General features: G+C 29.1%; 79 protein-coding genes, 7 tRNA genes, 3 rRNA genes, 2 pseudogenes and 3 riboswitches. Of the genes and pseudogenes, 15 read left to right on the top strand and 76 right to left on the bottom strand.

Annotated features, from left to right (window positions below):
* Positions 1-347: ribosomal RNA gene (locus EIH23_RS11760) — 16S ribosomal RNA — on the bottom strand; the annotation flags it as partial.
* 505 nt (positions 348-852) lie between these two features.
* Here EIH23_RS11760 and trhA point away from each other — a divergent pair.
* Positions 853-1,500 (top strand): PAQR family membrane homeostasis protein TrhA, encoded by a 648-nt coding sequence (trhA, locus tag EIH23_RS11755; protein ID WP_122640479.1) that lies wholly within the window; start codon positions 853-855, stop codon positions 1,498-1,500.
* Between the two features lie 50 nt (positions 1,501-1,550).
* Here trhA and EIH23_RS11750 read toward each other — a convergent pair whose 3' ends face one another.
* From EIH23_RS11750 to EIH23_RS11745, 3 genes and pseudogenes are all read right to left on the bottom strand, one after another.
* Positions 1,551-3,917: a heavy metal translocating P-type ATPase gene (locus EIH23_RS11750; RefSeq protein WP_442970296.1), complete on the bottom strand. Its 2,367-nt coding sequence runs from the start codon at positions 3,915-3,917 to the stop codon at positions 1,551-1,553.
* A 108-nt stretch (positions 3,918-4,025) separates the two neighbouring features.
* Positions 4,026-4,226 (bottom strand): annotated as a pseudogene (locus tag EIH23_RS17230) (heavy-metal-associated domain-containing protein); the annotation flags it as partial.
* An 11-nt stretch (positions 4,227-4,237) separates the two neighbouring features.
* On the bottom strand, positions 4,238-4,609 hold the full coding sequence (locus EIH23_RS11745) for an ArsR/SmtB family transcription factor (RefSeq protein ID WP_122640477.1): 372 nt from the start codon (positions 4,607-4,609) through the stop codon (positions 4,238-4,240).
* Between the two features lie 196 nt (positions 4,610-4,805).
* Here EIH23_RS11745 and EIH23_RS11740 point away from each other — a divergent pair, with 196 nt between their 5' ends.
* The gene (locus tag EIH23_RS11740) at positions 4,806-5,483 is read left to right on the top strand and encodes a hypothetical protein (protein ID WP_122640476.1); all 678 of its coding nucleotides are present in this window, start codon (positions 4,806-4,808) and stop codon (positions 5,481-5,483) included.
* A 138-nt stretch (positions 5,484-5,621) separates the two neighbouring features.
* Here EIH23_RS11740 and EIH23_RS11735 read toward each other — a convergent pair whose 3' ends face one another.
* A complete protein-coding gene (locus tag EIH23_RS11735; RefSeq protein WP_122640475.1) occupies positions 5,622-6,704 on the bottom strand; it encodes a hypothetical protein in 1,083 nt (360 codons plus the stop codon).
* 180 nt (positions 6,705-6,884) lie between these two features.
* Between EIH23_RS11735 and EIH23_RS11730 the strand changes: the two genes are divergently transcribed.
* The gene (locus tag EIH23_RS11730) at positions 6,885-7,613 is read left to right on the top strand and encodes an HAD family hydrolase (RefSeq protein ID WP_122640474.1); all 729 of its coding nucleotides are present in this window, start codon (positions 6,885-6,887) and stop codon (positions 7,611-7,613) included.
* Between the two features lie 47 nt (positions 7,614-7,660).
* Positions 7,661-8,428 carry a hypothetical protein gene (locus EIH23_RS11725; protein WP_122640473.1) on the top strand — a complete coding sequence of 256 codons (768 nt, stop codon included), beginning with the start codon at positions 7,661-7,663 and terminating at the stop codon, positions 8,426-8,428.
* A gap of 23 nt (positions 8,429-8,451) precedes the next feature.
* Here EIH23_RS11725 and EIH23_RS11720 read toward each other — a convergent pair whose 3' ends face one another.
* The 5 genes from EIH23_RS11720 to EIH23_RS11700 form a co-directional block, all read right to left on the bottom strand.
* A complete protein-coding gene (locus EIH23_RS11720) occupies positions 8,452-8,964 on the bottom strand; it encodes a hypothetical protein (RefSeq protein ID WP_122640472.1) in 513 nt (170 codons plus the stop codon).
* A 9-nt stretch (positions 8,965-8,973) separates the two neighbouring features.
* On the bottom strand, positions 8,974-9,414 hold the full coding sequence (locus EIH23_RS11715; RefSeq protein WP_122640471.1) for a hypothetical protein: 441 nt from the start codon (positions 9,412-9,414) through the stop codon (positions 8,974-8,976).
* Positions 9,407-10,243 carry a DUF5685 family protein gene (locus EIH23_RS11710; RefSeq protein WP_122640470.1) on the bottom strand — a complete coding sequence of 279 codons (837 nt, stop codon included), beginning with the start codon at positions 10,241-10,243 and terminating at the stop codon, positions 9,407-9,409. The genes EIH23_RS11715 and EIH23_RS11710 overlap by 8 nt, the downstream gene beginning before the upstream one ends.
* Before the next feature lie 38 nt (positions 10,244-10,281).
* Positions 10,282-10,758: a metallophosphoesterase family protein gene (locus EIH23_RS11705; protein ID WP_122640469.1), complete on the bottom strand. Its 477-nt coding sequence runs from the start codon at positions 10,756-10,758 to the stop codon at positions 10,282-10,284.
* 63 nt (positions 10,759-10,821) lie between these two features.
* Entirely contained in the window at positions 10,822-12,354 is a 1,533-nt protein-coding gene (locus tag EIH23_RS11700; protein WP_122640468.1) for a hypothetical protein, read from the bottom strand.
* Positions 12,355-12,637: 283 nt separating this feature from the next.
* Here EIH23_RS11700 and EIH23_RS11695 point away from each other — a divergent pair, with 283 nt between their 5' ends.
* Entirely contained in the window at positions 12,638-13,927 is a 1,290-nt protein-coding gene (locus EIH23_RS11695) for a conjugated bile salt MFS transporter (protein ID WP_122640467.1), read from the top strand.
* 56 nt (positions 13,928-13,983) lie between these two features.
* On the opposite strand, the gene EIH23_RS11690 is transcribed toward EIH23_RS11695, so the two are convergent.
* From EIH23_RS11690 to EIH23_RS11680, 3 genes are all read right to left on the bottom strand, one after another.
* Positions 13,984-14,247, bottom strand: a complete 264-nt coding sequence (locus EIH23_RS11690) for a hypothetical protein (RefSeq protein ID WP_122640466.1) — start codon at positions 14,245-14,247, stop codon at positions 13,984-13,986.
* 163 nt (positions 14,248-14,410) lie between these two features.
* Complete coding sequence (locus tag EIH23_RS11685; RefSeq protein WP_122640465.1) at positions 14,411-15,745, bottom strand: alanine:cation symporter family protein; 1,335 nt, start codon at positions 15,743-15,745, stop codon at positions 14,411-14,413.
* Positions 15,746-16,106: 361 nt separating this feature from the next.
* The gene (locus tag EIH23_RS11680; protein WP_122640464.1) at positions 16,107-17,615 is read right to left on the bottom strand and encodes a hypothetical protein; all 1,509 of its coding nucleotides are present in this window, start codon (positions 17,613-17,615) and stop codon (positions 16,107-16,109) included.
* Positions 17,616-18,249: 634 nt separating this feature from the next.
* Here EIH23_RS11680 and EIH23_RS11675 point away from each other — a divergent pair.
* A complete protein-coding gene (locus EIH23_RS11675) occupies positions 18,250-19,557 on the top strand; it encodes a conjugated bile salt MFS transporter (protein WP_122640463.1) in 1,308 nt (435 codons plus the stop codon).
* A gap of 79 nt (positions 19,558-19,636) precedes the next feature.
* Here the strand turns inward: EIH23_RS11675 and htpG are convergent, their stop codons facing one another.
* The 10 genes from htpG to purE all read right to left on the bottom strand — a co-directional run bounded on the left by htpG (position 19,637) and on the right by purE (position 33,129).
* Positions 19,637-21,541, bottom strand: coding sequence for a molecular chaperone HtpG (htpG, locus tag EIH23_RS11670; protein WP_207734772.1), 1,905 nt, complete (start codon positions 21,539-21,541; stop codon positions 19,637-19,639).
* A 146-nt stretch (positions 21,542-21,687) separates the two neighbouring features.
* A complete protein-coding gene (locus EIH23_RS11665; RefSeq protein WP_122640461.1) occupies positions 21,688-22,122 on the bottom strand; it encodes an Hsp20/alpha crystallin family protein in 435 nt (144 codons plus the stop codon).
* A 151-nt stretch (positions 22,123-22,273) separates the two neighbouring features.
* Entirely contained in the window at positions 22,274-26,140 is a 3,867-nt protein-coding gene (locus EIH23_RS11660) for a phosphoribosylformylglycinamidine synthase (RefSeq protein ID WP_122640460.1), read from the bottom strand.
* Between the two features lie 28 nt (positions 26,141-26,168).
* A complete protein-coding gene (purD, locus tag EIH23_RS11655) occupies positions 26,169-27,419 on the bottom strand; it encodes a phosphoribosylamine--glycine ligase (protein ID WP_122640459.1) in 1,251 nt (416 codons plus the stop codon).
* A 12-nt stretch (positions 27,420-27,431) separates the two neighbouring features.
* Positions 27,432-28,964 carry a bifunctional phosphoribosylaminoimidazolecarboxamide formyltransferase/IMP cyclohydrolase gene (gene purH, locus EIH23_RS11650; RefSeq protein WP_122640458.1) on the bottom strand — a complete coding sequence of 511 codons (1,533 nt, stop codon included), beginning with the start codon at positions 28,962-28,964 and terminating at the stop codon, positions 27,432-27,434.
* Complete coding sequence (gene purN, locus EIH23_RS11645; RefSeq protein WP_122640457.1) at positions 28,957-29,550, bottom strand: phosphoribosylglycinamide formyltransferase; 594 nt, start codon at positions 29,548-29,550, stop codon at positions 28,957-28,959. Before purN ends, purH begins: the two co-directional genes overlap by 8 nt.
* Positions 29,544-30,572 carry a phosphoribosylformylglycinamidine cyclo-ligase gene (gene purM / locus EIH23_RS11640; RefSeq protein ID WP_122640456.1) on the bottom strand — a complete coding sequence of 343 codons (1,029 nt, stop codon included), beginning with the start codon at positions 30,570-30,572 and terminating at the stop codon, positions 29,544-29,546. The genes purN and purM overlap by 7 nt, the downstream gene beginning before the upstream one ends.
* Positions 30,566-31,936: an amidophosphoribosyltransferase gene (purF, locus tag EIH23_RS11635; protein ID WP_122640455.1), complete on the bottom strand. Its 1,371-nt coding sequence runs from the start codon at positions 31,934-31,936 to the stop codon at positions 30,566-30,568. Before purF ends, purM begins: the two co-directional genes overlap by 7 nt.
* Positions 31,937-31,948: 12 nt before the next feature.
* The gene (gene purC, locus EIH23_RS11630; RefSeq protein ID WP_122640454.1) at positions 31,949-32,647 is read right to left on the bottom strand and encodes a phosphoribosylaminoimidazolesuccinocarboxamide synthase; all 699 of its coding nucleotides are present in this window, start codon (positions 32,645-32,647) and stop codon (positions 31,949-31,951) included.
* A 5-nt stretch (positions 32,648-32,652) separates the two neighbouring features.
* Positions 32,653-33,129, bottom strand: coding sequence for a 5-(carboxyamino)imidazole ribonucleotide mutase (purE, locus tag EIH23_RS11625; protein WP_122640453.1), 477 nt, complete (start codon positions 33,127-33,129; stop codon positions 32,653-32,655).
* A 351-nt stretch (positions 33,130-33,480) separates the two neighbouring features.
* Here purE and EIH23_RS11620 point away from each other — a divergent pair, with 351 nt between their 5' ends.
* Positions 33,481-35,157: a formate--tetrahydrofolate ligase gene (locus tag EIH23_RS11620; protein ID WP_122640452.1), complete on the top strand. Its 1,677-nt coding sequence runs from the start codon at positions 33,481-33,483 to the stop codon at positions 35,155-35,157.
* A gap of 87 nt (positions 35,158-35,244) precedes the next feature.
* On the opposite strand, the gene EIH23_RS11615 is transcribed toward EIH23_RS11620, so the two are convergent.
* The 10 genes and pseudogenes from EIH23_RS11615 to EIH23_RS11565 form a co-directional block, all read right to left on the bottom strand.
* Complete coding sequence (locus tag EIH23_RS11615; RefSeq protein ID WP_122640451.1) at positions 35,245-36,582, bottom strand: NCS2 family permease; 1,338 nt, start codon at positions 36,580-36,582, stop codon at positions 35,245-35,247.
* A 224-nt stretch (positions 36,583-36,806) separates the two neighbouring features.
* A complete protein-coding gene (locus tag EIH23_RS11610; protein ID WP_122640450.1) occupies positions 36,807-37,829 on the bottom strand; it encodes a BMP family lipoprotein in 1,023 nt (340 codons plus the stop codon).
* A 142-nt stretch (positions 37,830-37,971) separates the two neighbouring features.
* A complete protein-coding gene (gene guaA, locus EIH23_RS11605) occupies positions 37,972-39,507 on the bottom strand; it encodes a glutamine-hydrolyzing GMP synthase (RefSeq protein WP_122640449.1) in 1,536 nt (511 codons plus the stop codon).
* A 5-nt stretch (positions 39,508-39,512) separates the two neighbouring features.
* Complete coding sequence (guaB, locus tag EIH23_RS11600) at positions 39,513-40,976, bottom strand: IMP dehydrogenase (protein WP_122640448.1); 1,464 nt, start codon at positions 40,974-40,976, stop codon at positions 39,513-39,515.
* A 215-nt stretch (positions 40,977-41,191) separates the two neighbouring features.
* Positions 41,192-41,293: riboswitch (purine riboswitch) on the bottom strand.
* A 40-nt stretch (positions 41,294-41,333) separates the two neighbouring features.
* A pseudogene (gene larC, locus EIH23_RS16650) lies at positions 41,334-42,466 on the bottom strand (nickel pincer cofactor biosynthesis protein LarC).
* Between the two features lie 68 nt (positions 42,467-42,534).
* The gene (larB, locus tag EIH23_RS11585) at positions 42,535-43,278 is read right to left on the bottom strand and encodes a nickel pincer cofactor biosynthesis protein LarB (protein WP_122640445.1); all 744 of its coding nucleotides are present in this window, start codon (positions 43,276-43,278) and stop codon (positions 42,535-42,537) included.
* Positions 43,279-43,435: 157 nt separating this feature from the next.
* On the bottom strand, positions 43,436-45,055 hold the full coding sequence (gene groL / locus EIH23_RS11580) for a chaperonin GroEL (protein ID WP_122640444.1): 1,620 nt from the start codon (positions 45,053-45,055) through the stop codon (positions 43,436-43,438).
* A 19-nt stretch (positions 45,056-45,074) separates the two neighbouring features.
* The gene (locus tag EIH23_RS11575; RefSeq protein WP_122640443.1) at positions 45,075-45,359 is read right to left on the bottom strand and encodes a co-chaperone GroES; all 285 of its coding nucleotides are present in this window, start codon (positions 45,357-45,359) and stop codon (positions 45,075-45,077) included.
* Positions 45,360-45,552: 193 nt separating this feature from the next.
* Positions 45,553-47,043, bottom strand: coding sequence for a cardiolipin synthase (cls, locus tag EIH23_RS11570; RefSeq protein ID WP_122640442.1), 1,491 nt, complete (start codon positions 47,041-47,043; stop codon positions 45,553-45,555).
* Between the two features lie 17 nt (positions 47,044-47,060).
* On the bottom strand, positions 47,061-47,936 hold the full coding sequence (locus EIH23_RS11565) for a DNA-3-methyladenine glycosylase family protein (RefSeq protein ID WP_122640441.1): 876 nt from the start codon (positions 47,934-47,936) through the stop codon (positions 47,061-47,063).
* Positions 47,937-48,115: 179 nt separating this feature from the next.
* On the opposite strand from EIH23_RS11565, the gene EIH23_RS11560 reads away from it, so the two are divergent.
* On the top strand, positions 48,116-48,778 hold the full coding sequence (locus tag EIH23_RS11560; protein WP_122640440.1) for a deoxynucleoside kinase: 663 nt from the start codon (positions 48,116-48,118) through the stop codon (positions 48,776-48,778).
* The gene (locus EIH23_RS11555; RefSeq protein WP_122640439.1) at positions 48,771-49,424 is read left to right on the top strand and encodes a deoxynucleoside kinase; all 654 of its coding nucleotides are present in this window, start codon (positions 48,771-48,773) and stop codon (positions 49,422-49,424) included. The genes EIH23_RS11560 and EIH23_RS11555 overlap by 8 nt, the downstream gene beginning before the upstream one ends.
* Before the next feature lie 77 nt (positions 49,425-49,501).
* Here the strand turns inward: EIH23_RS11555 and EIH23_RS11550 are convergent, their stop codons facing one another.
* Complete coding sequence (locus EIH23_RS11550) at positions 49,502-50,533, bottom strand: YeiH family protein (protein WP_122640438.1); 1,032 nt, start codon at positions 50,531-50,533, stop codon at positions 49,502-49,504.
* 196 nt (positions 50,534-50,729) lie between these two features.
* Between EIH23_RS11550 and EIH23_RS11545 the strand changes: the two genes are divergently transcribed.
* Entirely contained in the window at positions 50,730-51,620 is an 891-nt protein-coding gene (locus EIH23_RS11545) for a LysR substrate-binding domain-containing protein (RefSeq protein ID WP_122640437.1), read from the top strand.
* Positions 51,621-51,681: 61 nt separating this feature from the next.
* Here the strand turns inward: EIH23_RS11545 and pyrE are convergent, their stop codons facing one another.
* The 9 genes from pyrE to cooS form a co-directional block, all read right to left on the bottom strand.
* The gene (gene pyrE, locus EIH23_RS11540) at positions 51,682-52,278 is read right to left on the bottom strand and encodes an orotate phosphoribosyltransferase (RefSeq protein ID WP_122640436.1); all 597 of its coding nucleotides are present in this window, start codon (positions 52,276-52,278) and stop codon (positions 51,682-51,684) included.
* Between the two features lie 42 nt (positions 52,279-52,320).
* Positions 52,321-53,223: a dihydroorotate dehydrogenase gene (locus EIH23_RS11535; RefSeq protein WP_122640435.1), complete on the bottom strand. Its 903-nt coding sequence runs from the start codon at positions 53,221-53,223 to the stop codon at positions 52,321-52,323.
* A complete protein-coding gene (locus EIH23_RS11530) occupies positions 53,223-53,909 on the bottom strand; it encodes a dihydroorotate dehydrogenase electron transfer subunit (RefSeq protein WP_122640434.1) in 687 nt (228 codons plus the stop codon). Before EIH23_RS11530 ends, EIH23_RS11535 begins: the two co-directional genes overlap by 1 nt.
* Entirely contained in the window at positions 53,909-55,078 is a 1,170-nt protein-coding gene (locus EIH23_RS11525) for a dihydroorotase (protein ID WP_122640433.1), read from the bottom strand. The genes EIH23_RS11530 and EIH23_RS11525 overlap by 1 nt, the downstream gene beginning before the upstream one ends.
* Positions 55,071-56,006 (bottom strand): aspartate carbamoyltransferase, encoded by a 936-nt coding sequence (pyrB, locus tag EIH23_RS11520; protein ID WP_122640432.1) that lies wholly within the window; start codon positions 56,004-56,006, stop codon positions 55,071-55,073. The genes EIH23_RS11525 and pyrB overlap by 8 nt, the downstream gene beginning before the upstream one ends.
* Positions 56,007-56,171: 165 nt before the next feature.
* On the bottom strand, positions 56,172-57,263 hold the full coding sequence (locus tag EIH23_RS11515; protein ID WP_122640431.1) for a C40 family peptidase: 1,092 nt from the start codon (positions 57,261-57,263) through the stop codon (positions 56,172-56,174).
* A gap of 357 nt (positions 57,264-57,620) precedes the next feature.
* A complete protein-coding gene (locus EIH23_RS11510; RefSeq protein WP_122640430.1) occupies positions 57,621-58,859 on the bottom strand; it encodes an NAD(P)/FAD-dependent oxidoreductase in 1,239 nt (412 codons plus the stop codon).
* Positions 58,849-59,304 (bottom strand): 4Fe-4S dicluster domain-containing protein, encoded by a 456-nt coding sequence (locus EIH23_RS11505; protein ID WP_122640429.1) that lies wholly within the window; start codon positions 59,302-59,304, stop codon positions 58,849-58,851. Before EIH23_RS11505 ends, EIH23_RS11510 begins: the two co-directional genes overlap by 11 nt.
* Entirely contained in the window at positions 59,297-61,198 is a 1,902-nt protein-coding gene (cooS, locus tag EIH23_RS11500) for an anaerobic carbon-monoxide dehydrogenase catalytic subunit (RefSeq protein WP_122640428.1), read from the bottom strand. Before cooS ends, EIH23_RS11505 begins: the two co-directional genes overlap by 8 nt.
* Positions 61,199-61,557: 359 nt before the next feature.
* On the opposite strand from cooS, the gene EIH23_RS11495 reads away from it, so the two are divergent.
* Positions 61,558-61,731: a DUF362 domain-containing protein gene (locus EIH23_RS11495; RefSeq protein ID WP_122640427.1), complete on the top strand. Its 174-nt coding sequence runs from the start codon at positions 61,558-61,560 to the stop codon at positions 61,729-61,731.
* 169 nt (positions 61,732-61,900) lie between these two features.
* Here EIH23_RS11495 and EIH23_RS11490 read toward each other — a convergent pair whose 3' ends face one another.
* Positions 61,901-62,530: a redox-sensing transcriptional repressor Rex gene (locus EIH23_RS11490; protein WP_164489062.1), complete on the bottom strand. Its 630-nt coding sequence runs from the start codon at positions 62,528-62,530 to the stop codon at positions 61,901-61,903.
* A 138-nt stretch (positions 62,531-62,668) separates the two neighbouring features.
* Here EIH23_RS11490 and EIH23_RS11485 point away from each other — a divergent pair, with 138 nt between their 5' ends.
* Both EIH23_RS11485 and EIH23_RS11480 read left to right on the top strand, forming a co-directional pair.
* Positions 62,669-64,588, top strand: a complete 1,920-nt coding sequence (locus EIH23_RS11485; protein WP_122640426.1) for an ABC-F family ATP-binding cassette domain-containing protein — start codon at positions 62,669-62,671, stop codon at positions 64,586-64,588.
* Between the two features lie 52 nt (positions 64,589-64,640).
* Positions 64,641-66,017: an MATE family efflux transporter gene (locus tag EIH23_RS11480; RefSeq protein WP_122640425.1), complete on the top strand. Its 1,377-nt coding sequence runs from the start codon at positions 64,641-64,643 to the stop codon at positions 66,015-66,017.
* Positions 66,018-66,153: 136 nt separating this feature from the next.
* Here EIH23_RS11480 and tsaD read toward each other — a convergent pair whose 3' ends face one another.
* The 4 genes from tsaD to tsaE are packed head-to-tail and all read right to left on the bottom strand — an operon-like array spanning position 66,154 to position 68,786.
* The gene (gene tsaD, locus EIH23_RS11475) at positions 66,154-67,170 is read right to left on the bottom strand and encodes a tRNA (adenosine(37)-N6)-threonylcarbamoyltransferase complex transferase subunit TsaD (protein ID WP_122640424.1); all 1,017 of its coding nucleotides are present in this window, start codon (positions 67,168-67,170) and stop codon (positions 66,154-66,156) included.
* A 2-nt stretch (positions 67,171-67,172) separates the two neighbouring features.
* Positions 67,173-67,628 carry a ribosomal protein S18-alanine N-acetyltransferase gene (rimI, locus tag EIH23_RS11470; protein ID WP_243113401.1) on the bottom strand — a complete coding sequence of 152 codons (456 nt, stop codon included), beginning with the start codon at positions 67,626-67,628 and terminating at the stop codon, positions 67,173-67,175.
* Entirely contained in the window at positions 67,618-68,334 is a 717-nt protein-coding gene (gene tsaB, locus EIH23_RS11465) for a tRNA (adenosine(37)-N6)-threonylcarbamoyltransferase complex dimerization subunit type 1 TsaB (protein ID WP_122640423.1), read from the bottom strand. Before tsaB ends, rimI begins: the two co-directional genes overlap by 11 nt.
* Positions 68,334-68,786 carry a tRNA (adenosine(37)-N6)-threonylcarbamoyltransferase complex ATPase subunit type 1 TsaE gene (gene tsaE, locus EIH23_RS11460; protein ID WP_122640422.1) on the bottom strand — a complete coding sequence of 151 codons (453 nt, stop codon included), beginning with the start codon at positions 68,784-68,786 and terminating at the stop codon, positions 68,334-68,336. The genes tsaB and tsaE overlap by 1 nt, the downstream gene beginning before the upstream one ends.
* Positions 68,787-68,999: 213 nt before the next feature.
* Here tsaE and EIH23_RS11455 point away from each other — a divergent pair, with 213 nt between their 5' ends.
* Positions 69,000-69,437, top strand: coding sequence for a hypothetical protein (locus EIH23_RS11455; protein WP_122640421.1), 438 nt, complete (start codon positions 69,000-69,002; stop codon positions 69,435-69,437).
* A 40-nt stretch (positions 69,438-69,477) separates the two neighbouring features.
* On the opposite strand, the gene EIH23_RS11450 is transcribed toward EIH23_RS11455, so the two are convergent.
* From EIH23_RS11450 to metK, 9 genes are all read right to left on the bottom strand, one after another.
* Positions 69,478-70,080 carry an ECF transporter S component gene (locus EIH23_RS11450; protein ID WP_122640420.1) on the bottom strand — a complete coding sequence of 201 codons (603 nt, stop codon included), beginning with the start codon at positions 70,078-70,080 and terminating at the stop codon, positions 69,478-69,480.
* Positions 70,081-70,227: 147 nt separating this feature from the next.
* Positions 70,228-70,347, bottom strand: a riboswitch (FMN riboswitch).
* A gap of 97 nt (positions 70,348-70,444) precedes the next feature.
* Positions 70,445-71,605 (bottom strand): amidohydrolase, encoded by a 1,161-nt coding sequence (locus tag EIH23_RS11445; RefSeq protein ID WP_122640419.1) that lies wholly within the window; start codon positions 71,603-71,605, stop codon positions 70,445-70,447.
* Positions 71,606-71,627: 22 nt separating this feature from the next.
* The gene (locus EIH23_RS11440; RefSeq protein WP_122640418.1) at positions 71,628-73,769 is read right to left on the bottom strand and encodes a Tex family protein; all 2,142 of its coding nucleotides are present in this window, start codon (positions 73,767-73,769) and stop codon (positions 71,628-71,630) included.
* Positions 73,770-73,853: 84 nt separating this feature from the next.
* Positions 73,854-74,964, bottom strand: a protein-coding gene (prfB, locus tag EIH23_RS11435) for a peptide chain release factor 2 (RefSeq protein ID WP_122640417.1) whose coding sequence is annotated in 2 segments (ribosomal slippage) — positions 73,854-74,888 and positions 74,890-74,964 — 1,110 coding nt in all. Because the reading frame shifts where the segments join, the coding sequence is not laid out codon by codon here.
* A 14-nt stretch (positions 74,965-74,978) separates the two neighbouring features.
* Positions 74,979-77,651: a preprotein translocase subunit SecA gene (gene secA / locus EIH23_RS11430; protein WP_122640416.1), complete on the bottom strand. Its 2,673-nt coding sequence runs from the start codon at positions 77,649-77,651 to the stop codon at positions 74,979-74,981.
* A 175-nt stretch (positions 77,652-77,826) separates the two neighbouring features.
* On the bottom strand, positions 77,827-78,378 hold the full coding sequence (gene hpf, locus EIH23_RS11425; protein ID WP_122640415.1) for a ribosome hibernation-promoting factor, HPF/YfiA family: 552 nt from the start codon (positions 78,376-78,378) through the stop codon (positions 77,827-77,829).
* Between the two features lie 684 nt (positions 78,379-79,062).
* Complete coding sequence (locus EIH23_RS11420) at positions 79,063-79,818, bottom strand: ComF family protein (RefSeq protein WP_122640413.1); 756 nt, start codon at positions 79,816-79,818, stop codon at positions 79,063-79,065.
* A gap of 1 nt (position 79,819) precedes the next feature.
* On the bottom strand, positions 79,820-82,042 hold the full coding sequence (gene recD2, locus EIH23_RS11415; protein WP_122640412.1) for an SF1B family DNA helicase RecD2: 2,223 nt from the start codon (positions 82,040-82,042) through the stop codon (positions 79,820-79,822).
* Between the two features lie 134 nt (positions 82,043-82,176).
* Positions 82,177-83,382: a methionine adenosyltransferase gene (gene metK, locus EIH23_RS11410; protein ID WP_122640411.1), complete on the bottom strand. Its 1,206-nt coding sequence runs from the start codon at positions 83,380-83,382 to the stop codon at positions 82,177-82,179.
* A gap of 156 nt (positions 83,383-83,538) precedes the next feature.
* Positions 83,539-83,648, bottom strand: a riboswitch (SAM riboswitch).
* 327 nt (positions 83,649-83,975) lie between these two features.
* On the opposite strand from metK, the gene yyaC reads away from it, so the two are divergent.
* A complete protein-coding gene (gene yyaC / locus EIH23_RS11405) occupies positions 83,976-84,485 on the top strand; it encodes a spore protease YyaC (protein ID WP_122640410.1) in 510 nt (169 codons plus the stop codon).
* A 106-nt stretch (positions 84,486-84,591) separates the two neighbouring features.
* Here the strand turns inward: yyaC and EIH23_RS11400 are convergent, their stop codons facing one another.
* The 19 genes from EIH23_RS11400 to EIH23_RS11310 form a co-directional block, all read right to left on the bottom strand.
* Positions 84,592-85,611 (bottom strand): rod shape-determining protein, encoded by a 1,020-nt coding sequence (locus tag EIH23_RS11400; RefSeq protein ID WP_122640480.1) that lies wholly within the window; start codon positions 85,609-85,611, stop codon positions 84,592-84,594.
* 99 nt (positions 85,612-85,710) lie between these two features.
* A complete protein-coding gene (gene spoIIID, locus EIH23_RS11395; RefSeq protein WP_122640409.1) occupies positions 85,711-85,977 on the bottom strand; it encodes a sporulation transcriptional regulator SpoIIID in 267 nt (88 codons plus the stop codon).
* A gap of 98 nt (positions 85,978-86,075) precedes the next feature.
* A complete protein-coding gene (locus EIH23_RS11390) occupies positions 86,076-86,723 on the bottom strand; it encodes a M23 family metallopeptidase (RefSeq protein ID WP_122640408.1) in 648 nt (215 codons plus the stop codon).
* 77 nt (positions 86,724-86,800) lie between these two features.
* Entirely contained in the window at positions 86,801-87,835 is a 1,035-nt protein-coding gene (spoIID, locus tag EIH23_RS11385; RefSeq protein ID WP_122640407.1) for a stage II sporulation protein D, read from the bottom strand.
* Positions 87,836-87,915: 80 nt separating this feature from the next.
* Positions 87,916-89,169, bottom strand: a complete 1,254-nt coding sequence (gene murA, locus EIH23_RS11380; RefSeq protein ID WP_122640406.1) for a UDP-N-acetylglucosamine 1-carboxyvinyltransferase — start codon at positions 89,167-89,169, stop codon at positions 87,916-87,918.
* A 16-nt stretch (positions 89,170-89,185) separates the two neighbouring features.
* Entirely contained in the window at positions 89,186-89,923 is a 738-nt protein-coding gene (locus EIH23_RS11375; RefSeq protein ID WP_122640405.1) for a YwmB family TATA-box binding protein, read from the bottom strand.
* 200 nt (positions 89,924-90,123) lie between these two features.
* Positions 90,124-91,953 (bottom strand): glutamine--fructose-6-phosphate transaminase (isomerizing), encoded by a 1,830-nt coding sequence (gene glmS / locus EIH23_RS11370; protein ID WP_122640404.1) that lies wholly within the window; start codon positions 91,951-91,953, stop codon positions 90,124-90,126.
* A gap of 340 nt (positions 91,954-92,293) precedes the next feature.
* A complete protein-coding gene (glmM, locus tag EIH23_RS11365; protein WP_122640403.1) occupies positions 92,294-93,640 on the bottom strand; it encodes a phosphoglucosamine mutase in 1,347 nt (448 codons plus the stop codon).
* 208 nt (positions 93,641-93,848) lie between these two features.
* A complete protein-coding gene (locus EIH23_RS11360) occupies positions 93,849-95,015 on the bottom strand; it encodes a CdaR family protein (RefSeq protein ID WP_122640402.1) in 1,167 nt (388 codons plus the stop codon).
* Positions 95,012-95,848 (bottom strand): diadenylate cyclase CdaA, encoded by an 837-nt coding sequence (gene cdaA / locus EIH23_RS11355; protein ID WP_122640401.1) that lies wholly within the window; start codon positions 95,846-95,848, stop codon positions 95,012-95,014. The genes EIH23_RS11360 and cdaA overlap by 4 nt, the downstream gene beginning before the upstream one ends.
* A gap of 145 nt (positions 95,849-95,993) precedes the next feature.
* Positions 95,994-96,070 (bottom strand) — tRNA-Arg (locus tag EIH23_RS11350).
* A gap of 14 nt (positions 96,071-96,084) precedes the next feature.
* Positions 96,085-96,159 (bottom strand) — tRNA-Gly (locus tag EIH23_RS11345).
* A gap of 5 nt (positions 96,160-96,164) precedes the next feature.
* Positions 96,165-96,241, bottom strand: a tRNA-Asp gene (locus tag EIH23_RS11340).
* 7 nt (positions 96,242-96,248) lie between these two features.
* Positions 96,249-96,324: transfer RNA gene (locus EIH23_RS11335), tRNA-Val, on the bottom strand.
* Between the two features lie 6 nt (positions 96,325-96,330).
* Positions 96,331-96,405 (bottom strand) — tRNA-Glu (locus EIH23_RS11330).
* Positions 96,406-96,412: 7 nt separating this feature from the next.
* Positions 96,413-96,488 (bottom strand) — tRNA-Met (locus tag EIH23_RS11325).
* Between the two features lie 10 nt (positions 96,489-96,498).
* Positions 96,499-96,587 (bottom strand) — tRNA-Leu (locus EIH23_RS11320).
* A gap of 5 nt (positions 96,588-96,592) precedes the next feature.
* A 5S ribosomal RNA gene (rrf, locus tag EIH23_RS11315) occupies positions 96,593-96,709 on the bottom strand.
* A 112-nt stretch (positions 96,710-96,821) separates the two neighbouring features.
* Positions 96,822-96,948, bottom strand: a 23S ribosomal RNA gene (locus tag EIH23_RS11310); the annotation flags it as partial.

Below are 96,948 nucleotides of genomic sequence, written 5' to 3'. Positions count from 1 at the left end.
CCACTGCTGCCTCCCGTAGGAGTTTGGACCGTGTCTCAGTTCCAATGTGGCCGATCACCCTCTCAGGTCGGCTACTGATCGTCGCCTTGGTAAGCCGTTACCTTACCAACTAGCTAATCAGACGCGGGTCCATCCTATACCGCCGGAGCTTTGATATTTCTACCATGCGATAAAAATATATCATCTCGTATTAGCGTACCTTTCGGTACGTTATCCGTGTGTATAGGGCAGGTTACCCACGCGTTACTCACCCGTCCGCCGCTCACTTCCGAAGAAGTTCGCTCGACTTGCATGTGTTAGGCACGCCGCCAGCGTTCATCCTGAGCCAGGATCAAACTCTCAAATAAAAGTTGTCCATTGCTCAGCTAATCATTATCTGAATATCTGGCTTGGTTGTTTGTGTTTAATTCTTAAATAAGAATAAATTTTATAAATTAACCTACTGTTTAATTTTCAAAGTTCATTGTTTCGACTTACTTATATTAACAACTTATTTCAATCTTGTCAACATTTTCTTTCGTTTTATTTTTCGTCCGTATCTCTTGGACAAGTAATACTTTACCACCATATTCTTTATCGGTCAACCCCTTTTTTAAATTAATTTTAATTTTAAGTTATAAATTAGAGTGTTATTTTCTTAAGTTCAGATATATACTCATTTTTCGAAGTTAAATTTTATTCAAAAATTTTTTATTAATAATTTATTTTGATATTCAAAATTTATTTTAAAAATTAGATGAATGTTTTCACTTATAGAGTATAATAGTATTATGGCTATATTTTGAAATTAATTTATTTTATTAAAATAGTTTCATTATATAAACTTAACATTCACGAACTGGAGGTTTATTTATGGGAAAGTATGTTAGAGAATCAATTAACGGTGTTACACATCTAATCGGTGCTATTCTAGCATTTGTTGGGCTATTAGCACTAGTTATAAAGACCACACTAAGAGATCCTTCTATAACATCACTAACTGCAGTAATTATTTTTGGAGTAAGTTTAATTCTATTATACTCAGCTTCTGCTACTTATCATTTAACTATAGCAACTGATTCTAGAATTAAATTTTTAAGAAAAATTGATCATTCAATGATTTTCATACTAATAGCAGGTTCATATGCACCATTTTGTTTAATATCTCTAAAAGGACCTAAAGGTTTTATTCTTTTTGGTGTATTACTTTTCATAGCTATATTAGGTGTTTTATTTAAACTAATTTGGTTTAATTGTCCTAGATGGATTTCTACACTAATTTATGTTGCTATGGGATGGATGGCTATATTTGTTATCAAACCGTTATATCATTCTTTATCAGTTAATGGATTAATATTATTGGTATCCGGAGGGCTTGCATATACTGTAGGAGCAGCTATCTATGGACTTAAACCTAAGTTTTTAAAATTTAAAAATTTTGAATATCATGAAATATTCCATTTATTTATTATGCTAGGTAGTTTACTTCATTTTATCTGTGTATACATATATGTAATATAAAACTAACGAAAGCCCCTTAGTCAAAAATGACTAAGAGGCTTTCACTTATTTTATCTAAGAATTCTCATAGCATTTAGTACCGCTATTAATGCTACTCCAACATCTGCAAATATGGCTTCCCACATAGTAGCAATACCTCCTGCACCCATTATCATAACAATAACCTTAATACTAAGAGCAAATATTATATTTTGCCACACTATCTTATTAGTTTTTTTAGATATTTCTATAGCTTTGTATATTTTATTTGGCTCATCTGTCATAAGAACTACATCAGCAGCCTCTATAGCTGCATCCGAACCTAAACCTCCCATAGCTATTCCTACATCTACACGAGCAAGTACCGGAGCATCATTTATTCCATCACCAACAAATGCCACCTTTTCTTTTTCGTTTCTATTTTTGTATATTTCTTCTACTTTTTCTACTTTTTCATTAGGAAGCAAATCAGAGTATACTTTATCTAACCTTAAATCTAATGCAACTTTGTTAGCTACATTTTTATTATCACCTGTCAACATTATAACTTCTTTTATACCAATATTTTTTAAATTTGCTATTGCGTCTTTACTATCATCTTTAACTTCATCAGATATAACAATATATCCTCTATATATACTATTTACAGCTATATGCACTACTGTTCCAACTTCTTTAGATTCAGAATATAATATATTATTAATTTTCATTAATTTTTCATTACCAGCTAAAATCATATCTGTATCATATTGAACTCTTATACCATGCGCTGCAATTTCTTCATATTTTTTTATATTCTCTATATCAACATCTTTTCCATAGTATTTTAATATTGACTTGGCTATAGGGTGATTGGAATTAACCTCTGCTATAGCTGCATAATGTATTAATTCATCTTTTGATATACCTATAGAATTTACATTAGTTACATTAAATACTCCCTTAGTTAAAGTTCCTGTTTTATCGAAAACTACTGTGTCTATATCTTTCAAAGCCTCTAGGTAATTACTACCTTTTATAAGAATGCCATTTTTTGATGCATGACCGATTCCACTGAAAAAGCTTAATGGTATTGATAATACTAAAGCACAAGGACAAGAAACTACCAAGAATATAAGCCCTCTATATAACCATTCACTAAACTTAGCTCCTGGAATTATTAATAAAGGAATTATAACTATTGCAGTAGCTAAAGATACCACTACTGGAGTATAATATCTAGAAAACTTAGATATAAAGTTTTCAGTTTTAGATTTTTTACTACTTGCATTTTCAACTAAGTCTAATATTTTAGAAACAGTTGATTCTTCATATTCCTTTGTTACCTTTACAGTTAGTAAAGCATTTTTGTTTATAAATCCAGATAAAATTTCATCACCTTTACTTGCATCTCTTAAAACAGATTCACCAGTTATAGCTGATGTATCTACCATTGATGAACCTTCTATTATTACACCATCTAAAGGCACTTTTTCACCTGGCTTTATAACTATTATATCTCCTATTTCCACATTTTCAGGAGAAACTACCTTTATTTCATTATTCACTTTTAAATGTGCATTATCAGGTCTTATATTCATAAGAGATGCTATAGATTTTCTAGACTTACCTACAGCAATCCCTTGTAAATACTCTCCTAATTGATAGAATAACATAACTGCTACAGCTTCTGATATTTCACCAATTCCTAAAGCTCCAATTGTAGCTATCGCCATTAAAAAATTCTCATCAAAAATTCTTCCTTTAGATATATTTTTAATAGCTTTTAGTACTACGCTACCTCCTACTACTATATAAGATATAATTAGTAATATATTCATCATTGTACTTTCTATACCATTACTACTTTGGTATATTGCAATAGCATATATGACAAACCCAATGATTAATTTTATTAAATCTTTTTTCGAAGAATCTTTTTCATCTTTATATTTATTATCTTTCTTTCCACCTTCAGCTACATTTATATCTAATCCTGGCTCTGTATTATTTATTATATCTATTATAGTTGAGATGACCTCTTTATCGTCTTCTCCTTTTTTTAACACTATACTTAATTTTTTATTTATAAAATTTAAATCCGCACTTTCTACCCCGTTTAAATCATTCACTTTTTGATTTATAACTTCTGCACAATGAGCACAGTTCAAACCATTTAATATAAGCTCTTTCTTCACACCCTTTTTAACTTTTTTTACTATTTCTATATCTAGTCCTGGTTCTGTATTATTTATTATATTTATAGATTTTTCTACTAAATCATTTTCTTTTTTCTTATCAATTATATTTATAGTAAGCTTTTTGTTTACAAAGTTTAGATTACAGGAATCTATACCTTCTAATTTTCCTATTTTATCATTTATAACTTCTGCACAATGAGCACAGTTTAAACCATTTAGTATGAGCTCTACTTTAGCCCCATCGTTTTCAGATTTAATTTTACTTTTCTTAGAAACTAAATCTTTCTTTATACCTCTTTGTCTTTTTTTATACGGTATAGAGTTTAAGACAACACCAATATCTAAACCTGGCTCTATAGAGTTTATTATATCTATTACTGAGGAAATTACGACTTCTTCATTATATGAATCTAATACATCTATTTTAAGTACTTTTTTATCTAAATCTAAATTACAATTTTCTATTTCCTCTAACTCTGATACTGTTTTACATATAGCCTTTGCACACTGAGAACACTCCAAACCACTTAGGCTAATTTCTTTTCTTAATAAACTAAAATCTCCCATTTTATGCCCTCCTACCTTTTATAAGTCTCTTGAATATGGTTTAATCCGCAGTTAAATATCTGACTAATATGACTATCATCTAGTGAGTAATAGACCGTTTTTCCTTCTTTTCTAAACTTCACTAGTCTAGCTTGTTTGAGCACTCTCAATTGATGTGATATAGCTGAGTGAGTCATATTTAAAAGGTTCGCTATATCACATACACACATTTCATTAGAAAATAATGCGTATAGTATTTTTATTCTCGTCGTATCCCCAAAAACTTTAAATAATTCCGCTAAATCATATAACATTTCTTCTTCAGGCATGCTACTTTTAGTTTCATTTACTATATCTTCATGTATATCATTGCATTCACATGCAGTAATTGTTCTTTGTTTCATATTTAATTCCTCCATTTATAACAATATATGAATAACTGTTCATATATTGTATTATATGCTAGATATCATATCTTTGCAACTATTATTACTATGATTTTTCATCAATATTTTTTTATACACATATTAATTTTATTAATAATATATATATTATTAAGAGCAAATTTAAAGCAGTGTGTTTTAGGAAGGAGAATTAATCATGAACTATAATATGTATACAAATAGACAAAAAGATCAAATAGACCCTAACTATATATATCCTAGACCTTATATTGATCCTATGATGTATGTTAATCCGTATATGCCTTATGGACCTCAGTTTTCAAACTATCAAATGGAGCCTACATCAAACGGATACGTGACTTACGCTAATCCATTTGCAGAGAATCCAGGAAATCCTGATTTACCTCAAATGGATGATAACTCTGTATATCCAACAATAGAAGATAATGACTATAATCAATCAGAACCTTTTGAACCTGCTAATCAAGGGTACCCAAATAACCAAAATCCATATAGCAATCAAGGATATCCAAATAATCAATCCCCATATAACAATCAAGGGTATCCAAATAACCAAAACCCATATAACAATCAAGGGTATCCAAATAACCAAAACCCATATAACAGTCAGGGGTATCCAAATATTAATACTCCTAGTAATATGCCTGGATTACCTCAAAACCCCAATATACAAGGCTTACCTATGGGATATCCCCCTGGTATGTTCCCTAACATGTATATGATGCCTAATATGATGTATCCTCCTGGTATGTTCCCTGGTATGTATATGATACCTAATATGATGTACCCTCCTGGTATGTTCCCTGGTATGCCACAAATAAATATGGAGGAATTTGACGAGGAAGAAATGTAAATTTTAATAAATTTAGTGTTATAAAATTTATATTTCTTGTCTACACTATTTAATGTATTCCTCATAATATTCCCCCAATATTATAAATACAAAATAAGATTATGATATAAATTATCATAATCTTATTTTTTGATTATATTAACTTAAAAAATCTTCAAAATTATTAGAACCTGACTCTGCAAAATCATACAAAGCATTTTCTTCAAAGTAGTACTCATTTTTTATGGATATATACTCTTTATAGTTATTCTGTAGCATTTTATTTATGTACATTCTATCCCTATCATTATAAGTTGCCACAAATAATTCTGTATCCATTATATAATAAACAGCTCTTATATCATTATTTATCACATATATATTTTCTTTCACATGGTCATTATTAAAATTAAATCTTGTAAGAAGTATTCCTTCATCCATTTCAGATTTTAGTAAAAATGGGTTTTCTTTATGAAACTTCTCTATGAAATTTGATTTCTCAATAACATTATACACTGTAACAAATTCTTCTTTTGATATTTCGTCAAAAACTTCAAAATCAAATATGCCTTCTCTTTCTGAAACAAGCATAGAACTTATTTTAAATCTATCACCTTCTTTTACTATATTAAATGCGATTTTGCATATATAATATCCATCTTCATCTTCATATAAAGCTTCACTTACAAATTTATTATTCCCTTTTGAAGTTACTGTATTTTTTAATAGCGTACCATTTATATTTGTAATATGCATATTGGAAATTTCATCACTACCAGAAAAGTATTTTAAAGCTTCTCTATCCCATCCAATAAACCTCATTGTCATATAGTTTACAAATTCAATTTCATCTTTTATATCTTTACATATTATAGGATATAAATCTTCTATTTTTAAATTACTTTCATATTTATTGATTATATCTATATATTCTTCCACATTTCCTGGAAGATTCTTTTCCCAGGCTATAGTCTTGCTTCCAAAATACTTAATTAAAAATAAAGCTTGTTCTTTTGATACTTGCAATACATCAGCACCTAAGCCTCCCACAAGCCTTTGTTGTTCTATGTATGCTTCTTCTTTAGTTGGTTTTTTTAGACTAACATAATCTGCTATACCTAATCCTTCTGCATCTAATAAAAAATATTGATATATGTTATCTTCATTTTCACTATAACATATTAAAAGCCCCATACTACCCATAAGCCTTGAGTTAGTCACCTTAGCAAAGTTAAATTGCATTAAATCACATCCTTATGTATATAATTCTAAATAAATTATAAACTATTTAATAAAACATTTTACTATAAATACTAGTTTACCATAATAAATGTAAAATATTTTTAATTTATTATCTATAGTTTTACAACAATAGCATATTTTATAATATAATAAAGTAAATGGTTAATCGAGGTGATGTTAATGAACAATATAGCAGCTTTTTTTGATATAGACGGAACTCTTTATAGAGACTCCCTTATGGTTGAACATTTTAAGAAACTAATAAGGTACGATATTATAGATCAGAAGGCTTGGTTTGAGCATGCAAGAGATACTTTCATGGACTGGGATAAAAGACAAGGTAACTATGATGATTACTTAGAAGAGATTTGTGATTTATATGTAGACTCTTTAATAGGTCTAGATAAAACTTGTATTGATTTTACTAGTGATCAAGTTATAAAACTAAAATCTGATAGAGTATATAAATATACACGTTCAAGAATACAATGGCATTTAGAGCAAGGTCATAAGGTTATATTTATATCTGGTAGCCCTAACTTTTTAGTTGAAAAAATGGCAAATAAATATGATGCTACTGATTTTATAGGAAGTGATTATGTTTTTGAAAACGGATTTTTTAGCGGGACAGTCATTCCAATGTGGGATTCTGTAAGTAAAAATACAGCTATAGATAATTTTATAAAAAAATATAACATTGATTTAGAAAAATCTTACGCTTATGGTGATACTAACGGTGATATAAACATGTTAAGAAGAGTTGGCAATCCAATTGCTATAAACCCTACTAAAGAATTACTAACTCATTTATCTAATGATAAAGTGTTACGTGATATTACTAAAATAATAGTAGAAAGAAAAGATATTGTTTATTCTTTAAAAGCAGATGTTGATATGTTAGAAATATAGGGATGAGATTACTCATTCCTTTTTATTTATTAAGGAGGTAGAAATATTTGAACATAAAAAATACAATTACTCCAGAAAAATTAAATGAGGATATAGATAGTTTAAGTAAAAACTTATATTTAGAGTCTCCTGATCTATGGATTGATTTTTCTGATAAGATGGGGGAAAATAAATTTGACGAAATGGTCCTTTTCTTTGCTACTAAATATAAGTATCTATCAATAGTTAAACATGCTGTAAATAACAATCTAATAAATTTAGATTCACCATCTAAAAACAAAGCTTTCAAGTCAATAAGAGAACACTTAATAAGTATAGCTAAACAGAATAATAATATTGAAATTTATAACTTTCTAACTAATAATATTGATAATTTCTCAAGTTCAGAAAGCTCATCAAATGAAATTGAAACTAATAATACTGATAAAAGTTCTTATGCTCCTAAATTTATATGTTCTCATTGTAACACTAATATTTTAGATACAGGATATATTTCTTCAGAAGAGACTACATATAAATATTCAAGTCAACTAAATAAATTAGTTTCAACTTCTAAAAATACACTTGATACTATTATTTGCAGTAACTGTAAAAATATTATAAGTACTGCTAGTCCAAAATTACTAGAAAGTCTTTGCACCGTTCAAAATTGTTCTAAATGTGGATTAGATTTAACATACACAGGTATTATTGATAAAGTTAAAATGAGTTATGATAAAAACTTAAATAAGTTTATAAACTCAAAAACATCTTATCATTGTTCTAATTGTGACAATGAGCTTAATCAATATCAAATAGATCATTTTAATTTATAATAAAAAGATACACATCATAACGATTAATCATTATGATGTGTACCTTTATTTATTTTAATTATTTTTTTAATTTTTATATGATAATAATCTATAAATTCAGAATATATGTAGTCATATAGTATAAACACTAATTCAAATGCACATATAGTTATAACATTTATGGGTATATAAACAAATTGCTTAATTATAAAATATAAAATCAGTACTGAAGTATTCGCAAATATTAATTTAAGCAAATATTCTACAATTATATGCCTATCACTTTCTATAATATACTTTACTAAACCATATATTCCAAATGTAAAAATGTATATTAACCATTGAACTTTACTATTAATTACAATAAAACCTAAAATAGCTGAAGATATATAAAATATAATTCCAGTCGATAATCCCCATTCCATTATAATTATAGATATTGGAAGCGATGCTAACCCTAAAAGAAATACAGTATTTATAGGTATGACATTTATAAGCATTAATAAGATAGCATTTAAAGATAGTAATATTCCTCCATATGCTATTTTTTTACTCATATATCCCTCCTAAAAACAACTTACTAAGTCTCCTCCAAAGCATTCACAACATGAATCCAAGCACCACAGTTTCATACAATCTTCACAACAATCATCACCTAAACAACAGCAACAATCATCGCAACAACAACAGCAGCACCCATCCAAATCATTATGTCTTCTTCTATTATAATTATATGCCCTATAATTATAATCATCTCTATACCTACTAAATCTGCTTACAGCATTTTTATATTCCTCATTATCTGGTTCCATAAATTTAGCTCTTTTTATATAATCTTCACCTTGTTCATAATAACCTATATTCATAGCTGATATTCCAGATAAATAATACCATTCACTACATTTATTACTCACAGTTTGTAAAAAATCATATGCAGCTTTAAACTCTTTATTATCTATCAATTTTCTTGCCTTTAAAAAAGTATCATTATAAATATTGTTATACATTACCTTCACATCCTTTATCCAATATATTTTTATACCTTAAATAAACTCCAGAATACACTATATTATCTATTATATTTCTATTAACTCTTAAGTTTAAAGAGTCTATATTTTGGGCTAAGAGTCCTAATGATATACTTATTAACTTATCAACCCTTGTCTTTAGCTCTTCTTTTTTATCTATATATTCTATAAATGGATTGTATCTACCTTTTTCATAATCTTTATCTAAATCCTCATATGCATCTAATAAATATATGTATTTCCCTATATTAAATCCTATATTTCTAAGCTGTTGTTCATATTCATCATTTTTATATACAAATATTTCTCCCATAAGGTTTCCGAATGTATTCGATACCATATCTATATTTATATTTTTTTCATTCTCTAACCTATTTAATTCTTCTAATTGAGATTTTATAAACTCAGCTTTATCAGGATATTTTTCATGTGCAAATTTAAGCTTACTTTTATATGCATTGTATGCAATTATATCTTTTATTCTTTTTTCATCATTTACATTATCTTCTAACTTATAATACGCTAATAATACATTCATACTAGCTGCATATTCTGTAACTTCATTTATTATTTTCTTTTTCTTTTTAAAAGGATTAGTTATACATCCTTCTTCTATAATAATTGGCTTAGGTCTGTATAATGATGTTAGTACTAAAATCAAAAATGTTATATCATAATTTAGTGTTAATCTAGATATTTCTCCATGGTTATTTTTTAAGTATTTACATAAGCCACAATAATATCCTCTATAATGCTCGTATTCTCTAAAAGTTAAATCCATTTTATTTATTTTTACATAACCAAACATATTTATTCCTTTCTAGATGATGAATTTAAAATTTCAAACTAATCTCTAAGTTTTATAATTTCTACTTTATATCCTTCAAATTCAAAAATATTTTCTTTAATAATATTCTCCTTAATATATAGTTTTGCCATCGTAGGCTCTAGCTTAAATCTTTTAGGTCCTACCGAACCAGGATTTATATATAAAATCCCCTCTTCTATATATATTTTACTCCTATGAGAATGACCATATACAATAATATCTATATCTTTTTTATTTAAAGGTTCTTTTATATCTTTAATATTATGAATTAAATATATTTTTAATTTATTTATATTTATTACTTTTCCAGACGTATCATTATCCTTATCTATATTCCCATATACAAACTCAGTTCTACAAATTTGTTGTAATGAGTTTATTATATCATTTTTTCCAACATCACCAGCATGAATTATTAATTCACAATTGTTTAATTCTTGTAATACTTCTTGTCTTAGTAATCCATGTGTGTCTGATATTATACCTATAATCATACTACCACTCCTATAAAAAAAGAGATATCTTCAAAACAAAGTAAAGATAACTCTTAATATATTTTAATTACTATTTTCAGTTAAATTTTCACTCATTATTCTTGCGTATCTTATTGATTTAGATATTCTTTCATGAATACCTTCTTTATCATCAATAACTACATCAATTTTGCTATTCCATATATCATCAAATAATTCATCGCACATTTCTTTAAACTTATTATCACAAATAATAGAATAGTAATTTTTCCCAGAAATAGGATGCATTTTAGTCATTTTTAAACTTTTAGATAGATAAAGCGATGGATTATCATTATTTCTAAATTCATCTATAAAGTTACCATCAATCATTCTTATCTCTACATCTTCTGATTCCATAATTATTTTTTCTATATATTCCACATGTCTTTGTCTTTCTTTAAAAGTCAATGTTACAGGCGTATTAAAAAAGTGTAAACATCCTGATGACAGATACTTTCTTAGTTCTGCCTCGTATATAAGTACTTTTAATTTAGACTTATATGTTGCATTTTGAAGAAAGATATTTATTTTATTTAGTTCATTTAGTATATTTTTATTTTCCACAAATGTTCTCTCTGCCACTTCCATAAATAAATCCGATGGCATAAAGAACTCATTTATAGAACCCAATATACATCTTAAATCGTTATTCATTATATATTGAAGATATGTTTGATCTTCTATCATTGATAAAGGAGTCTTTTTTTCGCATAAAGACTTACCTTTTTGTTTTTGAGCACGTACTAGACTATAGTACACATCTTCTATTAAATTCTTATCCTTTGAGTACGTACTTAATAAACATTGTCCATCTGGGTAATGAGTTGTATTTATCAAAAACTTATCTTTTATTACTGATATTGTAGAGTTAGGATTAATATTACAGTTATAAACTTCGAAATCAAGTGCTGGATAAGTTGATATAAAATTTATACCTATTAATGTGTTTAGTATTTTTTGCTCCTTATTTTTTCGTTTATCTTCAAGACCCATGAGAATTGTTATTTTAGTATTTGTATTTCTACTAATTTCATAGAATGATTTCTTCACATTCCCTAGGGAAACTTTATCTTTATAGGTTAAATCAAATAAATTAAAAGATAAAATCATATCTAGATTTTCCCCTTTATTTATCAATGAAAAAATTTCATTAGTAAACTCTTTTTGAACAATAGTTGCTTCAACACTAGATAAACTATTATAAAATTCTTCTGAGTGAGTATTTTTAGGTATATTTTGAACACCTTTATCACTCATACCTCTAGCCTCATCCATATATGCATTTTTTAATGTTTTTTCTATATATCGTATTATATATTCCTTATCGCTTTTTTCATCAATTTCAAAATAATTTACAAGATTTTCATATGTAGAATTATTTAAGGAATCAACTATGAAAAGCGCAATGTCTTTACATATTTCATTTATTCTCTTAGAGCTCGGTAAATTCTTTGATGATATCCACTTATTTATATAAGATATATCATAACCTAATGTATTTGCCAAAGCGCTCTTCTTTTGATTTGATATATATAATAAATTTTCTAAAATACTTCCAAATGTAATACTATTCAAATCCAAACCTCCTAGAATTTATTTTTTAATTCTTTTGGCTATATACCTTTGAACTTTAATTATATCATCATAACTATAATTATTTTCTCCCTTTTATTGATTTAAATTGATTCAATTTTAATCATTTTTTTGCCTTTTTTCCTCAAAATTCGTCATTTTTCGATAGAATGTCTAAAATTTCAGTGTTAGTATTATGTTAAAGATTTCGCATCAAGTAAACTTTACTTAAAAAACAAAATGAAAACGTTATAATACAAGTTATAAAATCAAAAGGAGAAATTAAATGAATAATTTAAACAGTAAGAAAAGTAAACTAACCGCTGGGTGGATAATCGTAATTGCATGTATGTTTATACAAGCTGTTCCAGCAGGTATTATCGCTAACACGCAATCTTTATTTATATATCCAGTTATAAATGCTAGAGGATTTTCACTAGTAGCATTCTCTCTAATGTTTTCAATAGGAACAATAGTATCAGCGGTTGCTGGACCATTTATAGGTTCTTTATTTACAAAAGTAAATACTAAAACAATATATATATTTGGAGCAATCATAGCTGGCTTAGGATTCACTGCATTCTCTATTGCAACACAAATTTGGCATTTCTATATACTTTATGGAGTAGCTCAAATAGGTTCTGCTATGATATCTGGTATAGGTATACCACTTTTAATAAGTTCATGGTTCGATGAAGCTACTAAAGGTAAAGCTTTAGGAATCGCATTTGCAGGTGGATCTATAGGTAACTTTTTCCTACAACCATTCACTTCAAAATTAATAGCTGCACAAGGTTATGCTGTTGCTTACTTAACACTTGGTATACTAGCTTTAGTAGTAGGTTTACTAATATCATTATTCTTAATAAGAATGCCTAAGGATTCTAGCGAGGTAGTTAGATCTAAAAATTATGATACTAATAAAAGTAATACAAATTCTGTATCTTCAGGATATACTTTAAAAGAAGCTGTAAAAACTAAGTACTTCTGGATGCTTTGTTTTGGATTCACATTTGTAGGATTATATGTTTCAGCTTATTCAGTTCAATATGCTGCATACTTCCAAGGTGAATTAAACTTTAACTCAACAGTCGTAGGTCTTACAGGTTCTATATTTGCAATATGTTCATTAGCTGGAAATATAATTGGTGGTTCTTTATTTGACAAGTTAGGTGCATTAAAATGTCTAATATTCTCTACAGTATTAGTATTACTATCAGGAATATTCTTATTATTTGCTAAACATAGCATAATATTTGCACACTTATTCTCAGCTACAAAAGGACTAGCTATATTCATTTATATGATAGGACCAGCTTACTTAACAGGTTCATTCTTTGGAAATAAAGAATATGGTAGCATATTAGGTATAGTTCAATTACTATTTGCAGTTGGTATATCTGCAGGGTCTGCAGTATTCGGAATTTTAGCAGAAAATCTTGGATATGATATGTCTTGGACATTAGTATTAGGTGCTGTAGCTATAGCTTACACATTATTAATAATGGCAACTATCGGTATGACTAAATTAAACAAACAAAAACAAAAAAATAACGCGAATATAAACGCTGCTTAATATAATAAAAAGGTGAGCTAAAATGAGCTCACCTTTTTATTATATGTAAATTTACGCTATAATATAAATTTACTCAAATTTCCATCTACATCCTCAATAGTCATAACATTTAAACCTTTATAATTCTTAAACAACCATTTAATATCACTCATAACTTGATTTACTTGAGCCTTACTTAAATCTCCAATAAAATACTCTTCTCTCAAATCACTATAGTTTTTTTCTGTAAGGAAAGCTCTTATAAATCCAAAGGCAATCATATTCGGTATATTATTTTCATTTGCTTTTTTACTTTTTATACTTTTAGATTTCATTTTCATATTTTTCACCCCATAATAAAATTCATAAGCTTATTAATATCTATTCATAAGTGAGTTTTTATATCCTAAAATATAATATTCATAAAAGGAGTATATATTTATAATTCTTAAATTATAAATATATACTCCTAATTGTATAAAAATTTTATTGATTTATTTTTTATTAAGCTGCTTTTTTATCATTATTTCCAGCTAATTGATATTTTTTCCACTCTTTAACTGTGAATATAGCTAATGCAGTAACATTTATTCCACAAAGCACGAATAGTAATAAGTCAACTGCTTCAAACACAACGTTAGCTCCAAATACTGCTAAAGTACCAGCAGCTATTATTAAAAGTAAGTATATAGCTATATTCTTGTTTATATGGTTTTTCTTAAATAATTTTGTCATATAGTAGTAAGAACCTAATATAGTAGTTAATGCAGATAATACTGTAAATGCACATAATACTACTAGTCCAAACATTCCAGTTACATCTTTAGCTGTGAAGAAATACTCTGCTAGTCTTTCAGCAGCTCCACCTTGGAATGTTATTAATCCAGCATTTATACCGTAAGATGCTATATAAGAAGTAACTACTATAGAAACTACTACAGTTACTACTGTTGGTATTAAAGATATCATAGCTGCTTCTCTTGGTTGAGTGTCAGCTTCTTGAGCTGCCATAGCTAATGCCCCAAGACCAGTTTCTGCAGTTTGTAGTACTTTTTGCATACCTAATACAAATCCTAACATTATACCACTAAATCCATTAACTGGATTTGTCATACCTTCTATAATATGAGCAAAGTAAGTTGGTATATAGTTTCCAGTTTTAATAACGAATAATGTGAAGAATATAAAATACCCTGCAACAGCTGTACCTATCATATAAGTCATGGCATTCATAAATATTTCATGTTTCTTAGATAATACTAATACAGCAACTACTGCTATTACTGGTACAACTATAAACATATATCTTTGAAGTAAAGTAAGATTCATTCCCATAAATTCACTTGTTACTAACTTAGCAACTGAATCTATACCTGAGAATTGGAATCCACCAAACCCAAATACTGCTAACGCCACAAAACATACAGCGTAAACCATACCTAATGAAGGATGTATTAAATCTCCTATATATTCCTTTGGACTTTTACCCATTATTTTTGAGTTTAATGTTTCAGAATAAGAAACTGGTACCATTATACAAGCTCCTAATAAAGCCCATATAGCCATAGCTTCTACGTTTACTTCTCCTGAAGCAGAGAATTTAGATAAAGCACCAAGAACCCCTATTATAGCTCCAGTACCTATCATTGCACCTAATGATATAGATGCAGGTCCTATTATGTTTTTAAATTTTAATCCAGCTGGCTTAGTAGCTTTCTTTTGTATCATGCCTATTGTTCTTATTGATGTAAATGCGCCAACAATTAACATGAATGGTAAGAATACTGGCCAAACCGCATCAGAAATACCTGTTATGATAGTTTCTAATTGATGTAACATGCGTTTTTCTCCTTCTTAAATATAAATTTTTATAATTTCTACGCTTTTAGGATATTTTAACCTTAATAATATAAAAATATCAATAAAAAAAAGATACATTATTTTAATTAAATCCATATTAAATAAAAGCAATAAATTTTTAAATTATATTGCTTAAAAACTAAAAAAGTTTTCCTTTTAGATTTAACTAAAAAATATATCTTGTTATGTATTATTCGCCAATTATAAATCAATAATATCAATATCTAATAATAATTGTCAAGTATTTATCATTTATTTTTTATTTTTTTATTTTTCAATAAATTATTTTTTATTTTTTCTACCTATTTATATATAATTCTAAACATATGCAAATTTTATTTTAAAATTTCAAATTATCATTTAAGATTTCTATATATCTCAAGGATTCGGATACTAGCATTTTACTTTCATGCTTTTCATTATCATTTATTCTCTCTTTCCAAATTTTATCAAAGAATATTTTTAATATTTCATCTAATTTTTTATCATTTATAATTAAGTAGTTTTCACTATCTTCATTGGGGTTTTCTTTTAAAAATGACATATTTTTTGATAAATACATTGATGGTTTTTCTTCATTTTTAAAATCATCCAATACAGAGTTCTCAATAACCTTAAGATTTATATTATCTTTTTCTTCTAACAGTTTTTTCATATGACTTAAATGACGCTGTCTTTGTTCTAAACTTAAATTTATAGGCTTATTGAAAAATGTCATATTTCCACTAGATACATATGTTCTAAACACTGATTCATACATGATAATATTTAATTTAGAATTATATGTTACATTTTGTAGTATTGTATCTATTTTTTTTAGCTTAATTAACGCTTCTTTCTCATCTCCAAAAATATTTTTACCAATTTCTAAAAATAAATCTGATGGCATAAACAACTCAGTTACTGATCCAACTAACCACCTTAAATCTTGATCCATGATGTAATTCATATAGCGTTGGCTTATAATTATCTCTTCTGGTGTTTTTTTTCTAAACATATGTCTACTTTGAGTGCTTATCATCTCTTCTAAAGTATGGTACATTTCATCAACTACATCATCATCTGTAGATGTTATCGTTGTTATACACTTATGATTGTTGTAAATAGCTGTATGAGCACATTTATTTTTTACTGCTGACATAAATATATTTGATGGAAAGTCACAACTATATAATTCAGCATTAATCCTCCCCCTTGATGTAACCATATTTATGAACAACATCACATCAAATATTATTTCTTTAATATCATTATCAGAATCAAAACTTATCAAGTACTTCATTTTCACTAACTCTTTATGATTACTAGACTTATTATTTTCACCATTTCTTATTCCTGCAAGATGCACCTTATCTTCTCTATTTAAAGAAAATAAATTACAAAGTACTGTCATATCTGAAAGCCCCGCTTCTTCTATAAAACTTATTATCTCATCATCTAAATATTTTTTTCTAAGTGTAGGATTTATTGTTTGTATACTATTATTTTTTCTAATATCTTTTTTTAATGTTTTTTTATTATTTTTATTGTAACTATATAAATAAGATTCACTTAACTTTTCTTCTATCGTTTTTTTCAAAATTTCACTTTTATTTTCATTTTCTGTAGTATTTATTTCAAAATAATCACTTATATCACGTAGTGATGACTCACTTGAAGATTTTACTATAAAATCAGCTGTAATTTTACTTATATTTTTTATATTCTTAGCAGCTGGTAACATAGTTGAATTAATCCACTTACTGATATAAGATACATCATATCCTAATTCCATAGCTAGAGAGTAATTCTTTTGTCCCGAAAAATAAATTAATTTCTCAATTAATTTACCAAATTCTCTTTCAATCATTTCTAACCCTCCTTTTTGTAAAATGCACATTTTTATAATATCATACCCATATTATGTACACAATGTTATGATATCTATTTTATCGAAAATAGTCGTATTTTTAGTTTTTTATCATTTATTTAATAAAATTGAATCTTTTTATTTCAAGTTTCATCATTTTATTTCATTTGTTGGTGTATATCCTTATATGTTATGTTTATAATGTAATATATTTTTAAGTATATTTTTAACTTTAATAATAAATTTTCGTAATAGATTAAAATATAGTGTTATGTATTGTTCGCCGACAAATTATAACATAATTTTAATTTCGAAATTCAATACTGCAAATAAAGTGTATTAAATTTATATTTAACAAAGACAACTATTTACATAGTTGTTTCTCTTGATACCTATTTTTATATTGTTAAATTAAAATCCTTTATTCAACACACCTCTAATATCAAATTAAATTATTCATTTTAATTATTTATAAATATATTTTCTACTTATTTTAGACTAACATACATTTTTTAATAATTATTGTAAAAGATAAACTTATATTGAAATAATTTATTTTTAAAACTTTCTTACTAGGTACTATTTTAACTTCCAAGTAATATATATTGTTTAATTTAAGGAGGAAACTTATATTATGAATGCATCTAATAACAAAAAAGAAAATCAATTTTTTTATGGATGGATAATCGTTATAGCATGCTTACTTATACAAATCATTCCCTTTGGAGTAGGCGCTAACCTACCACCTGCATTTACAAATTATGTTGTGAAAGGAGAAGGTTTTAGCTTTGCTGCATTTTCATTAATATTTACTATAGGTACTATAGCATCTGCTATTTGTTCTCCTTTTATAGGAAAATTATTCACTAAAGTTAATGCGAAAGTATTATATATAGTTGGTTCTATACTACTTGGTGGAGGATTTATGTTATATTCATTTGCAGGTAATAATTTATTTGCATATTATGCAATAGCTGCATTGGTTCAAGTAGGGCTTGCAATAGTATCAGCTATAGGAGTTCCAACGCTTATTAACTCTTGGTTCAAAGTTAATAAAGGCCTTGCTATGGGTATTGCATTTTCCGGAGGTGGTATAGGTAATATATTCCTTCAAGTGTTAGCAGGAAAATGGTTATCTGATCCAAACATAGGATATAGGGGAGCTTATTTAAGATTTGGTATGATAGCTTTAATTACATCATTACTAATTTCAATATTCCTTATAAGAATGCCGAAATCTGATGCTGAATTAGCTGCTAATATACCTAAAAAGAAAAAAGGAGAAGAACATGCCATAAATCATATACCTTGGGGTTATAAAGTATCAGAAGTAACTAAAATGGCTCAGTTTTGGATAATTGGTATATCATTTATATTTGTAGGATTCTATGTAAGTGGTATGGTACTTCAATTTATAGCCTTCTTTCAAAATCTAGAAGCTTCTGGTCAACTTAGAATGCCTGCTGCTATGATTGCATCTTTATTTGGCTTTTTCTCAATATTCGGTAATCTATTCGGAGGAGTATTATTTGATAAATTAGGACTATCTAAATCATTTGGTCTTGCAGGTATTTTAGTTGTTACATGTGGTATTTGTTTAATATTTGTTCCTAATATAAATGAACTTGCATATATATTTGCTGCTGGGTTAGGTATCTCAATGTTCTCATATATTATGGGCCCTTCATATATGACTGGAGTATTATTCGGTGATAGAGATTATGGTACTATACTAGGATTGATACAAGTATTCTTTGCCTTAGGATTCGCTATAGGTTCGCCTATATTCGGAATAATTCTAGATAGATTTGGTTGGAATGCAGGTTGGATATCTACCATAGTTTATGCAATAATCGCTTATATCGGTTTAATAAGTGCATGCTCAACTATATTAAGAGTAAACAAAGAAAATAATGTGACTGAAACAAAAAGAATATCTTAATAATATAAAAAATGCTGTTAATAAACCAAATATAAAGTTAGGTTTATTAACAGCATTTTGATTTCCTATATAATTATTACTATAAAGAAATTACAATACTCATTAACTTATTACTTCTCTGTATAAATTCTTCTAATTCTTCTGGTTTTAATTCCTTATTTGATAATAATGCTAAGTCTATTATTTGATTACATATTAAATCTATACTTTCTTTCTTATCTTCATTGCCTTTTAATGATAATATCTTTTGTATTATAGGATTCTTTTCATTTATAACAAGAGTTTTTTCTTCTTGGAGATTCATACCTAAATCCATACCTACAAACCTAGATTGCATTTCCATCATTCTTCTGGTATGTTCTGATACCAATACTATAGCTGGTATTTCTTCATTTTTTAAGCTTTCAACAGAGTAATTTTTTATTTTATTTTCAGATATACTCTTAAATATATCTTTTAATATATTTTTATCTTCTTCTTTCATATTAGATTCGTCTTTATTTTTTAATACTTCAGATATATCTGAGTCTATTCTATTAAAGCTAGTGCCTGCTTCTTTATACTCCATAAAAGAAATAAAATGGTTATCTATACTGGAATCCAACACAACTGCGTTTAATCCATATTCTTTGAACAATTTTATATATTGAGATTGTTGCTTCTGATCACTTATATAAAATACTTTATTTTCATGACTTTCTTTTGAAGATTCCTTATAATCATTTAATGTCATGTAATTTCCTTCTATATCTTTAAATAAGATATAATCTTTTATCTTTTCATAGAAAGATTCATCCTTTAAACATCCAAATTTTATAAATACTTGTATATCATCCCAGAACTTATTATATTCATCCCTTTCATTTTTAAATAGAGATTTTAGTTTATCAGCCACCTTCTTAACTATATGTTTAGATATCTTAGTAACATCTCTATCATTTTGTAAGAAACTTCTAGATACATTTAAAGGTAAGTCTGGACAATCTATTACACCTTTAAGTAATAATAAAAACTCTGGTATAACTTCTTTTATATTATCTGCTACAAATACTTGATTATTATAAAGTTTTACTTTTCCTTCAACTAATTCAAATTCATTATTTAATTTAGGGAAATACAGTATCCCCTTTAAGTTGAATGGATAATCCACATTTAAATGTATCCAAAATAAGGGCTCTTCAAAAGAATTAAATACCTTTCTGTAAAATTCTTTATACTCTTCATCTGTACAATCCTTAGGTGATTTTAACCATAGAGGATTAATATCATTTAAAGGTTTTTTTTCAAATTCATCATTACTTCCCTCATCATTTTTATCATCAGAAGCTTCTAAATAAATTTCAACAGGTAAGAATGAACAATATTTTTCTATAATTTCTCTTACTTCATATTCATTTAAAAACTCTTTACTATCATCATCTAAATATAGAGTTATACTTGTTCCTCTTTCTGTTCTAGTATCAGATTTAGATATTTCATACTCAAGCCCATCTTCTGATACCCATCTAACCGGTTGTGCATTTTCTATATAAGACATTGTATCTATTTGTACTTTTTTAGATACCATGAACGAAGAATAAAATCCTAGTCCAAAATGGCCTATTATATCATTAGATTCTTCTATCTTATCCTTATACTTATTAAAGAAATCTTCTGCACCAGAGAATGCAACTTGATTTATATATTTTTCAACCTCTTCAGCTGTCATACCTATACCATTATCAGTAAAACATAAAGTTCCATCGTTTTGATTTATTGATACGGTTATCTTGTATTTGCTATCCCCATTATCATTAGCTTCTCCTAGTGAAACTAACCTCTTATATTTATTTACTGCATCACATCCATTACTTATAAGTTCCCTTATGAATATATCCTTATCAGAGTATAACCATTTTTTTATTATAGGGAAAATATTTTCTGTATGTATTGAAATACTACCTTTTTGTACTGACACTAGTACCCCTCCTTTTAATAATGTCATTTTATTTATAAAATTAAAAATTTATAGTCTATCTATAGTTAAAGATAAAATATATAAACTATACTTAATTTATATATTCTATCCTTAACTCTGATATCCTATAAATTTTCTAACTATACTTTAAATTTTAAATCCAATCTATTATATTAATCTATAGATATATATTTTTTAGGTTCATTTTGTTTTATATTTAATTTTGGAACTATTAGTTGTAAAATTCCATTATTGTAACCAGCTTTTATATCTTCTTCTTTTACACTGTCCCCAACATAAAAACTACGAGAACATTGTCCTGTATATCTTTCTCTATGAATATAGTTTCTTTCTGCATTATTTTCCTCATTAGATTCACTCTTAAATGCACTAACTATTAAATACCCATTGTCTAAAGATATTTTTATATCTTCTTTTTTAAATCCTGGTAAGTCCATGTCTATAATGTAATTATCACCTTGCTCCTGAATATCAGTTTTCATCATTTTTTGATAATTAACTGGTTTAAAAAACTCATTTTCAAATAACTCATCAAAAAAACTATCATTAAATAAATTTCCTATATTTCTTCTAGGTACTAATTTCATATATATCACCTTCCTTACAATTATTATTATACTCTTTTTATTAGCACTGTCAACCGATGAGTGCTAATAAATTATATAAAACTTTTATTTTATATATAATTCTTTTTTAAATAAAAAAATAAGGAATGCCATTTTGCACTCCTTATTTTTTTTATTTAAAGTATTTCACACCTGATTCAAATATCATTTGGTCTTTTTCACCTAATATATTCTTACATACTTGATTTCCAATTCTCTCAGAGTGACCCATTTTACCTAATATTCTTCCATCTACACTAGTTATACCTTCAACTCCATAGAAAGATCCATTTGGATTAAAATCTATATCATAAGTTGCATTTCCATTAAAGTCTACATATTGAGTGGCTATTTGTCCATTTTCTATTAAAGTTCTCATAGTTTCTTCATTAGCAACAAATTTACCTTCTCCATGAGATATAGGTATACTATGTATATCACCTACAGATGTATTAGCTAGCCAAGGTGACTTATTAGAAGCTATTCTAGTTTGAACCATCTTAGCTTGATGTCTTCCTATATTATTATAAGTAAGTGTTGGTGCATCGACACTTGGCTTTCTTATTTCACCATATGGCACTAATCCAAGCTTTATAAGAGCCTGGAATCCATTACAAATACCTAGCATTAACCCATCTTGCTTAGTTAAAAATTCATTTACAGCTTCTGCTACCCTTTCATTTCTAAATACTGTAGCTATAAATTTAGCAGAACCATCAGGTTCATCTCCTGCACTAAATCCTCCTGGTAGCATAATCATTTGTGAAGATTTTATTTCTTTAACTATTGTATCTATAGATTCTTCTATATCTTTATAAGTTAAGTTTTTAAATACTTTTATACTTACATTAGCTCCTGCTTTTTCAAATGCTTTAGATAAATCATACTCGCAGTTTGTTCCAGGGAATGTTGGTATAAATACCTTAGGAGATACAATACTTATAGATGATTTTTTAGCTTCTCCACCTGATACAAAGTTTATAGTTTCTATCTTATCTTTAATTTCTATAGATTTAGTTGGGAATATTGGCTCTAAAGTATCACAATGCGCTTTATATAGTTCGTCTAATAATATGTCTTCATCTGCTATAACTATACTTTCTTTTTCAATTGTATTACCTAATACTATATAGTTATATCCATCTAGTATACTTAAATCATTACTAGCTAGTTCAAGAACTATATTTCCATAACTTGCTTCAAATAGTTTATCCGTTTCTTCATATAAATTACTAGATTCTTCATTAAATTTAAATCCTATTTTATTGCCAAATGCCATCTTACTTATAGCTTCACCTACGCCTGCAAATCCTAATGCATATGTTGATAAAACCTGTTTTTTGTGTATAAGTTCTCTTAATTTCTCTAGATTTTTCTTTAATTCATCAAAGTTAACAACTCCATTTTCTAATCTTTCTGTGCATAACATTACAACTTTTGAATTAGCCTTCTTAAATTCTGGGGATACTACTACTTTTGCATCTACAGTATCCACAGCAAAAGAAACTAACGTTGGAGGAACCTCTATATCTTTAAATGTTCCTGACATACTATCTTTACCACCTATTGCAGGTATTTCAAGTTTATTTTGAGCATAGAATGCACCAAGTAAAGCAGAGAATGGTTTACCCCACTTAGTTGGATTATCCCCAAGCTTTTCAAAATACTCTTGTAAAGTAAGTCTTGTTGTTTTATAATTACCCCCAATAGCAACAAGTTTACACACAGATTCAACAACTGCATATAACGCTCCATGGAATGGACTCCATTTACCTATCTTAGGATTATATCCATATGTCATTATTGTAGAGGTATTCGTCTCCCCTTTAAGTACAGGAATTTTCGCAACCATCCCTTGAGCTGGAGTACTTTGGTACCTACCACCAAACGGCATAAGTACAGTATTGCTTCCTATTGTATTATCAAACTTTTCTACTAATCCTTTTTGTGAGCAAACATTTAAATCTGATAATGTTTCTATAAATTTATCTTTTAATGAAACTTCTTTAGCTAGAGCTATATCTGATAAACCTTCTGAAAATATACAAACTCCATCAGTCGATGAGTATTCACTATCATTTTTATATGAACTTGAATTAAAAAAAGTTTTCTCTTCATTTACTTTACTAACATGAACCTTAGTAGTTTGTTTCACACCATTTGTATCTAAGAATTCTCTATTAATATCTACTATAGCCTTTTTATTCCAAAACATTCTTAAATAACCTGTATCTGTTACTGTAGCAACATGAGTAGCTTCTAAATTTTCTTCTTTAGCTAAAGCTATAAATTTATCTTTATTTTCTTTATTTATAGCAACCGCCATACGTTCTTGAGATTCTGATATTGCAAGTTCAGTTCCATCAAGTCCATCATACTTTTTAGGAACTAAATCTAAGTTTATATCTAAACTATCTGCTATTTCACCTATAGCAACACAAACTCCACCCGCTCCAAAGTCATTACATCTTTTTATCATTTGTGCAACTTCTTTATTTCTAAAGAATCTTTGTATTTTTCTTTCATTAGGAGCATCACCTTTTTGAACTTCAGCACTACAATTAAGTATTGATTCTTCACTATGTTCTTTAGATGAACCAGTAGCTCCTCCACATCCATCTCTTCCTGTTTTTCCACCAAGAAGTATTATTACATCTCCTGATATTGGTCTTTCTCTAACTACATTTTCTTTAGGTACTGCTGCTATAACCGCACCTATTTCCATTCTCTTTGCTACGAAATCTTCATCATATACTTCAGCAACTTGACCTGTGGTTAATCCTATTTGGTTACCATATGAACTATATCCATGAGCTGCTTCAGTAGTTATTTTCCTTTGCATTAATTTGCCTGATAATGTATCTTCTAAAGACGTTCTAGGATCGGCACTTCCAGTTACACGCATAGCTTGATATACATAACTTCTTCCTGATAATGGATCCCTTATAGCTCCACCTAAACAAGTAGCAGCTCCACCAAATGGTTCAATTTCAGTTGGATGATTGTGAGTTTCATTTTTAAACATTACTAAATACTTTTCAATCTTACCTTCTATTTCAACATCAACATTTATACTACATGCATTTATTTCTTCACTTACATCTAAATCTTCTAACTTACCATCTTTTCTTAATTCTTTCATAGCTATTGTTGCTATATCCATTAAGCATATATCTTTTTTTCTATCTATATATACTTTTTCTCTTGAATTAATATACATTTCATAAGCTTCTTTAACTATATCTGTATATTTACCTTCTTCTATTTGAACATCTTCTATTTCCGTCATAAAAGTAGTATGCCTACAATGATCCGACCAATAAGTATCTAATACTTTTATTTCTGTTATAGTTGGATTTCTCTTTTCCGTGTCTTTAAAATATTTTTGGATATGTTCTAAATCAAGTATTGTCATAGCAAGACCTCTTCCCTCTAAGAAATCTTGTAACCCTTCATAACTTAAATCTATAAATCCATTTAATATTTCTACTGAAGTAGGTATTTCGGTTTCCTTTTTTAATGTTTCTGGTTTATTTAAACTAGCTTCTCTACTATCTACAGGATTTATACAATATCTTTTTATTTTATTAAATTGCTCATCTGTTATATTACCACTTAGTATATAAACCTTAGCTGTATTTATAATAGGTCTAACTCCATTATTAACTACTTGTATACATTGTGATGCCCAGTCACCTCTTTGATCATACTGTCCTGGTAAATATTCTATTGCAAATATTCTTTTATCATATTTATTTAAATTCGATATTTCTTCATGATAAATTACATCTAAATTGGGCTCAGAAAATATACTTATTACCGCATTACTGTAAGCTTCGCCAGATATACCTTCTATATCGTATCTATTTAATACTCTTATATCTTCTATAGTATCTATATGTAAATTTTCTACTAAATCTTTCTTTAAAGCTTTAGCTTCAAGGTCAAAGCCTTGTCTTTTCTCAACTAATATTCTTTTGACATTTTCAGTATTTAACATGCCTTTCCCCCCATATTTTTAGAAAATTCTAAACTCCTATATCAGTTCTATAATGCATACCTTCAAAGCTTATTTTCTTAATGTTTTCATATACCTTTTCTGCTGCATCCTTTACTGAAGCTGCTTTTGCTGTTAATCCAATTACTCTTCCACCATTTGTAAGCAAGTTTCCATTATCCATCTTAGTTCCACTATGGAAAACAACTATATCTTTATCTAGATTCTCAAGTCCAGTTATTATCTTTCCTTTTTCATAAGAATCAGGGTACCCTATAGATGTAAGCATTACACAAACTGATTCTTCATCTTTATAATTTATTTCTATATCACTTAGTTTATTGTCTATTATTGCATTCATTATTTTATTTAAATCCGTATCTAATCTAAATAAAATCGATTGAGTTTCAGGATCCCCAAATCTAGTATTATATTCTAATACTTTGGGTCCATCTTCTGTAATCATTAAACCTACAAATAATATTCCTTTGTAATTTAATTTATCTTTTTTAAATCCCTCTAATGTAGCATCTAATACATTTGTTTTTATGCTTTTGGCTAATTCATCTGTATACACTTCACTTGGAGAAAAAGTTCCCATACCTCCTGTATTAGGTCCTTCTTCATTGTCATATACTTTCTTATGGTCTTTTGCACTTACCATAGGAACTATAATATTGTTATCTACAAATGCTAATATAGATGTTTCTATTCCACTTAGAAACTCTTCTATAACTATTTTATTTCCTGCATCTCCAAATTTCTTATTTGTCATCATTTCTTTTAATGTATATATTGCATCTTCTCTATTTGTCGGTATTACTACACCTTTTCCTGCAGCTAAACCATCAGCTTTTATTACTACTGGATATCCAAAGTTGTCTACTTCACTTATAGCTTCATCTAAGTTCGTATATTCTTTGTACTTTGCAGTAGGTATGTTATGTCTTATCATAAAGTCTTTAGAGAAAGCCTTACTACCTTCTAATCTAGCACAACTTTTATTTGGTCCAAAAATTCTTAAATTTTCTTTCTCAAATTCATCAACTATCCCCTTAACAAGTGGAACCTCAGGCCCCACTATTGTTAAGTCTATTTTATTTTCTTTTGCAAAACTTACCAGTTCATCTATATCACTATCACCAATACTTATGCACTTTGCTACACTTTCAATTCCAGCGTTTCCTGGTGCACAAAATATTACTTCTACGTTTTCTTCTTTACTTAATTTCCAACAGATGGCATGCTCTCTACCGCCACCACCAATAACTAATACCTTCATAAAATTTACCCCCTAGTGTTTGAAATGTCTTACTCCTGTAAACACCATTGTCATTTCATATTTATTACAAGCATCTATAGAATCTTGGTCTTTCATTGAACCACCTGGTTGAACAACTGCTTTTATTCCATATTCATTTGCTAATGTTACACAATCATCAAATGGGAAGAATGCATCTGAAGCAAGTATAGCTCCATTAAAGTCTTTATCACGGTTGTTTTCTAAGGCATTTTTTAAAGCCCATATTCTTGAAGTTTGACCACATCCTAAAGCTAATGTTTTACCATCTTTAACTATAGCTATAGCATTTGATTTCATATTTTTAACAACCTTCATACCAAATTCCATATCTTCTAACTGTTCTTTAGTTGGTTCAACTACCGTTACAGTTTCATATTTATCTGCTAAGGAATTATTTTTATCTTGTATTAATAATTTTCCATCTAAGTATTTCATTTCATATGGCTGTAAACTAGTTTCTATCTTAGATAATTTTAAAACTCTTAAGTTCTTCTTTTTCTTAAGTATTTCTAAAGCTTGTGGTGTAAAATCATAAGCTGCTACTATTTCTAAGAATATTTCACTTAACTTTTTAGCTGTAACTTCATCTACTGTAGAAGTTATTCCAACTATTCCACCAAATATTGAAACTGTATCAGCTTCATAACACTTTGTATATGCTTCTAAAGAGTTCTGTCCTAAACCAACGCCACATGGATTAGTATGTTTTATAGCTACTGAAACTACTTCATCATTATCTTTAAATTCTCTCATTACTTCTAAACAACCATGTAAGTCATTTATATTATTGAAAGAAAGTTCTTTTCCATTTAATTGTTCATAATTTAATATTGGATTTTTAGCGTTTGGCTGTGAGTATAGTACTCCATTTTGATGTGGATTTTCTCCATATCTTAATGTTTGTTCTTTTTGAAATGTTAAATTTAATACTTCAGGATAACTATCTTTAACTTCGCCTGCAAAATAGCTTGATATAAGTGCATCATACCTAGCTGTAGTTGAGAATGCTTTATATGATAATCTTTTTCTATCTTCTAAAGTTAAATTATCATTTTTTAACTTTTCAATTACTATATCATAATCATTTATATCTACTATAACTGTTACATCTTTATAATTTTTAGCAGCAGAACGTATCATAGATGGTCCACCGATATCTATGTTTTCTATCATTTCTTCATGAGATTTTCCTGCCTTTAAAGTACCTTCAAAATCATATAAATTTACTACTACTAAATCTATAGATCCTATTTTATGCTCTTTCACAGTTTTTACATGATTTTTATCATCTCTTTTATAAAGTATTCCTCCATGTATGTGTGGATTTAAAGTCTTAACTCTTCCATCTAACATTTCTGGAAATTTAGTAACTTCATCTATTTGAATAGCTTTAACTCCGTTTTTTTCTAACATCTTAAATGTATTTCCTGTAGATATAACTTCATATCCAAGATTATTTAGTTCCTTTGCAAATTCAACTACTCTAGTTTTGTCTGTTACACTTATCAATGCTCTTTTACTCATTTATAAACACTCTCCTACCCTGAATACTTAATTTATTTTCACAAAAAAGACTAATACTCTTCTTTAATATCTTATGTTCTACGTGCAGCACTCTTTTAGCTAAAGAGTCTACATCATCATCATCTCTTACATCTACAGTTTCTTGCATAATTATTGGGCCTGTATCTGCTCCTTCATCAACAAAGTGCACTGTTGCTCCAGTTACTTTAACACCATAATCAAGCACACCTTGATGAACTTTTTGTCCATAGTATCCTTTACCACAAAATGAAGGTATTAACGATGGATGTATATTTATCATTTTGTTTTTAAATTCATTTACAAATTTGGGACTTATTATCTTTAAATATCCAGCTAAAACTACTAAGTCTATATTACGATCTTTTAAAGTTTCGATTATTTTATCTTCATCAGTTTCAAAAATTGCTTCTATATTATTTTGTCTTGCTCTTTCTAAGCCATAGGCATTCTCTTTATTTGATATAACTACTTTAACTTTTCCATTTATATTTCTAGCCAAAGTTTCATTTATTATAACTTGTAAATTAGTTCCTCCACCCGAAACTAAAACACCTATATTTAGCATAACTTGACTCCTTCATGAGTATCTACCACTTTACCTATAATATAGGCCTTTTCTTCAGTAGTATTTATGTATTCAGTTATTTCTTTTGATTTCCTATCATCAACTATTAATACTAATCCTACCCCCATATTAAAGCTCTTATGTAGCTCTATTTCATCTATAGAATTGAAGTTTTCTATCATCTTAAATATTGCTGGTTTTTCCCAAGAATTCTTTTGTATATCTATACCTAACCCTTTTGGTATAACTCTAGTTATATTTTCTATAACTCCACCACCAGTAATATGTGCTATTGCTTTTATATCATATTTATTTAATAAATCTAGAACTAATTTTACATATATTTTCGTAGGTGTTAATAATGCTTCTCCTAAAGTCATCCCTAATTCTTCTATATATTGATCTAACTTATATCCATAAGTATCTAAAAATATTTTTCTTATAAATGAAAATCCATTACTATGTATACCACTTGATGATATTCCTATTAATGTATCTCCAGACTTTACATCTTTACCAGATACTATATTCTCTCTATCTGCTATGCCAACAGAAAATCCTGCTAAATCATATTCATCTTCACTATACATACCAGGCATTTCAGCAGTTTCTCCACCAACAAGTGCACACCCTGCCATTTTACATCCGTCTACTATACCACTAACTATTTGTTCCACTTGTTCTGCAACTAACTTTCCAGTAGCGATGTAGTCTAAAAAAAATAACGGTCTTGCACCTTGGCATATTAAATCATTTACACACATTGCAACTAGATCTATGCCTACAGTATTATGTCTATCCATCATTTGAGCTAGCTTTAATTTTGTTCCAACTCCATCCGTTGACGAAAGTAACACTGGTTCAGTCATGTTAGTGAAATCTTTTAAACTATATAGTCCACTGAAATTTCCTAAATCACCTATTACATTGTTATCATAAGTTGTTTTTATTTTTCTTTTAATAAGATCTACTGCTCTATTTCCTTCATCTATATCAACACCTGATTGCTTGTAAGTTAACATGATAAAAGTTCCTCCTTATCGATTTTCTTAACTGGGTAATCTCCATCAAAACATGCTTTACAGAAAGTAGACTTACTCTCTGTTGCTTCTATCATCGAATCTATACTTAAAAACTTTAATGAGTCACATCCTATATACGCTCTCATTTCTTCTATGTTATGGTTAGATGCTATTAATTTCGATCTATTTGGAGTATCTATTCCATAGTAACAAGAGTAAGATACTGGAGGAGACGTTATTCTAAGGTGAATTTCTCTTGCGCCTGCATCTCTAAGTGACTGTACTATTTGCTTGGATGTTGTTCCCCTTACTACAGAATCATCAACTAGTACCACTGACTTTCCTTTTACAACACTTGATAAAGGATTTAATTTTATTTTTACTGATATTTCCCTTTCTTCTTGTGTAGGTTTTATAAATGTTCTTCCTACATATCTATTTTTTACAAGACCTTCACTTACTTTAAGTCCACTTGCATTAGAATATCCTATGGCACCTGCCCATCCCGAATCTGGAACTGGAACTACTATATCCGCATTTATTGCTTCATCTTTAGCTAGTAATTCCCCACATTTAACTCTAAACTCATATACATTTACATTATCTATTGTTGCATCATTTCTTGCAAAATAGATATGTTCAAATATACAACTTCTTTTTACACATTTATAATTTTCTGAATAATGATACGTCTTAAGTTCACCATCTTTAATTACTACTATCTCTCCTGGTTCTACATCTCTTATGACTTCTCCGCCAAGTATATCTATAGCACAACTTTCTGATGCAAATATATATTCATTACCTTTTTTGCCTAATATAAGAGGTCTAAATCCATGAGGATCCCTTACACCTACTAATGAATCTTCCCCCATTATTACAAGAGAGTATGCACCTTTTATATAATCCATAGTTAATTTTAAACTTTCTACTATATCTCCCTTATAGTATCTAGCAAGTATATAAAGTATTACTTCTGTATCTGAGTTTGCTTGAAACATATAACCATCTTCTTCTAACATATCCCTTAAGTAATTTGCATTTACCAAGTTTCCATTGTGGGCTAATGCTAATGTTCTTTTTCTACAACTACCAACTAATGGCTGACAATTTGCTAAAGTACTTCCACCAGCTGTAGAGTATCTAACATGACCTATTCCCATATTTCCACTTAACTTAGATAGCTCACCTTCTTTAAATACATCTCCAACTAATCCCATATCTTTTTTATACTTCATATCTCTTCCATCAAATACAGCCATCCCACAGCTTTCTTGACCCCTATGTTGTATAGAATATAAAGAATAGTATAGTTCTTTAGCTATATCCTTATCTTTTGAATAAATACCTACAACACCACACATAAGAAATTCCCCCTATTTACAGTTCATTCTTGAAAGAACTTCTTCATAACCTTTAACAAGATCACCTAAATCTCTTCTAAATCTATCTTTATCTAATTTTTCATTTGTATTTACATCCCAAAGTCTGCAAGTATCAGGAGATATTTCATCTGCTAATATTATATTTCCTTGTGAATCTTTACCGAACTCTAATTTGAAATCTACTAACTTTAAGTTCATTTTTAGGAAGAACTCTTTCATTAGTTTATTTATTTTTAAAGTTTGCTCTTTTAAGAATGCTATTTCTTCTCTATTTGCTAATTTCATTGCCACTGCATGATCATCATTTAGCATAGGATCACCATATTCATCATTTTTGTAACAAAGCTCAAATATAGGTTCATCTAAAACTAAACCTTCTTCTATTCCATATCTCTTACAAAATGAACCTGCCGTTATATTCCTTACTATAACTTCTAATGGTAATATTTCAACTTTCTTTACTAGCATTTCTCTATCTGATAAACTTTTTATGAAGTGTGTATTGATTTGATTATCGTGTAACATTTCAAACATTATAGTTGAAATTTTATTATTTAAGATTCCTTTAGAAGATATTGTTGCTTTCTTTTCTCCATTAAATGCCGTTGCATCATCTTTAAAATAAACTATATATTCATTTTCATTTTCTGTAGAATAAACTTGTTTCGCTTTACCTTCATATAATAACATTTTTGTTACCCCCTTAAATTCTTATCATCTTCTAATACTTGATTTGCCATTTCTTCTCTATATAAAACTAAATCTTTTTTTATTTTTGGATATTTTAAACTCATTATTTGAAGTGCTAATAGAGCAGCATTTAGTCCCCCATCTATCGCAACTGTTGCCACAGGAATACCTTTAGGCATTTGTACTATTGATAAAAGTGAATCTAGTCCATCCATTGTGGATGACTTAATCGGTAACCCTATAACAGGTATTAATGTTTGAGAAGCTATCACTCCCGGTAGATGTGCAGCTTTCCCTGCAGCCCCTACTATTACATCTACTTCACCTTCTATTTCATTTAAAAACTCCGTCAATTGAACCGGAGTTCTATGCGCTGATAACACTCTAACTTTAACTGATACACCAAATTTTTCTAATAACTTTATACCTTCTTGAACTTTAGGATAATCTGACTTTGATCCCATAACTATTGCTACTTTCATCAATTTCCCTCTTTTCCATATATATTTTAAATTATTCAACCGTGTATTACACGCACAATTATACGAACTTTATAAATAAATTCTATAATAATATACAGATTTTTGCAACTAATTTTTTACTAATAATTTTTTTAATACAAATATCAAACTTATAAAATCTTTGAAATCACAGGCATCACATGAATAATATTAATATTTTTACACATCCCTATCCTTTTTAACCTTATATAAATTGTATGTACAAACACGAATTTTATGTTATAATTCAGATAAATAGTTTCAGAAGGTAAAATAATGGTATAATTATCAATATTAAATCTAAAAAATACATACAATGGAGGAATTTATCTTATGGCATTTAAATCAGATATAGAGATTGCACAAGAAGCTAAACCTAAGCACATTAAAGAAATTGCTAGGAAGCTAAATATTCATGAAGATGATATCGATATGTACGGAAAATACAAAGCTAAGATCGATTATAATTTATTAAAAAGTAATTCAAATAAAAAATCAAAGGTTATATTAACAACTGCTATAAACCCAACGCCTGCAGGTGAAGGTAAAACAACTACAACAATTGGTGTTGCAGATGCACTTTCTAGGCTTGGAAAAAATACATTAGTTGCGTTAAGAGAACCTTCTTTAGGTCCTGTATTTGGTATAAAAGGCGGAGCCGCAGGTGGTGGATATGCTCAAGTTATACCTATGGAAGATATAAATCTTCATTTTACAGGAGATTTACACGCTATTGGAGCTGCCAACAACTTACTAGCAGCTATGCTAGATAACCATATACACCAAGGAAATACATTAAATATTGATGTTAGAAGCATAACTTGGAGAAGATGCGTTGATATGAATGATAGGCAACTAAGAAATATTGTTGATGGATTAGGTTCTAGAGTTGATGGCGTTACTAGACAAGATGGTTTTGACATAACTGTTGCATCAGAAGTCATGGCAGTCTTCTGCCTTGCAAATGATATATCAGACTTAAAAGAAAAATTAGGAAAAATAATAGTTGCATATAACTATGATGGAGATCCTGTAACTGCATCAGACTTAAAAGCTAACGGTGCTATGGCTGCTTTATTAAAAGATGCTTTAAAACCCAATTTAGTTCAAACACTAGAAGGAACGCCAGCCTTCATACATGGTGGCCCTTTTGCAAATATTGCACATGGATGTAACTCTGTTATAGCTACTAAGATGGCTATGCATTTTGCTGATTATGTAGTTACTGAAGGTGGTTTTGGTGCAGACCTTGGTGCAGAAAAATTCTTAGATATAAAATGTAGAGTGTCGGGTATAGAGCCTTCTGCTGTTATAATTGTTGCTACTGTAAGAGCGTTAAAATATAATGGTGGAATTTCTAAAAATGATTTAAATAATGAAAATTTAGAAGCTTTAGAGGCAGGTCTACCAAACTTATTAAAGCATGTTGAAAACATAACCCAAGTATTTAATTTACCAGCAGTAGTTGCTATAAATGAATTCCCTACTGATACTCAAGCTGAAATTAACCTAATAAAAGAAAAGTGTAAAGAATTAGGTGTAAATGTTGCTGTATCTCAGGTTTGGTCTAAAGGTGGAGAAGGTGGAATAGAATTAGCTACTGAGGTACTAAGACTTATAAATGAGAAAGAAAGTAACTTCCAACTTTGCTATGAAGATGAGTTAAGCATAGAAGAAAAAATAAATTCAATAGCTACTAAAATTTATGGAGCTGACGGTGTAGATTTCACTCCTCAAGCAAGAAAAGAATTAGATAAACTAGAATCTTTAGGTTTTGGAAATATGCCTATATGTATGGCTAAAACTCAGTACTCTTTAACTGATGATGCTACTAAGTTAGGAAGACCTAGTGGATTTAAAATTACGGTTAGACAACTAAATGTTTCAGCCGGTGCAGGCTTTATCGTTGCTCTTACTGGTAACATAATGAAAATGCCTGGACTTCCAAAAACTCCTGCTGCTGAAAAAATAGATATTGATGAAAACGGAATAATTTCAGGATTATTCTAATATAAAAAACTCCAAGCTAGAATCTCTAACTTGGAGTTTTTCTTTTATTAAATGTTTAAACTTTTTTATTTGCTGATTATTTTATCACTAATGAGTGATGAATACAAATTTAAGCATAAATAGTATTGATAATACTATTAAATATATATTCACTTCTTTTGATTTCCCTGTTGCTAATTTTAATACTGTAAATGATATTATACCAAATATAATTCCATCAGCTATACTATATGCAAACGGCATCATCGCTAATGTTAAGAATGCTGGTATTGCATTTGTAAAATCATTGAAGTCTATTTCTTTTAATGAGCTCGCCATCATAACTCCAACTATTATAAGTACCGGCGATGTAGCTTGAGTTGGTACTGCTATAAATAATGGAGCAAATAATAATGATAATAAGAATAATATTCCTGTCGTAACTGCTGTTAATCCAGTTCTACCACCTTCTCCTATACCTGCCGCACTTTCAACATATGATGTTACTGTTGAAGTTCCAAGCATTGCTCCTACAGTCGTAGCTATTGCATCGGCAAATAATGCTTGCTTTGCTCTTGGAAGCTTTCCATCTTTATCTAATAAATTACCTTTAGATGCAACTCCTACTAAACATCCTACAGTATCAAATAAGTCTACAAATAAGAATGTTACTACTATAACTAGCATTTGTAAACTGAATATTTCATTAGTTGGTACACTGAATGCTTGTAAAAATAACGGCTTAACTGATGGTACATTTGTTGATATAACTCCTTGAGGTAAATCTACAAGCCCTAAAAGCATACCTATCGCTGATATTATTAACATTGCTATAAGAAACGCACCTTTTATATTTTTTGCTATTAATATACTAGCTAATACTATTCCTACTATCGTTAATATAACTAAAGGATCTCTCATATTACCTAATGCCAGTATTGTAGAACCAGTTACTACTACACCTGCATTTGCTAACCCTATAAACGCTATAAAAAGTCCTATTCCAGCTGTAACTGCATGCTTTAAAACTGGCGGTATGCAATCTATAATTTTTTCTCTAACATTTGTAGCCGTAAGTATTATAAATATAATTCCTTCTATTAAAACCGCACATAATGCAAATTGCCATGTATGACCCATTCCTAATACAACTGTATATGCAAAGAATGCATTAAGGCCCATCCCCGGCGCTAAAGCGATTGGATAATTAGCTAAAAGTCCCATAGCTAAACATCCTATAAATGCAGCTATTGCAGTTGCCGCAAATATTGCATTTCTATCCATTCCTGTTTCTCCAAGAATATTAACATTAACAACCAATATATAAGCCATAGTCATGAATGTTGTTATACCTGCTATAATTTCCGTTTTAACATTTGTGTTATGTTCTGATAACTTAAAAACCTTATCTAGTAAACCTTGGTTACTCGTTTGAGTAGCTTGCATATTCAACCTCCATATTTTTTATTATTTTATCATATTATAATTCGAATATTAGCTAACTTTACACTAGTAATTATATTATATAGTACACTTTTTTGCAACATTTTTTATACTTTTTAAATTTTTTATTAAAAATAGTTCGTGTTTTTAATAAAAATAAAAAAACTAGATTAAATTTAAAGTAAAATTTAATCTAGTTTTAATTATATACATGTCTATTTTATAATTTATAATGTAGATTCATACTCTTCTTTTGTTGAAGGTACTGATATTTCTCCATTTTTAACTTTTTCTTTCATTTCATTTACGAAATCTAAAACATCTGCTGGTACTAATTTTTTAGTAGACTCCGGTATACCAACTCCATCTTCTTTAAGTCCATATATTTTCTCTTGTCCACCTTTTAACTTACCATTGACTAATTCTTTTACCGTATCATATACACCAATATTAACCTTTTTTAGAGCTGAAGTTAAAACATTTTTTGGAGCTAAGTTGCTTTGATCTTTATCAACACCTATAGCATATTTATTGTTTTCTTTAGCTGATTCAATTGCACCTAATCCTGTTCCACCTGCAGCAGATAATATTATATCTATGTCATTTCCATACATTTGGTTAGCTATAGATTTGCCTTTAGCTGCATCAGAAAATGTGCCTGCATATTGAACATTAACATTAGCATCTTTATTAGCTGTTTTCACACCATATTTAAATCCATATTCGAATCTAGATATAACGCTATTTTCCATACCACCTATAAATCCAATTTTATTAGTATTTGTTGTTTTTCCTGCTATAACTCCAGCTAAAAATGTAGCTTCATTTTCTTTAAATAATATAGGTGTTACATTTTCGGGTATTTTATCATACGTCTCATCTATTATTGCAAATTGTTGTTCTGGATAATTCTTTGCTTGTGTTTCGATATCATCTTTCATAGTATTACCAACACCTATTACTAAATCCATATCTTCATCAACAAGACTTTCTATATTTGAAATATACTCTGATGCTTGCTTAGATTCTATAACTTTTATTTCAATATTAAAATCTTTTTGTGCTTGTTGAAGACCTTCCCATGCACTTTGATTGAAGGATTCATCATTTATTCCACCTGTATCCGCTACCATACCTACTTTTATAACATCATCTGATGATCCATTTGAAGATTTTGATCCACATCCAACTAACATAGATGCAGATAACATTACTGCTGTACCTAATGAAAATATTTTTTTAAATTTCATGTTATTCCTCCTAAATGTCTTTACCTTTTGTTGTCTAAATTTTTATATTATGTTTAATAAACATTAACTACAATTAATTTGAAATAAAAAAGAATCTATTATAATAAAATTAATTATTATAATAAATCCCCCTTATTTTATATTATTCCCACTCTATTGTTCCTGGTGGTTTTGAAGTTATATCATAAACTACTCTATTTGCTCCATCAACTTCATTTACAATTCTGTTTGATATTTTTTCTAAAACATCATACGGCATCTTATACCAGTCAGAAGTCATTCCATCAGAAGATGTAACTGCTCTTAAACCTACTAAGTAAGCATATGTTCTTTCATCTCCCATAACTCCAACAGTTTTTACATCTGGCAATGTCGCAAATGCTTGCCATATTTCTTTATATAATCCAGCTTTTTTAAGTTCATCCATATATATAGCATCAGCTTCTCTTAATATGTCACATCTTTCTTTAGTAACTTCTCCTATAACCCTTATACCTAATCCTGGTCCTGGGAATGGATGCCTAAATATTAAACCTTCTTCTATACCTAACTCTAACCCTATTTTTCTTACTTCATCTTTAAATAATTCTCTTAGTGGCTCAACTATTTGGAATTCTATATCTTCAGGTATTCCACCAACATTATGGTGAGATTTTATAGTAGCTGCTTCTCCATGCCCACTTTCTACTATATCTGGATATATAGTTCCTTGAACTAAAAAGTCCATTTTTCCTAATTTAGCTGATTCTTCTTCAAATACTCTTATGAATTCTTCACCTATTATTTTTCTCTTAGATTCTGGCTCTGTTACTCCCTTTAATTTACCTAAGAATCTATCTTCACAATTAACTCTAATTAAGTTCATATCAAACTTATCTCTGAATATTCTTTCTACATCGTCACCTTCATTTTTTCTAAGTAAACCATGATCAACAAATACACAAGTTAAGTTATCTCCTATAGCTCTGTGTACAAGTACAGCAGCAACAGATGAATCCACTCCACCACTTAATGCACATAGTACTTTTTTGTCACCTATTATAGCTTTTAATTCATTTATCTTATCTTCTATAAATGTATCTGTAGTCCAGTCTCCACTTACACCACAAACATTATATAAGAAGTTAGTAAGAACTTTATCTCCTTCTAAACAATGTTCAACTTCTGGATGGAACTGTACTCCATACAATTTTTTCTCTGTATTTTCCATAGCAGCAACTGGACAATCTTTAGTATGAGCTACTATTTTAAATCCATCTGGAACTCTATCTATTAAATCTGTATGACTCATCCATACAATATTTGTTGACATACCTTCAAATATAGTAGATTCTTCATATTTTATTTCAGTTCTACCATATTCTTTTTCATTAGCATTACCTTTTCTTACATTTCCACCCAATACATGAGACATTATTTGTACTCCGTAGCAAATACCTAGTATTGGTACTCCTATATCAAATATCTCTTTTGATATCGTAGGAGAGTTATCTAAATATGCACTATTAGGTCCACCTGTAAATATTATCCCTTTCGGATTCTTCGATTTTATTGTTTCTATATCTGTAGTATAAGGTATTATTTCACAGTATACATTATTCTCTCTTACTCTTCTTGCTATTAATTGATTATATTGTCCCCCAAAATCAACTACAAGTACTAATTCATGCTTCTTCATATTGTCTACATATCTCCTTGTGAACTATAGTTTGGCGCTTCTTTGCTTATTGTTATGTCATGTGGATGACTTTCTTTTAATGATGCTGCTGTTATTTTTACAAATTGAGCTTTTTCTTGTAATGCAGTTATCGTTTGCGCTCCACAGTATCCTAGTCCAGATCTTATACCACCTAACATTTGGAATATTATATCTTCAGCTCTACCCTTATATGGAACCATTCCTTCAACACCTTCTGGAACTAATTTCTTAGCATCGCTTTGGAAATATCTATCTTTAGAACCCTTCTCCATAGCTGCTATAGATCCCATTCCTCTATATGTTTTATATGATCTACCTTTGTAAAGAACTGTTTCACCCGGACTTTCTTCTGTTCCAGCAAACATTGATCCCATCATACAAACTGATGCTCCACCTGCTAATGCTTTTACAATATCTCCTGAGTACTTTATACCACCATCAGCAATTATAGGTACGTTATACTTTGCTGCAACCTGAGCACAATCCATAACTGCTGTTAATTGAGGAACCCCAATTCCTGCAACAACTCTTGTTGTACATATAGAACCAGGACCAATACCTACCTTTACACAGTCCGCTCCTGCTTTTATTAAATCTTCTGTAGCTTGAGCTGTAGCAACATTTCCTGCTATTACTTGAAGTTCTGGATATACTTCTTTTATTCTTGTAACAGCATTTATAACTCCTTTAGAATGTCCATGAGCACTATCTAAAACAACTACATCAACATTAGCTTTCACTAAAGCTGACACTCTTTCTATAAGGTCTGATCCTATTCCTACTGCTGCTCCACATAAAAGTCTTCCATGTGAATCTTTTGCTGAGTTTGGATATTGAATTTTCTTTTCTATATCCTTTATAGTTATTAAACCTTTTAAGTAACCTTCATCATCTACTATAGGTAGTTTTTCAATTTTATGTTTCTTTAGTATAGCTTGAGCTTCTACTAAATCAATTCCTTCTCTTGCAGTAACTAAATTTTCTTTAGTCATAGCATCTTCGATGCGTCTAGTCATATCATCTTCAAATTTTATATCTCTATTAGTTATTATCCCAATTAACTTATTATATTCATCTACTATTGGAACTCCTGATATCTTATATCTACCCATTATATCATCTGCATCTTTTATTGTATGATCTTTTGATAAATAGAAAGGATCTACTATAACACCACTTTCACTTCTTTTAACTTTGTCAACTTCTAACGCTTGTTCTTCTATCGTCATATTTTTATGGATTATTCCTATACCACCTTGTCTAGCCATTGATATAGCCATTTTTGACTCTGTAACTGTATCCATACCTGCACTCATTAAAGGTATGTTAAGTTTTATTTTATTAGTTAGATATGTTTCTGTCTTAACATTTTGTGGCAATACCTCTGATTTTTGTGGTATCAGTAAAACATCATCAAACGTTAAACCTTCTTTTATTATAGTTGCCATAGTTTTTCTCCTTTCATTATTTACCTTATCGAATTTTTTATTATATATTTGTATTTTTGTTCGTATTAAAAAAGTATAAATAAAAAAACCTGTATAATAACTTCAAATTTTTACTTAGAAGTGAAATTACTATACAGGCTTTCAAAGTATCCATTTATAGCTAACATATAGGGATTCATTTATCAGCCTACATATTTACTTTACTTTGATACTTTGCTAATAATAATTTCACTCATAGTCAAGATATTTACGGTATCTCGGTAGAAACTCCCAAACCTTATTTTCGGGTATATACGAGTGACGTTTAATTTCAATTTTATTTCTTTAGGTGTATATAAATTTATCAAAATTTATTCCTTATGTCAACAATTTAGAATTAATTTTCTGTTTTATTATACAGTTTATTTCAAAATATACTTCATTTATGCTTATATCATATCGTTTTGCTATAGATTTACATTCTTCATACTCAGGAGTAGCTTTAATTAGTTTATTATTATAGTATCCTAACTTTACAGTAACTTCACCATATTTTGTATGTATTTTTTGAAAAGATCTATTTAGTTCCTCTCTACTATACTTATTATACCTTACCCCAAAACTGCTAGTTTGTATAAGTATAATTTCTATAAATCTATTTAAGTCTTGCTCTTTGCACAATACACATAATTTAGTTGCTGGTCTATTTTTTTTCATATATATACTTTCTGTATATATATCTAATACACCCTCATCTAATAATTTCTCATATAAATAAGAGTATACTTCCGGAGACATATCATCAATATTACAAATTATTTCATATATAAATTTTTGTTTTTTTTTATACCTAATACACTTCTCAACATATTAGGTATCTCAAATGTCTTATGACCTATCCCATATCCTATTTGTTTTGGTTCAAATTCTAATACATCAACAAATTCATCACATAATGTTTTTATTATTGCAGCTCCTGTCGGAGTTGTACACTCTCCTTTTACAGAATTTAACTTTATAGGAACTCCTTTTAATATTTCTAAAGTGGCAGGTGCTGGTATAGGCATAACACCATGATCGCATTTCACAAGTCCCGAACCTACTGGAACATGTGTTGAATATATTTTATCCACGCATAGTAAATCTATAAGTATACATGCTCCTACAATATCTACAATAGAATCTATTGCTCCGACTTCATGAAAATGAATTTTATCTATAGTAGTACCATGAACATTAGCTTCAGCCTCACCGATTGTCATAAATACTTTTTTAGCCATACTTTTTACATTTTCATTTAAATAACTTTGATCAATTATATTATATATATCTACTAAATGTCTATGAACGTTTTGCTCTTTTATTATTACATCTACATTTGTCCCTTTTATTCCATTTTCAATCTTAGATATTATTTTTATTTCAAATTCGTTATTTAAATTCAACTTACTCAGTTCTTCTAAAAATATTTCCTTCGAAACTCCTAAGTTTAAAAGAGTTGCTAAAGTCATATCCCCTGATATTCCATTTACAATATCAAAATAAATTATCCTTTGATCCATATCTTACCCCCATTAACCTACTTTAGCTTATTAATCATTGAAGCTAGATAACCTGCTCCAAATCCATTATCTATATTAACAACTGATATCCCAGATGCACAACTGTTTAACATTGTTAAAAGCGATGATAATCCTCCAAAATTAGCTCCATATCCTACAGATGTTGGTACAGCTATTATCGGTACATCTACAAGTCCTCCTACAACACTCGGCAATGCTCCCTCCATACCTGCAACAGCTATTATTACCCTCGCACTTTCAATTATATGCTTTTTACTTAATAACCTATGTATTCCTGCAACTCCTACATCATATATTCTCTCTACAGTATTACCTAAAAATTTAGCTGTATAATAAGCTTCATCTGCTACTGGTATATCTGATGTTCCTCCTGTAATCACAACAATCTTGCCCTTCCCGTTATTTTCTATATCATGATTTTGTATTTTTAAAATTTTCGAAATATCTTCATATTCTGCATTAGGGTAAATTTGTTTTACTTTGTTATAAGTTTCTTTTCTACACCTTGTACCAAGTATATTACTGTTTTTTTGTGTCATTCTTTCTATTATCCCAATAATTTGATCATCATTTTTTCCTTCACAATAAATAACTTCAGGATACCCTGTCCTTATTTTTCTATGATGGTCTATATTAGCGTACCCTATATCCTCATATGGTAAATCTTTAAGGGACTTTAAGGCTTCATCAATATTAACCGAACCATTTTTAACCCCACTTAATAATTCTCTTATATCCATATTATACTCCCCTTAATTTATATTTTAATTTACACTATGTATTAATTATAACTTATCAACTTATGTGTTTTCCATTATTATCCTTATAAAATGCAATAAAAAACGTCATGAAGACATTAAATTTAATATCTTCATGACGTTTTTATTTAAACTTTAATTACATCATCCCTGGCATTCCGCCACCCATTGGAGGTTGTTCTTCTCCTGGTATATCAGCAACAGCAGCCTCTGTTGTTAAAAATACTCCTGCTATAGATGCTGCATTTTGTAAAGCACTTCTAGTAACCTTAGTTGGGTCAACTATACCTGCTTCTATCATATTTACATATTGTTCATTTAGTGCATCAAAACCAACTTCAGGTTCAGAAGTCATTACATTCTGTATTATAACTGCACCTTCAAGTCCTGCATTAATTGCAATTTGTCTTAATGGCTCTTCTAGTGCCCTTCTTACTATTTGAGCACCTATTTTAGCTTCACCATCTAAGTTTTCTATTAGTTTTTCCACAACTGGTATTACGCTTACCAATGCAGTACCTCCACCAGCTACCATACCTTCTTCAACACCAGCTCTAGTTGCATTTAGTGCATCTTCTATTCTTAGCTTTTTCTCTTTCATTTCAACTTCTGTTGTAGCCCCAACTTTAACTACAGCTACTCCACCAGAAAGTTTAGCTAATCTTTCCATTAATTTCTCTTTATCAAATTCAGAAGTAGTTTCTGATATTTGATGTTTTATTTGACTAACTCTATTTTCTATATCTACTTTTTCTCCAACTCCACCTACTATTGTAGTAGTTTCCTTATTAACTTTAACAGAAGATGCTCTACCTAATAATGATAAATCCGCTTCTTTTAATTCATATCCTAATTCTTCAGATATTACTGTTCCTCCAGTAAGTATAGCTATATCTTCTAACATTTGTTTTCTTCTATCTCCAAACCCTGGAGCTTTAACTGCAACAACTTCAAATGTTCCTCTTAATTTGTTAACTACTAATGTAGATAATGCTTCACCTTCAACATCTTCAGCTATTATTAATAACTTTCTACCTTGTTGAACTATTTGCTCAAGAACTGGTAATATTTCTTGTATATTAGATATTTTCTTGTCTGTTATTAATATGTATGGGTCATTTAATACTGCTTCCATCTTATCTACATCTGTTACCATATACGCAGACACAAATCCTCTATCAAATTGCATACCTTCAACTGTATCTAATTCAGTATGCATAGTTTTAGATTCTTCAACAGTTATAACACCATCTCTTCCTACTATTTCCATAGCTTCAGCTATTAATTTCCCAACCTCTTCATCTCCTGCCGATATAGAAGCTATTTGAGATATAGACTCTTTTGTTTCTATAGTTCTTGATTGAGATTTTAATTCTTCAACTGCAACTTCAACAGCTTTTTGTATACCTTTTCTTATAAGTATTGGATTAGCTCCTGCAGTTACATTTTTTAAACCTTCTCTTATAATAGCTTGAGCTAAAACTGTAGCAGTAGTAGTACCATCTCCTGCTACATCATTAGTTTTTATAGCAACTTCTTTAACAAGTTGAGCTCCCATATTTTCAAATCTATCTTCTAACTCTATTTCCTTAGCTATAGTAACACCATCATTTGTTATTAATGGTGCACCAAATTTTTTATCTAGTATTACATTTCTTCCCTTTGGTCCTAATGTAACTTTAACAGTATCTGCTAACTTATTCACACCAGTTTCTAAAGCTTTTCTTGTATCTTGAGCAAATTTAATTTCTTTAGCCATCTTAACCCCTCCTAATTAATTATTCTACAACAGCAAGTATTTCGCTTTGTCTTAATATTGTATATTCTTGTCCATCTAATTTAACTTCAGTTCCAGAATATTTTTGGAATATAACCTTATCTCCAACTTTTAATTCCATAGTTATCTCTTTTCCATCAACAATTCCTCCTGGACCAACTTCAACAACTTCTGCTATTTGAGGCTGTTCTTTAGCAGCTCCAGGTAAAACTATTCCACTTGCAGTTTTTTCTTCTGCTTCAACTTTTTTAATTACAACTCTGTCAGCTAATGGTCTTATTTTCATTGTTTATACCTCCTAATGAATTTTTATATGTAGATTGAAATATTAATTAACTTATATTTTATCACTCTTTAATTAAGAGTGCTAACAATTATTATGATATACCAATCACATATATTTTTCAACTCTTTTTAAGTATTTTAAAACGCCCATTTTAGACATAATTCCCCCTTTAAAATGCATTAATGTTAGAATATTATAATATTGGAGAAAACAATCTAGCTATAGATTCTTTAGACTTTTTAACTATACTTCTATTTTTAAATTCATCTATATTTATTTCTTCACTGTTTTTCATATCCTCAAAGAAGTCATCCTTCATTAATTTAATAACAGTTTGATCATATATAAATGCATTTATCTCAAAATTTAACATGAAACTTCTTAGATCCATATTAGCAGAACCTGTAGATGCTATAATATCATCTATAATAATGACTTTCGAATGAATGAATCCTTTATTATATAAATATACTTTTCCTCCAGATTTCAGGATGTCATCAAAGTATGAATAAGAAGCTGTATTAACTATTTTATGATCTACTATTTTAGGGAATATAATTCTAACATCTACTCCACTTAATGCAGCGCTCTTTAAAGCTCTTAATATACTTTCATCTGGTATAAAATATGGTGTTTCAATGTATATGCTTTTTTTAGCTTGGCATATACCTAAAAAATATGCATAGTGTATAGCCTCCCAATCACTATCTGGACCACTTGCTACAACTTGTATCATAGAATTTCCACATTCACTTAACTTAGGAAAATATTCTTTATCTAATAAAACTTCTTTTGTATTGTAATACCAATCAATTAAAAATGTCATTTGCAACATATATACAGATGTTCCTTCTATTCTAATATGAGTATCTCTCCAATATCCAAACTTTTTGTTTTTACCCATATATTCATCGCCTATGTTTACTCCTCCTGTATATCCTATTTTCCCATCTATAACAGCTATCTTCCTATGGTTCCTATAATTTAATTTACCTCCTATAATAGGAAACTTAGTAGGTAAAAATGGTACAATCTCTATACCATAAGACTTCATCTCATTAAAAAATTTTCTATGAAACCAAAATCTCCAACACCCTACATCATCATATAAAATTCTAACTTTAACATTTTCTTTAGCTTTTTTTATTAATAGTTGTTTTATTTTTTGACCTATTTCACTATCTTTTATAATAAAGTATTCTAAATGTATATGATTATTAGCTTTACTTATATCATCCAAAAGATTTTTAAACTTTTCATTTCCATCTATAAATATATCTACTTTATTGTTTGTAGTGAAAGGAAACATACCTGTATTTAGTAATAAACTTATTATTTTTAGACGTGCGTTGTCCTCTTCATTATCTTTTAAGAATTTGCTTATGCTAATGGTATCTTGTTCTAACTCTATTAATTTATTTATTTCTTCTATATTTTTAAATAGTTTCTCTTCCTTCATATTACTAGCTAACTCTTGGGTTTTAAATATCTTTATTTTCCTTAAATTTCTTCCAAAAACAGCGTAAATAATTAAACCTATCCCTGGTAGTAAAATAAATATCAATAGCCAAGTTACAGTTTTAGAAGGGTCTCTATTTTCAAGTAATATTGTCATTGATATTATGGTCCCTGATATATAGGATAAAATTAAAAATCCTAATATTAAACCTTGTACAATATCCATATTCCCTCCCTATTAGACTATCTACCTATACCCAACTCTCTAGCATAGTAGAATAGATATTGTTGTGCGAACCCAGCTAAATCTCCAAACTTATCAATAGCATATGCTCTTATTTTTGGTAAACTCATATCTTCTGTAACATAAAATTCTTGCATTACTCTTTTTACCCAAACATCAACAGGGAATGTATCATATTTTCTCATCCCAAATAATGCTATACAATCACCGACTTTAGGTCCTACACCATTAAATTTCAATAACTCTTTTAAACATTCATCCGTACTTAATTTAGTATATTCACCCACATTATCATTGTCCTCAACAACTCTTTGAGTTGTGCTTTTTATATACTTATCTCTAAATCCAGTTTGACAGGCTCTTATTTCTTCTTGCGATGCCTTATTTAATTGTTCAGGAGTTGGAAACGAGTAATATTTTTTTCCATTATACTCCCCTATATACTCTCCAAATCTCTCTGATAAATTTTCTATTGCTCTTTGAATCATTGGTATTCTATTATTTGACGAAATTATAAATGATATAAGCATTTCCCATCCATCTTGCTGAAGTATCCTTATTCCCCATCCAAAATCACTTGCTTTATCTAAATATTCATCCATACTTCTCAATGTGTTTTTTATCTCTGTATAATTTCTTTCTAAATCAAAGTAATTAAACCAAATGTTATTAAAGTCCTCTAAATTAGTATTATTTAAATAAACAATATTTCCTTCTCTTTTTACATTTAATATTTTTCCTTTTGCTACACCTGTATAAGAATCATCATCTTGTCTATGCCATCTAAAACATTGACCACATTCAAATATATGCTTAGGATCAAAATCTGTGATTCCTTCTAATACAACTGAGTTTTCTTTTTCATATACATTCATTATTTTTTCTCCTTATTTGTTATTTTTACGTTTGTTTATAGACTTAATTTACCCATTATGCAATTAATTTAAATAATCTTTTTATCATATACAAACTTAGTTCTAAAAATCTAGAGTAGAATTAATTAAAATTTTTTGATAAAATACACTAGACATTAATCAGTAGAAGGTGAACTTATATGAACGATAGAGGTATTTTTATTGCTATAGAGGGTCCTATTGGAGTAGGTAAAACTACTCTTGCAACAATCCTTAATGAACACTTCAATTATACTCTTTTAAGAGAAATAGTTGAAGAAAATCCTTTTTTATCAAAGTTTTATACAGATATAAAAGGTTATGCTTTACAAACAGAAGCATTCTTTTTATTTAATAGAGTAAAACAATTAGAAGACACAGAAAAAGAGCTTTTAAGCAACCATATTGGTGTTGTAAGTGATTATCATATAATAAAAAATCTTATATTTGCAGGTTTAACACTTGATAAAATGCAATTTCATAGATATAAACAAGTGTACAATACTTTTGTTAATGATTTACCTCAACCAGATATAATCGTATACTTGAATTCTGATACAGATGTGTTGATGAAAAGAATTGCTATGAGAGATAGAAGTTTTGAAAGACAAATGGATAGAAATTATATCGATGAGTTAAGATCTGAGTATAAATATTATTTTAACCCCCTATCTATAAAACATAATTTTATGGGAAAAGAACCTATAATCATAGAAATAGATAATTCTAATTTAGATTTCTTAAATAATGAGAAAGACAGAAATTTCATAATAGACAAAGTAACAAAAGCAATGACAACTTTAGGAGGACAGCAACATGTTTAAATTAATAAACCAAAGTAATACTCCCGCTAGTAGAGATAAGTTTATAACTGTAGCAGGAAATGTAGGTGCTGGAAAATCAACTTTAACAAAATTAGTGGGAGAAAAACTAGGTTTTGAAACTCACTTTGAAAAAGTTGATGGTAATCCATACTTAGAAGATTTTTACCAGAATCAAGAGGAGTGGGGGTTTCATCTTCAACTTTATTTCTTAGCTCAGAGGTTTAAACAACAAAAAGAGATTCATACTAACGGACTAAATAATATACAAGATAGAAGTATATACGAAGATGTTGAAATATTTGCTAGAAACTTATATGATAATAAAAAAATGACTAAAAGAGACTATATAACTTACAGGGACTTATTCAATGATATGGTTCCATATCTAAAAAAGCCTGATTTAATGATCTACTTAGACGGTTCTTTAGATACTATAATAGATAGAATAAATCTTAGAGGACGTGATATGGAAAAAGCTGTTGACTTAGAATATTGGTCAAATCTTCATAATAGATATGAAAAATGGATAGCTGAATACGATCAATCTCCTGTTTTATATGTAAATATAAATGAAGTTGATTTAATAAATAATCCAGAACATCTTGACATGCTATGCAGTAAAATAAAAGAAACATTAGGAATATAATTTTTAAATTACTTTTTATAAATAATTATATAAATAAAAAGATGCTTTTTAAGCATCTTTTTTATTTATATAATTATTTATCTGATTAATAAAGCGATTAATATTATTGCTGAAATAATTTGTAAAGTACCTACAGATACTGCATATATCGTAGCTGCTTTACCTTGTTGAATTAAATCTCTTATATTAACTCTTAGCCCAATAGCCGCTAATGCTATTATTTCAAGTTTATTACTTATATTCTTAGCTAATAGAGATACTTGAGGACTTATTATGTGTAAAGAGAATAAAGCACATGTTATAAAGAATCCTATTACATACCATGGTACTTTTATTTTTCCTCTCTCTATATCATCGACTTCTTCTTCTAAAATCTCCTTATTAGACTTATGTTTTAAATGTCCTAATGCAAATACAACTACTACTAAAAATATTATACGTACTATTTTGAATATCATAGACATATCTTTTACATGTTCACTTACCATTGCTCCACTTGCTACAACCTGACCTACAGATTGTAGTATTCCACCTATCATTCCAGATGTTTGCGTAATGTTATTTTTATATAAAAGTTGAGTTAAAAGAGGAAGTAAGAACATTAATACTATTCCAGTAACATTTACTATAGTTACAGCTATTCCTTTTTCTCTATCATCAGCATCAATTACAGGTGCTGTTGCAGCTATAGCAGATGAACCACAAACCGCATTACCACTTGCCATTAAATATGAAAAGTTTTTTGAAAAACCTAGTTTATTTCCTATATATATAACTCCTATTAAGGTTATTGACATTTGTAAAATTATAAATAAAATTCCTGAAAATCCTATGTCTGAAATTGTACTAATACTTAATGTTGCTCCTAATAATACTATTGAATACGATAATAAATCAGTTTCAGAAAATTTATATCCTTTTTGAAATATATCTTGATTTAAAAATACATTCCCAACAAACATCCCTAGAAATATTGCTATAGATGCAGCTCCTAAATTAGAAACAAATTTTGCAAGAAACATACTTATCAAAGCTACTAATAATGAAACTATAAATCCTGGTAATATATCACTTATTGCTTTTGTAAATCCTTTATGTTCTCTTGACATATTATTAATCCTTTCTATTTATATTTGAATTTTACCTTCTTCGATAGTATATAATTATATTAACCATAAGTAAAATAAATATACTTAATATATACCATTGATTTTTCCTATGATTAGTGTATACTTATATGTGGTTATAATAGTCAATACTTTTATATAAACATAAAAATATTTAATACAGTAGGAGTTGTTAAATTTGTTTGAAGAATTAAAAACATTTATCGCTGTGGTAGATTTTAAAAATTTCACTAAGGCTGGAAATCATCTAAATCTATCTCAACCAACAGTAAGTACTCATATAAAAAATTTAGAAACTTTTTTTGGAACAACTTTAATAAATAGATCTGTTAAGCAGAAAAACATTTTCATAACTGAGAAAGGGTATATTTTATATAAGAGAGCTAAGGAAGTACTAAATTTAATGGATGTTACATATAAAGAAATTAGTAATAATTCCACTACAATTACAGGTACTTTAAAAATTGGGGCTAGTTCTACAATAGGAGATTATATTTTACCTAAATTTTTATCTATTTTTTCAGAGAAATATCCTGATATAAATGTAGAAATTTTCACAGAGAATACTTCTGCTGTATGTTCTGATATAAGAAACTTTATTTTAGATATCGGCTTAATAGAAGGTAATTTAAATGATTCTAACTTCAATAAAGGATATTTTTTAAAAGATAAATTAACCCTAGCATTACCTTTTGAATCCGATTTAACAGAAGATAACTTTTTATTCTCTAGCCTTCAAAATAAAAAATGGATTGTTAGAGAAAATGGGTCTGGTACTAGAGACTATCTAGATTTATTTTTAAGTAAATATAAAATACTACCTAAAAGTATCATGGTTGTAGGAAGTAACTATGCGGTTAAAGAATCCATAAAAAATAAATTAGGAATAAGCATAATTTCTAAGTTTATAGCTAACCCCGCAGTTGAAAATAATGAAATATCGACTATAACATTAGATAACACATTCACACGTAATTTTTCATATATTTTACCTAAAGATGTAAATGTTTCTGAAGCAGCCCATATTTTTTTAAGAGAATTAAAGTTATATTCAACAACATTAGAATAAATTATTAATAAAATAAAAACCTAATGATAGTAATATCATTAGGTTTTTATTTTATTAATAATTACATTCCTATTTCTTTAAATTCTCTACTTCCTGGTTTAACTAATTCTATCTTTCCTTCTTTACATAAAGGACACTTATCAGAATCATGTACCTCTATTTCAAGCTTTATAGCACTATATATAGGCATTCCTATATCTTTAGAAGTTCTGTTTGCTATACAAGCAACTCCAATAACTTCTCCACCTAATTTTTCTAATGCTTCTTTAGTTTCTATAGTTGATTTACCTGTTGTAACTACATCTTCAGCTATTATTATTTTAGCTCCTGGCTTAACTTCAAATCCTCTTCTTAATTCCATTACACCATCTTTTCTTTCAGTAAACACTGTTTCTTTGTTTAATTGTCTTCCTAATTCATAAGAAACTATTACTCCACCCATAGCTGGTCCAACTACTAAATCTATATCTAAATCTTTTATTTGCTCAACAACTGTACTTAAAACTTCTTCTGCGTACTTTGGAAATCTTAATACCTTTGCACACTGCACATATCTATTACTATGCTTTCCAGAAGATAATAAGAAATGACCTTCTAATAATGCATCACTTTTCTTTAATATTTCTACTACATCCACTTTATTTTCAACTATATTCATAATTCTTTCCTCCAATTTTTTATTGTCTATTTATTTTAATTTTTATAATATTCCTCTTATTTCGTCTAAATTTTTTATTCCTTCTCTTTCCATATAACTTTCTATTCCAGCTATTATATCAAGTCCTATCTTAGGATTAATAAAGTTTGCAGTTCCAACTTGTATGCATGTTGCTCCTGCCATAATAAACTCTATAGCATCTTGCCATGTTGTTATTCCACCCATTCCCATTACTGGTATATTTACAGCATTACAAACTTCATGAACCATTCTAAGCGCTATTGGCTTTATAGCAGGTCCAGATAATCCTGCATATACATTTTCAAAAACAGGCTTCCTTTTATTTATATCAATTGCCATTGCTTTAAAAGTATTTACTAAAGATATTCCATCAGCACCTTCTTCTTCACATACTTTAGCCATACCAACTATATCTTCCGCATTTGGCGATAATTTCACTACTAATGGTAAATCTGTAACCTTCCTTACTTCTCTTACTACTTCTCTTGCTACTTCATTTTTTATACCAAAAGCCATTCCTCCTGCTTTTACATTTGGGCAAGATATATTAAGCTCTATCATATCTATTGGTTGATCATTTAATAATTTAACGCCTTCTATGTAATCTTCTAATGTTCCGCCACCCACATTGGCAATTCTTACAAAATCTAAATTCTTAAAAAATTGTAATTCATTATCTATAAAACCTTGTACTCCTGGGTTTTCAAGTCCAACACTATTCATCATTCCTGATTGCGTTTCACAAACTCTCATACCTTCATTTCCAGATCTTTTATTTAATGTAAGTCCCTTGCTACTTACTCCACCTAGCTTTTGTATATCATAAATTTCGTTATATTCTTTTCCAAATCCAAAAGTTCCTGATGCCATAACTACTGGATTTTTAAAGTCTATATTTCCAAACTTAACATTTAAATTAGCCATTAGAAAATCACGTCCTCTCCCCAAAATACTGGTCCATCTTTACAAGTCTTTTTATTTCCAAATTGAGTTTTACAAGTACAAACTAAACAAGCTCCTACTCCACATGCCATATGATTTTCTAAAGATACCATTATCTTTGTGTTTGTTCCTTGTGTCATATCAACTATTTTTTCCATCATCGGTGTTGGTCCACAAGTTAATATATAGTCATATTTTTCTACATCTAATATATCTGTTACAAAAGTATTACCTGTAGCTATATGTACTTCTTTGCATAATTCTTTATACTTATCTATTAGTACTCCTTCTTTTCTAAATCCAAGGTAAGCATCACAGTTTTCTATATTTTTAGCAACTAAATATAATGGGGCTACTCCGATTCCGCCTCCTACTAGAGCTACCTTTCCTTCAACCTTTCTATAACCATTCCCATATGGACCCTCTAACTTTATAGTATCTCCTTCTCTTAACCTACTTAAAATTTCAGTACCCTCTCCAAATACCTTATATAAGAAACTTATACTATTATCATCTATATCATGTATACTTATTGGTCTTGATAAAAGTGGATATGTGTCCCAAGCTCTTAGCATATAGAATTGACCCATTTCTCCTTTAAAGTTGCCTTCCACTCTCATTAGATACATATCTTCCCCTACATATCTATTTTCTAGAACTTTATACATTACATATCCCCCTCTACTTTGTAAGCTATTTTACCATCTCTTATTGTCATAATTACTTTGCCTATAATCTTTTGATTATTGAAAGGATTGTTTTTACCTTTAGATACGAACTTAGATGTATCTATTACATCTTCTTCATTTTCATCTATTAAAACTAAATCTGCTTTTAATCCTTCTTCTATTAATCCTTGATTTAATCCAAGAAGTTTTGCAGGATTAGCACTCATCATCTCACTTAATTTATTTAAAGATATTTCATTTTCTTTAAATACCTTATTAACCATTGCAAATGCTACTTCTATATTAGATATCCCTGGAGAACCTGCTTTTTTGTCATCTTCAGTGTGAGGCGCATGGTCTGTTCCTATCATATCTATATATCCATCTTTAATTCCCTCTATTAAAGATTTCATATCTTCTTCCTTAGCAAATGCTGGATTTACTTTATAATCTAATCCATAACCATATATATGGTGTGGACCAACTTCACAAGTAAACTTATATCCTTCATTCTTATATTTTTTAATTTCATTTAAAGTATCTTCTAAACTTATATGGCATATATGTAAGTTTCCGCCAACTTCCTTTAGCATCTTTAAGTCTCTTTGTACTATTTCATACTCTGGTTGACAATGAGTTAATACTTTAAAGTCCAATTGAGATGATAATCTTAAAGTTTCTTTCATAATTTCTTCATTAAATAATGTATATCCATCATCTGAGAATAAATCTGTATACTTTCTCATTGATGCTATATCTATCATTTCTTGACCATCTAAATCTTTAGTTATTGCGCATACTTGCTTTATTTCGCATAAATCTAATTCTTTTGCTTTATTAAGTATATATTCCATGACCTCTTTATTATCACAAACCGGCTTTGTATTTGCCATTGGACAAAGTACTGTAAATCCACCTTTTAAAGCAGCCATTTGACCTGTTTCTAAGTCTTCTTTATGTGTCAGCCCCGGGTCTCTTAAGTGTGTATGTAAGTCTATAAAAGAAGGCATTAATACGTACCCATTTCCATCTACTATATTTACACTCTCATTTTTTATTTCTATTTTTTGATCTATTTTTGAAATTACTCCATTCGATACAAGTAAATCCGCCTTAAAGTCTTTTTTAACATCTACAATTCTAACATTTCTAAATAATATGTTACTCATTTGTGCTCACCTCTAAATTCAATTTTAAAAGTTTTGTTATCAAAGCCATTCTTACAAACATCCCAAACTTAGCTTGCTTAAAATAAACTGCTCTTTCATCAGTATCTACATCAGTATCTATCTCATTTACTCTTGGTAATGGATGCATAACTAACATATCTTCTTTAGCATTACTAAGTTTTGGTACATTTAGTATGTAATAATCTTTTAATCTTTCATACTCAGCTTTATCTTCAAATCTTTCTTGTTGAACTCTGGTCATATACAGTACGTCTAATCTATCAATAACTTCATCTAAGCTATTAGTTTCATAGTATTCATGTCCTTTTATAGCATCTTTTATATAATCAGGCATCTTAAGTTCATTAGGTGCTATAAATACAAATTTTGTATTTTTGTATCTAGCCATTGCTTTAACTAAAGAATGTACTGTTCTTCCATTTTTTAAGTCTCCGCATATACCAATTGTGTGATTTTCTAAATTTCCTTTAAGTGACTTTATTGTAAGTAAATCGGTAAGTGTTTGAGTTGGATGTTGATTTCCTCCATCTCCCGCGTTTATAAAAGGTACTTCAGTATATTTTATAGCTTCATTTGCTGCTCCAAATTGAGGATGCCTCATAACTATTAAATCAACATAGTTTGATACAGTTTTCATTGTATCTCCTAGAGATTCTCCTTTTGATACTGATGATGAATTTGGTTCAGAAAAACCTATTACTTGACCACCTAATCTTTTCATCGCTGCTTCAAAGCTTAATCTTGTTCTTGTTGATGGCTCATAAAACAATGTAGCCATTAATTTACCTTCACATATACGGGAATAATTTGACGGATTATCAATTATTTTTTGAGATAATTCTAATATTTCATCTATTTCCTCAACAGAAAAGTCTTCTGGTTGGATTAAATTCCTTGATTTTAACATTTTATTAGTTCCTCCTTTTTTAGCCTCTCTGGACTAAAATTAAAAGTATTTTATTCTTTAAGTAAGGTTATCATTTTTATAAATCTATGTCAATATGTTAACAGAATTTATTAAAAAAAAGGATGCTAACATTAAATTTTAGCATCCCTTTAATTTATTATTCTATTATAAAACTCTCTTCGCAGTTATAAATCTATTCGTATAATAAGAAGAATTTATACTAGTTATCTTTACAGTTTCTCCTGGTTTAGGTGAATGTATCATATTTCCACCACCTATATATATACCAACGTGACTTACACTTCCACTTCCGAAAAATACTAAGTCTCCTGGTTGTAAATTAGCTTTACTTACAGTTGTCCCATATGTAGACTGAGCAGATGACGACCTAGGTATAGATATTCCTGCAGCATTCTTATATACATAAGAAGTTAATCCTGAACAGTCAAAGCTATTTGGACCTTCTGCACCCCATACGTATGGAGATCCTATCTTAGAGTACGCTAAGTTAACAACTGCTTGAGCTAATGATGTATTTGCAGCTGGAACATTTGTGTTACTTTGTTCTATTTTATTTGATGAACTACTATTTTGATTGCTTGATGTATTGTTTGTAGCATTATTCGTAGTGTTATTTGTAACATTGTTTGTAGTTTGAATATTTGAGTTAGAGTTTTGAGTTGTTGAAACTGTATTTATAGCTTGATCTTCAACAACAACTTCTTCTATTACAGGCGCTTCATCTGATACATAATTTGCATTTACATATCCTTCTTCTTCACCATTTTTTACTTTTATCCATTCATCTTGAACCTCAACTACTTGTAGTTCAGTTCCTTTAGTTAATTCTTCTATTATTTCAGAATCTGTATTTGATTCTTTTCTAAAATTAACTTTTTCTTCTGTAACAAAAGCTGAAGCAGATTCTACATCAACATATCTTGATGGAATCCATCCTTTTTCATCTCCTACAGAAACTTCAACCCAATCTCCTTGAGTAGCTAAAACTTTAAACTCATCTCCTGTATAAGCTACAAGCTTTACAGAACCTTCATTTCTTATTTTTACAGCAACTCCATCTTTAACAGTTGCTTTTTTATATGTAATTTCTTTATATTCATCTAAATCTATAGCACCTTGGCTAGTTTTATCTTCTATATTTTCAGCAGGCTTAACTTCATCTGCATTTACTACTGCAGTCATTGATGATATTGCCATTACTGATGCAAACATAGGTACTAATATTTTTCTCTTCATATATACTTCCTCCTAAAATTCACTATAAATGCAAGGATAAAATACTAATACACAAGATTGTAGTAAATTTGTAACTAATTTGTAATTTATTTTTTTAAATTTTATAGTATTCTTATGTTAGCGAAACAAAATAAAAATTTACATCTTGTATAAGATTTTTATCAAAAGTTAAATTAACTTATTTTATCCAAAATTTGTTTTAATTAAATTATATAGTAATTTCAAGGAGAAGTAAAGTTTTTTCTAGCTTTTCCTATTTTTATGTGCATAATTCGGATTAAAAATGGGCATAATTTTTAATTTAAATATAAATATTAAAAACGACTATAATTCTTATTATAGTCATTTTCTTGTCAATTAAATACTATATTCAAACTCTCCATTTTCTTTCATTGAAAAGAAATCTGAGTATCCTATATCAAATATTATATCTTCTAAATTATCGATTTCTATTTTATTTTTTATTAATTGAGTTATAACTCCTGTATATGAAATATCCCCTTGGGCTATAAATCCATATATTATATTATCTTTATATACAAACTTTCTATATCCATCATCGTCATTTCTAGTTGTAGTATTATAACTATCATCTTGTGGATTTACAATACCTAATGATATTGTCGGTATACCCATAAAGTTCATACTGTTTTTGAATGTAAAGTTATCATCTAGCAATTTTTCTTTACCTGCCATATTATTTGCAGCTACTATACCTTGTTTTACTGCTAAAGGCCAAATTGCATTTTTTCCAATCACATCCCCTGCTGCATAAATATCTTTTACTGAAGTTTCACATTTATTATTTATTACTATACCTCTATCATATTCTATATCTGTTCCACTTATAAAATCACTATTTGGAACAACTCCTGTAGCTACTATTAATAAATCACAATCAACAACACTTCCATCATTTAATCTAACACCTGAAACATTGTTGTTATTATCTAATGTAATCTCACTTATAGTGCTGTTTGAATGTAAATTTATACCCTTTTTTATGAATTCTTCTTCATATACTTTAGATGAATACTTATCTAACTGTCTATCTAATATAAACTCACTAGGATATATTAATGATATGTCTAAATCTTTATATTCTATTATACCTGTTAATGCATCTATTCCTATAAGACCTGCCCCTATTATAGCTACTTTTTTTGAATTAATTAACTTATCCTTTATATTGTATACATCATCTATATTTCTTAATGAATATATATTTCTACCTTCTTTTATATTTTTTATTAGAGGTATGAATGATGATGCTCCTGTTGCTATTAGTAGATTATCATATGGTACACTATCATCATTAATAATAACCTTTTTATTATATATATCTATATTCTTAACTATTTTACCTTTTATCCATTTTATATTATTATCTCTCATAAAACTTTCTTCTATAAAACTGATATCTTCTATACTTCTATGACCTGAAATTACATGATGTAGCATACAACGCGAATAAACCTTATCATCTTTTGAAATTATAGTTATATTTGAATATGAGTCTAATTCCCTTAATGTTTTAGCTGCATTTATTCCTGCGGCACTAGCGCCTAATATAATATACTCTTTTTTACTCAGCATAAATTTCCTCCTTTTGTAACTCTATTGCTCCCGTAGGACAACTAGCTACACATCTAGGGAGTTCCTCATCTTTGCATAAATCACATTTTAATATATTTTTCTTGGTTCTATCATCAACTTTTAAAAGTCCATAAGGACATGACATAATACACATATAGCATGAACCACATTTTTTATCATCGTATGAAACTATACCAGTTTCTTTATCTTTTTTCATAGCACCACTCATGCAAGTAATTACACACTCTGGTTCTTCACAGTGTCTACAAAATATAGGAACAGGTTTACTATATTTATCAAGCTCTATATGCCCCATACTTTCATTATCTTTATCTTCTAAATCTAAAAAATATATATTTTCAACATTACTATGCTTTAGCATACATCCTAAAATACAACTTTTGCATCCTGCACATAAATCTTTATTTATTAAAATTCTATGCATAGACTTCCACTTCCTTTAATCCAAGTTTTTGTCTTCTATCTACTATTATTTCCACTAGTTGATCAGCTGTTGATTTAGGATCTGGATTTACTATTACATTACCACCTGTTATATCTTTTAGTGATTCTGTTAATACTTCTGTAACTAATTTACTTCCTGTTATAAATGGAGGTAATGCTAAGTGTAATGGTAAGCCTAGTGCTAATCCAAATGCTCCATCAGCTAATGCTTGCTCTTCTAACCATTGTGGAGCTGATAATACTAATGGTAATTGCGGTAAATCTACACCCATATATTCAGCTAATTCTGTTGCTACTATTTCTAATCTACCAATTGCTAGACATGGACCAAAGTTTAATACTGGTGGTATTCCTAATTTTTTGCATACTAATTTTAAATTTTCTCCCGCTAATTCTTCAGCTCCTAAAGACATAAAACCTACATTCTCAAGTCCACCTGTTGAACATCCTGCAGACAAAACTATAATGTCTCTCTTTATTAATTCTTTAGTTAGCTCTACTGTATTTATATCATGTCCACCTGCTGTCATATTCGAACATCCTACTATAGCTGCTATTCCCTTTATAGTTCCATCTGCAATTAAATCTACAAGTGGCTTCCAAGAGTTTCCTAAGAAATCTTTTAAATTCTTTTCACTTACACCTGTTAAAGACTCTTCATAACCGTGATCTTTAGGTATATCTATTTGAACACTTCCTCTTCTTGTTTTATAAGAATCTAATGCTTCGTTAATTAACTTCATATCTATTTCATCATATTTATTTCTATCCAAATAAATATATTCTGCATTCTTCTTTTTAGCGACATCATCTAAGCACATCATTTTTACTTGTAAGGAATCCGCAATTGGCTCTAATCCTGGTATTGTACAGTTAAATTCTGAAACAACCATATCTATTGCCCCAGTTGATAAAACCGCTTCACTTGTAAAATTATTTCCTGCATGACCTGCAAATATATCTTGATAGTGCTCACCTCTTAACTGCAAATCTTGACCTACACAAGTACATCCTACTAATCTAAATCCTTTTGCACCTGCATTTTTTGCTAATTTCACTATTTCTGGTTGTGTTAATTTATCTTGGAAACTTGTAAATATTGAATGTTGGTGTCCTGTTATCATTATATTTATATAATCTTCATCTATTACTCTAAACCCTACTGGAGCCATTCTTATTACTGGATCACCTAACATTATGTCATTTAGAAGATTTGTCAATGTTAATCCATATAGTCCTGTTGAAATTCCTAGACTTAAACAATTCATTAACATATCAACTGGATCGCTATTTAAGTTTGTTGAAGATTTCACTACTCCATCAAAAACTTCTGATTTTGCTCCACCAGGCATTATACCAAGTGCTTTCCACTTTTCTACTCTAGGTTTATATGCTATTTTTTCTACTAATTCCATTTTTTCAAATCTTGGTTTATATAAATCATTTAGAACTGCGTTTGATATTTTTATGCATTTTTCATATTTATTATTTTCCTCTATCCCTAGTTTTTGTGCTAGATAATTTAAGGCTTTTTCACTCTTTATTATGCCTTTTGTCTCCCCTATATGTTTTAAATTTAAAGCAGTGTTTTCTACTACATGAATATAACAAGCAGATCCTGATGATACAGCTCTTAGAAAATTTCTAGCTACTATTGTATCTGCATCAGCTCCACAAATTCCTTTTGGTGATTTAGGAGTTATCCTACAAGGTCCATTTGCGCATAACCTACAACAGACACCTTGAAGACCAAACCCACACTTTTGTTTTTGCTGCTCAGTTCTATGAAATGCCGTGTCAAATTCTTTAGTAGATACAAAAGTTTGCAGCCTTTCATCTGCACTCTTACACATTTTACAACTATTACAATTCATTTTTAAATCCCCCTTAAAAACTTTATAATTGTTTGCTATATGACTATATTATTTAGAAGTGATTTTTGAGTTGTGATAAATATATTTTTAACATAATCTATTTTTATTTATACCTATACAAATTTTATTTAATCAATTTTTCATATAAAAAATTAACAAAATTAATACAATTATTTACTAATTATCATCTCATTTTTATATATTTATTAAATTAAAATTTCAAAATCAATTTGGTTTACTGAAAACATTTCCATGTCGTAATTCACAGCATTATGTAGAATGCTTTTATTTGTTAATCAGTACCAATTTTGATATAATATTACTGATAATACTAACTTTTAAAGGGGAGGAATTTTAATATGGCTTACATAATAAATGATGCTTGCATAAGCTGCGGTGCTTGTGCTGATGAATGTCCAGTTGAATGTATATCTGAAGGTGATGAAAGATACGTTATAAACGCTGATGAATGCGTTGAATGTGGCTCTTGTGCTGAAGTTTGTCCAGTAGACGCTCCACAACAAGCTGAATAATTAAAAACGAAACTATAATACGGGCTATCTTTTCAGTGTTTATACACTTTAAGATACGCCCGTTTTATTTTTTAATAAAAAAGTCACAAGACTTATGTCTTCTGACCTTTCCCCTATTTAAAAGAATTTAGCCCTTATAATCTCTATATAATGTTTGAACATTACCTTTTTAATCTTCTGCGTTCATTAAATATGATAATGTAAATAAACTTTCTGTTAGATTAACATTCTCTACTATAACAGATGGAGGAACATCTAAATCTACTGGCGCAAAGTTCCATATTCCTTTTATTCCTGCACTAACTAATCTATCTGCTAATTCTTGACCACCTTTTTTAGGAATACACATTATTGCTATATCTACATCATTTTCTTTAATAAACTCTTCTAATTGTTCCGAATCTAATACTTCAAAGTCTCTTATTTTTAGACCTATTAATCTTGGATTTGCATCAAATAAAGCCTTTATTTCAAATCCTGCTTTTCTAAATCCTGAATAATTTGCTATTGCTTGACCTAAATTACCAGCACCTATTAAAACTGCATTATATTTAGTATCTAGTCCTAGTATTTTACCAATTTCTTTATGAAGAGCATCTACATTGTATCCGTACCCTTGTTGACCAAATCCTCCAAAATTATTTAAATCTTGTCTTATTTGCGATGCAGTGAATCCGATTATATCACTTAATTCTTTTGAAGATATTCTTTGTATGTCTTTATCTAATAAGTCGCCTAAATATCTGTAATATTTAGGTAACCTTCTTATTACCGCCATAGATATATTTTTATTACCCACAGCTTCACCTCCTATATTGTTTAAAATTTATTTAACTTTCCTGATGAAATGTTTCTTTTTTTAAAACATCTTATATATCCTTGATTATATTATATCAAAACATTATAATTTTAGGTAGTTTAAGGAGGTATAAAATTTATGATCGTTCTTTCGTGCAATAACTTAAATAAAAGTTTTGGAATAGATTCTGTATTAGAAGATATATCATTCACAGTAAATGAGGGAGATAAAATTGGTATAATCGGTATTAACGGTACTGGTAAAACAACTTTATTTAAAATAATTTCAGGTGCTTATGGGTATGACAATGGAGATATATATACATCTAAAGATTGTGAAATAGGCTATCTAGAACAAAATATGAACTTCCATTCAGAAAATACTATATTAGATGAAGTTCTTGAAGTTTTTAGAGATCTAATAGATATGGAAAACTATTTAAGAAATTTAGAATTAAAAATAGCCGAAGAGAGTACTAAAGCAAACTCTTCAGATTTAGAAAAACTTATGAATGAGTACTCTCATAAATTAGAGCTATTTTCTGATAAAAATGGATACGGGTATAAGTCAGAAGCTAAAGGTGTACTAAAAGGATTAGGATTTAGTGATGAAGATTTAAACAAAACTATCAGTATTCTTTCTGGTGGAGAGAAAACTAGAGTACTTTTAGGTAAATTATTACTTAAAAAACCTACGTTATTAATGCTAGATGAACCTACTAACCACCTAGATTCTGAGGCAATAGAGTGGCTAGAATTCTTTTTAAAGCAATATAAAGGAACTGTTATGCTTATATCTCATGACAGATATTTTTTAGACCAAGTAGTTAATAGAACTTTTGAAATTCATAATAAAAAATTAAAAACTTATAATGGAAACTATTCTAAATTCTTAGAGTTATCCAGAGTTGAAAAAGAATTAGAATTAAAAAAATATGAAGATCAACAAAAGGATTTAAAAAAGCAAGAAGAATCTATTGAAAGATTAAAGGCATATGGACGTGAAAAGCATTTAAAGAGAGCTCGTAGCAAAGAAAAAGCTTTAGATAAAATCGATGTACTTGATAAACCTGAGGCTTATAGAAAAAAAGCTAGAATAGAATTTAATCCTTCTGTAGTCAGTGGAAATGATGTGCTTCAAGTCAGAGATGTGTCGATGGGGTATGAAAATAGAATTCTATTTAAAGATTTAAATTTAGATATATATAGGGGAGAAAAAGTTGCTCTTATTGGTGCTAATGGAATAGGAAAATCCACTTTATTTAAAATTATAATGAATGAAATAATACCTTTAACTGGTATGGTTACTTTAGGTACTAATGTTAATGTTGCATATTTCCATCAAGAACAAAAAACATTGAATTTAAACAATAGCATCATAGACGAAATTTGGGATAGTAACAAACACTTAACTCAAACTCAAATTAGAAGTATGTTAGGTGCATTTTTATTTGAAGATGAAGAAGTATTTAAGAAAATATCTACTTTAAGTGGTGGAGAAAGAGCTAGAATTGCTATATTAAAATTAATATTATCAAATGCAAACTTTTTATTACTTGATGAGCCTACTAACCATTTAGATATAGATTCCAAGGAAGTTCTTGAAGAAGCTTTATCTAATTATACAGGAACTATATTTACTATATCTCATGATAGATATTTCTTAAATACAGTTGTAGATAAAATATTAGTATTAGATGAAAATGGTATAACAGAATACCTTGGAAACTATGACTACTATATGTTTAAAAAAAGACAAGTTCAAGAAATAGGTCTTATCCAAGAAGAAGATAAAGAAGAAAAAACTAAAACTCAATTAAAAGAAGAAAAAAGAAAAGAAAGAGAACAAAGAGAAGCTGAAAAGAAAAATAGAATTAAAAGACAGAATATAGAAAAAGAAATTGAAACTACAGAAAGCAAAATAGAAGAATTAGATATACTTCTTTGCCAAGAAGAGGTTTATTCTAATCCAAACAAAGCAAAAGAAGTAAACCTAGAAAAATCACAACTTGAAAGTAATCTAGAAAAACTCTATGAAGAGTGGGAACAGTTGGTTTAATATGTTATTATATAGAGATGTAAAAATTAATTTTTAATAAAGAGGTGATTATTTGCAAGGGTTATTTAAATTAGATAAAGAAAATAAAACTTTTTATAAACTATTAATTTCACTTTGTATTCCTATGATAATACAAAATCTAATATCGTCTTCTGTTAATGTAATAGATACAGTTATGATTAGTAGCTTAGGAGAATCATCTGTTGCTTCTATTGGAGTTGCAAATCAATTTTTCTTCCTATTTAACATGACATTATATGGAATAACAGGTGGTGCAGGTATATTTATATCTCAATTTTTCGGAAAAAAAGATATAAATAATATTAGAAGTGTAACTGGTTTGAGCACAATCTTAGCATTTATAGTTAGCTGTTTATTTTTCTTACCAGCTTTAGTGTCACCAAAATTAATAATTAATATATTCTCAAATGATACAGAGGTTATAAAATTATGTATTCAGTACTTTAGCATTATTGCATTTTCTTATCCAATAATTGCAGTAAGTACAGTGTTTAGTATGGGTGCCAGAGGTGTTAGAAACCCTAAATTAGGTATGATATGCAGTACTATAGCCTTAGGAACAAATATAATCTTAAACTATGGGCTTATATTAGGTAACTTTGGGCTTCCTGCACTAGGAGTTAAAGGTGCAGCAATAGCTACTGTTATTGCTAGAATCATTGAATTAGTACTTATAGTTTCTTATGTTTATTTTATTAAAAAAGACTATGTTTTAAGATTTAATTTAAGTGATGTAAAGAGAATAAAGTCTGAGTTCTTAAAAACTTTTATATCTAAAAGTTTACCAATATTCTTAAATGATAGCTTATGGGCATTTGGTACTGTACTATATTCAGTTGCATATTCAAAGGCCGGTACTTCCGCTATTGCAGCTAGTCAAATAGCTACTAGTACAGGAAATTTCTTTATCATGACTTCCGTATGCATCGCAAATGGAGCTGCTATTATGCTTGGTAATGAATTAGGTGCCGATCATATAGATAAAGCTATTCGTTATTCTAAAAAGTTTTCTATATTAGTAACTTTAACAGGATTATTATTTGGAATTTTATTAATTGTTAATATACCATTATTATTAAAAGTATTTAATGTATCTAAGTCCCTATCTCCTGATATAATAAAAATATTTGTTATAATGGGTATATTGATGGCTTTAAAATCCTTTAATACTTTTATAGTTATAGGTGTCCTTAGAAGTGGAGGAGATACAAAATACTCATTATTCCTAGAACTTGGTTGTATGTGGTTAGTTTCATTACCTCTAACATTCTTAGCTGCATTTAATGGTGCACCTATATTTATGTTAGTTTTACTAACTTATACTGAAGAAATTGCTAAATTTTTATTTGGTGTTCCTAGGGCTCTCTCTAAAAAATGGGCTACTAACTTAGTAAAAGAGATCGTTTAGATCTAGTTTTTATTCAATCAATAACTTAGGTATAAAATAAAATGTGGCTACCATAAAGATAAAAAATCTTATACATGGTAACCACTTTTTTTATTTTCTAGCATTTACTATAATTCAAATTTGAATAACTATAATACTATCTTTGTCCTATTTTTAACCCTGGCACAGCATTTAGTCTCATATCATCTCGTCTTCCATTTAAGTAACTATAATATCCTGCACATCCTATCATTGCTGCATTATCTGTGCATAAAACTAACGATGGATATTTTATATTTATTCCATGTTCTTTTGCCATTTCAGTTATTTTTTCTCTAAGGGCTGAATTTGATGCCACTCCCCCTGCTAATGCTATTGTTTTATAATTTTTATCTATAGCTGCCTTTATTGCTTTAGTAGATAATACTTCTACAACAGCTTCTTGGAATGATGCAGCTACATCCTCAACAACAATATCTTCATTTTTCATTTTCTTAGCATTTAAGTAATTTAATACAGCTGATTTAAGACCACTAAAACTAAAATCATATTCTTCGTCCATATTAGCTCTAGGGAATTCTATAGCATGCTTATTACCTAATTTAGCTAATCTATCTATTATTGGTCCGCCTGGATATCCAAGTCCCATAGCTCTTGCTATTTTATCAAAAGCTTCTCCAGATGCATCATCTCTTGTTCTACCTAAAATTTCATATACTCCATAATCTTTTACTTCAACTAAGTGAGTATGTCCACCTGATACTATTAAAGTTATAAAAGGTGGCTTTAAGTCTTTATGTTCTATATAGTTTGCACTTACATGTCCTTCTATATGATTTACACCAACTAATGGTATATCTAGTGTATAAGCTAATGCTTTTGCATGAGATAATCCTACTAGTAGTGCTCCTGCCATACCTGGGCCATATGTTACTGCTATATGATCTATATCGCCAAACTCTACTTTAGCTTCATCCAAAGCTTCTTGTACAACTTCATCAATATTTTCTATGTGCTTTCTTGATGCCACTTCAGGTACTACTCCACCAAATTTTTTATGTGTTTCAATCTGAGTTGATATTATATTAGATAAAACATCTCTACCATTTTTTAATATGGCCGCTGATGTTTCATCACAACTACTTTCTATAGCTAATGTTATTACATCTTTCATTATTACACCTCTTTTATATCATTCCACATTATTATGGCATCTTCTTTATTATTACTATAATATTCTTTTCTAATTCCAGCCATCTTAAATCCATATTTTCTATACAAGTTTTGAGCCACTATATTTGATGATCTCACTTCTAACGTCATAGATACTATATTGTTATCTTTACATACTTGTACTAGTTCTTTTATTAGTTGATCTCCAATTTCTTTCCCTCTATAATCTTCATGTACTGCTACATTAGTTATATGACCTTCATCTACTACAAACCATATACCAACATAACCAACTACTTCTTTATCTACTTTTGCAACAAGGTACTTAGCTAGGTTATTAGATAATTCTTTTTTAAATGAATCTCTTGACCAGTAATCTTCAAAACAATTTTTTTCTACTTCAAAAACTCCGTCAATGTCATCAACTTTCATTTCTTCTATTATAAGATTATTTATCATTTTTTAACCTCTTCATTTTTTCTTCATATTGAACTTCTGCTTGGGATTTTCTTATATACATTGGATTTATATCATAGCAATTATAAATATCTATATTTTTATTATATTTTTCTTTAGCAATAGAACATAAGCTACTTGCTTTAGTAACATTATGTGATGGTGCTGGTGTTTTAATATTCTTTATTTCTTTTATTTTATCTTCATATTTATAAACAGCTTCTCCAACTAAAATCCATTCTTCGCTATCATTATATATTTCTTCTAATAAGCTTTCGATTTCAACTACATCTACTGGTTGTATTTCAACTATACTTCCATTTTCAAATTTATATCTTCCAGTATAAACTTGATTTCTTTGTGCATCTAATATAGAGCATATTTTCTTATCGCACAGATTCATATTTCCACTTAAAATTTCTAAAGAGTTTACTCCTATTATAGGTAAATTATTTACATGTGCTATTGCCTTTGCAGTTGCCATACCTATTCTTAATCCTGTAAATGACCCCGGTCCTATACTTATTGCTATTGCATCTATATCTTTTATATCCACTTCACTCATTGATAGCATGTTTTCTATCATTGGCATAAGTTTTTGAGAATGTGTCGTTTTTGTATTTACAGTATACTCACATACTAATTTGTTATCTTCAATTACAGCTACGCTCGATGCATTTGAAGATGTATCTATACCTAATATTTTCATTACTTAGTCAACTCCTCAACGATTTTTTTATATTTTTCCCCAACAGGATTTAATATCATTTCTCTTCCCATATCTTTATAACTTAATTGTATATCTAAGTACTCACTTGGAAGTATATCTTCTATAAGATTTGCCCATTCTATTATACATACTCCATCAGAATTTATATACTCATCATATCCAATGTCATACATTTCTTCACTACTTCCGATTCTATAAACATCAAAATGATATAATGGTAATCTACCTTCATATTCATTTACTATTGTAAATGTTGGGCTTGTTATATAATCATCTACACCAAGTGCTTTTGCTAAACTTTGAGTCATAGTAGTCTTTCCTGCTCCTAAGTCTCCTATTAAGCAAATAACACTTCCTGGTGTAAGTAACTTTCCTAACTTATATCCAATCTCTTTTGTTTGTTCTTCTCCGTCCAAATATATTTTAACCATGACTTCATCTCCATTATAGTTTAAGTATTTATTCATTCGATAAATATTATTATATTATAATAATTAACTTTAATCAAAATTTTACACAGCAAATAAGTAATATCTTTACATTTACTATGAATTAATGTGTTTTACACGGCATTATACAGAATAATAGTTTATATTTAGATAAATAATAAAATAAATAATTAAATATAAGGAGGAGTTCTTAATATGCCTAATGATGATACTATCAAACTCTTAAATGAATGTAATGCTGGTATAAAAATGGGTGTTGAATCTATAAATGAAGTAATAGATCACGTAAAAAATGATAATCTTCGTAATATTTTAAATAAATATTTAGAAGATAATAAAAGTCTTGGTGATAAAACTCATGAATATTTAAACCAATTTCATGATAGTGGTAAGGAACCTAGTACTATAGCAAAAACTATAAGTTGGTTTAAAACAAATATTAAGTTATTACAAGGCAGCGATGTAGATGAACAAATAGCTGATTTAATGACTGATGGATGTAATATGGGAATAAAATCTATTTATAGATATTTAAATAAATATCCTAGCGCTAATAATGATGTTAAAGGTCTAGCAAAAGATATTATCACATCACAAGAAAAATTCCTTAATGATCTTAGAATATTTTTATAAATAAAAAAGCTTATGAAGTTAATTTCATAAGCTTTTTACCCTATTTTTTTAATAATTTATTCATCTTCTTATATAACGGTAATATACATAGTGTCATTATGCTTGCTTTTATTATATTAAATGGTGCATATACCCATATTACAAAAGTAAACAAATCATGTATCTTTGGATTTATTGCACTTCCCATAGCTATTATAGCATCTAAACTTCCAAATACTTGACCATATATCGGAGTTACCACAAAGTAGTTTGCTAAACATCCCATAATAGTCATTCCTAATATAGCTAGTAAAGCCCCCATAATTACACCTTTTAAATCATTTCTTCTTTTATAAACATAGGATATTATAACTACATAAGTTCCACCTATAATCGCATTTGCTATTTCTCCTACCCCACCAGTAAAAGTTGCTCCTATTTGAAGTAAATTTTTTATAAGAGCAATTATAAAACCAGCTAAAGGTCCCATTGCCATACCACCAAATATTGCAGGTATGTCTGATACATCTAGTTTTAAAAAACTTGGAAATATGGGCAATGGCACTGATATAAACATAAGTACATAAGCTACTGCTGATAATATTCCTACCTTAGCTAAAGTTTTTGCAGATACATATTTATTTTTTTTAATTGTTCCTTGCATAAAATTACCTCCCAATATATTTAAATAAAAATTTAAATAAATTAGAAATAAAAAAATCCGGAAATTAAAAAGCTCGAAGAATTATATCTCCGAGCTTATTTTTATGGATATAGTTTGTAAACTAATATATTATTAGTATACGCTTTTAACCATCTTCTCTCATCCAGACTTTACTGTCGGCTTTGGAATCTCACCAAATCATGCTACTAAAGTAGCTCGCGGGCTATAACCGCCGGTAGGGAATCTCACCCTGCCCCGAAGATTTTATATTTCTATTTAATTTATACTTATATACTAGTTAAAGTTAATCTTGTTGTCAACTTAGCATAATATAAAATTTTATTTTTATATTAATTTATAAAATCTAAGCTCTTTTATAAACTATTTTTCCATCTATTATAGTAAATAATACATTGCTTTGAATTTCTAAAGGACATCCATCCCAAATAACTATATCTGCATCTTTTCCAACTTCTAGTGAACCAACTCTATCTTCTATTCCTAAAGTTTTTGCAGGATTTATAGTTATAGCTTCTAGAGCTTTATCTTTTTTCATACCATATTTAACGGCAATACCTGCACACATAGGAAGATATTGTACTGGTATAACAGGATGATCTGTCATTAAAGAGACTTGAGCACCTGCATTTGATAATATTCCAGCTGTATCAAATGTTAAATTTCTAAGTTCTATCTTAGATCTCTCTGATAAAGATGGTCCTACTATTACTGGATATCCTTCTTCAACTAAATCTTCTGCTATAAGATGTCCTTCCGTGCAGTGATCTAATGTAAGCTTTAAGTCAAATTCCTTTGCTATTCTTATTGCTGTAAACATATCATCTGCTCTATGTGCATGAACTTTAAATGGAATTTCTTTTCTTAATACCGGTATTAAGCTCTCCATTTTTATATCATATTCTGGCCTATCATGATCTTCATGCTCTTCAAATAATTCTATTTCTTCTAAATATTCTTCTGCTTTCTTTAAGTTTTCTCTTAATAATGATGCTATTGCCATCCTAGTTTGAGGTGTTTTCTCATCTCTTCCATAACAACTTTTAGGGTTTTCTCCAAAAGCTATTTTTGATGCAACAGGGTTTTTTATAACCATATTATCTATTCTTCTACCATGAGTTTTTATAGCTATACATTCTCCACCCATTACATTTGCACTTCCTGGAGTTGTACAAACAGATGTTATCCCTCCTTGAACAGCCTCTTCAAAAGTTCTATCCATTGGATTTATACCATCTATAGGATTTAATTGTGGAGTTATAGGGTCTGTTTCTTCATTTCCATCTGCTCCTTCAAATCCCATACCATCTTCCCATAATCCTAAGTGAGTATGAGCATCTATAAATCCTGGAAATACAAACTTCCCATCTGCATCTACAACTTCTATATCTTGTGAGGTTTCAATTTGTTTTCCTATTTTTACTATCTTTTTTCCTTCTATAAGTATATCTCCTACAAATATACCATTTGTTATTGTATTTATGATTCCATTTTTTATTAATATCATTTCAATCTCCTCCTAGAGGTTCTTACATCTTCATCGATAAAGAAACTCTTTTCTTATCTAAGTCAATGCCTATAACTTTTACATCAACAATATCTCCTACTGAAACTACATCCATAGGATCTTTTACAAACTTATTACTCATTTGAGATTTATGAACTAAACCATCATTTTTAATTCCAATATCAATAAAAGCTCCAAAGTCTACTACATTCCTTACAGTTCCTTTTAATATCATACCTTCTGTTATATCTTCTATTTTTAATACATCCGTTCTAAGTATAGGTTTAACTCCTTCTTCTCTAGGATCTCTTCCTGGCTTCTTAATTTCAGAAATTATATCTTTTAAAGTAATTTCTCCTACTTCTAAGTTTTTACTTAATTCCATTATACCTATTTTTTGTACTCTTTCATCAATATCTTGTATATTTCTATTTTTTACATCTTCTAAAGAGTATCCTATAAGTTCTAGCATCTTCTTACATATATCATAACTCTCAGGATGGACACCTGTATTGTCTAAAGGATTTTTAGCATTTGATATTCTCATAAATCCTGCACATTGAGTAAACGCTTGTGGACCTAGCCTTTTTACTTTTTTAAGTTGTGCTCTTGATGTAAAATCTCCATTTTCTTCTCTATATGCTATTATATTTTTAGCTATAGTTTTACTTATACCCGCAATATGCTCAAGTAAAGAATAAGATGCTGTATTTAAATCTAAACCTACACTATTTACAGAGTCTTCTACTACTCCATCTAAAACTCCTTCTAATCTCTTTTGATTTAAATCATGTTGATATTGACCAACTCCTATACTCTTAGGGTCTATTTTTACAAGCTCTGCTAATGGATCTTGAAGTCTTCTTCCTATAGATATAGCCCCTCTTATAGAGACATCTAAGTCTGGATGTTCTTCATTAGCAAGTTCTGATGCAGAGTAAACAGATGCTCCGGCTTCACTAACTATAACATACTGAACATCTTTATCAATTTCTTTTATCATATCAGATATAATACTTTCAGATTCTCTTGATGCTGTTCCATTTCCTATTGCTATTATATCTACATGATATTTATCTATAAATTCTTTTAATTTTCTTTTAGTTCCATCTACATCATTTTTAGGTTCAGTTGGATAAACTGTTGCATAATCTAAAAACTTACCATTTTTATCAACTACAGCTACTTTACATCCAGTTCTAAATCCAGGGTCAAATCCTATTACTACCTTTCCTTTAACCGGTGGTTGTAATAATAGACTTTTCACATTTTGTCCAAATACATTTATAGCTCTTTCTTCAGCTGCTTCTGTTAAAGTATTCCTAACTTCTCTTTCTATAGAAGGGAATATCAATCTTTTATAAGAATCTTCTATAGCTTGTACAATTTGTTCTTTACTTGATACATTTTCATTATTTACATATTTACCTATAATATGATTTAATACTTTATCATTATTTATTTCTAATTTTACTTTTAAGAAATTTTCCTTTTCTCCTCTATTTATTGCTAATGTTCTATGTGGAGCAATATTTTTAACACCTTCACTATAATCATAGTACATATCATATACTGATTTTTCATCTATTGTATTTTTAGTACATATAATACCATCTCTTAATGCAAGCTCTCTTATATATTTTCTAATATCTGCATCATCTGAAACAATTTCAGCTATTATATCTTTTGCTCCTTTTAATGCATCTTCTAATGAATTAACTTCTTTTTCTTCATTTATGTATTTTTCTGCTTCTAATTCTATGTTATCTATTTTTTTATTTAAGATACTCATTGCTAATCCTTCTAATCCTTTTTCTTTAGCAATAGTAGCTCTTGTTCTTTTCTTTTGTTTGAATGGAGCATATATATCTTCTACTTCTTGAAGAGTTTTAGCTTTTAGTATTTTTTGAGTTATTTCATCTGTTAATCTCCCTTGTTCTTCAATTATTCTGGTAACATCTTCTTTCCTACCTTCTAAATTTCTTAAATATGTTAATCTATCGTATAGCTCTCTTAAAGTAACATCACTCATAGCCCCTGTCATTTCTTTTCTATACCTAGCTATAAATGGTATTGTATTACCTTCATCAATTAATTTTATTGTATTATTTATATGTTCATCTTTTAAATTAAACTCTGCTTTTAATACTTGATTTATATCCACAATACTTCCTTCTTTCTATAAAATTTATAATATTTAAAATTTTAAATAAGGCTTAAGAATCAAATTCTCAAGCCTTACCTTAAATTATTTTTTATTTTTATTCATTTTAAGATATTCATTTATAAATAAATCTATACTACCGTCCATTACACTATCTACATTTCCTATTTCTGCATTAGTTCGATGGTCTTTTACCATTTTATATGGTTGGAATACGTATGATCTTATTTGGCTTCCCCAAGTTATTTGAGAGTATTTACCTTGTATATCTTCTATTTTTTCTTTTTGCTCCAATTCTTTTAGCTCTATAAGTTTTGCCATGAGCATTCTCATAGCTCTATCTTTGTTCATATGCTGAGATCTTTCATTCTGACATTGAACCACAACTCCAGTTGGAATATGTGTTATTCTTACTGCTGAATCAGTAGTATTTACATGCTGACCTCCAGCACCTGAAGCTCTATAAGTATCTATTTTCAAATCATTATGATTTATTTCAATTTCTATATTTTCATCAAGTTCAGGAGTTACATCCACTGATGCAAATGATGTATGCCTTTTTCCTGATGGATCAAATGGAGATATTCTTACAATGCGGTGAACACCTTTCTCACTCTTTAAGTATCCATAAGCATTTAATCCTTCAATTAATAAAGTCGCACTCTTTATACCTGCCTCTGGATCTGAAAGTATATCTAAAAGCTTTACCTTATATCCTTTTCTTTCTCCCCATCTTACATACATTCTAAGAAGCATCTGAGCCCAATCTTGGGCATCTAATCCACCTGTACCTGCATTTATAGATAGTATTGCATTATTTTTATCATACTCACCACTTAAAAGCGTTTTTATTCTCATATTATCAATATCTTTTTCAAGATTATCAATACTACTTTCTATTTCCTTACAAACTGAGTCATCACTTTCCTCTAGCCCTATTTCTATTAATAACTCGATTTCTTCTAAACTTTCTTTTAAGCTATTATATTCTTCAACTATATCTTTAAGAGCTTTATTTTCCTGAATAACCTTTTGAGCCTTTTCATTGTCATTCCAGAATTCTTGCTTATTCATCTCTTCTTCATTTTTTTCTATTTGTTTTAACAATGAAGAAATGTCAAAGAGAGTCCCTCATTTCTTCTAGATTTGAAGACATTTTTTCTATACTTTGTCTATATTCTTGTATGTTTAGCATTTAAACCTCCAAAATTATCTTCCACAGCACTTTTTATACTTTTTACCACTACCACATGGACATAAATCATTTCTGCCTGCTTGATCTTCTTTTTTCACAGTCTTATTGCCTGGTTCATCAGTTGCACTTGAAGATAAATGATCTACGTCTATAACTTGTTTTCTCTCAACAGGTTGTTCTATTGTTATATTGAATAAATATCTAACAGTATCTTCTTGTATATGTTTAGTCATCTCATCAAACATATCAAAACCTTCCATCTTGTATGCAACAACTGGGTCTTGCTGTCCTATAGCACGAAGTCCTATACCTTGACGTAATTGATCCATAGCATCTATATGATCTATCCAATGACTATCAACTGATTGAAGAAGTATAACTCTCTCTATTTCTCTCATTCTTTCAGAACTAATTTGTTCTTCCTTAGCAGAGTAAATTTTATAAGCTATTTCATAAGTTTTCTCCACAAGTTCCTCTCTAGAAAGTTTTTCTATATCCTCTATTTCTATGCTTCCTTTAGGCATAAAGATAGAGTAAATATGAGCTTTAAATACATCTACATCTATTGATTTCTCTGTTGATGCTATATTTGCTGCATCCTCAATTATCTCTTTTATCATTGATTGTATTTGTTCATCTAGGTTTTCACCCTCTAACACACGGCTTCTTTCTGCATAAATTATTTCTCTTTGTTTATTCATAACATCATCATATTGAAGAACGTGTTTTCTTATTCCAAAGTTCTTTCCTTCAACTTTCTTTTGAGCAGTTTCTATAGATTTTGTTAGCATTTTATGCTCTATTGGCATATCATCCTCTAAACCTATTTTTTCTACTACACCTTGAATTCTTTCACTTCCAAATAATCTCATTAAATCGTCATCTAATGCTATATAGAATCTTGAACTACCAGGGTCACCTTGACGTCCAGCACGACCTCTTAACTGATTGTCTATTCTACGAGATTCATGTCTTTCTGTACCTATTATAGCTAAACCACCAGCATTTAATACTTCTTGTTGTTCTACCTCTGATTCTTTTTTAAACTTATGGTATAGTCTTTCGTATTCGTCTCTAGCTTTAAATAATTCTTCATTTTCTTCTGTTTGTTGAACTTCTAATGGTGAATCAACTTTATTAATAACCTCATCAACATAACCTAATCTCTTCATTTCTTTTTTAGTTAAAAATACAGGGTTTCCACCTAAAACTATATCTGTTCCACGACCTGCCATATTAGTAGCAATTGTAACTGCTCCTAATCTACCTGCTTGGGCTATTATCTCGGCTTCTTTATCGTGATGCTTAGCATTTAATACTTCATGTCTTATACCCTTTCTCTTTAAAAGCTGTGATAATAGTTCTGATTTTTCTATAGATACAGTACCAACTAACACTGGTTGCTTATTTTTATGTCTTTCTATTATATCCTCAGCTACAGCATTAAATTTACCCATCTCATTTTTATAAACACAGTCAGCTAGATCTTTTCTTAGTATTTCTTTATTTGTAGGTATTTGCACAACATCCATCTTATATATTGCTTTAAATTCTTCTTCTTCTGTTTTTGCAGTACCAGTCATTCCCGAAAGCTTATTATACATTCTAAAGTAATTTTGGAATGTTATAGTTGCTAGAGTTTTAGATTCTCTTTGTATTCTTAAACCTTCCTTAGCTTCTATTGCTTGATGTAATCCTTCAGAGTATCTTCTACCAAACATAAGTCTTCCTGTAAACTCATCTACAATTACTATTTCTCCGTCTTTACATACATAATCAACGTCACGTTTCATTATTGTATGAGCTTTTAATGCTTGATTTATATGATGATATAATTCTGTATGAGATATATCTGTTATATTTTCAACATTAAAGTAAATTTCAGCTTTTTGTATACCTGACTCTGTTAAAGACACAGCTTTTTGCTTTTCTTCTAATTCATAATCATCCGATCTTAATGTTAGTACAAATGTATTAGCATCTGAGTATAGATGAGTTGACTTATCCCCAGGTCCCGAAATTATAAGTGGTGTTCTAGCCTCATCTATAAGTATTGAGTCAACCTCATCCACTATTGCATAGTTTAATGGTCTTTGAACTCTCTGTTCTTTATGTATTACCATGTTGTCTTTTAAGTAATCAAATCCGTACTCATTATTTGTACCATAAGTTATATCACATTCATATTGAGACTTTCTAAGTGCTGGACTTTGTCCATGAACTATAACCCCTACAGTAAGTCCTAAAAATTCATATACTTTTCCCATTTGCTCTTTGTCACGTTTTGCTAAATAATCATTCACTGTAACTACATGTACTCCTTTACCAGTAAGAGCGTTTAAGTATACTGGTGCTGTTGCAACTAGTGTTTTACCTTCACCAGTTTTCATCTCAGCAATTCTTCCTTGATGAAGAACTATACCTCCTATAAGTTGTACTCTATAATGCCTCATTCCTAATACTCGACTTGCAGCTTCTCTTACTACAGCGAATGCTTCTGGTAATATATCATCTAAATTTTCGCCTTTTTCTAATCTATCTCTAAATACATTAGTCATTTCTTTAAGCTCTGTATCTGACATAGATTTAAATTTGCTTTCAAATCCATCTATCTTATCTACTATTTTATTAAAATTCTTTAGCTCTTTTTTATCCGCTATATTAAATAAATTATCTAAAAAACCCATCGTTGGCATCTCTCCTCGTCCATATATTATTACTATTATACATTTTACCATAAAAATACTATATTTAATATTAATATTGACCGTATCTATAAATTATATAAATAACTATAAAAATAACAAAAAAATATTTAAAGCTACCAATATTTAATATTGGTAGCTTTTGTTTAAAGTTTCATTATTCGTGTTCTATCATTCCATATCCACCATTTTTACGTTTATAAACTGTAGCTATTTCTTCAGTATCTATATTTCTAAACATATAGAAATCATGTTCTAGTAACTCCATTTGTAAAACTGCTTCTTCAGGACTCATTGGCTTCATATCAAACTTTTTAATTCTTTTTATAACTATATTTAAAGTATCTATATCTTCATCTTCATACACATCTTGAGAATCTAGATCTACACCTTCAAATCTTATACTTTTATTTAATTGATGTCTATCTTGTACTCTATTTTTATATTTTTTCAATTGTTTATTTAACTTATCATATACAATATCTATAGCTGCATATAAATTTTCTTCACTATCTTCTGCTCTAATAATTGGTCCATTTATAGGTATCATTGTTACTTCTATCTTATGGCGAGCTTTCTTAGCGCTCACTGTAACTTTTACATCAGTTTCTGGATGAAGGTAATAATCTAATTTTCCTATTTTTTCTTCTATTGCACTTTTAATTCCATCAGTTAAATCCATTTGTTTACCAGATATTATTATATTCATAAGAACATCTCCCTTCAGTTATCATAGTATAAAAGCTAATATTTATACTTAATAATATATTCTTTATCAATTCGTCTAATCCTTTATTTTTATTTTTAACTTTTATATGTTTTATATACTGTCGAATAAAGTATTATATAATTTTCTTTTATTTCTATAATATCTTTATGTGGATTATTTTAAACTACAATTTCTGTGGATAATGTGAATAAATATGTTAATAACTTTTATAAATGTGTATTTTAAGCTATTTATCAAAAAATATATATCCACATTTTTTTGCATATATTGTTATTAATTTGTGCATTGATGTCATTTTTCTACATTTTACTTCATTTTATAATGTTTTATTTAGTTCAAAAATTTTTTTTTAACTTTATTTATATTTTTTATTTTTGAGCAAAAAAAAAAGCACCCATAAAGGTACTTTTGGATAATTTAGCTGACCTGGTCTTTGACCCCACACTCGCCTACTGGAGGTTTCGCTTGGGTTTGCCGCACTACTAACTCTCTCGATTTTATACCGGTAGGACTTACTTCTAAGCTGCACCATGATCATTAATCCCATTTTTAGAATTAACTTACGTGGATCCTTTTGCCTGCAACTGGCTTGGACTTTCAACCACAGACCTAAAATATCACCTACTTATTTTATTATGTTTACATCTTTATGTCAAGTTAAATTTATTCAATTACATAATTATCATTATTTCTTGTAAGTAATGTAATTACAAATACTTTACTAACACTATTTAACTTTAATAATTTAGATATTTCATTTACAGTTGATCCAGTAGTTAGTATATCATCTACAAGTAATACATTTTTATATTTAATATCACATACTCCTTTATTAACCGAGAATGCATTTCTTAATTCTATTTTTCTTTCATTTCTACTTAAACTATATAATCTTCTTGTATTTCCATTTCTTTCTATACAGTCTAATGTAGGAATTCCGATTTGCTTACTTAATAATTTAGCAATCTTTTCAGACTGATTAAATCCTCTTTGTTTTAATCTATTTTTATGAAGTGGTACAAATAGAATATAATCAAACTTAATATCCTCTATATCTAACTTTTCTTTCATTATGTTAGATACATACTTAACCATATAAGTTTTGTTTTTATATTTAAAATCAAGTATCATATGTTTACTAACATCATTATATTCAATACACGATATTGATTTATCAAAATAAAAATTTTTATTAAAACAATAATTACAACTTTCTATATCTTGCCTTTCTAATGAATGATAAATTATAGGCTTTCCACATTTAATACAACCACTTTGAATAAAGTGTAATTCTTTAAAACACTCTTTACATAATGAATATGTGTTAGTCTTTTTTATAGGTTTATTACATAATATACAACTTATATTTTCCGGATATATAAATTCTAAGATTAAATCTACCACTTCATTAAAGTTCATACTACTTTAACAACAACCCTTCTTTTCTAAATTTAATTAACTTATTCGCTAAATTTGAATATCTATCATTAGTTCTATTATTTCTTATCATATATTCTAAATACTTAACATCTCCAACTAATACTACTAATTTTTTAGCTCTAGTAACAGCTGTATATAATAGATTTCTACTTAATAACATAGGAGGTGCCCATGATATCGGTATAACAACTACTGGAAATTCACTTCCTTGGCTTTTATGAATAGTAGTACAAAAACTATGATCTAATTCATCCAGCTCATCATATGTATATTCAACTATCTTTATTTGGTCAAATATAACATAAATTTTCTTGTTTTCTTTATCTATATGATAGATATATCCAATATCTCCATTATATATACCTTCCCCACTATCTTGCTTATCTTCACTTTCCCACTTTTTAGTGTAATTGTTTTTTACTTGCATTACCTTATCGCCGACTCTAAATATCCTTTTAGCAAAATTCTCTTCAACTTTAAACTTTTCAGGCTTATTAAGACTTTTTTGAAGAGCTATATTTAGATTAGTAACACCTACGTCCCCCTTCCTCATAGATGCTAAAACTTGTATATCTTTCAATTTATCAAATTTATAAAATCTAGGTAACCTCTCACTTACAATTTCTACTATCTCATCTAGGATTTCTTCATTTGTATTTCTTTTTATAAAGAAGAAATCTTTACCCTTTGCATTTAAATATAATGGTTCACCTTTGTTTATTTTATGTGCATTAACTACTATCATACTCTCTTGAGCTTGTCTAAATATTTCATTTAACTTAACTACATTTATTACCTTAGAATCAATTATATCTTTTAAAACATTTCCGGCTCCAACTGAAGGTAACTGATCGCTATCTCCAACTAATATAACCCGTGTTCCAGGCTTTATCGCCCGTAGTACACTATACATCAATAGTATATCTACCATTGATACTTCATCTAAAATTACAACATCTGCATTAATTGGATCTTCTTCATTTTTTAAGAACATTAAATCATCACTATCAGTAGCAAATCCCATTTCTAATAATCTATGTATAGTTCTTGCTTCTCTTTGAGACGTCTCACTCATTCTCTTTGCTGCACGACCTGTAGGTGCTGCTAATACTACCCTTTTTTTATTATTTTCAAAGATTTTTATTATAGTATTTATAGTCGTAGTTTTACCAGTCCCTGGTCCTCCAGTTATAACTAAAACACCTGTATTTATAGCTTCTTTAACCGCTAATACTTGATTATTAGCTAATTTTATATTTTCCTCTTCTTCTAAAAGTCTAATTTCTTCATCTATATCAATGTTTAAATCATCAACTTCACTTTGAGATAATTTAATTATTTGCTTGCATACACCATTTTCTGACATATAATATGGCATTAGATAAACTAACTGATTATTATTTAATAATTCTATATGTACTTTTTGATCATAAGCTAGCCCCATAATACAATTATCTATCATAGACTCGTCTACATCTAATATTTTTTTAGATTCTTGAATTAAAATATCCTTCGGTAAATATGTATGACCACTACTCAATGACTGATTTAAAGCATATAATATGCCTTGACATATTCTATCTTCTGAATATTTATCTATACCAATTTTGCTAGCAATTTCATCTGCTATTTTAAATCCAATTCCTCTTATATCTTCTGCCAGTCTATATGGATTTTTATTAATAATGTCTATCGATTTATTTTTATATCTTTTGTATATTTTTAAGCAGTAATTAGGAGTTATACCATATGGAGATAGTTCTATTATTATATTTCGAAGTTCTCTGTTTTCTTCATAACTTTTTACTATTTGTTTTAATTTTTTTCCACCTATGCCTTCTACTTCTTCTAAACGTTCTGGATTATTTTGTATTATATCTAGTGTATTCACACCAAATTTATCAATAATCCTCTTTGCCATTTTCTCACCTATACCATGTATCATTCCAGATGCTAAATATGCATATATACCTTCTAGAGATGTTGGTGTAACCGGCATAAATTTACTTACTTCAAATTGAGTTCCATAAGTTTTATGATTTACCCACTTTCCTTCTACTTCTATGCTCTCTCCTACTGATAAAGTTGGCATACATCCAACGATTACAATTTCATCCATACTATTTGCCAAATGAGCTATAGTATATCCATTGTCTTCATTTTTAAATACTATGTCACTTATCATTCCTTCTATTCTTTCCATATCACTTCTCCTACAAACAAATAGTGTCTTTATCATACACCTAATTTGTAACTATTATACATTTTATAAACAATAAAATAAAGGGCACATTAAAAGATATATCATATCTTAAATATGCCCTTTGTGCTATTTATCTATTTCATCATTTCACATTCTAATGCTTGTTTTCTTAATGTTTCTGCTTTATCAGTTCTTTCCCATGGTAAGTTTAAGTCATTTCTTCCAAAGTGTCCATAAGCTGCTACTTGTTTATAGATAGGTTTTCTTAGATCTAAATCTCTTATAATTGCTCCTGGTCTTAAGTCAAAGTTTTTATTTACCAATTCAACTAATGCTTCTTCTGAAACTTTTCCAGTACCAAATGTATCTATAAATATTGATAAAGGCTTAGCAACACCTATAGCATATGCTAACTCTATCTCACACTTTTCAGCAAGTCCTGCTGCTACTATATTTTTAGCAACATATCTTGCAGCATAAGCTGCTGATCTATCAACTTTAGTTGGATCTTTTCCTGAGAATGCTCCACCACCATGTCTAGAATATCCTCCATAAGTATCTATTATTATTTTTCTACCAGTAAGACCTGTATCCCCTTGAGGACCTCCTATAACGAATCTTCCTGTTGGGTTTATATATATCATAGTTTCTTCATCAAGTAATTCAGCTGGTATAACATGTTTAATTACATGCTCTATTAAATCTCTTCTTATTGTATCATTATCTATATCTTCTGAATGTTGAGTAGATATAAGAACTGTATGAACTCTAATAGCTTTAGTTCCATCATATTCAACTGTAACTTGAGTTTTACCATCAGGTCTTAAGTAATCTAGTAATCCAGATTTTCTAACTTCAGTTAATCTTCTAGCTAATTTATGTGCTAATGATATTGGTAGTGGCATTAATTCTTCAGTTTCATTACATGCAAAACCGAACATTATTCCCTGATCTCCTGCACCAACATTTTCAATTTCCTCTTCTGTAACTTCTCCAACCTTATTTTCTAAAGCTTCATCAACACCCATAGCTATATCTCCTGATTGCTCATCTATAGATGTAATTACAGCACAAGTATTGCAGTCAAATCCAAATTTAGCTCTTGTATATCCTATTTCTTCTACTGTACTTCTTACTAATTTTGGAATATCAACATATGCTGATGTAGTTATTTCACCCGCAACTAAAACTAAACCTGTTGTAACAGTTGTTTCACAAGCTACTCTTGATAATGGGTCCTTTTCTAATAATGCATCTAGTATTGCATCTGATATTTGATCACAGATCTTATCTGGATGCCCTTCTGTAACTGATTCTGATGTAAATAAATGTCTTGCCATTTTATATCCTCCCTTTAATTTAATAAATTATATTTTTTTATTTTGTATAAATTGTAGGGGTTTATATTAATTGAACTATTAATCTTTTCAATTAAAAAAACCTCTCCTTATACAAGAAGAGGTTAATCATTACACATTTAATGTACTAATTAACTAACCTCATCTTTCAAGACTTATAAAAAATCTTGTAGGAATTAGCACCTTTTCCCTTTTGGGGCGGTTGCCGGGCTTCATAGGGCCTATCCCTCAGCCTCTCTTGATAAGGTAATAAATATTTTCATATTTATTATGAGTCGTTTTTATCCTTATTAATAATATTTTCTTTTTTTATTTTAATTATTAACTTTAGATATATATTACTATTTTCTTTAGATATATATTACTATTTTTTTAATTTAATGTCAAGGATATATAGTTTTATATGTCAGTAATTGTTATTTAAAAATAACAAGTTTTTGTGATTTTATCTATATAATATATAGTAGGGTAATTATTTAAAATTTACTTTATATTATAATATGATGCGTTATTAAAACTTAAGGTTAGGCATTTTTTAGATTATATATTCATATATTTTTGAAGGAGGTGTTCCTATGTATTTAGCTAAAGTAAATTATAAAAAAGAAAATGTAGCTCAAGTGTTAAGCTTAATACTAAAAGATATTATAAACGAAAATACTATTGTTATTTGTATAGGAACAGATAGGGCTATAGGTGATGCTCTTGGCCCTTTAGTTGGAACTATGCTAAAAAATAGCGATTTTAAATACCCTGTTTACGGTACTTTAGATAATCCTATTCATGCTTTAAATATATACGAGTCAATTGAAGAAATAAAAAATCTTCATCCTAAAGGAGAGTTTCTAGCTATAGATGCTTGCCTAGGAGCTAAAAATAGTATAGGTAATATACAAATTAGAAAAGGTCCTATTTTACCTGGAAAAGGTGTTGGTAAAAAACTACCTCAAGTTGGAAGTTACTCAATAGTAGGTATAGTAGATAAGATTGATGAAAGCAATAGATTTTCATTTAATAATGTTCGTCTTAGCTTTGTCTTAGAACTATCAGAAACTATAGCTCTTTCTTTACTTCTTGCTACTTAAAAAGTAACCGGTATCAATATACTTAAAATTATATAATAAAAAATGAACTCTAGTTTATTTCTAGAGTTCATTTTTTATATCTTAATAATCTTAAAATAATATTTAATTATCTCTTTTTAAACGTCCCACCCGTTTCTAATAAATCTAATGAACTTAATGAGCTTCCAGTTCCTTTTGCAACACAAGATAATGCATCTTCAGCTACAATTACCTTTATTCCTGTGCTTTCTTCAATTCTCTTATCTAAACCGTCTAATAAAGAGCCTCCACCTGTCATTATAATCCCTCTATCACTTATATCTGCAGCCAACTCTGGTGGCGTTTGTTCTAGTACAAAACGTGTAGCTACTAATATTTGTTCTATACATTCACTAATTGCATCTAGTATTTCAGCAGAAGATATTTTCATAGATTCTGGAAGACCTGTAATTAAGTTTCTTCCACTAACTTTCATATATCTTTCTTCTTCTAATTTCATTGCAGTACCTATTTCAATCTTTAGCTTTTCTGCACTTCTTTCTCCTATAAGAAGGTTCTTTTGTTTTTTTATATACCTTACTATAGCTTCATCAAATTTATCTCCACCAACTTTTATAGATGTACTTACAACAGCTCCTCCTAGAGATATAATTGCTATATCAGCAGTACCTCCTCCAATATCTATTACCATATTTCCATTTGGTTGAGATATATCTACTCCAGCTCCGATTGCTGCTGCTATTGGCTCTTCAATTATATAAACCTCTCTTGCTCCAGCTAAACGTGTAGCTTCTTCTACGGCTCTTTTCTCAACTTCTGTAACGCCCGTTGGAACACATACCATTATTCTTGGCATAAAAAATCTTCCGAATCCTTTTTTATCTACCACTTTTTCAACAAAGTACTTTAACATTTTTTCAGTAACATCATAGTCTGATATTACACCATCTCTTAATGGTCTTATAGCAACTATATTACCTGGTGTTCTACCTATCATTCTTCTAGCTTCTTCACCTACTGCTAATACTGAATTAGTTCTTTTATCTATAGCTACAACAGATGGTTCTTCTAAAACTATACCTTTTCCACTTACATAAACTATTACATTTGCCGTCCCTAAATCTATACCTATATCAACTCTAGCCATATTTTCAACTCCTCTTTGTCTTTCTACTTTTGTATATCTTATACTCCTAGATACAAGATATACAAATTTCATAATTTAGTCAAGAAAAAGATGTAGGTTTTATCCTACATCTTTTTTGTGTTCTTTCTCATATTTTAGCTTTGTTGCTAAACCTCCCCTTATATGTCTTTCAGATTTATTTTTTTCTAAAACCTTTTTAACCTCTTTTGCTAGAGATGGGTTTATTTCTTCTAATCGTTCAGTTACATCTTTGTGTATGGTACTTTTACTTACTCCAAAAGTTTTGGCAGTTTGTCTTACAGTAGTATTTTTCTCTAGTATATATTTTGCTACGATTATGGCTCTTTCCTCTATATGCGATTTCAAAATTTCCCCTCCCTCATATACCAGCCTTAATGATATATATGTAAAAATAAAAAAAAATATAACAGACTTTATCAAAATGATTAAGCCTGTTATATTTTTTAATTTACTAAAGACATTGGATCTATAGAGTTTTCGCCTTCATAAGCTTCTACATGTATATGCTCTTCTTCTTTACACTCTACTCTAGTTGTATTTCCAGCTAGCCCTATACATTCGCCTTCCTTTATGTCTTGATTTTTTTCTACTTTTATATCTTCACCTAAGTTTGAATATACCACCGTTACATTATCAGACTTCACTTTTACTGACATTCCATATTCATCATCTTCATACACATCTACCACTGTACCGTCCATTAGTGACTTTATTTCTTGATTGCTTACTACACTTACATCGATACCTTTGTGTATTTCCCATACATTTAAAGTTTTTGAATAACTAGGTTCAGTTTCTGAATACTCTCTTATTACCTCTTTGCCAAGAAAACTTAGTTTGTTATCTATCTTTTCTTGATTCTCTTTTGCATTACTTAAGTTTTGGTCAGAATCAGTTGTTGTTGCTATTGCATCTTCTTCTTTATCATTATCTATTAAGTGTATTTCTTCATTATCTTCTACAATTTTATCATTGCTGGCTAATTTGTTTACATTATTATTTGTTAGCCAAACTCCTCCTATCGCTACTAAACAAACGCATACAAATAGTGATAAATAGAAAATATCATTTTCTAATAACTTTTTCTTCATACAGCACCTCCAAATATATTAATACATTTGGAGTGTTTCCTGTATTTTCTAATTTTATACAATTTATCTACACATTTTTAATATAAATCTTTTATTTCCACTCCAGTGTAGTAATGTTTCAGTATTTCATAATATAAAAAGCCTTCTTCTGCCATTCCTTGAGCTCCCCATTGACTCATACCAACACCGTGTCCGTATCCCTTTACATTAAATCGCACATTGTCCTCACTAAGTTTTATTTCAAAATTAGCTGAATTAAGATTGAATACACTTCTAATATTAACTCCTGTTAATTCTTTATCTCCTATTTTAATCTTGTCTACAGCTCCTCCTGTACTTCTATTTAATATTTTAATTTCATTCTCTAAATCATTTGAATTTATGCTTATACTCGGATAACTACTTTTTATATATCTTATAAAATCAGATTTGCTTATAACTACTTCTGATGTGTATTTTGGTGATTCTCCATCATATGGACTACTTACTGATCTTAAATATGGATACATGGTTGAAAAAACTTCTTCACTATCTTCTGTTTTTCCTGATGATGTAGAAAAATATAATGGTAGTATAGGTTCACCATTATATACTAAAATTTGCCCTCTAGTTTCATCAACAGCCTGTTTTATTTTAGTATATGATTCATTCATCCACTCACTACCATTTGTTGCTTCTAACTCTTCATAACTTTTATATTCTTGGCAATGCTTATAGTTGGTACATACTACTGCATTATTATGTCCACTTGCACTTGGATTTTCTTTTTTATACATTACAAATGTCCTTGCTGCTATAGCCTGAGCTTTTAATGCTTCTATATCAAACTTTGCTGACATTTCTCCTGATAATACACCATATAAGTAAACTTCTATATTCATAGACTCTATTTTACCTTTATTTGTGTTATATACATTTATTGCAGGCACATCTCCATTAACAGTTTCATAGTTAGTTTGCTCATTTTGCTCTTCAACATTACCAATCTTAACTTTAAATCCTTCTTCCATACTACTTGTACTTGGTTCCTTAAAAAAAATAGTACTAATAGCAACTGGTACAAGTATACATACAAAAACTAATCCCGCTAAAATTACTAAAGGGTTCTTCATATACTTTCCTCCTTAGCTTGGCTAATTATCTTTAAAGTATATGAAAAACCCCTTACATTTATTACTTAACTATTATTTAATTAATCTTCTACGATTTCTATATTTCCACCTAGTGCTGTTATCTTCTTGTCGATATCTACATATCCTCTTTGTATATGGTATATTTCACCTATTTCAGTGTCTCCTTCAGCTATAAGACCACATAATATAAGCGCTGCTCCTGCTCTTAAATCTGTAGCATTAACTTTCGCTCCGTACAGTTTATCTACACCTTTTACTACAGCCGTTCTTCCTTCTATTTTTATGTTTGCACCCATTCTATTGAACTCTGCAACATGCATGTATCTATTTTCAAAAACAGTTTCTATAACTACACCTGTCCCTTTAGATACAGTAAGCATAGCCATAAATTGAGCTTGAACATCTGTTGGGAATCCTGGATGTGGTAAAGTTTTTATATCTATTGATTTTAAAGTCTCTGGACCTATAACTCTAACTGCATTTTCTAACTCTATTATTTTACATCCAGCTTCTTTTAATTTAGCTGTAACTGGCTTTAAATGCTCCATTAAAACATTCTCTATAGTTATATCACCTTTTGTCATAGCTGCTGCAACCATATAAGTAGCCGCTTCTATTCTATCTGGTATAACAGTATGCTCTGCACCTCTTAATTCCTTAACACCTTTTATTCTTATAGTGTTAGTTCCTGCGCCTTTTATATCTGCGCCCATTTCATTTAAAAAGTTAGCTAAATCTACTATCTCTGGTTCTTCTGCAGCATTTTCTATTATAGTAGTTCCTTCTGCTAGTGATGCTGCCATCATTATATTTTCAGTTGCTCCTACTGATGGAAAATCTAAATATAACTTACATCCTTTTAATTTTTCAGTTCTAGCTTCAACGAATCCATGATCTATTTCAACATCAGCACCTAAGCATCTAAATCCTTTTAAATGTAAATCTATTGGTCTTGTACCTATAGCACATCCTCCTGGCATAGATATTTTTGTATGATTGAATCTTGATAATAAAGGTCCCATAACTAAGAATGATGCTCTCATTTTTCTTACTAACTCATATGGAGCTTCACATGTAGTTATATTTGTCGCATCAACAGTTAATGTTTTATCTTCATATTCAACTTCCGCTCCTAAATGTCTTAATAAATCAGATATAACATGAACATCTCTTAAATTTGGAACTTCTCTTATTACAGATTTTCCCTTTGCTAGTAATGTTGCTGCTATAATTGGTAAAACAGCATTTTTTGCTCCATCTATTTTAACTGTACCATTAAGTGGGTTACTTTTCTTTACAATTATCTTAGCCATCTTATTTGATCTCCTCTTAGTAATCTAGTTTTATAATCGGTGTAGCTATATATATGAGTGTTTTCTCATCATCCTCGCTATACCTAATTCCTATATTTAAATTTATCTTTTTGCCAAAACATTCTAAGTAATCTTCTTTTAATACCTTACTATATGCCGTCACAGATAAAAAATTCTCTTCTTGTACTTTTTCAATAACTTCAGCATTCATATTATATAATATTTCATCTAAAATATCATTATATTTATCGTTTTGTAACTTTTTGCCATATTCTCCAGCTATACAAGTATATATTTCATACTTGCAATTGTAATTATTCAGAGAATCCTCTAAAATATCGTAAATATCCACTATATTTTTATATACTTTATTATCTAATATGTCAACCATTAAGTAAGATTCTGTTTTATTTTTTTTTATTGCTACTATAGATATACTAGAGTTATTATCCTTTCCTTGGGTATATATTTGATTTTCATCGTCATTCCACTTTTCTTCTATCTTCACATCACTTTCTTCCATACCTAAATCTGTAATTATATCTATACATATAGATTTTAATTCATCTTTGCTTATATTATAATCAATACTTGCATTTGCTTTTATGCTATAAAACTTAAACTCTGCACCTGTATCTTCAAAAGTATTTAAAAATCTATCATATGAATTGTTTAATTTTATATCTGCATAAGATGATATTGATCCTAACATTACTAAAATAATAAACAAAGAAATATATTTTAATTTTTCCATGAATAATCCCCCTTAAAACTCTAAATTTATATTTAAATTATTAACAAATTTAAAGAGGATATACTTCATAGTTATTTTATATTATAAATATAAAAAATAAATTCCTGTTAATTTAATATAAATAAATTAAAAGGCTGAGACATAATATCTCAGCCCTATTAATTATTCTACAAATTACTTTAATAATATTTATTTATTTTTTATTCTACTGTTACTGATTTCGCTAAGTTTCTTGGCTTATCTACATCACAGCCTCTTTGCACTGCAACATAGTAAGATAATAATTGAAGTGGTAAAACAGTTAGTATACTTGATAATACATCATCAACATTTGGTATATATATTACCTTATCCGCTGCTTTTTCTACTTCTTTATTATGCTCTTGAGCAATAGCTATAACATAAGCTCCTCTAGCTTTAACTTCTTGCATATTAGATACCATCTTTTCGAAAAGCTCTTCTTGAGTAGCTATTGCTATAACAGGAGTTCCTTCTTCTATTAGTGCTATTGTACCGTGTTTTAATTCTCCTGCTGCAAATGCTTCTGCATGAATATAAGATATTTCTTTTATCTTTAGAGCACCTTCCATAGCTAAATTATAATCTAATCCTCTACCTAAATAGAACGCGCTAGTTGCATTTCTTAATTCTTTAGCTACATCTTCTTTTATATGAGTTTCTTGTTCTAATGCTCTAGAAACTAACTCTGACATTTCTTTTAATTTATCGATCATTTCATTATAGTACTCTCTGCTTATAGTACCTTTCTTTATAGCAAAATCTAAAGCTATCATGTAGAATGATACTAATTGAGTAGTATAAGCTTTAGTAGATGCAACTGATATTTCAGGACCTGCCCAAGTATAGAATACATCATCAGATTCTCTAGCTATAGAAGAACCAACAACATTAGTTACTGATAGTATTCTCGCTCCCTTTTCTTTAGCATATCTTAAAGATGCTAAAGTATCTGCAGTTTCACCAGATTGACTTACTAGTATTAATAAAGTCTTATTGTCTATATACGGATCTCTATATCTAAACTCAGATGCTATATCAGTTATAACTGGTATATGAGCAAACTTTTCTATTGCAAATTTACCAACAAGACCTGCATGATATGCAGTACCACATGCAACGATATATACTCTATTTATTTTATCTAAATCTTCTTTAGTCATTTTTATATCATCTAATTGGATTTCTCCATTAGCGTTTAATCTTCTTAATAAAGTTTCTTTAACTCCATTTGGTTGTTCATATATTTCCTTTAACATAAAGTGGTCATATCCACCTTTTGAAGCAGCTTCTACATCCCAAGTTATTTCATTTAATTCTTTTTCAACAACATTTCTATTTTCATCTAAAACAGTAACATTGTTGTCTTTTATATGGACATATTCTCCATTTTCTAAGAAGTAAACATTTCTAGTATACTTTAATATTGCAGGTATATCTGAAGCTATAAAATTTTCATCTTCTCCAAGACCTACAATTAATGGGCTGTCTTTTCTTACAGCTACTAATTCATTGTTATTATCTTTACATATAACTCCTAATGCATATGCTCCTCTTAATTTTTCAGTTGCTTTATATACAGCATCTAATAAGTTTCCTTCATAAAACTTATCTACTAAGTGTGCCACGACTTCTGTATCTGTTTGAGATAAAAATACAACACCTTCAGCTTGTAATTCTTCTCTTAATTCCATATAGTTCTCGATTATACCGTTATGAACTACAGCTATTGTTTTATCCATATTAAAATGAGGATGTGAGTTTACATCAGATGGCTCACCATGAGTAGCCCATCTAGTATGCCCTATACCTAATCCGCCTTTAATAGGATTTTGTTCCAGGTCTTCTGCAAGTATTGCAAGTCTTCCCTTGAACTTTCTTATTTCTAATTCATTTCCTACACTTACTGCAACTCCAGCTGAGTCATATCCTCTATACTCAAGCTTAGAAAGTCCTTCTATAAGAACTTCAGTTGCCTGTCTATTTCCTAAATATCCAACTATACCACACATATTTTGTAGCCTCCTAAAAAAATTAATATATTTTTTAAGAGTAGGTCATATAAGTTTACTTGAGCTTCTCTTTGTCCACAGGATCACTCCTATGTTTTAAAGAAGTTCTTCGATGGTAAACACACCGCAGAGCATCCGCCGATAATTCGATTAACTCTGTCCTCGTCAACTTAGAAACAATTACGTTTAATTAAAAAGAGACGATATCTAAGTTCTGGCGCTTATAAAATAAGATTACATATATTTAAATTAAAAATATATATTAAGAAGCATATATTATAAAAACTTAATCTAATGCTTCTTAATATATATCTACTTTCATATATTTAATCTATATTTATTAAGATAACTTTTCTTGTATTAAGTTAGCTAAGTTTGTAGCTAATTCTTTTATTTGACCTTCCTCTTTACCCTCTAGCATAACTCTCACTAATGGTTCTGTTCCCGATGGTCTTATTAAGACTCTTCCACATCCATCTAATAAGTTTTCTATTCTTGCTATTTCATCACTTATTTCTTTTACTTCCATATATCTATTTTTATTTTCATTGCTTATTCTTGCATTAACTAAAACTTGTGGATATTGATTCATAACTGATGCAAGCTCCGACAAAGTTTTATTTTCTTCTAATACTATTTTAGACAGAATTAAAGAACTTAAAACACCATCTCCAGTAGTATTATAATCTAAGAAAATCATATGTCCTGATTGTTCTCCTCCTAAATTATAACCACTATTCTTCATTTCTTCAAGTACATATCTATCTCCAACAGCAGTTGTAGCTAATTTAACACCATTTTCTTTAGCAGCTATAGTTAATCCTATGTTACTCATTACTGTAACAACTAAAGTATCTTGAGCTAATTTATTTTTCTTTTTTAAATAAATAGCACTTAATATCATTATATGATCGCCATCGACTATTTGTCCCTTTTCATTAACAGCAATTAATCTATCTGCATCTCCATCATATGCTAATCCTAAGTCTGCTTTGTTTTCTAAAACATCTTCTTGAAGTCTTTCTGGATGTGTTGATCCACATTTATCATTTATATTGTTCCCATCTGGCGTACTATTTATTGATACTACATCTGCTCCTAATTCTTTAAATACTGCTGGTGCAACTTCATATGCCGCTCCATTTGCGCAATCTAATACAACTTTTAAACCTTTAAAATCTACATTTATAATAGATTTAAGATAATTAACATAATCCTTTTTAGCATCATGCTTGTGTATTCTTCTACCAACATGTTCTCCAACTGGTGAACTTTGTACTTTTTCAATGTCATCTATATATGTTTCTATTTCTAATTCTATTGAATCATCTAGTTTATACCCATCTTTATTAAAGAATTTTATACCATTATATTCAACTGGATTATGTGATGCTGATATTACAACTCCACAATCAGCATTATATTCTTTTGTTAAATAAGCAACTGCTGGTGTTGGTACAACTCCTACTGTTATAACATCACACCCTACTGACATTAGACCTGATATTAATGCTGCTTCTAACATATCACCTGATATTCTAGTATCTTTTCCTACAACAACTTTAACTCTATGATCTCCCTTTGCTAAAACATATCCACCTGCTCTACCTAGTTTATATGCTAAGTCACAAGTAAGTTCTGTATTAGCGATTCCTCTTACTCCATCAGTACCGAAATATTTTCTCATTAATAATCTCCTTTCAACTTGAAAAGCTTTTTTAAAATACTATATCTATTTATATTCTATTATTTTCATATTTGATATTATAAGTCATATGAGTATTTTAATACTAATGTAAAAAAAAGACAACAGAAACCCAATTCTATTGTCTTATTTTTATTATTTTTTACTATTTTTTACTTAATTTTTATTATTCTTTATATTTTAATTGAATTTATTTATATGTAATAATATTAGGATTTATTGTTATTGCATTAAATTCAAATTTTGACTCATATCTTATAGGGTAGCTATCACTTTGTTCAGATGCATCTATGTATAATGTAATATCTGATTTATTTAACCCATGTAAATCATTATTATATTCTATATCTACCTCTACACTTTCAGGTATATCTAAAGTTGATATATCTATATTTCTATTATTTCTTATTTCTATATCATCTTTCCCATAACTAAACTTACTAGTTAATCCCTTTAACGATTCTAGTTGTACTGTTAGATTTATATTTTCACCTATAACTATCCCATTTGGAACTTCTAACTTAATATTAATAGGCTCTCCTACTTTTAATGCTGTTACATCAATTGGCTGTGTATTTATAGATGTTATTGTATCAACTATATCTTTCTTTCCTTTTATAGTTATAGTATTTTGACTTATCTTATATTGTTCCTTATCAATATTTTCATCAGTAAATACAGCGCTTATTGGAACATTCTTTTCAACCAGTAATGTTACATCTGCATTTACAGATGAGTTTTCAAGCTCTACACCTTTAACTTCTGTTCCATTCTCGTCAATAGGAATAAGCTTTAGTGACGTTAAAAAGCTACTTTTACTCTCATCTAATGTTAATGTTGCTTGAAGCTTTTGAACTTGCTGTACTAGGCTTCTAGGGCCTGATATCTTTATGCTTTCTTTTTCTAAATCAATAACATCTAAATTATCTTTATATTTTCCTTTAACAGATACATCTATTAATCTTTTTTCTTCTACAACTTTTTCTAAAGATATTATTAATGTATCTGGTTTAAATGCATATGAAACACCTTTTGATATATCAGCTTTTAAATATAATGCATTATTTCCTTCTTTAGGATTAATTATAGTTCCATATGCCCTTATATCATCTTTAGATACATTTTTTAATGCTGACAACTTTCCTGTAATATATATGCTTGTTGTTAAGTCCGCTTCAGGATAAATTACAAAATCACTATTTGTTAGTTCATCCATATTAGTTATTGTAACAGGTATGTTTTCAAATGTTTTAGTCTCTTGTGGATCCACAACAAGTACTACATACATCCATAATACTAATGCACTTAAGAGAGAAATTAGCTTTATTTTTGTGTTTTCTTTTAGTTTTTCAATCATCTAAATATACCACCTTTTAAAAAACTTTTTTCTTCTGCATTGCTCTTTAAATTATTTTGTAATATATTAGTCATTCTCTCTTTTGAAATATTTCTATATAATTTACCTGATTTAGCTATAGATACTTCTCCAGTTTCTTCAGATACTATTAAAGTTATGCAATCTGATACTTCACTTACTCCCACACCAGCTCTATGTCTTGTTCCTAAATCTTTACTTAAATCTTTGCTTTGAGTTAATGGTAAAAAGCATGCAGCTGCTTTTACTTTAGAATCTCTTATAACCACTGCTCCATCGTGTAGTGGCGTATTTGGAATAAATATATTTATTAGTAATTGTCTTGAGACATCCCCATCTATTTCTGTACCAGTACTTATTATATCCGAAATTTTTGTCTTTCTTTCCATTATAATAAGTGCACCTATTTTTTGTCTTGATAGAGAATAAAGAGCCTCTACAATTTCCTCTATTGTCTTATGTAAATCTTCATTTGTATTATTTCCTTTTACAAACAAACTAAACTGAGCTCTACCGATATGTTCTAACCCTGCTCTAAGCTCAGGCTGAAAAATTATAATTGCTGCTAGAATACCAATTTGAAGAGTGTTAGCTAGCAAAAAATAAAGTGTATGTAACCTAAAAGTTGAACTAAGATAAGTTGCTAATAATAAAAATACAACTCCTTTAAGAACCTGTTCTGCCCTTGTATCTTTTATAAACATAAAAATTTTATAAAAGATATATGCTACTATGGATATATCAATCAAGTCAAATAAATTCATTGCCAAGATATTATTTAAAAATCCATCAAAAAAAGACTTTATATCGAACACAGTCTTACCCTCCTGTTTAATGATTACTTATCATTTATATTATGTATTATACTATATTAATATAAGTATATACAAATTATTTGATATCTACTTAACTTTATTATTTTAAATAAAAAAAAAGTTTCACAAATGTGAAACTTTTTATTGGTGAGCGCACAGGGATTCGAACCCCGGACACACGCCTTAGAAGGGCGTTGCTCTATCCAGCTGAGCTATGCACCCATAATATTAAATAATGGAGCGGGAAACGAGATTCGAACTCGCGACTTCAACCTTGGCAAGGTTGCGCTCTACCACTGAACTATTCCCGCTTAAATGGCGACCTGGAAGGGACTCGAACCCTCGACCTCCAGCGTGACAGGCTGGCATTCTAACCAGCTGAACTACCAGGCCGCATAAATGGTGGGACTAACAGGGCTCGAACCTGTGACCCCCTGCTTGTAAGGCAGGTGCTCTCCCAGCTGAGCTATAGTCCCGGGAAATGGTGACCCATAGGGGAATCGAACCCCTGTTACCGCCGTGAAAGGGCGGTGTCTTGACCGCTTGACCAATGGGCCATTTTAATGGTTGCGGAGGTAGGACTTGAACCTACGACCTTCGGGTTATGAGCCCGACGAGCTGCCAACTGCTCCACCCCGCGATATTGAATATGGTGCCGAAGACCGGAATCGAACCGGTACGAGAGGTAAGTCCCGCAGGATTTTAAGTCCTGTGCGTCTGCCAGTTCCGCCACTTCGGCACTTTACGTGGCTATGTCTTACTCTCCCAGGAGGTTGCCCTCCAAGTACCATCAGCGCTAAAGAGCTTAACTTCTGTGTTCGGAATGGGAACAGGTGTATCCTCTTTGCTATAATAACCACATAATTTACTTATCACACATATAAAATATTAACATATTTAAGAAAATTTGTCAATAAATAGAGTTAGTACTCTAAAAACTGCATATCATTTATTGATTTATCATTTAAATTTATTGGTCAAGTCCTCGACCTATTAGTATCGATAAGCTAAATACATTACTGCACTTACACCTTCGACCTATCAACCAGGTAGTCTTCCTGGGGTCTTACCCTTACGGTGGGAAATCTTATCTTGAAGTC

It is taken from the genome of Romboutsia sp. Marseille-P6047 (genome assembly GCF_900604535.1).
Lineage (GTDB): Bacteria > Bacillota > Clostridia > Peptostreptococcales > Peptostreptococcaceae > Romboutsia_E.
The sequence above is the reverse complement of the archived record's forward strand: the minus strand, read 5'-3'. Positions and strand labels throughout refer to the sequence as shown.

What these genes read in the sequence shown, in the direction of transcription:
- EIH23_RS11735 (WP_122640475.1), bottom strand. Translation starts at nt 6,704, where the DNA reads ATGCAATTTAACTTTGCTAAGGTGACTAACTCAAGGCTTATGGGTAGT.
- EIH23_RS11745 (WP_122640477.1), bottom strand. Translation starts at nt 4,609, where the DNA reads ATGAAACAAAGAACAATTACTGCATGTGAATGCAATGATATACATGAA.
- EIH23_RS11610 (WP_122640450.1), bottom strand. Translation starts at nt 37,829, where the DNA reads ATGAAATTTAAAAAAATATTTTCATTAGGTACAGCAGTAATGTTATCT.
- purM (WP_122640456.1), bottom strand. Translation starts at nt 30,572, where the DNA reads ATGTTAACTTACAAGCAATCAGGTGTTGATATAGATGAAGGAAATAGA.
- purH (WP_122640458.1), bottom strand. Translation starts at nt 28,964, where the DNA reads ATGAGTAAAAGAGCATTGATAAGTGTAACAGACAAAACTAGAGTAGTT.
- EIH23_RS11515 (WP_122640431.1), bottom strand. Translation starts at nt 57,263, where the DNA reads ATGAAGAGAAAAATATTAGTACCTATGTTTGCATCAGTAATGGCAATA.
- EIH23_RS11665 (WP_122640461.1), bottom strand. Translation starts at nt 22,122, where the DNA reads ATGAAATTAGTACCTAGAAGAAATATAGGAAATTTATTTAATGATAGT.
- EIH23_RS11660 (WP_122640460.1), bottom strand. Translation starts at nt 26,140, where the DNA reads ATGTTAAATACTGAAAATGTCAAAAGAATATTAGTTGAGAAAAGACAA.
- EIH23_RS11510 (WP_122640430.1), bottom strand. Translation starts at nt 58,859, where the DNA reads ATGCTGAGTAAAAAAGAGTATATTATATTAGGCGCTAGTGCCGCAGGA.
- murA (WP_122640406.1), bottom strand. Translation starts at nt 89,169, where the DNA reads ATGGCTAAGATAATTGTAAAGAAAAGTAACCCACTTAATGGTACAGTT.
- EIH23_RS11390 (WP_122640408.1), bottom strand. Translation starts at nt 86,723, where the DNA reads ATGAAGAAAAAGTTATTAGAAAATGATATTTTCTATTTATCACTATTT.
- rimI (WP_243113401.1), bottom strand. Translation starts at nt 67,628, where the DNA reads ATGATAAATAATCTTATAATAGAAGAAATGAAAGTTGATGACATTGAC.
- EIH23_RS11575 (WP_122640443.1), bottom strand. Translation starts at nt 45,359, where the DNA reads ATGAAAATAAGACCATTAGCTGACAGAGTTGTAATTAAAAAAGTTGAA.
- cooS (WP_122640428.1), bottom strand. Translation starts at nt 61,198, where the DNA reads ATGAATTGTAATAGTTGTAAAATGTGTAAGAGTGCAGATGAAAGGCTG.
- guaB (WP_122640448.1), bottom strand. Translation starts at nt 40,976, where the DNA reads ATGGCAACTATAATAAAAGAAGGTTTAACGTTTGATGATGTTTTACTG.
- EIH23_RS11360 (WP_122640402.1), bottom strand. Translation starts at nt 95,015, where the DNA reads ATGATTGAAAAACTAAAAGAAAACACAAAAATAAAGCTAATTTCTCTC.
- EIH23_RS11400 (WP_122640480.1), bottom strand. Translation starts at nt 85,611, where the DNA reads ATGGCTAGAGTTGATATAGGTATAGATTTAGGGACGGCAAATGTAATA.
- EIH23_RS11715 (WP_122640471.1), bottom strand. Translation starts at nt 9,414, where the DNA reads ATGTATAACAATATTTATAATGATACTTTTTTAAAGGCAAGAAAATTG.
- spoIID (WP_122640407.1), bottom strand. Translation starts at nt 87,835, where the DNA reads ATGAAGAACCCTTTAGTAATTTTAGCGGGATTAGTTTTTGTATGTATA.
- metK (WP_122640411.1), bottom strand. Translation starts at nt 83,382, where the DNA reads ATGGCAAGACATTTATTTACATCAGAATCAGTTACAGAAGGGCATCCA.
- EIH23_RS11535 (WP_122640435.1), bottom strand. Translation starts at nt 53,223, where the DNA reads ATGGCTAATTTAAATGTTAAGTTTGGAAATATAGACTTTAAAAATCCA.
- EIH23_RS11495 (WP_122640427.1), top strand. Translation starts at nt 61,558, where the DNA reads ATGGCTTACATAATAAATGATGCTTGCATAAGCTGCGGTGCTTGTGCT.
- purF (WP_122640455.1), bottom strand. Translation starts at nt 31,936, where the DNA reads ATGTGTGGTGTTGTAGGTATTTATTCAAAAGATAAGGATATAGCTAAA.
- glmS (WP_122640404.1), bottom strand. Translation starts at nt 91,953, where the DNA reads ATGTGTGGTATAGTTGGATATTTAGGAAATAGACAGGCAACTGAAGTT.
- yyaC (WP_122640410.1), top strand. Translation starts at nt 83,976, where the DNA reads ATGTATTTAGCTAAAGTAAATTATAAAAAAGAAAATGTAGCTCAAGTG.
- EIH23_RS11455 (WP_122640421.1), top strand. Translation starts at nt 69,000, where the DNA reads ATGCCTAATGATGATACTATCAAACTCTTAAATGAATGTAATGCTGGT.
- EIH23_RS11710 (WP_122640470.1), bottom strand. Translation starts at nt 10,243, where the DNA reads ATGTTTGGTTATGTAAAAATAAATAAAATGGATTTAACTTTTAGAGAA.
- EIH23_RS11375 (WP_122640405.1), bottom strand. Translation starts at nt 89,923, where the DNA reads ATGGAAAAATTAAAATATATTTCTTTGTTTATTATTTTAGTAATGTTA.
- guaA (WP_122640449.1), bottom strand. Translation starts at nt 39,507, where the DNA reads ATGAAGAAGCATGAATTAGTACTTGTAGTTGATTTTGGGGGACAATAT.
- secA (WP_122640416.1), bottom strand. Translation starts at nt 77,651, where the DNA reads ATGGGTTTTTTAGATAATTTATTTAATATAGCGGATAAAAAAGAGCTA.
- tsaB (WP_122640423.1), bottom strand. Translation starts at nt 68,334, where the DNA reads ATGAAAATATTAGGTATAGATACATCTTCAAATGCATCGAGCGTAGCT.
- pyrE (WP_122640436.1), bottom strand. Translation starts at nt 52,278, where the DNA reads ATGAATATAGTTGAAAATAAAGTGGATGTAGTAGAAATATTAAAGAAA.
- recD2 (WP_122640412.1), bottom strand. Translation starts at nt 82,042, where the DNA reads ATGGAAAGAATAGAAGGAATGATAAGTGACATAGTATTTAAAAATGAA.
- trhA (WP_122640479.1), top strand. Translation starts at nt 853, where the DNA reads ATGGGAAAGTATGTTAGAGAATCAATTAACGGTGTTACACATCTAATC.
- EIH23_RS11450 (WP_122640420.1), bottom strand. Translation starts at nt 70,080, where the DNA reads ATGCAAGGAACAATTAAAAAAAATAAATATGTATCTGCAAAAACTTTA.
- EIH23_RS11690 (WP_122640466.1), bottom strand. Translation starts at nt 14,247, where the DNA reads ATGAAAATGAAATCTAAAAGTATAAAAAGTAAAAAAGCAAATGAAAAT.
- EIH23_RS11720 (WP_122640472.1), bottom strand. Translation starts at nt 8,964, where the DNA reads ATGAGTAAAAAAATAGCATATGGAGGAATATTACTATCTTTAAATGCT.
- EIH23_RS11705 (WP_122640469.1), bottom strand. Translation starts at nt 10,758, where the DNA reads ATGATTATAGGTATAATATCAGACACACATGGATTACTAAGACAAGAA.
- purN (WP_122640457.1), bottom strand. Translation starts at nt 29,550, where the DNA reads ATGCTAAATATAGGTGTTTTAGTTTCGGGTGGAGGAACTAATTTACAA.
- glmM (WP_122640403.1), bottom strand. Translation starts at nt 93,640, where the DNA reads ATGAGAAAATATTTCGGTACTGATGGAGTAAGAGGAATCGCTAATACA.
- EIH23_RS11550 (WP_122640438.1), bottom strand. Translation starts at nt 50,533, where the DNA reads ATGTCAAGAGAACATAAAGGATTTACAAAAGCAATAAGTGATATATTA.
- hpf (WP_122640415.1), bottom strand. Translation starts at nt 78,378, where the DNA reads ATGAATATAATAATATCTGGTAAACAAATGGATTTAACTGATGGAATT.
- EIH23_RS11555 (WP_122640439.1), top strand. Translation starts at nt 48,771, where the DNA reads ATGTTTAAATTAATAAACCAAAGTAATACTCCCGCTAGTAGAGATAAG.
- EIH23_RS11695 (WP_122640467.1), top strand. Translation starts at nt 12,638, where the DNA reads ATGAATAATTTAAACAGTAAGAAAAGTAAACTAACCGCTGGGTGGATA.
- EIH23_RS11530 (WP_122640434.1), bottom strand. Translation starts at nt 53,909, where the DNA reads ATGTATAAAGTTCTAGAAAATAGATATGTAGGGGAAGATATGTATCTA.
- EIH23_RS11730 (WP_122640474.1), top strand. Translation starts at nt 6,885, where the DNA reads ATGAACAATATAGCAGCTTTTTTTGATATAGACGGAACTCTTTATAGA.
- EIH23_RS11685 (WP_122640465.1), bottom strand. Translation starts at nt 15,745, where the DNA reads ATGTTACATCAATTAGAAACTATCATAACAGGTATTTCTGATGCGGTT.
- EIH23_RS11485 (WP_122640426.1), top strand. Translation starts at nt 62,669, where the DNA reads ATGATCGTTCTTTCGTGCAATAACTTAAATAAAAGTTTTGGAATAGAT.
- purC (WP_122640454.1), bottom strand. Translation starts at nt 32,647, where the DNA reads ATGTTATTATATGAAGGTAAAGCGAAACAAGTTTATTCTACAGAAAAT.
- EIH23_RS11560 (WP_122640440.1), top strand. Translation starts at nt 48,116, where the DNA reads ATGAACGATAGAGGTATTTTTATTGCTATAGAGGGTCCTATTGGAGTA.
- pyrB (WP_122640432.1), bottom strand. Translation starts at nt 56,006, where the DNA reads ATGTTAAAATCAAGGAATTTAATCCAACCAGAAGACTTTTCTGTTGAG.
- EIH23_RS11615 (WP_122640451.1), bottom strand. Translation starts at nt 36,582, where the DNA reads ATGCAAGCTACTCAAACGAGTAACCAAGGTTTACTAGATAAGGTTTTT.
- EIH23_RS11680 (WP_122640464.1), bottom strand. Translation starts at nt 17,615, where the DNA reads ATGATTGAAAGAGAATTTGGTAAATTAATTGAGAAATTAATTTATTTT.
- purE (WP_122640453.1), bottom strand. Translation starts at nt 33,129, where the DNA reads ATGAAAGTAGCAATAGTTATGGGATCAAAGTCAGATTATCCTAAAGTT.
- EIH23_RS11675 (WP_122640463.1), top strand. Translation starts at nt 18,250, where the DNA reads ATGAATGCATCTAATAACAAAAAAGAAAATCAATTTTTTTATGGATGG.
- EIH23_RS11420 (WP_122640413.1), bottom strand. Translation starts at nt 79,818, where the DNA reads ATGAACTTTAATGAAGTGGTAGATTTAATCTTAGAATTTATATATCCG.
- cls (WP_122640442.1), bottom strand. Translation starts at nt 47,043, where the DNA reads ATGGATATTGTACAAGGTTTAATATTAGGATTTTTAATTTTATCCTAT.
- EIH23_RS11445 (WP_122640419.1), bottom strand. Translation starts at nt 71,605, where the DNA reads ATGATATTAATAAAAAATGGAATCATAAATACAATAACAAATGGTATA.
- larB (WP_122640445.1), bottom strand. Translation starts at nt 43,278, where the DNA reads ATGGATATAAGAGAATTATTAAGTGGGGTTAAAAATGGTTCGGTTAAT.
- groL (WP_122640444.1), bottom strand. Translation starts at nt 45,055, where the DNA reads ATGGCTAAAGAAATTAAATTTGCTCAAGATACAAGAAAAGCTTTAGAA.
- EIH23_RS11740 (WP_122640476.1), top strand. Translation starts at nt 4,806, where the DNA reads ATGAACTATAATATGTATACAAATAGACAAAAAGATCAAATAGACCCT.
- EIH23_RS11620 (WP_122640452.1), top strand. Translation starts at nt 33,481, where the DNA reads ATGGCATTTAAATCAGATATAGAGATTGCACAAGAAGCTAAACCTAAG.
- tsaD (WP_122640424.1), bottom strand. Translation starts at nt 67,170, where the DNA reads ATGAAAGATGTAATAACATTAGCTATAGAAAGTAGTTGTGATGAAACA.
- EIH23_RS11505 (WP_122640429.1), bottom strand. Translation starts at nt 59,304, where the DNA reads ATGCATAGAATTTTAATAAATAAAGATTTATGTGCAGGATGCAAAAGT.
- EIH23_RS11565 (WP_122640441.1), bottom strand. Translation starts at nt 47,936, where the DNA reads ATGAATGTATATGAAAAAGAAAACTCAGTTGTATTAGAAGGAATCACA.
- purD (WP_122640459.1), bottom strand. Translation starts at nt 27,419, where the DNA reads ATGAAGGTATTAGTTATTGGTGGTGGCGGTAGAGAGCATGCCATCTGT.
- tsaE (WP_122640422.1), bottom strand. Translation starts at nt 68,786, where the DNA reads ATGGTTAAAATATATTTGGACGGAGAAGAACAAACAAAAGAGATTGGA.
- EIH23_RS11525 (WP_122640433.1), bottom strand. Translation starts at nt 55,078, where the DNA reads ATGAGTAACATATTATTTAGAAATGTTAGAATTGTAGATGTTAAAAAA.
- htpG (WP_207734772.1), bottom strand. Translation starts at nt 21,541, where the DNA reads ATGACATTATTAAAAGGAGGGGTACTAGTGTCAGTACAAAAAGGTAGT.